A 115343-nucleotide genomic window follows, 5' to 3' on the forward strand; every position below is an offset into this window, starting at 1 on the left:
CTTTAGGAGCGATAACTGTAAAAAGTTCTTTTACAGCAGCTTTATCCTGCAGGTAGCTGAACACCACACGGTGCTGGTGGCTGATCTGTAACTCGTTTTCAACCTTTTTGGTTTTGGTGATCAGAGGCTCAACATAAGTCCTTAATACTTTAGCTTTTGCCAGAGTAGTAACGATACGTTTGTGCACGATCAGCTGACTTGCCAGGTTGGCGAGTAACGCTTCTCTGTGGGCTTTCTTACGGCCCAGATTGTTGACTTTGTCTCCGTGACGCATGACATTTAATTTGTAGCCTGTACCGTGTCAGGAATTACAGGCCTGTTATGAATAGCTGTAAATACTACAGCTTAATCTAAATTATCGAGGCCCAGTTTGCTGAGGTCCATACCAAAGTGTAAACCTCTCTCGGTTAACACCTGCTCAATTTCACTCAGTGATTTCTGGCCAAAGTTTCTGAACTTCATCAGGTCTTCCTGTTCGTACTGAACGAGTTCGCTGAGAGAGTTGATCTTGGCAGCCTTCAGACAGTTGAAAGCACGTACCGACAGATCGAGATCTTCCAGCGGTGTTTTCAATACTTTCCTCAGTTGTAATACCTGCTCGTCTACCACATCTTCTTTCTTATCTTCCTTATTATCAAAAGTGATGTTTTCATCAGTAATGATCATCAGGTGCTGGATAAGAATGCGGGAAGCCTGTTTAACAGCTTCTTCAGGATGGATAGTACCATCGGTAGCAACGTCAAGAACCAGTTTCTCGTAGTCGGTCCTTTGTTCTACACGATAGTTTTCTATAGCATACTTCACATTCTTGATAGGAGTATGAATAGAATCGATAGGAATATATCCGAATGGAGCTTCTTTAACCTTGTTCTCTTCAGCTGGTACATAACCGCGGCCTTTCGCTACAGTCAGTTCCACGTCGAGTTTAGCAGTGCTGTCCATAGTACAGATCACCAGCTCAGGATTCATTACCTGGAAGCTTTGGGTTCCTTCACCTATATTGGCAGCAGTGAATTCTGTTTTGCCTTTAATAGATAAAGTGATCTTTTCGCTGGCCACATCGTGCTCAACGCTTTTCTTGAAACGAACCTGTTTCAGGTTCAGGATAATTTCTGTAACGTCTTCAGTTACACCTTTGATAGTAGCAAACTCGTGGTCAACACCGTCGATTTTGATACCTACAATAGCGAAACCTTCAAGGCTGCTCAGTAATACCCGGCGTAAAGCGTTGCCAACAGTTAAGCCGTATCCAGGCTCGAGGGGACGAAATTCAAATTGCCCTTCAAAGTCGTTCGCTTTCTGCAGAACGATCTTATCTGGCTTTTGGAAGTTTAAAATGGCCATTTTATATTCCAGGTTTTAATTATGGACTACTATTTAGAGTATAATTCGACGATCAGTTGTTCCTTGATGTTCTCAGGAACACTTTCCCTGTCAGGGTAAGTAATGAACGTACCAGTTTTCTCTGTGTCATTCCAGTCTAACCAACCGAATTTAGGATTTTTACCGCGAATCTGACTTGTTAAAGCGGTATTGCCTTCGCTTTTTTCTTTCAGACCGATAGAATCACCGGGTTTCAGTTGATAAGAAGGGATATTTACGATAGCACCGTTAACAGTGATATGCTTGTGGCTTACCAGCTGACGGGCAGCAGGACGGGAAGGAGCAATACCTAAACGGAACACAGTGTTGTCTAAACGCGCTTCAAGAAGCTTGATCAGGTTCTCACCGGTAACGCCTTTAATACGTGCCGCTTCTTCAAAAGTGTTACGGAACTGACGTTCAAGAACACCGTAAGTATATTTCGCTTTTTGCTTTTCTTTCAGCTGAACAGCATACTCACCCAGTTGCTTGCGCTTACGGGCAGCACCATGCTGACCCGGAGGGTTGCTGTTCTTGTTTAACCACTTGCCATTTCCGAGAATAGGCTCACCGAAAATACGGCTGATCTTTGTTTTTGGTCCGGTATAACGTGCCATTGCTTTTGTTTTGTGATTTTTTAGTGTCGATGCTTCATCTGTAAAAATCTAAAATAAATGGAGCACCCTGTGTATGAATAAAAGCTGCCTCCCCGCAGGAAAGCAGCATATAATTAAACTCTTCTCTTTTTGGGAGGACGACAACCATTGTGTGGTAAAGGAGTAACGTCTTTGATCATGTTAACTTCAATACCGGATTGTGCCAGCGCACGGATAGCGCCTTCACGTCCTGAACCTGGACCTTTCACATATACATCTACTCTTTTCAGACCTGCTTCCAGTGCAACTTTAGCAGCATCCTGAGCAGCCATCTGAGCCGCATAAGGAGTGTTCTTCTTAGAACCCCTGAAACCCATTTTACCAGCTGAAGACCAGCTGATCACTTGCCCGGTTTTGTTGGTAAGTACAATGATAACATTGTTGAAGGTAGCGCTAACATGGGCGTCGCCATATGCGTCAACTTTTACTACCCTTTTCTTCGCAGCTGCTTTCGCGCTGTTTTGTGCTTTTGCCATAATGCTTTTGAGGTAATCTTCTTTAAAAATCTAAGCCCCTCCTTTCCCCTAAGGAACTATCCGGCGGCTTTATATAAAAATTCCAGAGAACACATACCATATCTTAGCTCCTTGCCCCAGGGCATAGAAACAGGATAAAGGATCCGTTCTCTGGTAAATTCACTATTTCTTAGTGGCCTTTTTCTTACCGGCAACTGTTTTACGCTTACCTTTCCTGGTACGGCTGTTAGTACGGGTACGCTGTCCACGTAAAGGCAACCCTTTACGATGACGAAGTCCACGGTAACAAGCGATATCCAGTAAACGCTTGATGTTCATCTGAACTTCACTACGTAAAGCACCTTCTACCTTTAACTCATTATTAATGACGTTACGGATAGCACCTTGCTCTTCGTCGTTCCACTCATTTACTTTCTTGTCATAGGAGATCCCTGACTGATCTAAGATGTAACGAGCGGTAGAACGGCCTATACCGAAAATATAGGTCAAACCTATTTCGCCTCTTTTGTTCTTTGGTAAGTCTATACCGGCAATACGAGCCATAGTCTTATTTTAGATTTACTATTTTAATTAATGTCAAAAATTAACCCTGCCTTTGCTTAAAGCGAGGATTCTTTTTGTTGATGATGTACAATTTGCCTTTCCTGCGTACAATCTTGCAGTCGGCGCTACGCTTTTTAACTGATGCTCTAACTTTCATAATTGTGTATTTAGCTGTAAGTCTTCACCCGAATGGCTCCAGCTTACTTATACCTGAATATGATTCTTCCCCTTGACAAATCGTACGGACTCATTTCCACTCCCACTTTGTCCCCTGGCAATATCCTGATGTAGTGCATCCGCATCTTACCGGATATCGTGGCCAGAATTTCATGGCCATTTTCTAATTTTACCCTGAACATCGCGTTGCTCAGCGCCTCAATTATTACACCATCCTGTTTGATCAATGATTGTTTAGACATACGATTTTTGGGAGCGCAAAGATAGAAATATGCAATTGAATTATAAAATAAATGGGGACTTTTTTCACGTTTTTGTGAATAAATTCCTTTTTTCAGGCGCAAATATAGGCTTTCCTTACCGGTTAAACAGGTTAACAGGCCATATTATTTCCCAGATGTTCCGCCCCTGCCCCCCAAAATACGGACTGTTCAGCAACCGGTTATAACGAAATCCAAATGTCACTCCCTCCTGGTTCCACCACCGTGTATCAAAGTACATTTCCATCCCCGCCGTCCCAAATCGTGTTGTAACACCGGTACGCAGACTCTTCCCCCCGGTCACATCGTAAAACAGGTTGGCTCTTATCCGCCGGAAATAAACCACCTGCGCCAGCCCCCAGTCCGGCAACCATAACGGCAAATGATAATTGGCCCCCAAACGCCACATCCGCGGATAATCAACAGCCTGGTACCCCCGCGAAAACGGGAAATTGCTCGAAAAACTATACCCGCCGCTGGTATCCCGCGCCTGCCACGACGCCGAAAGCACTATACTGTGCGAAGCCGCCAGCCCCGGTAAATAAAAATTACCACTCGCCAGAAACTGCCGGGAATTGACTCCCTGGTTCAGCGCCTGCCTGTACTGCAGCAGCAACGAATGCCCCCAGTGTGGATAAATATGCTGTGCAGCAGCCTGTATCTGCCCCGAATACTGCACCCTCGCTTCCATATAATGAACGAAACTGATAGGCTTTAAAAGCCGTTTCGCCATCCCGGTCCAGTTCGCATCCACCGCATTGTAAGAACTCGTAAATACCAGCGACCGGTATTGCTTTCCACCCGAAAGCAGCAACGGCAAACGCAACCCCACCGTTCCCACCGTTTCATTCCAGTTGAAAACCGTATCCCGGTTATACCTGATCCGCCGCTGCCAGGTCTGGTTCAGCGATACAAAAGGCTGCACAAACCATCCCCCATAAGTTCCGGTATACCCTACCCTGCTGAAGCCCTCATTTTCATTATACACATATGAGAGCTCGCTTTGCAGCGTATTCAGCACATTCTGGCCGTAAACGGTGAAACTGAACTCCGGATCGTCATAATCAGGCTGCCAGCTGTGAAAATTAAACAGCCCCTTCGCCTTGGGATACTTGCGCACCGCATAACCTCCCTGCTGCACCTGCTCCAACGTCTGGTTCCACACGGGCTGAAAGGGATGTTTCACATAAAGGTTTTCCAGGCTGTCGCCGCTCGCCTTTACCGCCTGCCACGCCGACTTTAAAGCCCCAAGCCGGTACCCGTCGGCTGTAAACGCTGCCGATACTACAGCACCGCTTTTATCTACCGCCCCCTGGTAAAGACCGGTCTTGTAAACCGATAGCCGGAAATGATTACCCGAACGGCCCACATAAGCCCAGATCTCGTCATTTCCATTATTGCTCGATGTATACAAAAGGGTATCGCCCTGCACAACAGGATAGCTGAGCAAACGGTTGGCAAATCCCAGAACGGTTTCAACCTCCCCGCCTTCCACCGGCTGACGCTCTATCGACATCTCGCCGGCCGGGTTTCTATTCAGCCAGTAAACAAACCGGTCGTCAGCTGAAAACTTGGGATAAGAATATACATATCCCGCCCTGTTCTTTAAATTCCGCAAAGTATTTCCGCTGCTGTCCATCAAAACAATACTGGACTCCTGGCCGGCAGAAAATTCCGCAGCAACAATGTAACGCCCGTCATGCGCCATATCAGGAGCAAAATATCTTGTTTTCCGGGTAACGACTTTCGATCGCCCCGTTGCCACATCAAGCACCCGTATCACACTGTATTCCTGATACCCCCAGCGCACATGCGGCTGCCAGGCGGCATAAACCAGTTTGTTATTGTGGTAAGAAAAATAGTTGTCATTGGCAATGTCTCTCACAGCAATCTTCCGCTCCGTGCCATCTTCCTTTCTTTCGTAAAAAGCAGGGATCGACCGGCTGCTGTTCCGCAACGCGATAACACCGCCATCATCGGTCACATAAGGATACTGGTAGTTCACCACCTCCTTTTTACGAACCCCGGTAAGCCACCGGATACTGTCCGATGGCTGCAGTTTCCACCGCTCCTGGTAATAGCTCATCGCATCCTTTACAAACTGCTCATACGATATCCCGGCATGCCTGCGAACAGCCCCCTGGAAAGGATAGAACAACGGCTTGAAACGTACCGCATCCTGCGTTACCCGGTGCCAGAAATCATCACCGTATTTATCCCGCCCATAAGCCACCAGCAAATAACCCAGCCGGTAATGATCAGGAACATATTGCCTGAGCGATCCGTTACGCAGCTTCATATAACTATACTGTCTGTTACCAAACAGCAGCGATTTGTATCCATTAAAAAAAGCCGGTAAACGGCCCCTGCCCTGCTTGCTTACCATGGTTTCCTGGTAAACCGCATCACCTTCAAAAAACCAGTCGGGAACAGCCGCGCCATTGGCCACCGCCTGCCCGTCCTGCCCAAACAAAACCGACATCAACTTCGAAATGCCATGTCTGAAATTTCCATATTGCTGTATATGCCGGAACTCATGTATAGCCAGGTTATCGGCCCAGGCCTGGGCGCCCAGCTCCAGCGGATTCTGTGGCGGCGCCAGGTAAAACTCGCTGCGGTAAGGCCCTAATCCAACATAGCCGTTGGAATAGGTAATTTCATTCTGTAATACAATATCAATTTTACGGGTATGCGATCCAATAGAGGCAGGCTGGTGCTTTTGCAGGTAATGTGTAATGGCGGCAACTCTTTGCGCCACGCTGTCCAGCCCGCTGGGAAAGATAATTCTTACCGTATCAGTATTGATCTGTTTCCATTTTACGGAAGCGGGGTTTCCTCCAAAGGTCTGGGCAATGCTTTGGCCAACAAAAAGGCATGCTGCAACTAAAAAACCGGAACGGAAATACATTAGAGTTGGTTTATGAAATGAAAATATGGTATTTCCAATGTATTTCACCAACAAACCAGGCAGTTCAGCACTTTCTGTCTTCGTTACAGCAGACTTCCCTGTTCCCAACCTCCACACCTGCAGAAAATAGTATTTTTGAATGGCAGGCGCAATACTACCCTCATCTATGAAATAGAACGCTTTATATAGCCGTTTTAAAGCCGTCTATAGGCTGCTTTACTAGGAAAACACCCCCTACTGTACCTCCGGCCAGCCCCCCACCCACTGCAACTGTTCCATCCGCAACTTAGGCTTTCCCCTGTCACGCGCATCATAAGCATGAAACACCAGGTAGTCCGTACCATCAAACGACACCACCGCATTATGCCCTACCCCATGCCAGTCGCCATCCCCCTGTAACAGCAACGAACCGCCGCCACGCGCCATATCATTGCCATCTTTATCGATATAAGGCCCCGCTACTTTCTTCGACCGCCCTACGATCATTTTATAAGTGCTCTTCTCCCCTTTACAACAATAATCGATGGAAGCAAACAGGTAATAATACTTTCCTTTTCTAAAAATAAAAGGCGCTTCAATAGCATTCCCGCCCGCATCCACGGGATTATTATCCACCGAAGGCGGGTTGGGCGCTCCCGGGGTTTTCTTACGGCTGGCAATCGTCAGGAACGACAATGTATCCCCCGCTATATGCAGCCTGTCGGCGCTTAGCTTCGCCAGTTGCAAACCACCCCAGAAAGAACCAAATGCCAGAAAAGCATTTCCCTTTCCATCTTCAATAAGGTTCGGATCAATCGCATTCCAGTTCGTAACACCCGGATAAGATTGTAGCAGCTTCCCATGATCAGTCCAATGAAAAGCCGGATCACTCTGGTCAAGCGTTTTGTTGGTAGCCACACCTATACAAGAAGTGTTCTTGCCAAAAGCTGAAACAGAGTAGTAGAGATAATACAGCCCGTTATGGAAAGAAATATCCGGCGCCCATATATGTCCTTTAAATCCAGGAACAGCATTCACAGCCCATTGGGGCGTAGCTGTGAACACCGGTTCCTGTGCTTTCCAGTTCTTTTTATCGGTAGAACTAAACACCGAAATACCGTTCCCCGTACAAAAAATATAGTACGTGCTCCCCTGCCGTATCATCACGGGGTCATGTACAATAATATCCGGAACACTATCCGTTTGCGCATAGGCACAGCAAGCTACGCCCAGCAGCATGATACATGCAGCCAGAAGGTATTTCATATGTTGTAGTTTAAATGCTGAATGATAAAACGGTCAACGCATACCTACGCTTATTTCATCTTCAGCTTTATCACCGAAAAAGAATAAGGCGCCGCCGTAAAACTCAATTTATTCCCGGCCGAAACCGTTATCTGGCTTGTCTTCGGACTCACTGCTTCCGGACTGCTGAACGTATTTACCGTCCACAGTTCTTCACTGCCTAAAACAGTAAGCTCCGCATTCTTATCCAGCTTCGCAGCCTCTATAACAATATCTTTCAATACCGGGCGGACCGACGCATTTACCAGTTTAATGATGATCTCTTTTGCATTTTTATCCACCACGGCAGAAGCATACAAACTATCCTGCCCTTTAATAGCTTCGCCATTCAATAAAGCCGGCACCACATGCGTGCCTTTGTTCAAACTGTAAAGCTGCTGCACATAATAACTGGGCGTACCATAAGACTGAAGATTATTTACCCAGATAAGATCAGGCGTCCACTGCCATCCTTCACTATGCGCAAACAAAGGTGCATAAGAAGCCATATGCACAACAGCCGCATTACGCTCTAACCCTGTCATGAAAGCAGCTTCAGCAAGCGCCGCCTGCCAGTTGTTTTGCTTTTTGCCGTCTACCACCTTATCGCTGTGCCCGGCATATTCACCACCAAAGATCTTGGCGCCATCGCGGGGATAATTATCGTAACGCCCCGCATTCGAAAGAAACCACGAAGGACTGCGATAATAATGCTCGTCGATAACATCAGCATTCATCTTTCTTAATTCCGTATTCAGGAAATCAAAACGTTTGCCTTCCGGATCAGTACCACTGCTGGCAATAATTTTAAAGTCGGGATATTTTGCTTTAATGGCTTTGGTGAACAGTTGCAAACGCTCCAGGTATTGCGGTCCCCAGTTCTCATTACCAACCCCCATCATCTTCAGATGAAAAGGTGCCGCATGCCCCATCTCCGCACGCTTTTTACCCCATACAGTATTCACATCACCATTCGCAAACTCGATCAGGTCAAGCGCATCCTGGATATAAGGATCCAGCTGATCCAGCGGTACAAGCTCAGCCGTATTGAACTGGCATGCCATACCACAGTTGAGAATAGGTAAGGCAGTAGCGCCTATATCATCGCAAAGCTGAAAATATTCAAAGAAACCCAAACCAAAGGTCTGGAAATAATCAGGCGTGCTGCGATGCGGAAACTCAAAGTTCCAGCGGTTGATGATCAGCTGCCTTTCTTCAATGGGCCCTATCGTATTCTTCCATTGATAACGCTGGCTCAGATCAAACCCTTCCACAATACAACCACCCGGAAAGCGAATGAACCCCGGCTTCATATCGGCCAGTTTCTGTACCATATCGGCACGCAGGCCACCGGGCCGCCCCTTCCAGGTATCGGAAGGAAACATGGAGATCATATCTACATCCATAGAACCACTGCCTGTAATATTCACACGCAAACGTCCTTTCGATGCACTGTCCGTAGATTGAAAACTTACAGCAGCCTTCTGCCAGCCATCGCCCACAGCAGTGGCCGATACGGTGGCAGTGCCAATTGTCTTACCCTCGTTGTTCAGCAGTTCAAGCGAAAGGCCAATGCCGGCAGCCGTTTGGCGATACATGAAAGAGAAATCATAACGCAGGCCTTTCTTGATGCCCATGCCACGGAAACCTTCATTCGTAATGGCCAGCTTGCTATCAGCCGCCTTTTTGGTGATGCGTAAAAAACGGGGATTCGCAGTGTTCTTATCCAAACGGTTGATCACCTGCAGGGCGCCTTCATCAAAAAAATCCTGCGTTACCTGCCAGCCCATCATAGGCTTCGAAAATTCAAAAGAACGGTTCTTGATCAGCTCGGCATAAATGCCCCCATCGGCGCCAAGGTTGATATCTTCAAAGAATACACCCCACATGGTAGGCTGCACTTCCGATACCAGCTGACTGGCTTTTACAATCACAGGCGCCTGCTTCTGGGCCTGTGCATAACCGGCAACTGTAAAACATGCCGCAAGCAATACGTTTTTGTAGTTCATCGTCCTGATCTTTTAGTCAATATGATTCAATTTTTTCCACTCCCAGCGCTCACTCCTTCAGATGTCATTACCACACGTTGCAATGTACCATCTTTATTATATTTCAGCGCATCAATACATACCGATCGCCGAAAACTTCCGCCATTGGTATTTATCGCACCATTATGATAAATAAAGTACGACTTCCCCTTGAAATCTATGATCGACTGGTGATTGGTATTACTGTTGCCGGCTATCTCATTTAAAATGCCTTTATAACGCCAGGGACCATTGATGTTTTTACTCATGGCATAAACAATCTTTTCCGGGAAACCCGAAGCATACGAAAGGTAATACCAGCCGTTCTTCCTGTGTATCCACGGAGCCTCGGTAAATGCCGGCAGATCAACTACTTGTATAGACCCGTCCAACTCAGTCATATTGTCTTTTAAACGGGCATAATAACATTTGGTATTACCCCAGAATAAGTATGCCCGCCCGTCGTCGTCAATGATAACAGAGGGGTCAATATCGTCCCATCCGATAGAAGTAGCCGTCGTCATATCATTTGTAACCAATGCCGATCCTCTTGCATCCTTAAATGGCCCGGTAGGACTATCCCCCACCGCAACGCCAATCGCCTTCCCGCGAATACTGCCATGCTCTACCGCTGCATACCAGTAGAACTTGCCGCCCTTCTCAATTACCTGCGACGCCCATGCATCCCCCTTCGCCCAGGCAAAATCCTTTGCCTTCAACGGCACCGGGTGCTCCTCCCAGTGTACCATGTCACTGGTAGAAAAACAAAGCCATTCATGCATTTCATAAAACTCTTTTCCCGGAGGCGCTACATCATGCCCGGTATACAGGTACACCTTACCTCCATACACCAATGCAGCCGGATCAGCTGTGTACTTATGCGCAATCACCGGGTTGCCTTTCGAAACAAAACTCGTATCTGCATTACCGCTCTTGACATGGGAAGCTGTCATATTCATCAGCGCCGCACCACCGCCGACAGAAGCATCCTGCGCCCGGCTGCTTACAGCCATTACACAAGATGCCAGAACTAAACCGCCTATTCGCATACCAGTACTATTTTATTATTTCTTCTTAGCCCATATCACCGTGCCGCCACCATTGAAGCCAGAGAGTACAATGGTAGAAGCTTTTTTACTTTCCCAATCCCGCTCGCGCGACACATGAAGTTTGTCTATGAACTGCCCGCCGTTCCACCGCAGCTCCAGCCAGGGCGCATTGTAACTCCAGGTATTGTTCGCAGCGCCGTTGATCTTGCCATCCGCATTCAGCGTAGTGCCAAACGCAACAGAATACTGCGGATCCTGCTGCTCCAGCTCATAACCCGGTACAACGGTATAACCAAGCACTACCTGGTCATAATCACCCGCTATTTCAGCAGCTGTTACCGCATTATCGGGAACATTCGCATAACGCTCAGGCGATACCAGCGGCCAGCCATCAGTTGTCCAGAACATCTTACGAACATGCATCACCATAAAGGCCCTGTTCACAGCAGGTCTGCCCTGGTGCGCCATAAAGAAATTGCCGCTGCCGTCAGAAAACACCGAACAGTGCGAAACGCCGGCCCAACCCCCATGATCCGAAAATTTATAAGGCGCAAGTAGCATAGGACCGGCATCTGCCTGGTTGTCAACATTCACCCCATTCCAGTCAAGGAAAGGCCCATCAGGCTTGTCGGAACGAAACACTCTTACATTGTACTTGGTCGATAACCAGTCGTACGCTACAAACAGGTAATACTTTTTGGTAGCAGGATTGTAAATGATCTCCGGGCCTTCAAGATTTCCATTATAAACACCATTAGTCCGCCCTCTGCGCACCACGCGTTTACCCTTATCGCCGGTTGTGGCGGCAAGCCCCGTTGAAGGGTTCAGCTTCAGCTCAAACAACCCATCCCAGGCCGATCCATATACCATCCAGTGCTCCCCTTCAGGAGTAACCACCACAGTAGGATCTATCGCATTGGTGCCAGGATACCCATCTGTAGAAGTAACGGCAAGCCCCTTTTCGGTCCATGGTCCTTCAGGCGAGGTAGCCGTAGCCATCCCAATCGCACTTACCCTGAATGCATTTGATGCCAGCGAATAGTACAGGCGAAATTCATTTCCAACTTTCATAATATAGGGTGCCCATAAACCATTATTGGGCACCCCTCCGTTGGCGGTAATGAACTGCGATCCCATCGCGGGCAGCCCCTTGAATACCCAGCCTACGAATTGCCAGTCTACCAGATCTTTCGATTTACGTACCTGTATACCTGCAGGCGGCGTAGCCCCAAAAGCTACATCGGTGCTATAAGCATAATACCACTCCCCGTCTTTTATGATCGACGGATCATGCACATTATAAGGCCCCCATTGATGACTTAGTTCAAGCAACGCCACCCCCTCGTAGGTATCATTGATATTGTTGATATTGAAAGGTATAGTAACTACCGGCGGGTCCTGCATATCAAGGTCGTCAAATGCATTTTTACGGCAACCCGCCAGCGCCAGCACTGCACCGGCTATAAAGCAATATTTCTTTATTACAGTAATCATAGTTGGTTTTTATCAAAAGCAAAAACAACAGCAGTAATCATATTACTCCATACTATTAGTTCGCCGGATTAGGAGACAGATTAGGATTTGTATCAAGCTCGCCCTGCGGAATAGGCAGGTATTCCTTACCCGCCTTCCAGGTATTGAAATCATTATCATGTGTCTTCAGCTCAGCCAGTTTACCAGCATCATACAGCCATCCCCAGCGGATGATGTCATTGATCCGAATCGACTCTATCGCAAACTCCAATGCTCTTTCATGCGCCAGCTGATCACGCATCTGCACCTGTGTCATACCAGGCCTTACAGTAGCGAGGTCAGGAAGTTTCGCCCTCGTGCGCACCCGCTGAATGAAAGGATAAGCCTCGGCGGTACGGTTCAGCTCATTCAACGCTTCTGCATGCATTAACAATACATCCGCAAAACGTAATACACGGTAGTTGATCCCTGAATTTTCCTGGTCGTCATTGCCAGGCCAGTTTAAACCATCATGGGTGTACTTACGCGGATAGATCGCTGTTTGCGCATGTGGCCATGCCCTGCCGTATACCTGCGTGGAATTATCATCAGGCTCGTAAGAAGCAATGGTAGCAAGCAAACGGGGGTCCGACTTCCCGTCTGTTGTTTTTTCTTTTTTATACTCATTATAGATCCAGCGGCTGGGCAGGAAATCGGAATAACCATACCCATCCATCGCATAGGTACGCCCCGTAGAACTTACCTGTTTCCAGTTGGCATTAGGTTCTCCGCCATAGTTCATCACAGTACCTCCTACCTGGTCCGGTTGCCCAAACTGTACTTCAAATAAAGACTCCGCATTGTTCTCATTTATTTCTTTGAAATTATCCCTGTAATCGGCCATCAGCGAATAAGTACCATAATCACCATTGATGATCTTCTGAAACTCGTTGGCGGCCTCCTGCCAGTTTTTCCTGTACAGGTAAGCCTTGCCCAGCATACCGGCGGCGGCGCCCCTGGTAGCACGGCCTGTTTGCCCGGCATCGGGACCGCTCAGGCCGGCATAGGTAACCGGCAACATCTCTTTGGCCGCAGCAAAATCGTCCGTGATCTGTTTCCATAACACATCCTCTTTTGCAGTAGCAGGATAGAATTCAGTTGAAGAAGCCGGCGGCGCGGTAATAACAGGCACGATCTTATACATACAGGCCAGGTTGAAATAAGCCAGCCCTCTCAGAAAATGCGCCTGCCCCAGCAGCCTGGTCTTAAGCGCCTCATCCATCGTGATCTTGGGAACATTCTCCAGCACCTGGTTCGAACGCCATACCAATTGGTAATGCGCACCCCAAACCCAGGCTATAGGACCCGATGTTGTAGGTATCACAAAACTACCTACCTGAACAAGATCACCCCAGGGACTATCACCATAAAAATCGTCGCCACGCCCGTCATTTAAAGCGGGATACATACGCATATAGGTGCCATCCTGGATAAGACTGTTATAAATCGCCGTAGTGCCTGCCATTGCATCAGCTGCATCACGCCAGTACACAGTTATTGTAGGAACGTTGGGATTGACAAGATCAAGCTGCTTGTTACAACTGCCTGCCATCAGCGCTAACGGTATATAATAAAGAAACTTTTTCATATGCATTCTTTTAGCAATGGTTTAATGGATCAGAAGGAAGCCTGTACACCAAACATGATCGTACGGGGCGTAGGATAAGAACCCGCATCATAACCAGGCTCCCATACCCTCGACTGGGCATAATCAGGGTTAAAGCTCTTGTATCCCTGGAAAGTATAAACATTCTGGGCCGTAACGTATACCCGCAAACTGCTTACAGCTTTACCTGTAAATTGTTTAGGCAAAGTATAACCAAGAGAAACAGTGTTCAGCCTCAGGTAATCTCCTTTTTGTAACCAGCCTTTACGGTCCGAATCACGCCCGTTCTGGTTGGGATCGTTCGCCACCAGCCTGGAATACTCGTTGTTCGGATTCTGCGGCGTCCACCGGTTCAACGCATCTTCATGATAGTTGATATAATCTGTCGTATGCATAAGCGCACGGTAAAGCGAACTGTTTATCACAAACCCGCCGCTGCCCGATGTAAACAGGGTGAAATCAAAACCTTTATACGCCGCACTGAACGTAAGACCGAAATAATATTTAGGCAATGAATTTCCTAATGTTGTACGGTCATAAGCATCTATGATACCATCAGGCTTCCCTTCAGGACCGCTCAGGTCTTTGAACTTGAAATCGCCGGGAGCAGTAGCTGCATTCTGGAAAGGACTATTATCAATATCAGCCTGGTTCTGGAAAATACCATCAGTAACCCAGCCATAATGCTGCCCCATAGTATGTCCAACCTTGGTGATAAAACCACCAACAATACGCTGCGATTCATTGCCACCCAGCTGCAGCACCTTGTTTGAAAGGGTCGTAAAGTTGGCATTGATATCAAAAGTGAACGCACCTTTGCGTTTATGATAGCCGGCAGCAATTTCAACACCACGGTTTCTCAGTGAAGCCGCATTGGTAAGCACTGCCGTATTGGTTGAACCAACAGATCCCGGAATAGGCACATCTACCAGCAGATCGGTAGATTTGTTGTTGTAGTACTCCGCTGTAAGATCGAATTTACCGTTCAGGAATACCGCATCAAAACCAACGTTGGAAGTTGTTTTTGTTTCCCAGCGGATATTAGGGTCAACAACCGCTGTCTGCAGCCCGCCAATCACGCGGGTTCCGGCAAAACTATACACAATATTGGGGTTCAGATAAGCCTGGTATCCGTAGTTGCGGATATTCGCATTACCCAATTGTCCCCATCCCCCTCTTAATTTCAGCTCACTGATGAAAGAAGGAAGATGAATAAACTCCTCATTGCTGATCCGCCAGCCGGCCGATACACCAGGAAAATAACCATACTTGTTCTCGGGAGCAAAACGGGAAGAACCATCCCGGCGGATATTGGCTGTTAACAGGTATTTGTCGCCATAGCTATAGTTCACCCTGCCGAAAATACCGAAGAAAGTAAACTCATCTCTATAGCCACTGGTTGTTCTGTTATCGCCGTTGTCAAGCACCGGGTAATCAGGATCAACATTCTCTGAATGCGCATAACGGTTCAGCGTACTGTTCTTGGTATAACTGGTACCTGTAACTACGTTGATGGTATGTTTACCAAAGCTTTTATCGTAGGTGAGAAAATTCTCGAACAATCCATTAGTGTATACGCGTGAGTTATCATCCAAACGGCTGGTATTCTGTTTAAAGAAGAAACCCAGATCAAATACAGGCTGGTACAGAAAATCACGTGCAATGGTTTTATCATAGCTCACGTTCACCTTATATTTCAGGCTATGACCACCTGATTTTATCAGTTGCGCTTCAGCCCAGGCCACACCAAACGTACGGTCAACTTCAGTAAAGTTGGTGAACAGCTTGTTGATAGCTACTACGTTCAAAGAAATCGCCCGCTGCAGATCCGATTGGGTTCCACCATACCCCTGTGGCATCTCCGGATCATACACCTTCATCGTAGGAATATTGATCACCATATCGTTGATCAGCGGCGGACGGCCACCGGTAAGTACATCCGTGCGGTACGTGAGCGTATTTTCCTTGGAATGGGTGTAAGATATCGACTGACCGAATTTAAAGATCCCTTTCTCCTGGGTAGAATTAAAACGGGCGGTATAACGGTTATAATCAGGCCCGTTGCCAACAAAAGTCCCCTCCTGCTTGAAGTAATCGAGAGATGCATTATAGGTAACATTGGCGCCACCACCACTCAAATTCAGGTTATGGTTCATACGATGGCCAGTCTTAAGACCTTCTTTCTGCCAGTCAACATCTACATTATTGATATAACGGGGATTCTGAGGATCGTTTGCAGGTGCTACCGTCTGACCGCCATTCAGCTGCGATTCATTGTTCAGCATCTGGTATCCCACCCTGTTGGCCACAGGTATCTTCTGCGCTACCCTGTCAAGGCCATAATACCCATTGTAATCCACGCGCAGGGGCGCGTTTTTCTTGCCCTGTTTGGTAGTAATGATCACAACGCCATTGGCGCCTGTAGCACCATAAATAGCAGCAGCAGTACCGTCCTTGAGGATTTGGATGGACTCTATGTCATTAGGACTGAAATCCCGGGGCGGGTTCAGCAACATCACACCGTCTACCACGTAAAGCGGTGTCTGATCACCAAAAGAAGTAGTACCCCTTATTTTGATCACAGGCATAGCGCCGGGCTGACCGTCACTGGTAACGTTGATACCGGCTGCACGGCCCTGAAGCATCTGACCTACATCGCTTGCAGCCACTTTTTTCATCTCTTTGGGACTCACTACAGCAACAGAACCGGTAAGATCTTTCTTACGCTGGGCGCCATAACCTATCACCACCACGTCTTCCAGCGTTTCCAACCTGGAAGCGAGACTAACGGTAATATTGGTATTACCCGCTACGGTCACCTCCTTATCAGCGTAACCTATATAGCTGATGACAAGCACCTGGCCCCGGGAAGCAGCAATATTGAAATGCCCCTGGTCGTCTGTGATCACGGCCTGGGTTGTTCCTTTTATGGAAACTGTTGCAGCCGATACAGGATCCCCCTTCTCGTTTGTTACAGTACCTGAAACCCTGCTGGTTGCCTGAGCCTGTAACAATACAGGCAAGAAAAACAGGCAGGCATACAACCAGTATACCATCTTGAACCTACTTCGTTGTACAAAGGATTCTTTCATACGGCAGTTGTTTAAATTTAACTGTGAATTAGTGGCTGACCGGCAAACAAATAAATTAGATCAATAAGCAATCGCTCAGGCAACGCACCTTTATTATTTTGGCAATTATAGATGTAAAACAACGAGCTTCTTTCCATTAATGCGCGTCGTAACGTATCATTATTTCTGCAAATCATCTCAAACGGGTCTTTACTATAAGTGCATAACGCAGTAACAGAAACCGCTATCTTCGTAAAGCGGTTGCATTTCAATAATAACAGGAAAAGCCCATTGAGAAAAAAAAGATATATAAGCCTGGCGTTATCGCTTGTTATGGCAGGCATAGCTGTTGCACAGCAGTATAACTTCAGGCATTACCAGGTAGAGAACGGCCTTAGCAACAATGCAGTGATATGCATGTTGCAGGATAGCAGCCATTTTATGTGGTTTGGCACAAAAGACGGCCTTAACCGGTTCGATGGCTATCGCTTTAAGGTCTTCCGCCACCAGCCGCGCAATAACAGGAGTATAGGCAGCAACTTCATCCATTGCCTGTCCGAAGGAGCCAACGGCTTCCTCTGGGTAGGAACCGATAAAGGCATTTATCGCTACAATGCAGTATCGGAAAGCTTTGAAAAACTATCGAACCAGGTTACCGGCGTCATCTCCGATCTTAAAGCCGGCAGCAACGGCAGCTTATGGTTTATCATGAACCAGATGTTATATTGTTATCAGCCATCCAAAAATCACTTCGTATTCTTTGACCCCGCACGTTATGGCTTCTTTACCTCACTAAGCCCGCTGCCCGGTGGCAGCCTGTGTCTAAGCACACCGGACGGCCTGGTAAAACATTACGACCCGGTAACAGGAACCATGCGCTCCACAGATATGTTCTCGCATTCCCAGCCTACCAGCTCCCGCTGGATCGAACGGGTATACGCAATTGACAATACGAATATATTGATCGCCACATCAAACCAGGGAGCCAAATGGCTTAACCTCTCCGGCTCCACCTATACCGATATCCTTACCCGGGAAAACAATACCGATCTGTTTGTAAGAAATTTTCTGAAAGTATCCGATAGCACCGTCTGGATCGCATCAGAATCAGGCATCTTTGTATACAACCTGCACAATCACCAGTACGCCAACTTAAAGAAAGCATATAACAACCCCTTCTCCCTCTCCGACAACGCCGTTTATTCTTTTTGTAAAGATGAAGAAGGTGGTATCTGGGCCGGAACTTATTTCGGCGGAGCGAACTACTACCCCATGCAACGCAGCGCGTTCCAGCGAATGTTTCCTATGCCCGATCAGAATTCGCTTAGCGGCAACGTAGTACGCGAAATAACAGAAGACCGGTATGGCAATATCTGGATAGGTACGGAAGACGCAGGTTTAAACAAATTAAGCAGTAAAACAGGATTGCTAAGCAGCTACCTGCCTACCGGCAAAAAAGGCAGTATCGCCTACACCAATATCCACGGCCTGCTCGCAGATGGCGACTACTTATGGATAGGCACCTTCGAGCATGGACTCGACGTAATGGATATCCCTACCGGCAAAATCATTCATCATTATTCCAAAGGCAACCGCCCCGGCGATCTCCAGAGCAATTTTATACATTGCATCACCAAAACAAAACAGGGAGAGATCCTGCTGGGTACTACAATAGGCGCCTACCGTTTCAACAGCCATAACCATACATTCACCCCCATCACATCTATGCCCGTCAACAACTGGTACTCATATATAAAACAGGCCTCCGATGGCACCTTATGGGCGGCAACCTATGGCAATGGCATCCGCTTCTTTAATCCCGCTACAGGCCGCTCAGGCAATTTTATCTGCCGGCAGGATGCCAAAGGAACATTGCCCGACAATCGCGTCAACAGTATTTATGAAGACAGCAGAAAGCAGCTCTGGTTTGCCTCCGAGGGCGGCCTGAGTAAATGGAATGCCCGCGACAGCAGCTTCCGCAACTATACTACTGCCGACGGATTGCCCACTGATTATGTATTGAGTATCCTCGAAGATAGCAGCAGCAATATATGGATTTCAACTTCCAAAGGCCTGGCTATGCTTTCAGCCGCAACCGATAAGTTCACGGTGTATACTACCGCCAACGGCTTGCTCAGCGACCAGTTCAATTTTAACTCAGCCTACAGAAACGCCAATGGCAAAATGTATTTCGGTAGCGTAAAAGGACTCACCACCTTTCAACCCGATCTGTTTTCAGACAACCCGTTTGTCCCTCCCGTATTTATAACAGGCATTGAAGTTTTTAACCAGGAACTGGTCATCGGCGATAAAGATTCTCCTTTAAAAAAATCGATCAGTTATACCAGCAGCATCAGTCTTCCATACGATCAATCCACCATCAGCATCGATTTTGCAGCGCTGGGGTTCTCAGCGCCCGAAATGATAGCCTATGCCTACCGCATGAAAGGCCTTGACGACGACTGGGTATACTTGTCTAAAAACCGCAAAGCATTCTTTACAAGGCTCAAACCCGGCAACTATGTTTTCGAAGTAAAGGCAGCAGCCAGCAATGGCCGGTGGAGCCCCACTCCCACCCGCCTCGAGGTAGAGATCAGGCCACCCTGGTGGGCAACCAACTGGGCATACTTCATCTATATCCTCCTGGGCGCATCCGCCTTTATATACATATTACGGGCCTATCATCAATACACCGAAGCCAAGAACAAAAGAAAGTATGAACAGCTGGAAGCAGCTAAGGAAAAAGAGATCTTCACAGCCAAGATAGAATTCTTTACCAACGTAGCGCACGAAATAAAAACACCGCTATCTCTCATCAAAGGCCCGCTCGAAAAGATAATGAAAAAAGCAGAAGGTATCACCGATATCGCCAACAACCTGGGCATTATGGAACGCAATACCAACAGACTGATCGATCTTACCAACCAGCTCCTCGACTTCCGGCAAACAGAGATCAACAGCTTCAGACTAAACTTCATTCATGTTAATATATCGGAATTATTGGAAGAAACATTCAACAGCTTCCGCCCGCTGGCCGAAGAAAAAGGTTTGCGCTACCACATTCGCTACCCTTCGCAGCAGGTGTTTGCCTACATCGACACCGATGCTTTTAAAAAAATCCTTTATAACCTGTTCAGCAACGCTCTCAAATATGCAAGCCGGCAGGCTTCCATTCATTTATATGAAATAGCCGAAAACGATACTTTTTTCCGGATAACATTTCAGAACGATGGATTTACCATTCCGGTAGACATGAGGGATAAGATCTTTGAACCCTTTTTCAGAATGCAGGAAACAGCAACTGAACAAGGTACCGGTATCGGCTTAACACTGTCACGGTCGCTGGCTCAGTTACATGGCGGAGCTATTATTGTAAGCAGTAATCCGGGCGGCGGCAATGTATTTTCATTACAGTTACCTTTACAACAACAGAACGAATCATAAACCAGCATTAACAAACTAACCCGACACACATATGAAAGCGACGATATTATTGGTAGAAGATAACAAAGAGATGCTGGATTTTGTGGCCGACGACCTCTCCGAAAAGTACCAGGTCCTTAAAGCATTCAACGGCAGGCAGGCCCTTGAAATTTTAAAAGACGAAGTGGTACAAATGATCATCTCCGATGTAATGATGCCGGAAATAGACGGCTTCGAACTTTGCCGCACCATCAAAAGCAGCTTCGAATACAGCCATATTCCCGTTATCCTGCTCACCGCACGGAATACCCTGCAATCAAAGATCCAGGGACTTGAACTGGGAGCCGACGCCTACATAGAAAAACCCTTTTCACCCGAATACCTTCATGTACAAATAGCCAACCTCCTTAGCAACAGGGATAAGATCAAAGAATATTTCGCCCAATCACCGCTCATCCATATCAAAAGCATCGCGCATTCCAAATCAGATGAGCTCTTCCTCGAAAAGCTGAACGAAACCATATGCGACAACATCGAAGACGAAGAACTCGATGTTGAAAAGCTGGCCAGGATCATGGCAATGAGCCGCCCCACCCTCTACCGGAAGATCAAATCAATTTCAAACCTCACCGCCAACGAACTTATCAATATCACACGGTTAAAGAAAGCAGCAGAGTTGCTTGCAGCCGACGATTACAAGATCTATGAAGTAGCAACCATGGTAGGCTTCACCTCCCAAACAACCTTCGGACGCAGCTTCCTGAAACAGTTTGGCATGTCGCCATCGGCTTATCAGCAAAATGCAAAGGGCAATACAGCTGAAAACTAGACTGGCTGCTTTCCCGGGTCCCACAAAGCAGCCGGGCTTTATAATGTTGGCACTTTTTACCGCATTACTTCTACCCATCCGCCTACAGGCTTCATATTGATGCCATCATTGAGATAAATGACGTAATAGTAGGTACCCGTTGGCACCAGTGAGCCATTGTACTTACCATCCCATGGCTCACTATAACCTTTACTCAGGTACAACCTGGTACCCCAGCGGTTAAAGATCTCTACACGTGCATTGGGAAATTTGTTAAGCCCGGGTATGTTCCACTTATCATTGAAACCATCGCCATTGGGAGTAAACGCTGTCGGCACTCTGAACTTCAATACCGTTACTTCAACCTCATCGGAAGCACTGCATCCATAATCATTGGTAGCAGACAAAATATAGGTGGTATTCTGTGCAGGTGTCACCAACGGACGCATCTGCTCATTACCCGTAGCACTGGTCAACGGCGTCCAGGAGAATTGCTTGTAACTGCCGGACACTGTACCTTCCAGGTAAGTACCCATTCCTTCATACATCGTTTTATCCGGCCCCGCATTTACTTTGGGAGCAGGTTTTACCTGAACCGCCGTTATAGCAGAAGCCTCACACCCATCAGTAGTTGTGTAAGTATATTTAAAGGAATAAACACCTGCCGATACACCTGGCTCAAATTTACCAGCTGCTGAAATAAACGGCCCGCTGAATACGCCGGCTCCCGGCAAACCTGTTGTTTCTTTAGCCTGCAGGTAAACAGCTGCCGCATTCTGGCAAAGATCCGGCACAGATTGAATGGCTACAACAGGACTGGGTTTTACGGGCAGTGTAATACTTTCTTCTGTACTGCACCCGCTTTTTGTAACATTTACACTAGCCGTTATCTGCGAACCGGTAACCGCCGCTATCGACAATTGAGACCCGGTTGTTTTAGCGCCCATCCAGTTCCATACATAAGATGCATCAGGCAGAGAGGAACTTGCAGTAAGCAGTAAAGAAGCGTTATCACAGGCAGATCCCGAATGCTGTATGGTCACCTTCGGATAACTGTTAACTTCTACCATACTTGACGCCGGCAGCGAAACACATCCCTCTTTCGTTACAACAAGTTTGTATTCGCCCGCATTATCTGCCATTACATCTGCAATGTTAATGACAGCCTGTGTGCTGCTCAAACCTGCAGGCCCCGTCCACTTATAACTGTCGGCCCCCATATCACTCGCAGCATTCAACAACAACGATGCACCGGTACACAAACTGCTATTACCTGTAATAGTAGCTACCGGTAAACGTTTTACATGAACAGAATGACTTTCGGGAGAAGAGGCACATCCTTCCTTAACAGCCGTCAGGAAATATGCTCCTCCGTCAGCCGGTGCAGCAACTGCCACACTGTAAGCCGCGTTCGTGCCAAGCACCTTGCCGGCTGCATCGCTCCAGGAAAATGACACTCCTGGAAGATTAGCCGTTCCCGACAGATCAATCCTTTCACCTTCGCATAGCACACTCGATCCGGTGACAACAACTGAAGGCACCGGCTTTACTATTACAGACACAATCTGATCGTTACTGCATCCCGCAGCAGTGACGGTAAATGTATAGTTAACAGTAGTAGCAGCTTTTGAAGAATTCACCAGCACCTCATCTATTCCTCCTGAACCCAACACCGGCAGATCACTGATGCCCGCCCCCGGACGCCTCCAGGTAAAGCTCGCATCATCAACATTGCTCTTTGGATCATAAACGATCTTATCACCGCTACAGATCTCGGAGCGCAAAGAACCGGTCATTACAGGAGTCGGATTCACGATTATCTTATATACAGTGGCTTCACCCGCACATCCTTCCGCCATAGGCGAGATGGTTATCTCCGCTGTGATAGCTTTCGAACTGGTATTAACAGCATCAAAAGCAGGAAGCTGCGCTCCGGAACCTTTTGCCGCCAGACCTATGGAAGGGGTATTATTCACCCACTGGTAAGAAGCCGTAGCGATAGAGCTGGAGATATTGATGGCAGAACAGGTAGCGCCATTACAGATCTTGGCATCAGCAGGCATCACAACTACAGGCTTGGGAATATGCAGCACCACAGGATCAGAGCTTACGGCTGGCGCACAGTTGCCACTTACTTTACATTGGTAACGATATCCATTCATAGTGGCGGAGACATTGGTAATATTCAGCGTCGCTGCAGTAGCACCTGGAACAGTGACGAACCCTTTGCCATCATTTTTATCAACCAGCCATTGATAGTATAATTTATAGCCTTTGGCCTCAACGGAGAAAGAAGCATTCTTTCCTTCACAAAGTGTTTGACCGGCAGGTTGTTTCGTAATCACAGGCGCCGCATTCACTACAACAACCGCTGCCGCAGAAACAATACCCGATTTGCAGGTGCCACTTACCACGCAACGATACTTGTATCCATTCATGCTAAGCACTAACATAGGTACATTCAGTACATAATCTGTTTCGCCAACGACATCGGCAAACCCGGCGCCCACATCCAGTTGCCATTGATAGGTAAGACCCGAACCAACTGCGTCAACGCTGAACGAAGTTCCCCTGCCCTCACAAAGGGTAATTCCTTTAGGATCTTCATTAATAACAGGAGCAGTATATACAGTCAGGCCAACAATATCGGATGTAACGCTTTTAATGCAATCGCCACTCACCACACAGCGGTAGCGATAACCGTTCATAGATGCCGTAACACCGGTCACATTCAACACAGCGCTGTTAGCACCCGCTATAACAGTAAATGCTCCCCCATTACTTTTATCAACCTGCCACTGATAAGCTACATTGGTTCCTTTGGCGCTTACACCGAAGGAAGCATTGCCACCTTCACAAAGCGCAACTGCCTGGGGCTGTGTTAAAATAACAGTAGATGGATTTACTGTAATAGAGAACTGTTTCGCCACACCTTCACATTTGTAGGCTTCAGGAACTACCGAAATCGTTCCTGCAATAGCAGCAGCACTAACATTCGTTGCTTTAAACGAAGCAATGTTTCCTGTACCACCTGCAGCCAGCCCGATATTAGTATTGTCATTTTCCCATTTAAACGTAGCGGCAGCTACATTACTCTTCATTTCAAGTAAGCTGGTAGCAGTATTGTCGCAGATGGCAAAGCTGGCAGGTACTGTAACATCAGGCACCGGGTTTACAACGATCGTAAATGACTCGGATTTGCCATTACAGCCGTTGGCAAACGGAGTTACCGTTATCAGGGCAGTAAGTGGGGCATTGGTTGTATTCACCGCTTTAAACGCAGCAATATCACCCGTTCCCGATGCCGGCAGGCCAATTTCAGGAGTAGTATTCGTCCAGTTATAAGTAGTGGCGGTGCCGGCAACGGGCGTCCCGGAGAATACAACAGCTACAGTATTACTGTTGGCGCATATCTCCTGGTTTGCCGGCAGATCCACCCTGGGCGAAGGCTTCACAGCCACTACAACGTCCTGCGTATTGGTACATCCATTGGCATCAAGCAGGAACTGATAGGTATAATCCAAGGATGCAGTAGTATTGTTTTTCAGCACCTCATTGATAACATTGGTCGAAGCACTGCTATTACCAGGCGTTCTGGTCCATTTATAATCCACATTGTTAACATCGCTGGTTGCAGTATAATTGAAATTTGAATTATCACAAATAGCTGTCGGCTTAAGCGCGCTTGTCAACACCGGCTTAGGATGAACCTCCAGTACAACATCCGCCTCATTGGTACAAGCCCCGGCTGTTAAGGCGTATTGATAAGTAAGCTTCTCTACTTTCGTATTGTGAAGTAAAACCTGTTCAGAAATACTACCTGTGCCGGAAACGCCTTGTCTTTTCCAGGTAAAATCAACATCTTTCACATTACTAACCGGAGTATAGCTGAAAGTATTATCATCACAAATAACAGGAGGTTTACCACTGATCAGGTAGGGCTTGGGGTTAACATCAACGGTCACATCTTCTTTATGTACACAACCATCGGACAACAGCGTATAGGTATATACAAGCTGCTGTACAGTGGATTTCCCCAACTTAATGAATTCATCGATCTTAGCACCCTTTGTTTCGGTGGTCATTCCGGAACGTATCCATTTTATATCTGCCGCCGGTACATTACTGGTAGCAGTATATACTACGTAACTGCTGTCGCAGATAGCCGGAGGATTTCCACTTGTCAATACAGGAGTAGGCTTCACTTTTACTGTAAAGCTTTTTACGCTTCTGCAATTATTGGCCTCCATTTCAAAACGATAGATCACCAACACATCTGCACCAGTTTCGTTGACTAAAGCTTCAGTGATTTCGTCATCTTTACCACCGGCTGCTTCGTTTACAATACCAGGCACTTTATCGCGCTTCCAGGTGTAACTGGTGCCGGAAGGCAAACCGGTGGGCTTATAACTAAACTGAACACCGCTACACACTTCGAGATTGTCTGTACCGGTTAAAGCTGGTAAAGGATAAACTTTTATTTCAAACTGCCCTGTTTTTCCTGTACAGCCATAAGCGGTGGGTGTAACAGATATTAAAGCATTCAGTGCTTCCGTCTTGTCGTTTGTTGCGATAAAAGCACCGATATTGCCGATACCACTTTCACTCAGACCAATATTTTTATTATCATTCTTCCATTCAAAACTGGTCTTGGCAATATCGACATCGGTTGTCAGCACCTGCTCAGGAACACCTGAACCAGCACACACCACAACATTAGCTGGCATTATTGCCAGCGGATTTGGATTTACTACGATCTTAAATATTTGAGGTTCACCATTACAATTGTCCGCTGAAGGGGTTACGGTAATAATAGCTTTAGCAGGTGTAACCGAGGTATTCTGTGCTTTGAAAGATGCAATATTTCCGGCACCTGCTGTTGTAAGGCCAATAGGATCTCCCGCAACAGACCAGCTATACGTTGTTGGTTTCGATACAGCTGCACCGGAGAAGTTAATAGCCCTGGTTTCACTATTGTGACAAAGCTCCTGGTCAACAGGAAGATCTACAGAAGGCTTCGGCTTAACAAGAACGGTAAAGCTTTCTTCCTTCTCACAATCATTCAACTTCAATTTAAAGGTATACTTCACCAATACTTCTGAACGACTGGTATTGGTTAGTGTTTCTTTGATGGCGCCGCTACCGGTAGCTGTACCGTTAGAGACATCGGAAACCGCTTTACGCTCCCAGCTATAAGTAGCGCCTGACGGCAGCCCCATTGGTTCATAAGTAAACTCTACTCCACTGCACACCGATAGGTTTGTTACCCCTGACAATTTAAGTTCAGGATTTACAGTGATCTTGAATGTCTTCGCATCACCTTTACAAGTATAAGCCTCAGGAATAACTGTTACAGTGCCTGTAATCGTAGCATTAGTGCCATTTGTTCCAATGAACGGAGCGATATCACCTTTGCCGCTTGCAGATAAACCAATACCCGTATTACTGTTTTCCCAGCTAAAGGTGGCAGCAGCTACTCTACTGCTGAATTCCAGCTTCTGCGACTGCTCATCATAACAGATCAGCTGATCACCAGGCACAGTCACGTCAGGAATGGGATTTACAACTATCTTAAATGATTCAGGATCGCCTTTACAATTGTCGGCGGAAGGCGTAACAGTAATAGTAACTTCAGCAGGTGCCGTTCCGGCATTCCGAGCTTTGAATGAGGCAATATCACCAGTGCCAGATGTAGCAAGACCAATATCAGCACCCACAGCAGACCAACTATACGTTGTTGGTTTCGATACAGCCGCACCGGAAAAACTAATAGCCTTCGTATCACCATTATGACAAAGCTCCTGATCAGCAGGTAAATCTACAGAGGGCTTCTGTTTAACAAGGACGGTAAAGCTTTCCTCCTTCTCACAGCCATTCAACTTCAGCTTGAAAACATAGGTCACCAATACTTCAGAACGGCCGGTATTCGTCAGCTTTTCTTTAATACCAGCATTGCTTCCGGAAGCCACCCCATTGGAGATATCAGCTATTTCTTTTCGTTCCCAGGTATAACTAGCGTCGGAAGGTAACCCGGTTGGTTCATAACTGAACTCCGCACCACTACAAACAGACAAACCTGTTGTACCCGCCAGCTGAAGCAGGGGATTCACTGTAATCTTGAAACTCTTCGCATCACCTTTACAGGCATAAGCCTCAGGAGTAACCGTTACAGTACCCGTAATCGCAGCATTAGTGCTATTGGTGGCCTTAAACGACGCGATATTACCAGTACCGCTGGAAGATAACCCAATAGCTGTATTATCGTTCTCCCATCTAAACGCTGCACTGGTTACATTACTGCTGAACTCCAGCTTCTGCGACTGCTCATCATAACAGATCAGCTGATCACCAGGCACAGTTACATCAGGAATGGGATTGACTACTATCTTAAATGATTCTGGATCGCCTTTACAATTGTCAGCGGAAGGCGTAACAGTAATAGTAACTTCAGCAGGAGTTGTACCCGTATTCTGAGCTTTGAATGAGGCAATATCACCAGTGCCAGATGTAGCAAGACCGATAGCATCGCCTACAGTAGACCAACTATACGTTGTTGGTTTCGATACAGCCGCACCGGAAAAACTAATAGCCTTCGTATCACCATTATGACAAAGCTCCTGATCAGCAGGTAAATCTACAGAGGGCTTCGGTTTAATAAGAACGGTAAAGCTTTCCTCCTTCTCACAGTCATTCAACTTCAGTTTGAAAACATAGGTCACCAATACTTCAGAACGACTGGTATTTGTAAGCTTTTCTTTAATACCAGCATTGCTTCCGGTAGCCACCCCATTGGAGATACCAGCTATTTCTTTTCGTTCCCAGGTATAACTGGCGCCAGCAGGAAGACCGCTTGGCTCATAGCTGAATTCCGCACCACTACAAACAGACAAACCTGCTGTGCCCGCCAGCTGAAGCAGGGGATTCACTGTAATCTTGAAACTCTTCGCATCACCTTTACAGGCATAAGCCTCAGGAGTAACTGTGATAGCACCTGTAATCGCAGCATTGGTACTGTTCATGCCCTTAAACGATGCAATATCACCCATACCACTTGAAGGTAAACCAATCCCCGTATTGCTATTTACCCAGCCAAAAGTGGCAGCAGCTACTCTACTGCTGAATTCCAGCTTCTGCGACTGCTCATCATAACAGATCAACTGATCACCAGGCACAGTTACATCAGGAATAGGATTTACAACTATCTTAAATGATTCGGCATCTCCATTACAATTGTCAGCTGAGGGAGTTACAGTAATAGTAACTTCAGCAGGTGCCGTTCCGGCATTCCGAGCTTTAAAAGAGGCAATATCACCAGTGCCTGATATCGCAAGACCAATATCAGCACCTACAGCAGACCAACTGTAGGTAGTGGGTTTCGATACAGCCGCACCGGAGAAGTTAATAGCCTTCGTATCACTGTTATGGCAAACCTCCTGACCAGCAGGCAAATCTACAGAGGGCTTCGGTTTAATAAGAACGGTAAAGCTTTCCTCCTTCTCACAGTCACTCAACTTCAGTTTGAAAACATAGGTCACCAATACTTCAGAACGACTGGTATTTGTAAGCTTTTCCTTGATACAAGCATTGCTTCCCGAAGCCACCCCATTGGAGATACCAGCTACCTCTTTCCGTTCCCAGGTATAACTAGCGCCGGAAGGTAACCCGGTTGGTTCATAACTGAACTCCGCACCACTACAAACAGACAAACCTGCTGTGCCCGCCAGTTGCAGCAAGGGATTCACTGTAATCTTGAAACTCTTCGCATCACCTTTACAGGCATAAGCCTCAGGAGTAACTGTGATAGCACCTGTAATCGCAGCATTGGTACTGTTCATGCCCTTAAACGATGCAATATCACCCATACCACTTGAAGGTAAACCAATCCCCGTATTGCTATTTACCCAGCCAAAGGTGGCAGCAGCTACTCTACTGCTGAATTCCAGCTTCTGCGACTGCTCATCATAACAGATCAACTGATCACCAGGCACAGTTACATCAGGAATAGGATTTACAACTATCTTAAATGATTCAGGATCGCCTTTACAATTGTCAGCGGAAGGCGTAACAGTAATAGTAACTTCAGCAGGTGTTGTACCCGTATTCTGAGCTTTGAATGAAGTAATATCACCGATACCTGATGCTGCAAGCCCAATAGCATCTCCCGTAGCAGACCAACTATACGTTGTTGGTTTCGATACAGCCGCACCGGAAAAGTTAATAGCCTTCGTATCACTGTTATGGCAAAGCTCCTGACCAGCAGGCAAATCTACAGAGGGCTTCGGTTTAATAAGAACGGTAAAGCTTTCCTCCTTCTCACAGTCATTCAACTTCAGTTTGAAAACATAGGTCACCAATACTTCAGAACGACTGGTATTTGTAAGCTTTTCTTTAATACCAGCATTGCTTCCGGTAGCCACCCCATTGGAGATACCAGCTATTTCTTTTCGTTCCCAGGTATAACTGGCGCCAGCAGGAAGACCGCTTGGTTCATAGCTGAATTCCGCACCACTACAAACAGACAAACCTGCTGTGCCCGCCAGTTGCAGCAAGGGATTCACTGTAATCTTGAAACTCTTCGCATCACCTTTACAGGCATAAGCCTCAGGAGTAACTGTGATAGCACCTGTAATCGCAGCATTGGTACTGTTCATGCCCTTAAACGATGCAATATCACCCATACCACTTGAAGGTAAACCAATCCCCGTATTGCTATTTACCCAGCCAAAAGTGGCAGCAGCTACTCTACTGCTGAATTCCAGCTTCTGCGACTGCTCATCATAACAGATCAACTGATCACCAGGCACAGTTACATCAGGAATAGGATTTACAACTATCTTAAATGATTCAGGATCACCTTTACAATTGTCAGCGGAAGGCGTAACAGTAATAGTAACTTCAGCAGGTGTCGTCCCGGTATTCCGTGCATTGAAAGCAGCAATATCACCGGTACCTGTAGTGGCAGCGAGGCCAACAGCATCACCTGAAGCAACCCAGCTATACGTAGTTACCGCTGATACAGATGGGCCGGAGAATTTTATGTCGTTGGTCTTGGTATCATGACAAAGCTCCTGGTTGGCAGGTAAATCAACTGAAGGCTTCGCCTTAACAAGAACCGTAAAGCTTTCCTCCTTCTCACAATCATTCAACTTCAGTTTGAAAACATAGGTCACCAATACTTCAGAACGACTGGTATTTGTTAATATTTCTTTTATGGCGCCAGTACCTGTTGCTGTCCCGTTGGAGATATCAGATACAGATTTGCGCTCCCAGGTATAGGTAGTACCTGATGGCAAACCTGTTGGTTCATAAGTAAATTCACCACCACTACAAACAGATAAACCTGTTGTACCCGCCAATTGAAGCTGGGGATTTACGGTAATCTTGAACGCCTTGGGATCACCTTTACAGTTGTAAGCTTGAGGAATAACAGTCACAATACCTGAAATCTCAGTATTTGTACTATTGGCCCCCTTAAAAGGCGCGATATTACCTGTGCCGCTTGCAGGTAGCCCAATGTCCGTATTATCGTTCGCCCAGCTAAAGGAAGCTACAGCTACATTACTGCTGAATTCAAGCTTCTGCGATTGTTCGTTATAACAGATCAGCTGATCACCAGGCACAGTTACATCAGGAATAGGATTTACAACTATCTTAAATGATTCGGCATCCCCATTACAATTGTCAGCTGAGGGAGTTACAGTAATAGTAACTTCAGCAGGTGCCGTTCCGGCATTCCGAGCTTTAAAAGAGGCAATATCACCAGTGCCTGATATCGCAAGACCAATATCAGCACCTACAGCAGACCAACTGTAGGTAGTGGGTTTTGATACAGATGCTCCGGAGAAGTTAATAGCCTTCGTATCACTGTTATGGCAAAGCTCCTGACCAGCAGGCAAATCTACAGAGGGCTTCGGTTTAATAAGAACGGTAAAGCTTTCCTCCTTCTCACAGCCATTCAACTTCAGTTTGAAAACATAGGTCACCAACACTTCAGAACGACTGGTATTCGTCAGCTTTTCCTTGATACCAGCATTGCTTCCGGTAGCCACACCATTGGAGATACCAGCTACCTCTTTCCGTTCCCAGGTATAACTAGCGCCGGAAGGTAACCCGGTTGGTTCATAACTGAACTCTGCACCACTACAAACAGACAAACCTGTTGTACCCGCCAGCTGAAGCAGGGGACTCACTGTAATCTTGAAACTCTTCGCATCACCTTTACAAGTGTAAGCCTCAGGGGTCACAGTTATAGTACCTGTGATCGCAGTATTAGTGCTATTGATTCCCTTAAAAGGCGCGATATTGCCTGTCCCACTAGCAGGCAGCCCGATACCTGTATTATCGTTCCCCCATCTAAACGTGGCAACAGTCACACTGCTGCCGAACTCCAGCTTCTGAGACTGCTCATCATAACAGATCAGCTGATCACCAGGCACAGTTACATCAGGAATAGGATTGACAACTATCTTAAATGATTCAGGATCTCCACTACAGTTATCGGCTGAAGGAGTCACAGTAATAGTAACTTCAGCAGGTGTCGTCCCGGTATTCCGGGCTTTAAATGAGGCAATATCACCAGTGCCAGATGTAGCAAGACCTATAGCATCGCCTGCAGCAGACCAGCTATACGTTGTTGGTTTCGATACAGCCGCACCGGAAAAGTTAATAGCCCTGGTTTCACTATTGTGACAAAGCTCCTGGTCAACAGGAAGATCTACAGAAGGCTTCGGTTTAACAAGAACGGTAAAGCTTTCCTCCTTCTCACAGTCATTCAACTTCAGTTTGAAAACATAGGTCACCAATACTTCAGAACGACTGGTATTTGTAAGCTTTTCTTTAATACCAGCATTGCTTCCGGTAGCCACCCCATTGGAGATACCAGCTACGACTTTGCGTTCCCACGTATAAGCTGCGCCTGAAGGAAGGCCACTGGGTTCATAAGTAAATTCTTCCCCGCTACACACCGATAGGTTTGTTACCCCTGACAATTTAAGTTCAGGATTTACAGTGATCTTGAATGTCTTCGCATCACCTTTACAAGTATAAGCCTCAGGAATAACTGTTACAGTGCCTGTAATCGTAGCATTAGTGCCATTTGTCCCTATAAACGGCGCAATATTACCCGCGCCGCTTGCAGGCAATCCAATGCCTGCATTATCGTTCTCCCATCTAAACGTGGCAACAGTTACACTGCTGCTGAATTCCAGCTTCTGCGACTGTTCATTATAACAGATCAGTTGGTCAGCAGGAACAGTTACATCAGGAATGGGATTGACTACTATCTTAAATGCTTCTGGCTCTCCATTACAATTGTCGGCTGAAGGTGTTACAGTAATGGTAGCCTCAGCAAGTATGGTACCGGTATTCCGTGCATTGAAAGCAGCGATATCACCGGTACCTGTAGTGGCAGCGAGGCCAACAGCATCACCTGAAGCAACCCAGCTATACGTAGTTACCGCTGATACAGATGGACCGGAAAACTTTATGTCGTTGGTCTTGGTATCATGACAAAGCTCCTGGTTGGCAGGTAAATCAACTGAAGGCTTCGGTTTAACAAGAACGGTAAAGCTTTCCTCCTTCTCACAGCCATTCAACTTCAGTTTAAAAATGTAGGTCACCAATACTTCAGAACGGCCGGTATTCGTAAGCTTTTCTTTAATACCAGCATTGCTTCCCGTAGCCACCCCATTGGAGATACCAGCTACCTCTTTCCGTTCCCAGGTATAACCAGCGCCGGAAGGTAACCCGGTTGGTTCATAATTGAACTCCACACCACTACAAACAGACAAACCTGTTGTACCCGCCAGCTGAAGCAGGGGATTCACTGTAATCTTGAAACTCTTCGCATCACCTTTACAGGCATAAGCCTCAGGAGTAACCGTTACAGTACCCGTAATCGCAGCATTAGTGCTATTGGTGGCCTTAAACGACGCGATATTACCAGTACCGCTGGAAGATAACCCAATAGCTGTATTATCGTTCTCCCATCTAAACGCTGCACTGGTTACATTACTGCTGAACTCCAGCTTCTGCGACTGCTCATCATAACAGATCAACTGATCACCAGGCACAGTCACGTCAGGAATGGGATTGACTACTATTTTAAATGATTCAGGATCTCCACTACAGTTGTCGGCCGAAGGTGTTACCGTAATAGTAGCTGTTGCCGGTATTGCAGAAGTATTCTGAACCGTAAAAGAGGCGATATCGCCGGTGCCTGAAGCTGCTGCTAGTCCGATAAGATCACCCGTTGCAACCCAGTTATAAGTAGTTGTTGATACCAATGAGCCAGAGAATTTTATGTCGCTGATTTTGGTATCATGACAAAGTTTCTGATCAGCAGGGGCATCAACCGAAGGCTTAGGTCTTACTAGAACCGTAAAACTTTCCTCGTTCTCACAGCCATTCAGTTTCATTGTAAAGGTGTAGGTCACATTTACATTGGAATTGCTGGTGTTGGTTAGTGTCTCTTTTATGGTGTTATTTCCGGTAGAAGCGCTATTGGAAATATTAGCCGCCACTTTGCGTTCCCAGGTATAGGTAGTACCTGTAGGCAATCCGGCCGGTGTATAAGTAAATTCCTGGCCACTACAAACGGACAGCCCGGTTGTTCCCGATAAATAAGGTAATGGCTTTACCTTGATATCGAATGCTATAGACTCGCCTTTACAGCCATCTGAAGAAGGTGTTACGGTAATGGTGGCGTTCACCGTTTGGTCAGTCTCGTTCTTAGCCCTAAAAGCTGCAATATTTCCTGTTCCGGTTGCTGCAAGACCAATATCTTTTGAGGTATTGCTCCATTCATAAGTAGTTGTAACAGGCAAAGAAGCACCAGAGAAATTGACAGCATTAGTATTGCTGTTGGCACAAACTTCCTGGTCAACAGGCAGATTCACAGTCGGCTTGGGTTTCACCTGAACATCGAAATGTTGTTGTTGCTCACAACCTGCCAGCTTCATTTGAAAGGTGTAGGTTACAGGAACAACCAGGTTCGATGTATTCTTTAGCGTTTCATTTATACCGGTATTGCTGCCGGTAGCTGCTTCATTGGAAATATTATTAACCTTTAGCCGCTCCCAGGTATAAGTAGTTCCCGTTTGTAAACCGGAAGGTGTATAACTAAATGATTCGCCGCTACACACATCAACATTCGTAGTCCCTGAAAGCTTTGGCAAAGGCTTTACAGTGAGTGTAGCCGCCTGCGACATTTTCTCTCCACAAGCCCCCTTTACTTTAACGCGATACTGGTAACCATTCATATCATTGGTTACAGCCAATAGGGAAAGTTTGGCAGCAGTAGCCCCCGCCAGATCTGTAAAGGCCCCTGTTCCGTTATCTGTTTGCCATTGGTAGACTAATGGACCCGTGCCCGTTGCTGCTACTTCAAATGCCGCATCGGCAGCTTCACAAACGCTTGTTGCTGCAGGATCAGTAGTAACAACAACAGGCTGGTTTATAGTTACCGATACCGGCATGATATCAGAGGTACATCCCTCTTTACTTGTTGCATTAATATAGTAGGTCCCCTGGCTCGCTACAGCAGAAGGTGTTGTTAATGTAGTCGCTGCTTTATCATCAGAATAGTAGTGGAATACCAGACCGGCAGCACTACCTGAAGTTACCGCTGCCGCTGTAAGATCAACTGTCGCAGGCGTACATACAGCGGCAGGATTAGTGATCAGCAGGCTTGGTTTCGGATATACAGTCACGTCTACAGGTTGTATATCGGTAACACAGCCGGCCTTTGTTTCTCCCTGAAGATAATATTTACCACTGGTGGCAATTTTTGTTGGATCAGCCACCAGGTTCTTGCCGGCAGCATCAGTATAATAACGAAAACTAAGATCGGCAGTACTGCCGTTAGTGACGGCCGGTATAGTAATATCTACCGTCGCCGGGGCACACACAGCATCCGGTATTGCAGCTATCTTTAGCTTCGGTGTAGGATGCACTGTAATCGTAAAAGAACGATCAGGTCCCACACAATCATTAGCCGTAGGCACCACCGTTACATGGGCTATAATATCCTGGTCTGTATTGTTGATAGCCTTAAAAGAAGGTATATCCCCTGCGCCACCCGCACTCAAACCTATTGCAATATTATCATTTGTCCACGTAAATGAACTATTGTTCACAGTACTCGAAAACTTCAGCTCCCCCGTAGCCTGCCCGTTACAAAACACAGTATCCTTTGGCGGAGAGGCCACAGGCGAAGTAGCATAGTTGGAAAAATAGCCGTAACTGGCACCATCTCCGGATTTACCATATAAAAGACCTGCATGAAACTTAACACCGAGTGTGCTTTCTATTTTTGCCGAGGTATTGGCAGGAAAAACAGTTGTATTCAAAGGGATTCGTGCGTACAGCCATTGAGGTGTTACAGTCTTAAAATCGCCTGCAGTAATAACGCCGGCACTGCCGTTAAACCTAAAGCTGCTTTCTACATCTGCTATGTTCGCCGGAACTAATAAAATAAGATAACACTCCGATCCACCTGGCCTTACCATACCTACTACCTTGGAACCAATACAGCTTCCCAATGGAGGCAACACGGCAGAACTTAATTCGCAGCCTACCCCGCTTAAATGTAATACCGAAATGGGCTTTGTAGCCTTGATATATATGGGTTTTCCCGAATAGTCAAACTCGTACGTCTGTCCCTTCGACAATGTCTTGCTAACGCCATTGCTGGTAGTAACTACCGTCCCATCTTCAATAGCCATCACACATGCTCTTTCATCATTGAAATACCCATTGATACTTATATACTCTGTACCCAATAACCCAACGGGTACAAGCTGGTCGCCACTGGCATCACTGCAGGTGGATACACCAACGAAATCGTCTTTCATTGTTATTGCAACAGGCTTGTCAGCAATGACGGTAGATCCGCCAAGATGATCTAATTTGTTTTGCCCAGCTGCCTGGCATGAAAAAACCTCTCCTTTATTCAATACGATCGTGAAAGCCTGATTAGCCGGACGGCCGCCATACAAGGCTTTCGAAGGTGTTATTGTTATCGCTGTATTATCTTCTGTAGCTACAATATCAAACGAATTATAAGCCCTACGATCATCTCTGCTATCGCCTGTATTGTTCGAGTATGTAGTTTGCCCGGGTACAAAAAAGCTCAGGCCTAATGCGTTCTTCCCTTTAAGCGCATAGATCTCAGGATTGAGATTCGATGATTCATCGAAATAGGCTGTAATAGGTCTTGTCGCCGTAATTTTTAATCCCCGCTTCAGTACCGTATTAGGCGGCGAAGTTTCAATGGCCTCTAAAAAACTCGTCAGGTCAACCGATGATACAGCACCAACATTTATCGTAGTAGTAATAGGCGTAAAAGCAGGATTCGCCGGACAGGAAATAGTAACCTGTGACGTCAATGTGGCATCAATAGCCATCATTCGCAGCAATATAGGCCTGTCCCGCCTGCTGTCTCCAATAACATGAGGCACAGCAAACCAGAACTCGGTGTCCGTTTGGGCAGACGCCGGTACAAAGCCAGCTATTACCAATAGCAGCGTGAAGAGCAGCCTTGCTCTTGTCTGTTTTTCAGAGATTGGGGGGGTCAATGGGGGCGTTATTTTCTCAAACCGAAGATAGAAGTCCGAAAGAGGACCATCAAAAAATCGGAAGGCTTAAATCTCCTGTAAATCAGGGGGTAGAGCAAGCTGCTTCATCCGAGACCGATCAAAATAACAGGTAGTGGAAACAAAAATCCCGGCCGCAGGGCCGGGATTCATCTTATACTTGAATACATTATCTTATACCATCACCTCACGCGTTAAATGAACCTTCGTCATCTGCAGATAATGATTCTGCAACTGGTGAATATAATGAACATCAGGATGGTGACGCCGGTCCTCACGATACCAGATATCCAATGTCGAAAAATCATTTTTCGCTGCAATAAGCAAACGAAAAGATCCCTTCTTATACTTTACAGAACCATCGGGCAACTCTTCTTTGATGAAGTTCAGCCACAACAGACTTTCATCATTAATAGGAATCGGGTAAAGATGTTCCTGTTCATACCAGAACTCCTGGACATCAGTTTCAACGCAAACTCGTTTATCGTCCGCATTGCTGATGCCTGTGATCTCCCCCATACGACGCTGACCCTCGTACTCAGCAATCACGAAGTCGCCGTGTTTCAGTTCATTAATTTTTACCATATGACAGTGCTTTAATTGATTAGTAATTTACTAAATCTTTTACAACATTCCTGCCATAATAGAATCCACAGTCTATAACGCTTCCGGCAAGAAACTCCGTTGCGCTCACTTTTTGATATTGAGCACTACAACTCCTCAAGCTGAAGGCCCGACAACTGATCATTAATGAACATTATTTCTTCAGGCTTTAATACTACCTCGCCCGCACGCGCATTCTGTATGGCCTGCGAAGCATCACGCGCACCAACCAAAGCAACCGTAATACCAGGCTGCTGAATGGTCCACGCAATCACCAGTTGCGATAACGAAGCCCCCTTACTCTCAGCCAAAGGTTGAATCTTTGCCAGGAAAGAATTGATCTTCAATATATTGACATCCGTATAAAAACGATTGCCAGCCCGGGTATCCCCTTCACCAAAAACATGGCCAGGCCTGATTTTTCCGGTTAACAATCCTCTTTGCAGGGGGCTATACGCAATAATCGACTTTTTATGATCCTGGCAATAAGGCACCAGCTCTTTCTCTATATCCCTGAGCACCATACTGTAGGGTACCTGGTTCGATGCCAGTGAATAGGTCTGGGCCGCTTCTTCCATTTGGGCAGCAGCATAGTTACAAACCCCACCCGCCCTTATCTTGCCTTGCTCCTGCAATATGGCAAGCGCTTCCATTGTTTCGGAGATCGGAGTCGTAGGGTCCGCCCAATGTATTTGAAAAAGATCAATATAATCTGTCCCCAGCCGGCGCAAACAATTCTCACATTCCTCTATCACACTTTCTTTACCGGCATAGCGGTAAATATCGATGGCATTGTCATTGTTGTCCTTACTGTTAAAGAAAAATTCTCCTTTTTTCAAATCCCAGCGTAAACCAAACTTGGTGAGGATCTGCACTTTATCGCGCGGTAGTTGCTTTAAAGCTTCACCAATGATTTCTTCGCTCAACCCCTGGCCGTATGCCGGTGCCGTATCAATAGATGTGACACCGTTGTCATAGGAAGCACGGATCGCCTCAAGGGCATCTTTTCTTTCTGCACCTCCCCACATCCAGCCCCCTATAGCCCACGCTCCAAATGTTATTGCCGACACTTCCACTCCTGAATCACCCAATTGCCTGTATTCCATGATTTAGATTTTATATGACGAATAGATGCAATATACCACTCTTCCCCCTATTCCGCCCAGCTCATAGTATAACCACCATTCTCTATGGCCAGGGCCTGTACTGTTAATTTAAGAGGGTGAAAGGTATCAACCATAACAGCCAGTTCCTTGGTTTCCTTTGCACCAATACTTTTTTCAACAGCGCCGGGATGCGGACCATGTGGAATGCCACCAGGATGTAAGGTGATCATTCCCTTGGTAACATGTTTCCTGCTCATAAAATCGCCATCAACATAATACAATACCTCGTCGCTGTCTATATTACTGTGATTGTAAGGCGCCGGAACAGACTGCGGATGATAATCATATAAACGAGGTACAAAACTGCATACCACAAAATTGTTCGCCTCAAAGGTCTGATGCACAGGTGGCGGCTGATGTACTCTTCCCGTAATAGGTTCAAAGTCATGAATGCTGAAAGCAAAAGGATAACAACAACCATCCCACCCTATCACATCAAATGGATGATAAGCATAATGAAGATGATACATCCTCCCCTGCTTTTTCACTTTGATGACAAAGTCACCCTGCTCATCAAAGGTTACAAGGTGTTGCGGGGCGCGGACATCCCTTTCACAAAAGGGTGAATGCTCCAGAAGCTGGCCATAATGACTAAGATAACGTTTCGGAAACCTGATAGGACTAAAGCTCTCCACTATGAACAGCCGGTTGTCAGTGCTCTCGAAAACAACCTGGTAAATCGTACCCCGTGGAATCACCAGGTAATCACCATATGAGAAAGCAAGTTCTCCATATTGCGTCAACAGCTTGCCATTGCCCTTATGTATAAAGATCATTTCATCGGCATCGGCATTTTTATAAAAATAGCCTTCCATACTTTGCTGTGGCGCAGCAAGTACGATATGACAATCATTGTTCACCAGAACAGGCACCCTGCTTTGCAGAAAATCAGCATGCGGCGCAATCTTAAAACCTTCAAGACTGCGATGTTTCAGCATTTTTTCTTCGGCAACCTGTGGCATAACATCATATGGTTCTTCTGCGCGGGTGATGGCTGTTGGCGGATGACAATGATATAATAAAGAATAATCACTGCTAAAGCCTTCGGTACTGAAAAGCTGTTCTGCATATAATGAACCATCGGGACGGCGGAATTGGGTATGACGTTTATGTGGAACGTTTCCCAGCTTATGATAATAGGGCATGATTAAAGAATAAATGATGATAGATAATAGACAATAAAGGCAGCCTTGATTTAGTATCAGCTAAAACAAGAACGCGTTACATAAGGAATTTGCTGGATAAGGAAAGATCAAGCGAAGCCTGCAGGAAAGCATACTTCCAGCGGCGCTTATCTATCCAATAGGTAAAGTTTCGATAGAAAGGCATAATTTGGCAATCGTTACAGGAACTAAGATAGTCATTATTCAGAATAGTTAAGATGAAAGAGATCAGATGCGCAGGGCTTATAGTCGTTAAAGACCGGCAGTTGTTATTGGCATTCAGTAAAAACAAACAAGCCTGGTATTTGCCAGGCGGAAAACTGGACGCAGGCGAAACCGCCGAAGCAGCCCTGACACGCGAAGTACAGGAGGAATTGAATATTGTTATCCCTGCCGGCGAATTACAATGGTATTATCATATTACGGCGCCCGCCTTCGGGGAAAACAACCTGCAAATGAAACAGGATTGTTTCATTCATGAATTAAAACAGGAACCGGTGCCCTCTGCCGAAATTGGAGCCATCCGGTATTTCAGCCGTGAAAGCTATAAACAGGAACAACACCAGGTCCCGGGTGTTTTACTGGCTTTTGAACAATTAAAGAAAGATAACCTGGTCGATTAGTTATGACACGGATAGGTTTAATATCAGATACACATCACTGGCTTGACGAAGCAGTGTTCAAACATTTTGAGAACACGGATGAAATATGGCATGCAGGAGACTTTGGCACGTCGGAAATTTCCGATGCACTAAAAGCTTTCAGACCGTTGCGTGGTGTGTATGGCAATATCGATGGCCGCGATATCCGCTCCGAATTCCCGGAAGACCTGATCTTCAGCTGCGAAAAGGTGAAGGTCTTTATGAAGCATATTGGAGGCTACCCCAACAAATATGCGCCGGGTGTGCGCAACACCATCCTGCGCGAACGCCCGCAAATGTTTATCAGCGGGCATTCACATATTCTAAAGGTCATGTTCGACCCTAAATTGCAGTGTTTACATATGAACCCGGGCGCCGCAGGTAAACAAGGCTGGCATAAGGTGCGCACGCTTATCCGGTTCGCCATCGATGGCAGCGACATTAAGAATTGCGAGGTGATAGAACTGGGCGGCAGCAAAGATCTGTAAACATCCGGCCACAATACCCATTCAACCGCTTTCTTAGCTGAACAGGAAGCTCACATCTTCTTCAGTCAATGATTTTACAAAACCTTCGTCTTCTATCACCAGCGCCCCTGCCAGTTGCTGCTTTTTCTGCTGTAACTGTATGATCCGCTCTTCAATGGTGTCTTTACAGATCATTTTATAGGCAAACACGTTTTTGGTCTGGCCTATTCTGTGCGCACGGTCTATGGCTTGCTGCTGAACCGCCGTATTCCACCAGGGATCGAAAAGGAATACATAGTCGGCTGCTGTCAGGTTAAGACCGGCATTACCCGCTTTAAGGCTTATAAGGAATACATTTACCTTGTTGTCGGGCTGCTGAAAATTATTAGCCATCTCGGCGCGCTGGGCAGGTGGCGTTTGTCCGTCAAAATGATAGTAGGTAATACCCTCTTCACGAAATGCATCGGCAAGCAGGTTAAGCATAGAAGCAAACTGCGAGAATACCAGTACTTTATGATCTTTAAGATTGTTGGTAAGCTCCTCGATAAGCAAACTTGTCTTGATCGATTCGGTACAATTATGCTGCTGATCTTCAGGCAGTAACAACGGACTGTTACAAAGTTGCCTCAAGCGCAACATGCCCTGTAACAAAGCCATGGTGCTCTTACCCAATCCATCTTTTTCTATTTCCAGGAAAACGGAACTTTTTATACTTTCCCTTATTTCATCATACAAAGCTTTTTGTTCCGGCTTCATGGTACACCACAACACCATTTCTGTCTTGGGAGGCAGATCTGATGCCACCTGCTGTTTGGTTCTGCGTAACAGAAACGGAGAGGTTAGTTTATGTAAAGCCTTGATTTTTACTTCATCCTGCAGCCTGTCGATAGCATCGGCATATTCACGTTTAAAAAATTCACGGTTGCCAAACATGCCTGGAAGCAGGAAGCTCATCTGCGCATACAGGTCAAAAGTATTGTTCATTACAGGCGTACCGCTGAGGGCAAGACCAAATCCCGCCTGCAATTGGTTGACGGCGCGTGTAATTTGCGCCGAAGGGTTCTTGATATGATGGCTTTCATCAAGCGCCACCACATCAAAGGCTTGCTCCTGCAGAGCATCTATATCCGCACGAACAGTACCATAGCTGGTGATAAGCACCTGGATGTTTTTCTGGCGGATGTGCTGCAATTGCCTTCCCGGGCCATAATGCACCGCAGAACGCAGATGCGGAGCAAACTTCTTTAACTCCTGCTGCCAGTTGAATAACAGGGAAGAAGGGCAGATGATAAGATGCCTTGCATGAGGTTTATGCTGCGTTTGCCAGGCAAGGAAACAAATTGTCTGTAATGTTTTACCAAGCCCCATATCATCGGCTAAACAGGCCCCTGCACCCGCTGCTGCCAGTAATGCCAGCCATTCGTAACCTTTCTGCTGGTAAGGACGCAAAGTTGCATTAATGCCCTGCGGAAGCGGGTATACCGGGGCTGGCGACTGTTGCCACCTCTCCCACTGCTGCCACCAGCCGGCATCGATAACAGGCTTAAGTACCTGCCGGTCTTCGGGTACATGCTGCTCGCTGAAAGCAAGCCAGCGCGATACCGTTACCGTATTCTTTACCACTTTGCCATGCTTGAGCAGCATACTGTATTGCTGCAACCACTCGTCATCCAGCACACCCAGGGAAGTATCTTTCAGTAACACCATATGCTGACCAGCATACAGCAGCTTCTGCAACTCTGAAAGCGCAATTTCTTCTTTGCCAAAACGCACCGACAACTGTACGGTTACTGTATTGTTTTCCTTGTTGGTGATAGTACTGGTAGTTGCTACCTTAAAAGAAGAATAGCGGAAATGCTGGAGCATATCCATGCCCGCCACCTCAACATCCAGCTCAAGCAAACGATGATAAACCTTTAAAAACCATTGCTTTTTGCGAGCCTCATCAAATGAAATATAATAATACCCGTTACGCTGGCGGGCGAAGCTCTCGTGCATGCTTTCCAGGAGCTGGATAAAAGCAGTTTCCGCAGCTTTGTTGCGTAATACCTGCCTGGTTTGCCCGTTTATAGTAACGCTCATAGCTGCCGTCCACGGACCATCTGCCGTAAAATCATCATACAGCCATTGCGGGGTAAACACCAGGTACGAGGGATGTATTTCACTGAGTACCACTCTATTGCGTGGTATTATTTCCACTTTTTCACCCGTTTGCAGCAGGTTGCGTTTAACGGTATAATTGTCCTGGAGCCGGGTTAACACATTTTCTTCAAAGGCCGCCCTGCCGTTGACCGAGGCCTTTTGAGGCATTAGTTTCAGCCATTCCAGGGTCTGGTAATCGGTATAAGTGAGTAAGAAATATTCTCCGCCCGTTTCCACAAGAAACTGATGACGGTTAAAATGATCGAGCGGCAGACGGCTGCCGTTCATGAACACGAACGATCGTAATAGGAGTTCGTTTTCTTCATTTTCTGTAACCTCGAACTGTAACATCGGCCGTAACGGGCTAAAGCTGCAGGGAGCAGACTGTAGATTGCCGTTCTCTGTCTGTATTTTATGATACCACTTTACCTGTGCAGCCTGTGACTTCAGCGGTTCAAAAAGCTCACAGAGACGACGGGTGATGGCTTTCTGAAAAAAGACTTCATAAGGTTCCGTATTTCCTGCCGGCAGCTTATCAAACTTTATTCTAATAGCTGCTTTGCTGTCACGTACCCCTTCACGGGTGAAGCAAACCAGCGCTTCTTTAGCAGGTTTCGACAAGTGGGAATAATAATCCTTTATTTCCTGCAGGTCGGGCTTACAGGCTATATAGTCTGTTTTTCCTTTTTCCTTGATGATATGCAGCGACTCCACTACCTGGTGATCGGTTAGCATACGGTGAGGAGAGAGTAATAATACCGTCTTATGATCGTTCTGAGATACAGCCATGAGAATAAAAGCTGCGAAAATAAGGAATAGAAAAAAGCAGCCCGGTATCGGGCTGCTTCTTTTTTATTGCCTTAAGGCGGAATTTGAATTTTATTTCTTCTATGGCATCAATGACCTGCCTACCACCTCGCGGAAAGGCCAGGGTATTACCGCCATAAGCACCACCAGCGCGAGAGTGAACAGTATTGCCGCCTTTTTGTGTTTGGCAGCGTCAGGAATAGCTTTGCGCGCTACACCTTTGCCTATGGTGATAAGCACAATCGCAATAACGGTTCCAAGTGGGTGCTCTACAAGGTAAAAACGCCAGAAAGCGTCTTTCATCACACTTGTCCCCTCAGGAACATTCATCCAGCCAAAACGGCCGAAAATAACCTGGTAAAGACCTATCAGCAGGGTAGTATGCGCCGAGATCATCAGAAACAGCCCCAGCTTTTTATCAGCGGCGGTATATGGCTTATTCAAGGCAGAGAAATGACGCACAATATTTACCACGAGTAAAATCAGGATCACCCAACGGAGAAAACTATGCAAGTGTAGCAGTCCTATTTCCATAATTCATCATTTTAAGGCAAAGTAATTGGGGAAAAGGGAAAAAACCAAAATAGATGACAGATCGTGGAACAACCGCATGACCAGAATACAGGCAAAAAGAAACTGGGAGGGTGAAAATGGGGAGTTTTTGGCGGAATACGGCAGGGGCCATTACATTTGTGTTATGAAAAAAGCGGTAGGAGTTATTGCCCTCTTTGGTTTTATGACACTGAATACAGGATGCGGCAGCAATGGTAAAGAAGAACAGCAAACCGAAAATAACGACGCCTTGCCGGCAGCCGTGGAAAAAATGCAGGCGGCGGTAAAACAAAAACCCGACAGCACAGGCTTAAGGCTCCGGCTGGTGGATATGCTTGATAGCATAGGACATTATAAGGAAGCAGCCGCAGAAATGGACAGCCTGCTCGTTAAAGACAGCTCCAACTATGGCCTCTGGTTTACCAAGGCACAGGTCCTCGAACACAGCGGAGACACTACAGGCGCGATAAAAGGCTATTCAAACGCCATCAGGATCTATGCAGCACCCGATGCCCTGTTATCCCTGGCGAATTTATATGCCGAGAAAAAAGACAAAAGAACGCTTGATGCGCTGGCTACCGTACAACAAATGCGGCTGGGACGCGAAACCGACGCCAATTGCGCCTTTATAGCAGGTGTTTATTACGCAAGAACAGGAAATGCCGCCGCCGCACTGGAACAGTTCGATAACTGTATCGCCAACAACTACACTTACATGGAAGCTTATATCGAAAAAGGCATGCTCTATTTCGACCGTAAAGAATATAAACAGGCAATGGAAGTATTCCGGTTCGCCTCCACTGTAAATACGCTCTATGCCGATGCCTATTACTACCAGGCCAGGTGTTACGAAATGATGGGACAGAAAGACAGCGCCATTCTGCGCTTTAAACAGTCTCTGAGCCTCGACAAAGGATTGAAAGAAGCCCGGGCAGGACTGAAAAGACTGGGAGAATAGTAATAAATGGTGGTATCATATTTTTAGATCTCAATACAAACAGATAATTATTATACGATGGCCATAATAGCACCTTCTCTCCTGGCAGCCGATTTCCTGAGGCTGTGGGATGAGTGTAAGATGATTAATGAAAGTGAAGCTGAATGGTTTCACCTCGATGTAATGGATGGCAGATTTGTGCCTAATATCAGCTTTGGACTGCCGGTGATAGAACATATCCGCAAAACCACAAAAAAGGAATGCGATGTTCACCTGATGATAGTAGAGCCTGAAAAATATACCACTGCATTTAAAGAAGCGGGCGCTGATAGGTTAACCGTGCATTATGAAGCCTGCACACACCTGCACCGTAACGTGGAAATGATCCGCCAGCTTGGTATGAAGGCAGGCGTCGCCCTTAATCCGCATACACCCGTTCTCTTGCTGAAAGAAATACTCCCCTATATCGACCAGGTGTGTATCATGAGCGTAAACCCCGGCTTTGGTGGCCAGCAGTTCATCCCTACCTCGTTGAAAAAGATAGCTGAATTAAAACAAATGATCCGGGAAAGCGGCTACCCCGTACTTATACAGGTAGATGGCGGCGTATCCGTAAATAATGCAGCAGCCTTGGTTAACGCAGGGGCCGATGTACTGGTGGCAGGCAGCAACGTGTTTAAAGCCGAAAACCCCACTGCTGCTATAGCACAGTTAAAAAAGGCAGGGAGTTTTTCAGAAGTTTAACCAGCGGTTTTGTTCAGGATTAACAGGCTGTTAATTTCCACAAGCTGTGCATAACATCTGTTGGAAATGGATGGTATTAAAGTTAAATTTGGATACACACGCAACCGTACTCCGAAAACAAGAACAGAATGAAAGATCTGTCAATTGTTATATTGTAGCCGGCATTGAATTTGGAGTATCTCTTTTACATTGTTCACCCAAAAGTGAGTACCTTGACAGAAACCATCATCAACCTGGACACCGTGAATCCAATAGAATTTTTTGGTGTCAACAACCGGAAGCTGGACCTGCTAAAGAAGAAATTTCCGCTGTTAAAGATCCTGTCCAGAGGAACACAAATTAAATTAAGCGGAGCTCCTGAGCATATCGAAACAGCCAAGGAAAAGATCGACCTCATCGTACAGTACATGGAACGTAATGGCGATTTGAGCGCGAATTATTTTGAACAGATCTTAGGAGGCGATGATGCTGAGATCATCGACAATTTTGTAGAAAAAAATCCCAATGACATCCTGGTATTCGGGCCTAACGGAAAAACAGTAAGGGCCCGTACAGCTAACCAGAAACGCATGGTACAGGCTGCCGACCGCAACGACATCGTTTTTGCCATTGGACCCGCAGGTACAGGTAAAACCTATACCGCAGTAGCGTTGGCAGTGCGTGCGTTGAAAAACAAAGTGGTTAAGAAAATTATTTTAACACGCCCCGCCGTAGAAGCAGGTGAAAGTCTCGGCTTCCTGCCCGGCGACCTGAAAGAAAAGATCGACCCATACCTGAGGCCTTTATATGATGCGCTGGACGACATGATCCCCGCAGATAAACTGGGATATTATATGAGCACCCGCACCATAGAAATTGCTCCGCTGGCTTATATGCGCGGCCGTACACTCGACAACGCCTTTATCATCCTCGATGAGGCGCAGAATACAAATGATCTGCAATTAAAGATGTTCCTGACCCGTATTGGAGCCAACGCAAAAGCGATCATCACCGGTGACCCCACACAGATCGACCTGCCTAAAAACCAGCGCAGCGGCCTTGAAAAGGCAACCCGGATCCTGCGGAATATCGATGGTATCGCTCATATCGAACTCGACGAAGAAGACGTGGTACGGCACAGGCTCGTAAAAGCAATCATCAAAGCGTACGACAAGGAGAAAGAAAAAGAAGAAACCAGGTACTCGCATTCCTCATGATTATTATGAATGTATCGTTTATTAAAAAGAGGTGGCTGTTAAGCTGCCTCTTTGCTTTTGCCTGTAGTGCCTGTAACCCCTATAGTACGGCTTCAGACAACACACAACAGCTGCAGCTGGCAGAATGGAAGGCCGCCAGGCAAAAACATTCGCTGGAATGTATCGATTCTGCCCGTTTGATCCTGAAAGACGGCGATATTATCACCCGTACAGGCAACGACTTCACCAGCCAGGGCCTACGGCAGCTTTGCCAGTTGGATGCCACCTACTCGCATTGTGGTATTGTAAGCATCTCCGATAGTAATATTTATGTCTACCACGCATTGGGCGGCGAGATCAACCCCGATCAGAAACTGAAAAAAGAAACGCTCGGCAATTTTTGCGATGCCCTGGATAACCTGGGCTTCGGTGTGTTTCGCTTTCCCTTAACAGCAGATCAGAACGGAAAGCTGCACAAACTCCTCTCCCATCATTATGCCGCCGGACTGCCTTTTGATATGAAATTTGACCTGCACACCGATACTGCTATGTATTGCTCCGAATTTGTGTACAAAATGCTCGAACAGGCATCCGCCTACGGCTTCCGGTTCCGCAAAGATACCCTTAACGGCCTCGCCTATGTAGCTCCGGACCGCATTTTCCTGCACCCGCGCTGCAGCGAAATAAGAAGATATGTATATTAAGCATTCAGCTTTCTGTTTCCCGATGCAATGTTATATCTTGCCGGCATAAATTAATCTTATGAAGCAATTGTTCCTGTTATTCCTGGCCGGTTTTGTACTGGCAGGTATGGTTGGCTGTAAGTCAAACGGACCTGAAAACACCATTAAAAAGTTTTTCCACGCACTTGAAAACAAAGATTTCGCTGAAGCGAAAAAGTATGCCACCAAGGATAGCGAAACGCTGTTGAATATGCTGGCTTCTTTCCCGCAGCCTGCCGATTCTGCCAAGGCTAAAAAGGAGAAAAACGAAGAAATTAACGTTGCCAACGTAAAGATCAACGGCGACAATGCTACTGCTGAAGTAATCTCTAAAGACAAAAAAGCACCCGTTACCATTAGCCTCAAGAAAGAAGAAGGCCAGTGGAAAGTTGCTTTCGATAAAAGCTCCGTTATGAAAATGGCAATGGATGCCATGCCTCAAAACGGTGCTATGCCCCATGCAGCGCCTGAAGTTGGTATAGATTCAGCTGTTACGCTGCCAGCCCCTGTTGATTCCACTAAGTAATTACAACGGATTTATGCGTTTATTTCTAACCCTGATAGCGGTTGTGGTAACAGGTATTTCCTGCGGCTCCGGTAACGAGACGCAGGAACCTGCTACCAGCGCACTTGATGCCGGCCGCTCTTTTATCGACGACTGCCTCAAAGGCCGTTTCAAACAGGCAGCCTTTTATATGATAAAGGATGACGAGAATGTCGCCGGCCTGGCTAAACTCGAAGAAAGCTTCAACAGCAAAGGCAGCTCCGACAAAAGTCAGTACAAGCAGGCATCCATTATGATAGAGAACGTTGAAACTGTAAACGATAGCACAACAATCCTCAGTTACAGGAACTCGTTCGACCGCATAGCAAGAAAACTGAAAGTAATAAAGCGGCAGGAAACATGGTTAGTGGATTTCAAGTACACTTTTAGTGGAAATATGTAATATTGTATCAATACGCCCAGGATTTGAACTTTATTTTTGGTAATGGATAACCCATTACCTTTGCAACCTCTATAAAAATTTATCTTATCTTATGATGAATGTTCTGCATCCCTGGCATGGCGTTCCCTACGGCGACAACGCTCCTGAATATGTAAATGCGGTAATCGAAATATCGCAGGGCTCAAGAGCCAAGTACGAAATAGATAAAGCCAGTGGATTACTGAAGTTGGATCGTGTGATCTATTCTTCATTCCATTATCCTGTAAACTACGGTTTCATCCCCCAAAGCCTCGGCGACGATAAAGACCCGCTCGACATCCTCGTGATCACTTCTTTACCCGTACAGCCCCTGACGCTTATTGAGGCCAAAGTACTTGGTGTAATGCAAATGATCGACGGCGGCGACGGCGATGATAAGATCATTGCAGTAGCGGCAAAAGACCCAAGCGTAAACCATTATAACGATATTGATGAACTGCCTCCTCACTTCTTCAGTGAGTTACGCCATTTCTTCGAAGAGTACAAAACCTTGGAAAACAAGAGTGTACGTGTAGAAGATTTTGGCAATCAGGCAAAAGCCTTCCAAATCGTGGAACAGGCCATCTCCTTATACAGGGATACCTACGTTTCAAAAAAAGGGTAAGTTTTGCCCAACGGATACCGGATATGTCAGTCATAATCTTCAGCAGCGATTGACGCGTATAGAAAATTAACCATTATGACTCTACTGGTATTTCTACTGTGCATACTGGCAGCCTCGTATATCGCCGGCCTGCTCGGTTCTGTAACCGGACTGGGCGGCGGTGTGGTGATCATACCTTTCTTTACACTGGTACTCGACATCGACCTGCGCTATGCAATAGGTACTTCTCTTATAACGGCAATAGCTACCTCGTCGGGGTCGGCTATTGCCTACGTTAAAGAAGGCATTACCAATATCAGGCTCGGCATGTTCCTCGAAATAGCAACCACTGCCGGCGCCATCTGTGGCGCCGCACTTGCAATGTACACTCCTACCCATCTCATTTCTATCATTTACGGCATAGTGCTTATTGTTTCCGTATCACTTTCAGTACGCCGTCATGCCGGCCAGTCCGGTGATATTATTACCAACAAATGGGCAGAACGGTTTAAACTCAACAGCACCTATCCCGATGCATCGGGCAAACTGATCCCCTATGCAGTACACAAGGTACCGGGAGGCTTTATCGTCATGTGGCTGGCTGGCATCCTCTCAGGCTTACTGGGTATAGGATCCGGAGCTTTGAAGGTGGTAGCTATGGATACAATGATGAAGCTGCCTTTTAAAGTATCTACCACCACTAGTAATTTTATGATCGGCGTCACCGCCGCCGCCAGCGCTGGTGTTTACTTCTACCGCGGCTATATCAACCCCACGCTGTCGATGCCGGTGGTGCTGGGCGTATTGGCAGGCGCTTATACAGGCTCTAACGTACTGGCCAAAGTATCTCCTCAAAAATTAAAGATCATTTTTGCAGTGGTAGTAGGGCTACTGGCGCTCCAAATGATTTATAAAGGCTTTACGCATAGCATATAACTGTATGAACAAACCACCTGAAATAAAAAACCGCGACCTGCAGCTTACGCTGGGCAACTTGCTGCGTATTGGCGTTATTTTATCGGCATTACTGGTATTGGCCGGTGGCATCATTTATATCTTCCAGCAGGGCAACGGCCCACGCCCCCAGTACGTGTCGTTCACAGGCGAAAACAGTGAACTGCTGCAGCTTTCGGATATTCTTAAAGGTATGACACGCCTGCAAGGCGCTTCTATCATTCAGTTTGGCCTGATAGTGCTCATAGCCACACCCATCGCACGTATCGTGATCTCAGCTATCGGATTTGCACTGGAAAAAGATTACATGTACCTGGTAATTGCAGCCATTGTGCTCCTGATCATCCTGGTAAGCCTTTTTAGCGGGGTGGCAGGCTAGTGTTTTGTTCAACAGATCATTTTTTTACTTATTTTCGCACAAACTTAATAAGACAATGGTAGCTCAAAAATCAACTGGCAAGTACTGGTTCTGGTGTTTCTTTTGGTTAGCAATCCTGGTAGTTTTGATGATTGTTTACCGTGAATTTTTCTGGTTGGCATTACCGGGTACTATTACCTACTTCTGCAAAGCAATGAACCTGCTGGAAAATAACTAGCAGCTTACAACATATTAAAAAAGAAAGGCGCTTCAACTGTGAAGCGCCTTTCTTTTTTAATGTCCGGCATACGTTCACTGTCCTGTTATAATGTGTCAGTAACTCTTTTTATGATCCGCAGCCTATGCGTTCTCTCACCCGTATCCCCGTTCACGATTCCCTCATTGTCGATCTTATCAATACGCACTCTTCCCGACGCATGAATAATTTCATCACTGCTTAGTAAAATACCTACATGCGTGATCTTACCTTCCTCATTATCAAAAAAAGCCAGGTCACCGCAGCGGGCCTCCTGCAAAAAGCCTGTCACCTCCCCCTGCGTGGCCTGCTGTGAGGCATCTCTGAGCAAATGAATTCCGGCCATTTTATATACCTGCTGCGTAAAACCGCTGCAATCAATTCCAAAAGAACTTCTGCCACCCCATAAATAAGGCGCATTAAGAAAATTACGTGCAGTGGCAGTCAACGCTGCTGCATCAAATGAAAAAGGAGCAACACAACCATTACTCCCCATATACTTGAAATTATATTTACCCAGTTGCGTTGCTTCGTCATAAACAGGACTGGCAATCGATAAACGCACAACCGTCCCGTTCATTTCCATTACATCCGTGACCGATGTGGTATAACGCAAAGGTTGTAATGCAGCTGTAGCAGCCTCTACCGGCGTCAGCTGGCTGGCTTGGACCCATCCTTCATAGCCATCATACAGGCCACGGATCCGGGTAAAATCTTTTGTACTTTCTATCACTTCCGCAAATTCTCCCAGTAAAAGCTGGCTTACCATTTCCGATCGGTGCGAAGCAGTGGCTCTTACAGGGGCAGCGGCTACGATACAGACAACATGGGTCATATACTTGTTGATTTTGGGGGGCAAAAACATTAACTGCACTAAAAATAGTCCAATAAACAATTAATTCAAAAACAACGGCTGGCAACTGCTATGCTTTACGCTTCAACTCCCCTGAAATATATGGTCCGGAAAAACAGCACGCCTTATGGAAAAACGTCCAAAATGCATCTTAGGGATATACCGCCATGAGCAAACAGGTGGTTATCGAAATAATGTACTTACTTTGAAGCCGTGAATAAAGCAAGCCTTGCCCATATAAGTGACCAGGAATTACTTGACAGGTTCTATCAGTCAGGCGAAAACGAATGGCTTGGCTATCTACTGCAACGTTATACCATGTTATTGCTTGGGGTATGTATGAAATACCTGAAGAACGAGGAAGAAGCTAAAGATAGCGTACAGCAGGTGTTCCTCAAGGTGATCACGGAAATAAGAAAATATAAGGTCGAATATTTCAAAAGCTGGCTGTACATGGTAGCACGCAATCATTGCCTCATGCGCCTGCGCGATAAACACGGTAAAATCCCGCAGGAGCTCGATGAATCGATGATTGTTTCAGATACCTCTTCAGACAAAAGCAGCTTACAGGAAAAAGAACAGATCCTCGACCTTGTAAATACAGCATTACCCTTACTCAATAAAGAACAAAAAACCTGCGTAACTTTATTCTACCTGGAGAAAAAGTCGTACCAGGAGATCTGCGATATTACCGGTTATACCGCACTACAGGTGAAAAGCCATATACAGAACGGGAAACGGAATATTAAACTATTGGTAGAAAAGAAAATGAAAGAGAAATAATGGCTGACATCAAAGACATATTGAATGATGATCACGAAGAGTTGAATGAAGATGATCTGATGCAGTTCCTGCAAACGCCACAGGATATGGACTTTGCATTTTCTAACGACGCGCAGGAAGGACTGCAGTCGTTCAAAAGCAACGACAAAATGCAGCAATATGTGCTGCAGCTGAACCAGCAGTTACAGCAGCAGTTGCATCAACGGAAACAACATAAGGAAAAAAGAAAGATCCGGAATATCTCAGGGCCATTAATGGCAATGGTGGTTATACTCATCCTTTGCACCCTCGCCTATGTCATCATACACCTTTATTTCCGCAATAAATAGGCCTAATAAGCGGTTTTATCCTGCTTCTCAGCCCATTCCCTGAAAACCACCAGCGCCTCCTCTCTTCCCAGGTTACAAAGCTTAATAAGACGGCTGTCGAGCGGTAAGGCTAATTCAGTATAAATAAAAGAATCGTCAAAACCTGCAGTCGCAGCATCTTCACGTGTATTACCGAAATACACTTTCCTGGGACGGGCCCAGTAAATAGCGCCCATACACATGGGACAAGGCTCACATGAGGTATATATTTCACAGCCATCCAGCTGAAAAGTGCCCAGCCGGCTACAGGCATCGCGGATAGCAACTACTTCAGCGTGAGCCGTAGGATCATTGGTCGAAGTTACCCTGTTCCATCCTCTTCCAACAATCTCCTCCCCTTTAACAATAACACAGCCAAAAGGACCACCGTGCTGCAGTTGCATACCGTGGCGGGAAAGATGGATTGCCTCCTGCATGAATTTTTGCTCCCGGGTCATAATACGTAAAGATAGATAGTAGAATAATAGATAAGGCCGAAAAAGGGGTGTACAAGCCGTTTAAGCTGTACACCCCTTTTTTATAGTCGGTTTAACTGAAATGATCTATTTGATACCAAAAGCCTTTTTCACCTGCGGAACATAATCCAGTTTTTCCCAGGTAAAAAGTTCCACTCTTTTTTTGATGGTCTTGCCATCAGGAGTTTTGAATTCTTTGGTAACAGTCTGGCTCTTACGCCCCATATGACCATAAGCGGCAGTCTCGCTATAGATAGGGTTACGCAACTTCAAACGCTCTTCAATAAAGTAAGGACGCATATCAAAAATGCCTTCTACGATCTTGGCGATCTGGCCATCTGTCTTGTTTACCTTCGCAGTACCATAGGTATTTACATAAATGCTGGTAGGTTTAGCCACACCAATAGCATACGAAACCTGTACCAGAACTTCATCGCAAACACCGGCTGCTACCAGGTTTTTAGCGATATGACGGGTAGCATAGGCAGCAGAACGGTCTACTTTGCTTGGATCTTTACCACTGAAAGCACCACCGCCATGAGCGCCTTTACCACCATAAGTATCAACAATGATCTTACGGCCGGTTAAACCTGTATCACCGTGAGGACCACCAATTACAAATTTACCGGTAGGGTTGATATGATATTTGATCTTGCTGTTAAACAGGTGAGCGTATTTTTTATACTTAGCCTGAACGCGCGGGATCAGAATATTGATAATATCTTTTTTGATCTTCGCGAGCATCTTCTCTTCAGCAGCAAACTCGTCGTGCTGGGTAGATACAACGATAGCATCGATCCGGATCGGTTGGTTATTATCGTCATATTCCAGGGTCACCTGGCTTTTGGCATCGGGACGCAGGTAGGTGATTTCGCTGTTTTCACGACGTAAAGCAGCCAGCTCTTCCAGGATCTTATGCGCCAGATCTAATGCCAGAGGCATATAATCATTGGTTTCGTTGGTTGCATAACCAAACATCATTCCCTGGTCGCCGGCGCCCTGCTCCTCTTTTTTCTTACGCACAACGCCCTGGTTAATATCTGCAGATTGTTCATGAATAGCAGAGAGTACGCCACAGCTATTCGCTTCGAACATATATTCACTCTTGGTATAACCTATTTTACGGATAACGCCACGGGCAATTTCCTGTACGTCAAGATAGGCTTTGGACTTTACCTCTCCCGCCAATACCACCTGTCCGGTAGTTACAAGCGTTTCGCAGGCAACCTTGCTATCAGGATCAAAGGCCAGGAAATTATCAATTAAAGCATCGGATATCTGATCGGCTATTTTATCTGGGTGCCCCTCAGATACACTTTCAGAGGTAAACAAATAAGGCATTGTATAGAATTTAATGGTCGCAAATATAAATGTAAAGCCAATACAGCGCTAATTACTTGCCTGAGAGGTCGGTATAAAGGTCCAGGTATTCAGTTAGATCACTGTCCCAGCCTTTGAAAGGAATGACCTTTTTGCCCTTTACCTTGCTGAATTCGTCGACAAGCTTTTTGTCTACGGCGTCAGAACCAAAGCTGATAGCATCGGCATAAGCAGCCCCACCACGGAACATGGCTGTATTATCTGCCTCTTTAAAAGGCTCTACATCCTTATCCTTGATATTGGAATGGATAATAGCCTTTTCCGCAAAATCTTCACCTAATGACTCACCAAAAGTATTGGCTCCAATAGTGAACACAACTTTACTCTGCGAAAATACAGGCTCTTTTTTATAGGCAGTCTTGAGATACATCGGAATAAGACCCGTCATCCAGCCGCTGCAGTGGATAAGGTCCGGAGGCCAGCCGAATTTTTTAACGGTTTCCAGCGCTCCTTTGCAAAAGAATATGGCACGCAAACCATTGTCATCAAACCATTCTTCCTGGTCGTCGTGTAATACCTGCTTGCGCTTAAAGAAGTCTTCATTGTCCAGGAAATACACCTGAAGCCTGGCATTAGGCAGGGAAGCTACTTTAATCTGAAGAGGATAGTCATCATTGTCTACAGAAACATTAATACCAGATAAACGAACTACTTCATGCAACCGGTGCCTTCTTTCGTTGATGGTGCCAAAACGTGGCATGATACATCTTACTTCTAATCCGCTGTCGTTGCTTTTTATAGCCAGTTTATTCACTATCTCCGCAAATTCTGTCAGCTCCAAGTACGGTGACATCTCGGTGGCTATGAATAAAATTCTTTTCTTTGTTGACATTCTTAGAGAGAATTTAGGCTTAAAACCTTAAAAATTAGTGGGCAAAGGTACTAAAAACCGTTGGAAATTCAACTATAGCGTCCGGAACGCCCTTTTTAACGACACGAATTATGATTCTTTTTAAACAAGTAGCAGACTTACAGGCGGCACTTTCCACAGCCCGCCACGAGGGAAAAACCATTGGATTTGTACCTACCATGGGGGCCTTGCATGAGGGACATTTGTCCCTGCTGGAACTGGCACGCCATCAATACGATATTACAGTATGCAGCATCTTCGTAAACCCTACACAATTCAATGATCCTAAAGATTTTGAGAAATATCCGGTTACTACAGATGCCGATATCAGACTGCTGGAACAAGCCGGTATAAATATGCTGTTCCTGCCCGGTGTCTCGGAGATCTATCCCTCCGGAACAACCCCGGGTCATCACTACGATTTGGGCGAACTCGAAGGCTTACTCGACGGCGCCTACCGCCCCGGACATTTTCAGGGAGTTTGCCAGGTAGTACATCGTTTACTGGATATTGTACAGCCCAACGCACTGTTCCTGGGTCAGAAAGATTACCAGCAATGCCTGGTGCTGAAAAGAATGGTACAGCTCGAAAATATTCCCGTAGAAATAATAATGGCTCCCACACGCCGGGAAAAAGACGGACTGGCCTTAAGCAGCCGCAATATGCGCTTATCACCCGAAGCACGCGAAAAAGCCACTGCCTTGTATAAAGCACTGCAATATTTCGGAGAAAATATTACAGTTAAATCTATACAAGAGTTACGTCTTGAATCATCTGCTTTTCTGCTTAGAAATGACTTTGAAAAAGTGGACTATATCGAAGTCGCGGATGCTGGTTCTTTGTTGCCGGTAGAAGAAATTACACCTGGGCTTAAACTGGTTCTTTTAACAGCTGCCTTTATAGAGGGCGTACGTCTTATCGACAACCTCGAATGGACAGTAGCAGGTTGATTCGTTAAATCGTTTGTGATACTTCCGTTTTATATTCCAAATAGGTTTAACTTTGCGCCGCCATGCAAATAGAAGTATTAAAATCGAAGGTTCACCGTGCGGTGCTGACAGAAGCCAACCTCAATTATGTAGGCAGTCTTACTTTGGATGAAGACCTGATGGATGCTGCCAACATGATTGAGAATGAGAAGATACAAGTAGTTAACGTCAACAACGGCGAACGCATAGAAACTTACCTGATCAAAGGTAAACGCGGAAGCGGTACCGCCTGTCTCAATGGTCCGGCTGCACGTAAAGGCGCTGTAGGTGATATTATCATTGTGATATCTTACGCTACTATGGATTTTGAAGAAGCCAAAACATTTAAACCCTCTATCGTATTTCCTAAGGAAGGCAATAAGTTATAATTTGTCTATCTTGCTGTAAATCCCGTGCAGCATGAAGCGAGCGCTTTTGTATCTCTTGAAATACCTGGTAGGATTTGGTATAGCAGGTCTGCTGATCTGGCTATCATTCCGTCAGCTATCGGATCAGGATCTTACTGACATTAAAGAGGCGTTACTGCGCGCGCGGTTCTGGCTGCTTCTTCCTGTTTTCCTTATCCTGTTCCTTAGCCATTGGTTCAGAGCCCGCCGTTGGCGGCAACTGATCACTCCCCTGGGCTATAAACCCTCAGTTGCACAACTGTTATGCAGCCTGTTTATCGGCTACATTGGCAACCAGCTAGTACCCCGCGCCGGAGAAATCATCCGTTGCACTACCGTAGCCAGGACCAGCAAAGTTCCCGCAGAAAAGGTAATAGGAACAATGGTGGCAGAACGTGCATTCGATGTGGTATGCCTGGCTGTTATTACTACTGCTACATTCTTTATAGAATATAAATACATTGAATCCTATTTCAGGGATATTACCCGGACCGCTGGAGAAGGCATCGCCGGCGGCAGACACTGGTGGCTGTTGCTGATAGCAGCCCTGGTGGTCATCGCAGCAATATGGCTTATAAGAAAAGGACGCAAGCTGAAATGGGTCCAGTTCCTTACAAGGGTCTGGCGAGGCTTGCTCGAAGGCCTCTCCAGCATCAACAAGGTAGAGAATAAACCCTTATTTCTTTTAAATACTGTGCTCATCTGGGTTTGTTATATATTATCCACATGGCTCGGTTGTTTTGCGCTCGCCGAAACGGAACACCTGCCTGTAACAACAGCTGTGGCAATGCTCGTATCCGGTACTTTTGGCATCATTATCGCCCCAGGAGGTTTGGGGGCCTATCCCGCAGCCATCCAAAAAACGCTCGAATTATACGGTCTCAGCGGAACCATAGGCCTGGCGGCTGGCTGGATCTTATGGCTGGCCCAGTTCTTTTTTACCATTATTTTTGGGCTCGGCGCATATTTACTTATTAATTATTTTAAACAACCGTTACATGAAAAACAAAGCGTTCATTCCATCTAAAATTATGACGTTGGCACAGCTCGGCCATACTATGGCAGGATGGAGATTGCTTGATAAAAAAATCGCCTTTACCAACGGTTGCTTCGATATCCTGCACGAAGGCCATATTGCATCATTATCACAAGCCGCTTCTGAAGCCGACTACCTTATAGTAGGCTTAAACAGCGATGCCAGCACTAAACGTCTGAAGGGAGAAAGCCGGCCGGTGAACAAAGAACAAAGCCGTGCATTGTTACTGGCATCACTGGTATTGGTTGATGCCGTGGTCATCTTCGAAGAAGATACTCCCCTATCGCTTATTACCACCATCTTGCCCGATGTTCTTGTCAAAGGTGGCGACTATACCGTTGAACAGATAGCCGGCTCAAAAGAAGTGCTCGCCAATGGCGGCCGTGTAGTGATAAACCCCATAGTACCTGGCTTTTCTACAACCGGCATCATCGAAGCACTGAAGAAATAAACTTAACATTAAAGAACTCTCCCCTTACTTATTTTAGCAATATAGAAGACCTTATGAGTAAGAAACATTTGTTAGCGAGAGATATCAGCTGGTTAAGCTTTAACGCAAGGGTTTTACAGGAGGCCGGTGACCCTACTGTGCCGTTAAAACAAAGGATACGGTTCCTGGGCATCCATTCTAATAATATGGATGAGTTCTTTCGTGTACGGGTAGCTACGCTGAGAAGGATGATTGAACTTGGTGGCAAAAAAGGTAATATGCACCTGGAAGAAAATCCGCAATCTATACTCGACCAGATCCAGGTAATCGTTTTGCAACAACAAAACGAGTTCAACCGTATATGGGACGACATACAGCGTGAAATGGCAAAGGAAAAGGTTTATCTCATAAGCGAAGCCCAGCTGACCCAGGAACAACGGACGTTTGTAACCCGCTTTTTCGACGAAGAAGTACGCTCCAATATTATTCCGCTTTTGATAGAAAGCCTGCCGCAGATGCCTTATCTCAGAGATAAAAGCATTTACCTGGGCGTTGTTATGCGTAAGTCCTCCTCCGCATACGATCAGAAATATGCCCTGATTGAAGTGCCCGCCAAAGCTGTAGGCCGCTTTATAAAGCTGCCCTCTCCGGAAGGCGAAAGCCATATTATTCTGCTGGAAGATGTCATACGCGTTAACCTCCCCATTATATTCTCTTATTTCGGCTACGATCATTTTGATGCACATGTGTTTAAGGTCACCAAAGATGCTGAGATCGACATAGACAATGATATCACCACTTCTTTTGTTCAGAAAATAGAACGCGGACTGCGTAACAGACGCAAAGGCAAACCGGTGCGCTTCCTGTACGACAAGGAAATGGATGCAGGTATCCTGGAATATCTTATGCGGCGATTGAACCTTTCCAGGAAAGACAATATCATTCCCGGAGGCCGCATTCATAATTTCAGACATTTTATGGACTTTCCCGATGTATTCCCTTCCCATAAAAACGACCGTACGCCTTTTACGCATCCGAAATTGCAGCGCACCTTACGTGTAACAGATGTAGTATTGAAAGAAGATGTCATGCTTCATTTCCCTTATCATTCTTTCAACTCCATTATAGACCTCTTGCGTGAAGCGGCTATGGACCCTGAAGTGAATACCATCAAGATAACTGCTTATCGTCTGGCCTCTAATTCCAAGGTAGTAAATGCACTTATTAATGCCGTAAGAAATGGTAAACAGGTAGTGGTTATGCTCGAACTAAGGGCACGTTTCGATGAAGAGGCTAACCTCGAATGGAAAGAGGTACTGGAAGAAGAAGGCGTAAAAGTGCTCATGGGTGTGCCTAACACGAAAGTCCATGCCAAGCTCTGTATCATCACCAAACGCAGTAACAACAAAACACTGCAATACGGCTTTGTTAGTACAGGTAACCTTAACGAAAAAACAGCAAGGGTATATGCCGATCACTGCCTGCTTACCAGCAACCGCAGTGTTATGGCCGATATTAACCGCATCTTTAAGTATCTCGAAAACCCCAGAACAGCTTCTCAGTACATCAACGCCTGCAAAACACTACTGGTTTGCCCGGTACATATGCGTAAGAAGCTCATAGCACTTATCGACAATGAGATCAAGCTGGCGAAAGCAGGTAAAACTGCCAAAATATATCTGAAAGTAAACGCACTGAGTGATGGCCTGATGATTCAGAAGCTATATGAAGCAATAAACGCCGGTGTTCAGGTGAATATGGTGATAAGAGGCATTTTCTCCGCCCGGATAGAGCCTAAAAAGCTCCGGAAGAATGTAAAAGCCATCAGTATTATCGACGAATACCTGGAACATGCCCGTGTGATCATCTTCCATAACGGAGGAAAGGAAAAATACTTTATTTCTTCAGCAGACTGGATGGTACGAAACCTCGATCACCGCGTAGAAGCAGCTGTCCCCATTTCCGACAAAGCACTTCAGAAAGAAATTAAAGATATTTTGAATATCCAGTTCGCAGACAATGTAAAGGCCCGTTTATTAGACGATACACAGTCAAATCGCTACGTAAATACAGAAGATAAAAAGAAGATTCGTTCACAAATAGAAACGTATCAATACCTTTATCAAAAAACAAGAGCGCAGAGTGAAATTAGCCGCCATTGATATAGGAAGTAATGCTGCCCGGCTACTGATAGTAGAAGCGGTAGAAAATAATGCAGGGGAGATTCAATTTAACAAACTGAACCTGGTAAGGGTTCCATTGAGGCTTGGTTTTGACGTCTTCGAAAAGGGAGAGATCAGCAAACCTAAAGTGGGTATGCTCATTCAAACGATGAAAGCATACGGCCATCTGCTGAATGTTTACGGCGTACAACATATAAAAGCATGCGCAACAAGCGCTATGCGTGATGCCAAAAACAGTGCGGATATCATTAGAAAAGTGAAGCTGGAAACCGGAATTGCTATACAGATCATCTCCGGTGATGAAGAAGCTTCCTTTATCTATGAAAATCATATCGCGGAAAACCTCGACAAACAGCACTCTTACCTGTATATCGATGTGGGAGGCGGTAGTACAGAGCTTACTTTTTTTAGCGATGGACGTCTTAAATACAAAGAATCGTTTAACATAGGCACTATCCGCATGCTCAAAAACCAGGTTGAAGAAAAACAATGGCATGAGCTGCGCGATCACTTGAAATACAATACCGTAAGCCGCTGGCCCATGATAGCCATCGGCTCCGGAGGTAATATCAACAAAGTCTTCTCTCTCAGTAAGAAAAAAGAAGGAAAACCTTTGTCGCTAGACCTCCTGAAGGATTATTATAAAGAACTGTCAAGCGTTTCACTGAACGAACGGATGCGCTTGTACAAGCTGAGAGAAGACCGGGCAGATGTGATCGTTCCCGCATTGCAGATTTATATCAATGTGATGCGTTGGACTTCAATAAACGAGATCTATGTTCCTAAAATAGGACTGGCCGACGGTCTGATACAAATATTGTACGACGAGGTGCAATCATAAAAATGCCTACCTTGCAGCCGACATCCGGATATGCTTTATTCTAAAGAAGGGTCATATTCAGATCTGTTGAATCATATTTGTTATAAATCCTATTCAGATGTCTGTGAATAAAGAGATCAGGCGTGTTACAACACACAGCCTGCAGAAAATGAAAGCCGCCGGCGAAAGGATCTCCATGTTAACGGCTTATGATTACTCCTTTGCCACTTTATTGGATCAGGCTGGCGTTGATGTATTACTGGTAGGCGACAGCGCCAGTAATGTAATGGCCGGTCATGAAACAACCCTGCCTATTACACTCGACCAGATGATCTACCACGCCTCTTCAGTGATCAGGGGAGCCCAGCGCTCTATGGTCATCGTAGACCTGCCTTTTGGCTCTTACCAGTCGAATTCCGATATAGCATTGGCATCCGCCATTCGCATCATGAAAGAAACAGGCGCTCATGGCCTGAAAGTGGAAGGTGGTGAAGAAATCATAGACAGTGTAAAAAAGATTGTAGCCGCCGGTATACCCGTAATGGGGCACCTTGGCTTAACCCCCCAGAGCATTTACCAGTTCGGTACTTACAATGTACGCGCTAAAGAAGAGGCCGAAGCCGCCAAACTGAAAAAAGATGCCTTGTTGCTGCAGGAAGCAGGTTGCTTTGGCGTGGTGCTCGAAAAAATACCTGCTGCGCTCGCCAAAGAAGTAACAGAAAGCCTTCGTATGCCAACCATAGGCATCGGCGCAGGCGGCTATTGCGATGGCCAGGTATTGGTAATGCACGACATGCTGGGCATTAATGCCAGCTTTAAACCGCGTTTTTTACGTCAGTACCTGAATATGGCCACCCAGGTCACTGAAGCTGTTCAGCAATACGTAAAAGACGTAAAATCAGGCGATTTCCCGAACGAAAAAGAGTCATATTAGCCAAAAGCTACCGATAAAATAGCCGGCATTGTCTAAAATAGGGCATTGCCGGCTATTAAACTGTTTAAGTTTGCAAACAAACTTAAACAGTTTACATTGGGATTACGACAAAAAAACTTTGCGGCTCAGATCATTCTGAATATCGCAGCATGGGCTATCTTCTTCATGCTGCCCTTTGTTTTCCTGCCATTCAGCCCACGTACCACCCCCTTGCAGAGCAACCGCTTTATTTCCCTGCTCATCACCTCAAACGTTATTCTTATCACTTTTTACTACCTCAACCGGTGGTGGCTGATTCCCCGTTTACTTGCTCAGAAAAAAACATTTCTTTATATCCTCACCATCGTATTGTATCTGCTGTTTTACATGGCAGTGTTGTATTTCGTATTTGTGCTTTCCGATGAAACCAAACAGTATATCCAGGCTCAACTACTAAAAAATCCTAAGTATAAACCACAGTCGGTACGTTTCTGGACAGGCTTCTGGGCCGGGCCGCTTTCACTGTTTATGCTGGCCTTTCTTTTCAGTAGCAGCTCTAAAGTAATAGCACAATGGTTTCTTGCCGAAGAAACAAGGCAGGAGATTTCGAAACAACAATTACAAACAGAGCTGTCGTTACTGAAATCACAGGTAAATCCACATTTCCTGTTCAATACGCTCAATAGCATTTACTCTCTGGCCGTTACCAATAGCGATAAAACACCTGATGCGGTAATTAAGCTATCGCGCATCATGCGCTACACACTCGAAGAATCGCAGAACGATGAAGTACCATTGAATAATGAACTGGAATTCATCCGGAGTTATATCGATCTTCAGCAGATGCGCCTGACCAATATGGTCTCCATCAGCTTTACAACAGAAGGCCCTACGGATGGCGTGATCATCGCTCCTCTCCTGTTTATTCCTTTCATTGAAAACGCGTTCAAATACGGTATCAGCACTCATCATCCTTCAGCCATCAGCATACATATCCAGGTAGTAAATGGACATGTTATTTTCACATGCGTGAACGACAGGGTGCCCGTAGCAGTAAAACATGAAAGCACCGGTACCGGCATCATCAATACACGACGCCGGCTGGAACTCCTATACCCTATGAAGCATATTTTAACCATCGAGGATAACAACAATCAATATAAAGTATTACTGACCATAAACTTGTAGTCTATGAACTGTGTAGCAATTGATGATGAACCATTGGCACTGCAGCTTGTACAGGGATACGCCGCTAAAACAGGAGAACTTAATATTGTTACCACCTTTACGGATGCGGTAAAAGCTAAAGAGTACCTCCAGCAAAACGAAATAGACCTCCTTTTCCTTGATATCCAGATGCCCGATATCAACGGCATGGAACTCTTTAGCAGCCTGGAAAATAAGCCGCTTGTCATTTTTACAACAGCTTTCGGCCAGTACGCAGCAGAAGGTTTTAACCTCGACGCAGTAGACTACCTGGTGAAACCATTTGATTATGAACGCTTTCTGAAAGCTGTAACAAAAGCCCGGGAATTGATAGAATACCGCCAGAACCGGGAGATAAATGAAGGCTACTTATTCGTAAAGCATAATTACCAATGGAATAAGATCTATTTTAAAGACATTGATCTCATCGAGGCGCTGGACGATTATATTAAAATTTATATTTCGCCCAAACCAATATTGGTGCATATGAGTATGAAAGCCGTTTCTGAAAAACTGCCGGCTTCCAAATTTGTACGGGTTCACCGCTCTTACATCGTACCGGTGGAAAAAGTAGACGGCTGGAATAAAAACTCTATCCGTATAGCCGAAAAAACCATTCCGGTAAGCTATACTTACCAGAAACAGGTGCAGGAAATCCTGCAAAAAAGAATGGAAAGCTGATTTTTTTCTAATGATTTCCTAAATTGAGCAGCTGAGGGAACGATTATAGTGCCGATTTCCGAATTTGCAAGGAGTTTTTTGCGTAGCATGCCAAACTGTAGACCTTTTATATTATTCCTTCTTCTGTCGACAACCGTTTTTAGTGGTTACGCACAGTCCTCTCTCAAAGGTTGGCACCTTAAAGACCTTAAGAAAGACAGCTTCAACGGCATCAGCCTCAGTGAAACTTACGAATTCCTGAAAGACAAAAAAAGTTATACCGTAATAGTAGCAGTAATAGATTCCGGTGTAGATACTACCCATGAAGACCTAAAAAACATTCTTTGGCGTAACCCCGGCGAAATACCGGGCAATGGTATTGACGATGATAAAAACGGCTATATTGATGACATCTATGGGTGGAATTTCCTGGGAAACAGGAATGGAGAGAATTTAAGGAAAGCCTCGGATGAAAAAACCAGGCTATACCATCGGTATAAAGCACTGTTTGCAGGCAAAGGCTTGCAGGAAGACAGTCTGCCATCCACAGAAAAAGCTTCTTATCAGCTATGGTCGAAGGTAGAACGTGAAATGCAGACCAATGCCGAGGAGCATGCAGAATTAATGTTTGTGGATGTAGCGCTTAAAACACTAAAGAAATACGACAAACTATTGCGCGAAGAAATGAAGCGTGATACATTTACCAGCGAAGACCTTGAAAAATATCAGCCTGCCAACTCTGCCGGCCGCCAGGCGAAACTGGGATACCTCACTTCAACCAAAATGCTCGGATTCGATGGAGATGAAAGCAATACTTCCATCCTGTCGCAACTTACTGAATATGCTTCTGTCAGGAAAGATGCAATGAGCTCTAAAGATATTGCCCCTCCTAATTATCGCGAAACCATCATTAAAGACGATTATTATAATATCAATGACAAATACTATGGCAATGCCGATGTAATGGGCCCTAACCCTATGCATGGCACACATGTGACCGGCATTATTGCCGCCCAGCGCGATAACGACCTGGGTATAGATGGCGTAGCAGATAACGTGAAGATCATGACCATACGCGCCATCCCCGATGGTGACGAATATGATAAGGATGTGGCATTGGCTATAAAATACGCGGTGGATAATGGCGCCCGCGTTATTAATATGAGTTTTGGAAAGGCTTTCTCTCCTGAAAAAAAATGGGTAGATGAAGCTGTTCAGTACGCTTCTCAAAAAGATGTACTGCTGGTACATGCTGCCGGTAATGAATCTGCCAATCTCGATGAGAAAGATAACTACCCCAATGCTAACCTGGAAGCATTTCAGAAAAGAGCCGATAATTTTATCAATGTAGGAGCCAGCAGCGATCCACGTATAGGCGACGGACGGCTGGTCGCCGATTTCAGCAACTTTGGAACAAAGAATGTAGATGTACTTGCACCAGGAGTTAAGATCTATTCTACCTTACCAGGCAAACATGACTACGGCTTTTTGAAGGGAACCAGTATGGCATCTCCCGTTGTAACAGGCATAGCAGCATTAATACGATCTTATTATCCTGCCCTGTCGGCACGCCAGGTAAAATATGCCATCGAACAGTCGGCAGCGGCTTGTACCGATACTACCATAAAGGTTTTAAAGCCCGGCACCAAAGAACTTACCCCACTCAACAATATCTGTGAAACAGGAGGCGTTGTAAATGCGTTGCTGGCAATACAAATTGCTGCAACGCTACATCCCGAAGAAAAGCCTTTTGTTCCAAGGGAACCCTTTAAAAAATTGAAATCCTCAAAATAGATCTTATGTCACGTCCTGCAGCAGGAGAATATGCTCCGCATTTTGACCCCTATATACAGCTGGTACAGGAAGATAATATTCCCGCCATCATAGAAAAATATACTCCCTTGATTGCCGCTTTCTACAATAGCTTGCCGGAAGATAAGGCAAACCATGCTTATTCCGATGGAAAATGGACCGTCAAAGAGGTGATACAACATATCATCGACGCGGAGCGCATCTTCGCTTACAGGCTGTTAAGGATTGCCCGAAACGACAAAACGCCTTTACCCGGATTCGATGAAAACGCATTTGCGCGTAATGCCCGGGTAACCGGCAGAAGCCTGCAATCGCTGAAAGATGAACTGCAGGCCGTACGAACATCCACCGGGTTCCTGTTACGCTCTTTAAATGAAGAAGAGCTGCAACACAAAGGTACGGCGTCGGGTTACCCCATAACCGCCAATACCTTTGCGTTCATCATATACGGACATTTGCTGCACCATCAGCGCATACTAACGGAGCGCTATCTATAAAGGTTGCTTGTACTCCATTCCAAGATTATACATGATGAAGCTCCATATATCGGCCGCTTCTTCTATTTGTTTGCTTGTAGGTTTGCCGGCACCATGCCCTGCTTTGCTGTCAATTCTTATCAGCACAGGATAGTTGCATCCCTGGCTCTCCTGTAAAGTAGCTGCAAACTTAAATGAGTGGGCCGGAACTACCCTGTCATCATGATCAGCCGTAGTCACCAGGGTGGCAGGGTAACAGGCCCCCTTTCTCAGGTTATGCAATGGTGAATAGCCATAAAGGTTTTTGAAATCGGCTTCGTTCTTTTCCGCATTGCCATATTCTACTGCCCATCCCCATCCTACGGTAAAACGATGGAACCGGAGCATGTCCATAACGCCAACCTGCGGAATAGCAACACGGAACAGATCAGGACGCTGCGTCATTACCGCACCAACCAGTAAACCACCATTGCTGCCGCCCTTAACGGCAATCCGCTCTTTGCTGGTGTACTTATTGGCTATCAGCCATTCAGCCGATGCAATCATGTCGTTGAACACATTTTGCTTGTTCTGTAGCATACCTGCTTTGTGCCATTCTTCACCATATTCGCTGCCACCACGCAAACAAACCTGTGCATAAACCCCACCCTGCTCCAGGAAGAAGATGTTGGAAATGCTGAAAGCAGGCGTCATGGCAATATTGAACCCACCATAACCATAAAGCAATACCGGGTTGTTGCCATCAAGAGCCAATCCCTTTTTATAAGTAAGAAATACAGGTACTTTTGCACCGTCTTTAGAAATTACAAATACTTGCTTGGTCTCGTATTGATCAGGATTGAACTTCGCTTCTGCCTTTTTAAACAGGGTAGATTTACCCGTAGCTATATCATAATGGAATATGGTGGTCGGATAATTAAACGAAGTGAAGGAGTAAAAGAACGCCTTGTCTTTCTTTTCTGCACCAAAACCGGCAGCAGTGCCAATACCCGGCAAGTCCACCGCCCTTATAAGTTTTCCCTCATAACTGTACTGATAAACCATGGTTGAGGCATCTTTCAGGTAACTTGTAAATAAAAAGCCACCCCCCGTCGATACATCCTGCAATGCTTCTTTCCTCTCCGCTATCACTGTCTTCCAGTTTGCTTTGGCTGGTTTTAACGGATCTATAAGTACTACCTTGAAATTCGGTGCCCCGTCATTGGTCTTGACCAGCAGTTTTCCATCGATGTTATCAATGACCTCGGGTTCTGTTTCAAAACCGGAAACTAACACTTTAAAGCTTCCATCCGGATCCTGCTTCAGATCTTTGTATAACACCTCGCCTCCACTGGTCCCCTCACTTACCTGGACAATCAAAAAACGCTCATCTTCTGTAAGACCTGCCTGAAAATAACGCAGCGGATGTGCTTTATCTTCAAAAACCAGCACATCGCTCTCCTGCGATGTACCGAGTTTATGATAATAAACCTTCTGAAACTCGTTTGCTTTTACAAGTTTGCTCTTCTCGTCAGGTTTGGGATAACGGCTGTAATAGAAACCCTCCTCCCCCTTCCAGGCAAATCCGCTGAACTTGAGAAATTCTATTTTATCAGATAACAGCTGCTTGCTTTCCGCATCCATTACATAACCTGTTTGCCAGTCGCTGCCAGACTGTGCTACAGTATATACAAGGTGTTTGCCCGATTTGGAGAACCGTACAGCGGAAAGCGCTGCTGTACCATCGGCTGCGAATTTATTCGGGTCAAGAAATACTTCCGGTTCAGCTTTGATATCTCTTTGCCTGTATAATACACTTTGATTCTGGAGGCCGTCATTTTTATAGAAATAAAACCAGCTTCCCTTTAAAAAGGGAGAGCCGTATTTTGGATAGTTCCATAATACCTCTAATCTTTGTTTTACCTGCTCTTTGAAGGGTATTTTTGACAAGTATTCCCTGGTTACAGCATTCTGCTCCTTTACCCATTGAGCGGTAGCCGCACTGTTATCGTCTTCAAGCCAACGATACGGATCGGCAACTGCTGTTCCAAAATAATTATCAGATACCTGACCTTTAGCTGTAGAAGGGTATATTAATTGTGCATTACTGTTTTGCATAAAAAACGAAGAAAGAAGGGCCCAAAATGCATACTTCTTTTGCATAAAGCTGTTTTAAATGATTACAAGATTCGGCAAGTTAAGTAGTCATAACGCTAAATTCATAAGTAATTCATGATTAAATTCATGAATCAATATTGGGCAAATGCTTACTTTTGAATCTTCGGAAACGTTATCGTAGATAATTAACAATAATTTGCCATTCTTTTTGAAAAATTTTTAACCGGACAATAGATCGTTGCACAATGTCAAAAAAAGTAACAAAAATCGGAGTTCTGACATCCGGTGGAGACGCTCCCGGAATGAATGCTGCCATCAGAGCTGTAGTCAGAACAGGAATTTATAACGGCCTGGAAGTATATGGAATTATGAGGGGTTACAATGGGATGATCGAGGATGATATCTTTCATATGGACAATAAGTCTGTAGCAAACATCATCCAACGTGGAGGAACGATCTTAAAAACGGCCCGCAGTAAAGAGTTCATGGAAGCCGCAGGCCGCCAGAAGGCTTATGAAAACCTCAGAAAAAGAGGTATCGATGGCTTGGTGGTAATAGGCGGAGATGGTAGCTTCCGCGGCGCACAACGGTTTAGTAACGAGTTTGATATTCCTTGTATCGGTCTTCCCGGTACCATAGATAAAGATATAGCCGGCACAGACTATACTATAGGTTTTGATACCGCTGTAAATACCGCGGTAGAAGCTATTGATAAGATCAGGGATACCGCTGATGCCCACGATAGGCTGTTCGTTGTAGAGGTAATGGGCCGCGATGCCGGTTATATTGCGCTTCACAGCGGCCTCGCAACAGGCGCTGAAAGCGTATTGATCCCCGAAACGCGTACGGATGTGGAAGACCTTATTTCAGGCTTAACAGAGAAAGAAAAACGCAAAAAGCTGGTAAACCTGGTGGTTGTTGCCGAAGGCGATGAAATGGGTGGCGGCAGCGAAATAGGTAAAATACTGAAGAACCGCCTTCCCAATATGGACATCCGGATTTCAATCCTCGGCCATATCCAACGTGGCGGCGCTCCTTCCTGCCAGGATAGGATCATTGCCAGCAGAATGGGCTATCACGCAGTAGAAAGCCTGCTTTCCGGACGCCATAATGTAATGGTAGGTATTGTTGATGATAAAATGCATTACATACCTTTGGACACAGCCGTTAAGGAAAAACAAGCGTTTACTTCCGACTGGTTAAAGATCATTAAAATATTAGCAAGCTAAAAATCCCCATATAAAAAGTTGATGTATGTCAAAGAATGTAGAAAAATACCTGCACAAAGAAATGGACGCCCAGGCAGGAATAGATCATAGCTTTCACAGGACCAAGATTGTAGCTACAGTAGGTCCCGCATGTGACACATACGAAAAGTTACTCGATCTGGTAAAAGCTGGTGTGAATGTGTTTCGTCTTAACTTTTCTCATGGTACACACGAAGACAAAACAAAAATCATCGAGCATATCCGCAACATTAATAAATCTGAACCATACAATATCTCTATCCTCGGCGATTTACAAGGCCCCAAGCTGCGCGTTGGCGAAATAGAGAACGGAGCACTTGAAATCAAAACCGGCGATATCCTCACTTTCACTTCTAAAGAGAAAGTAGTTGGTACAATGGAAAAGATCTATGTCTCCTATCCTAACCTGCACGAAGACGTAAAAGTTGGCGATAAGATCATGATCGACGATGGCAAACTTGAAGTAGTTGTTATCGAGATCAAAGGAGAAGAAGTAAAAGTAGCAGTTACCTACGGAGGTGCACTCTTACCTAAAAAAGGAGTGAACTTACCCGATACCGCAATTTCTCTGCCTGCCTTAACAGACAAGGATATTGTAGATCTCGAATATATCATTGAACAAAAACTTGATTGGGTAGCTTTATCTTTTGTACGAAAAGCAGAAGATATCGTAGATCTGAAAAAACGTATTGCTCTCAAAGAAAGCCCTATCAAGGTCATCGCCAAGATAGAAATGCCTTCTGCAATGGCCGATATCCGTAACATCGTTCTGGAATCCGATGCGGTAATGGTAGCACGTGGTGACCTCGGTGTTGAATTACCGGTAGAGAAAGTACCAATGGCTCAACGCGATATCATCCGTAAATCTATTCACCGTGGCAAGCCTGTAATCGTGGCTACTCAAATGATGGAAAGCATGATCGACCGCACCAAGCCCAACAGAAGTGAGATCACCGACGTTGCCAATGCGGTTCTTGAAGGAGCTGACGCCGTGATGCTTAGCGCAGAAACTGCAACTGGTAAACACCCCGCTCTGGTAGTTGAAACCATGCGCAAGATCATCATCGAAGTTGAAAAAACAGAATATCGCTATAACAGGGAAGAAGATCTGAAACCTCAGCCTCACTCTCCTTCATTCCTGAGCGACGCACTATGTTACAATGCTTGTAAAATAGCCAAAGACGTAAGCGCTGACGCCCTGATAGGTATGACACAAAGCGGTTATACTGCATTTACATTAAGTGCTTATCGCCCTAAATCACCACTCTACATCTTCACTAAACAACGCAGCCTGGTTAACCAGTTAAGCCTGAGCTGGGGTGTTCGCGCCTTCTACTATGATGAAGAGGAAAGCCTGGATGATATCGTATTCGACCAGATCAATATCCTGAAAGAAAGAGGATTTATCAGCAATGGAGATATTGTGATCAATACCGGTAGTACACCAATTTCATTGCACCTTCCTACCAACGTATTAAAGGTTACGAAAGTTCAATAAACTACTCCTTGAGTAGTGCCTTATAAGCAAAAAGAAAGGCCGCACCCCAAAGGTGCAGCCTTTCTTTTTTATCCCATTTTAAGTCTTTCCGATTCAACTAAAGGGAATACGCAGGTTCAGCTTTATAAAAAAACACTCGATGATCATATCCTTTGATAATTTTGCCGTCCTTGAGGCTTCGCTGTAAGTAACTCCCGCAGCCTGCAGTAATTTATCAATAGTGAGCCTGCCGTCCGCCTGATGCGACATTTCTTCAAGTAACTCGGCCATCCACTCTTTTTTATTACACGATAAGCGTAAAGCCGTATAGCTTTCATAAGAACCAATATCTATTTCCAGCTCGGCGATAAATAATCCCGCATACCAATCAACAAAATCACTCTCTATATTAAATCCATTCAGAACAGAAAGCATGTTCATAAAACTTACAAAATGCTGAGGCGATGTCCCCCATCTCATCTTCCAGGTATCGGGATCATTTATTAATTTCTGTAGATCGTTGGGCACTCCAAATCGTGTCTCAATAGCCCGCATAGTATTGTAAATGCTCTTATCACACTTATCATTAAGGGAACCAAGCCTCGCCATCAAAACAGGTAAACACCTGAGATTCCCACTTATAAAAAGGACCTGGCAAATTTGCCGGACTTCAATATCATTTCGGGTACATTTAAGCGCATCTAACAATAATGAAATCCCCTCATTACCCGCCCGCCCGGCTGCAGCAATGCCATGCCTGTGATAACAACCATCATCAATGCGCATCATACGCCGTATAGTAGCTATAGAAAGCTGCTCCGGCAATCGGCGCTTATGAATGCTTTTTATAAGTAAGGCACGCGATCCGGGAAGCTCTTCCGTCTCTATACAATCAAGCAGTTTTGTAATATACCTTTCTTCCAGGAAAGGAGGAAGAATGAGCGCAAGCAGCTCATAACCGTTTTTCCGGAAGAGAGCCCGCCTTTCTTTTTTGAGATAACGAAACAATCCCGGCAGATAACAGGCAAAATCATCAAAACTCCATTGATTGATTTTCTTTTGCAGTAAAATGGCGATGTTTTCACTAAAACGACCTCTGATCAGTCGTCTGACTTTTAAATGTGTATTTATCATAAGGTTTTATTTAGATAAATAATTACACTGCTGGTATTATGGGGGAATACACAGACACATCCCTATAAAAGGATGCTGGTTATTTGCCGAAAACACTAGAAGGGGGGCGGCAAATATTAGTCAGATACGAAGGAGTGCTGAATATCGTATAAGCAACCTGACAGATAAACCGTCAGAATAAAATTATTATTTTTTTATTAACTAATATAGAAAAAATAGAAATTCGTGGTAAACGGGAACCGGATTATAAAATATTTACTGTACTTGCTCTACCAGCAGACGTTCAGTAACAGTATTACTAAGCGTTACCGACTGAAATCTGCTGTAAGATACTGTCATACTCCCATCAAATGGCTCTATAGTCCGAATCTTGATTTTCAGCCCTAATTTCAACTCGCGGCTATTCAGATAAGTCAGAAAATCGGTAGCAGAATCAATTACAGCTGCAAGGCGAACGATTTCTCCAGGCTTACAACTACTGAGTTTATTATATTGTTTCCAGACTATTTTGCCGCTTTTATCCGGTATAGGCGATCCATGAGGATCTACTTTAGGATACCCAAGCATGGCATCCATTTTATCAAAAAAAGCAGGCGACTGGATATGCTCTATCTGTTCAGCAATCTCATGAACTTCTTCCCATCCAAATCCCATTTTTTCAACAAGGAACATCTCAGTTAGCCGGTGCTTCCTGATAATAAGCCCAGCCTCTTTTTTGCCCTTTTCAGTTAACCGAAGTGGCTTATAACTTTCATAATGAACCAGTTTTTTATCAGCAAGCTTCTTCATCATACTGTTAACGGTAGGCATTTTAATTTCCAGCCGTTTAGACAGCTCATTCACTCCTGCCTCCCCTTTCTCGTCCGCAAGGATGAACAAAGCTTTCAGATAATTCTCTTCGGTTAATGAATTCATGTGGCAAAAATACAAAAAGAGCCTCATGTTGAAAGGATTAGGAATATAAAGACCTAAAGCAAACATAGTATTTGTAAAATATTTTTGTTAGTCTAATCTAACTTTATATTTTTACACCACATAAAACAAGTTTCACCTATGCAAAAGTTATTGCTGTCGGCATTAATGCTGTTAATGGCCAGGCAGTCCATATGCCAGCCCCCATCACGTATAGATACTAGTACGGGAATTCATGATCTTGACGAGATGGTCATAACAGGAACAATGAAAGCAGTAAGACGAACAGATAGCCCTATCCCTGTAGAGGTATTGACACCTCAGTTCTTTCGCAAAAACCCAACGCCATGTCTTTTTGAGTCTATAGGTATGGTTAACGGCATTCAACCACAACTCAATTGTAATGTGTGCAATACCGGCGATATACATATTAACGGAATGGAAGGCCCCTACACCATGATCCTGATTGACGGAATGCCTATTGTGAGCAGTCTTTCTACTGTTTATGGCTTGAATGGCATCCCCAATAGCATGGTTGAACGCATAGAGGTGGTCAAAGGCCCAGCCTCCTCACTTTATGGATCCGAAGCAATGGGCGGTATCATTAACGTTATCACCAAAGATGCTGCTCATGCACCCGCCATTAGTGCCGATGTATTTGCCACTTCCTGGAAAGAGATCAATGCCGATGTAGCAATGAAATTAAAGGTCGGCAAGACTTCAGGACTATTAGGCATCAACTGGTTCAATTATCAGTCGCCAGTAGATCACAATAAAGACGGCTTTACCGATCTTACCTTGCAAAACAGGATCTCTCTATTTAATAAATGGAACTTCGGCAGGGCCCGGAACAGGCAGGCCAGTATTGCTGCACGTTATGTATATGAAGACCGCTGGGGAGGACAAATGAACTGGAGCAGAAAATGGCGCGGCAGTGACAGCATCTATGGAGAGAGTATTACCACCAGGCGATGGGAATTTATTGGTACTTATCAGCTGCCTCTAAAGGAAAAGATTATGGCGCAATTGTCATATAACTGGCATGACCAGGGATCCTACTATGGCACTACACCTTATAATGCCAACCAGCAGGTGGCGTTTGCACAACTTTATTGGGACAAACAGTTTGGATCCAATCATAGCTTTCTGTTAGGCGGCTCCTACCGCTATACGCTTTATGATGATAATACGCCTGGAACAACCGCAGCAGATGGCGTAACCAATCAACCGGCAAAAACACCCCTGCCCGGTTTATTTATCCAGGACGAATGGACCATCAACAGTCATCATACACTTTTAGGTGGATATCGTTACGATTACGATAAATATCACGGTCACGTACACTCCCCAAGGCTTGCATATAAGTATACTCCCGATAACAGACACATCATCAGAGCCAGCTTCGGTACCGGTTACCGGGTGGTTAATCTATTTACAGAAGACCATGCCGCCCTATCAGGCGCAAGGGAAGTTGTGATAGCATCTGCGCTGCTTCCTGAAAGATCTTATAATAGCAATATTAACTATACCCACAAGATACAGTATGGCCGCACCTTTATAAATATGGACCTTACCGGCTTCTACTCCTGGTTTACTAATAAAATAATAGGAGACTTCGATTCCGATCCTACTAAGATCATTTACAACAATCTGAATGGGCATGCCATCTCACGGGGTATTGCGATGAATATAGATGCCGTTTTCCCTTTCCCATTAAAAGTACTTGCAGGCGTTACCCTGCAGGATGTTTATCAGGTTAATGAAAATACAGAAGGCAAAATGATCAAAACAGTACAATTACATGCTCCACGATGGTCAGGAAATTTCGTTGCTGGCTATAGCTTTAACGGCGGCTGGTCTGCAGACCTTACAGGGAAATGGAATGGTCCTATGCGGTTGCCAATACAACCGCGCGACTATCGCCCGGAATATTCTCCCTGGCACTGCATTACGAACATTCAGATTACCAAAAAGATAAAAGACAGGCTCGAAATATACGGAGGTGTTAAAAATCTCTTCAACTTCCTCCCCTCCGATCCTCTGATGCGCCCTTTCGATCCGTTCAATAAACATGTAAACGACCCCATAAATAATAAGGAAGGATACAACTTCGATACCGGCTATAATTATGCCTCATTACAGGGAATAAGAGGTTTTGCAGGAATACGTTACCAGCTGCGGTAAGTATTTTTGGCAGCATCATTTTTTGATTTGGCAGCAACACCGGAAGCCAGGTAACCAGGGCAAAATAGCTTTGCCTTATATGAAAAAGCTAGTAATACTTATCTGCCTGTTTCTTATTTTCCGGCAGTTGCATGCTCAGATGCCTCATTTTCAACTGCCCAGCGGGCGTATTTATGGTAAAATCGTCGACAATGCGGGAAAAGCTGTCAATGGCGCTTCGGTAGTATTATTACAACCAACCCGTGACAGTGCCGGCGGTAAACTGCGCAACATATTAGTAAAAGGAGTCATTACCAGATCTTCCGGAGAATTCAATTTCGAGGATATCCCCTTTCAACCTGACTTGAAGCTGAAAGTTGATGCTACAGGTTACATAAGCCTTGAAGAAACCATCTTCCTGGCACAGGCAGGAACTGGCCCTTCTCCAGCCTCACCCGGCACCAGCGCCGCTTCATTACCAGGCGCCAATATGCCAGCCATGGGAAACACAGAGAAAGATCTGGGCAAATTAACGCTGATCAGCAACGCTAATCTGCTGGAAGGTGTAATAGTTAGCAGTACCTCCAAACCATTAATGCGCCTGGATCTTGATAAAAAAGTATTCAACGTCGAAAAAAATCTTGTCAGTGCCGGCGGTACCGGTCTCGACGTTATACAGAACGTTCCTTCGGTGAACGTAGATATTGATGGTAACGTCACCATTCGCAACAGCTCTCCGCAACTCTTTATTGATGGCCGGCCTACCACCTTGTCGCTCGACCAGATACCTGCTGCCAGCATTGAAAGCGTAGAAGTGATTACAAACCCTTCTGCAAAATACGATGCATCAGGCGCAGGTGCTGGCATTCTCAATATCGTGCTTAAAAAAGACAAGAAGAAAGGATACAATGGTAACGCCCGCGCAGGAATTGATAGCCGTGGAGGCCTCAATGGTGGACTGGACCTAAATGTAAGACAGGGCAAATTCAATGTTACTGCCAGCGGTATGATTAATCAGATGAAAGACAAAACTACCGGTACAACGGAAAGATTCAACCTCACCACTACTCCTCAGACAGCCATTTCCCAGTCGAACGTAGACAAGAATAATGGTAATATGCTTTTTGGCAAGGTGGGACTGGATTATTTCATGAATAATAAAACCAGCCTCAGCCTGGAAGGCGTGCGTATGCATGGAGAGTTCACACCTACAGGACTATTGAACACCTATACCGACAGCCTGTTCCTTTCCGGCAAAAGAACCAGCTTTAGCCAGCGCGATGCAAATAACAGCCGTAACTTCAACGGTGGCGGGCTGAAGCTTGGCATGAAACAATTATTCGCTAAAGAAGGAGAAGAACTTACCGCCGACATTAATGTCTTTGGAGGAAAAAATACCAATAACGCTAACTACTTCACCCGCTATTATGACCAGGGGATTGGTAGCAACATTATTGGAACACAACAGCAACAAACCATCGGCACAGGTAAAGACCGTTTTTATACCTTACAAACAGACTATGTAAAACCCTTGGGAGAAAAAACGAAGTTAGAAGCAGGCTTGCGTGCTTCTCTACAACATATAGAAAACGTAACCGATAACTACCTCTATAACCAGGTAAGCGGTAAAAGCGAAAAAGTAGATGCTGCCAGCACCAACTATAAAAATAACAATAATGTATATGCTGCTTACCTTTCAGTAAGCAGCAGTATTAAGAATTTTGGTTATCAGGTAGGCCTTAGAGCCGAACGCTCCAATTACAACGGAGACCTCATCACAACTGGCGAACACTTCAGCAATAACTACCCTATAAGCCTTTTCCCTTCCGTTTTCCTGAGCCAGAAACTGGCTGGAGATCAGCAGTTACAACTGAGTTATACAAGACGTATTAACCGCCCTAATTTCTTTCAACTGATTCCATTTACAGACTATTCCGACAGCCTTAATATTACGCGTGGTAACCCAGACCTCGTACCGGAATTTACCAACTCTTTTGAATTATCCTATAATAAGAATTTCTCCCGTTCTTCTACATTTCTGGCGAGCGTTTACTACAGGCGTAGCAATCATTTGATCACACGCTATCTGGACACCACCATTAATGCAATCTCGGGAAAACAAGATTTGGTAAATACTTATATTAATGCAAACTCAAGCTATACAACAGGTGCGGAAATAACTTTACAAAACAATGTCAGCAATTGGTGGGATATGTCAACCAATTTGAATCTGTACAATTCCCGGATCAACACTGGCAATATTGGCGGTGGATCATCGGAAGCATTATGGAGCTGGTTTGGTAAGATGAATCATAACTTCAAACTACCTGCAGGACTTGCTTTACAACTTACAGGAATGTATCAATCCAAAACCAATCTTCCTGTAAATAATAACAAAGGCAACATGGGAGGCCCTCCGGGTATGCAATCCCAAAGTGCATCACAGGGATATATTAAATCTTTTTATAGTATAGATGCGGCCATAAAGAAAACATTCCTGAAAAATAATGCAGCCGCCGTATCGTTAAGTATAAACGACATATTCAGAAGCCGCCGCACCGATCAATATTCTGAAAGCGACTATTTTACCCAGTATTATAGCAGGCTGCGCAGCCCACAAATGGTTCGTTTAAACTTTACCTATAGATTTGGAAAGGCAGACCTGTCTATTTTCAAAAGAAAGAATATGAACAGCGACAACAGTATGCAAAATGCAACACAGGGTATGCAGTAATTATCTAAATTGGATGTATGAAGGTTTCCTATCATAGCAAATGGATTACATTTTTACTGCATGTAACGGTATGGATAGTGATATTTTCACTTCCGTACCTCCTGCGGCATTCGTATGAAAATAGCGGCGTTGGCAGGTTCCATTCCCCTCCTCCCCTGAATGCAGCCTCGATACTGATAAACCTTACCTGGGTGGGATTGTTTTACTTAAATTCAGAATTATGGGTTCCCTGGTTCATTAACAGGCGAAAATACCTGTATTACGGAATTTCGCAGCTGATAGCTTTCCTTGCTGTGATGGGCATTCATTGGTTGATATTCACCTATATTATTCCTGCAGATGCGCACAAACCCAATTTCCGCGCTGTAGTTTTCATAGACTTTAACCTGGCGCTCTTCCTTCTGGTCGTCGCAGCAAGTACCGCTTATCGTTTGATCTCTGAAAAGATAAGACTTGAGAACCTGGAGAAAGAAAAGCAGAAGGAGAATATGAAAACAGAATTGTCCTTTTTACGCTCTCAGATCAGTCCGCATTTTATGTTCAATGTATTAAATAACATAGTGGCGCTGGCCAGGCTAAAATCGGATAAGCTGGAGCCCACTATCTTCAAACTGTCTTCGCTTATGCGTTATATGTTGTATGAATCTGATGAAAGAAGGGTTCCCCTCGGCAAAGAGATAGAATATTTGAAAAGTTATATTGATCTGCAGCAATTGCGTTTCGGACAAAAAGTAACAATATACCAGGAAATAAGTATTACAGACGAGTTGGCCGAGATTGAGCCAATGCTATTGATCCCTTTCGTTGAAAATGCCTTTAAACACGGTACCGGTTATATCCAACAACCCAGAATCGAAATAATACTCGCGCAAAAAGCCGATCTGCTTACGTTCACCGTCAGGAATAAATTCAGTGAAGCCGTTGACGAACCCAAAGATCATACTTCCGGTATTGGATTGGCAAATGTGGAACGTCGTCTTACTTTGCTATATCCCAAGGCACACAAATTGCATATCACACGAGCGGAAGGCTGGTTTACTATAATATTACAATTAAAACTTCACGATGTTACAATGCATAGCTATTGACGATGAGCCCCTGGCCCTTGACCTGCTTGAAAATTATATCAGCAAGATCCCTTACCTGCAACTGGTAGGAAAATGCCAGGATGCATTTGAGGCAACGCAGTTATTGCAAGACAAAAAGGCGGATCTGATTTTTGTGGACATCCAGATGCCTGGACTTACCGGGCTTCAATTCATCCAAAGCCTCCAACAAAAGCCGATGATAATACTGGTAACAGCTTACGAAAAATTTGCATTGGAAGGTTATCAGCTTGATGTAGTGGACTACCTATTGAAGCCAGTAGAACTTGAACGCTTTATTAAGGCCTGTAACAAAGCGAATGAATTACACCAGCTGAGAACTACAGCTACCTCTAAGCATGCCTCTCAGCCGGCCCCCACCTATTTCTTCGTCAATGCCGACTACAGCCTGGTTAAGGTACAATTCAATGATATCAGCTGGATAGAGGGATTACGGGACTACATAAAAATTCATCTTAAAAGCACAGGCAAACCCCTGATAGTACGCTCAGGCGTTAAAGCAATAGAACAGGAATTGCCACCCGATCAATTTGTAAGAGTGCACAAATCCTATATCGTATCAATAGAAAGCATCAGCTCGATACGAAAGAACAGCATTTTTATACAGGATATGGAAATACCTGTAGGCGCCATTTACCGCGACGCAATAGACCGCCTGACCGGCAAAACCGACCAAGGATAGTACCCTCCTTAAATAAGGCAATGCAATCATTTATATGTCTGGTGAGGTTAGAAACTGGTGTTGTGGCAGCTGGTTCTAATAGCAGTTTTCAGTAGTTGTTCTCCTGGGAGGAAAACACCGGTTATAATTAGAGTAACCGGCAATTGTAAGATAATTGTTAATTAGTACACTTTAACTATGAATATTCGAATAAGCGTCGTTTCTTTGTGGAACAAAAGACAACAACGATAATTCAAATTTTTCTCATAAGCAGTTAGTTTTGGTTGCGGCCCCTGTTTCAACAGGGGCCAATTTATTACTATAATTTGAGACAGACAACTATTTTTTTCAAATTCATTTTTTTAATATCTATCAAAATACACCCCCATCGCCAATTTATAGCCGCCAAAACAAGATTCAGATTATATTTCCAACCGTTTTAATTCTTTTTTTTCACATAAAAGATCCAAAAAAGCAAAAATCACCCGGCAATTTCAGTAGAGAATAAAAAATATTTTTTCTTTGCAACAGCAATCAAATAATACATAAAGGCCCTGCAGGTACAATTGGCAAGCCTCCAACACATCAGTTTAAAATACATCTCAAGAAAATTCCGGTTAATAGAATAGAGTACAGATAGATTCCAGAGAGAGCTTAAAATAGGATTAATAGCAGGTTATTCCGGCAACAGCAAAGAAAACACTTGGGTGCGTGGATATTCTATAGGTAGCTGATACAAGGTATAGCCTCGTCGGAACTGGCGGAGGATAAAAAGCAAGCCCCTCCCGAGAGGCGGGAGGGACTGGGTGTAATCATAGGTTATTGACCTAACAACCAATAATGAACAATTAAACCTAAAACGAGCAACCTTTAATCAATATGAAAAACACTATGGAGCAACAACATATGAAACCGTTCCTATTTGGCTATTCTGCGCGGTACGCAGCTCTATAATGTATGTTCCCGCAGCATAACCTGTATTATTTACTTCTTCTACCTGATGTTCACTTGTATGCCAGATTTTTCTGCTTTGCATTAATACGCCCAGGCTGTTATAAACGCTCATGTAAACGTATTTATCGAGGTAGCCGGAAAAACTGAGATATATCTTTGCTTTAGTAGGGTTGGGGTAAGCAAGAAGAATGCTCTTTTCTCCAGCGTTCGTAACCATCAATGTATTCGACCGCTCTTCACAGCCTGCTGCTCCCTTAACCAGACAATAGTATACACCAGTGGCATCAGCACTCACCTCCAAGGAACCAGATTGTGCACCGGTAATACTTGTTTCATTCAGAAACCACTGGAATGCCACCACATTTTGACTTGTTGCTGCTGTTAACATAACCTTTTCTCCAGGAGCGAGACTGGTTTTGTTGCCGGCAGCAGCAATAGTTACCTTTGGAGCATTTACCGCTGTAACAGTGAAACTGTAACCGATACTATCAACTCCTCCATTCTCTTTTCCCCCATTATCTCTGACGATAATTGTTATTATCGCATCGCCACTTGCGAGTGGCATTAACTTATATCTCAGAACTGTAGCTCCGTCGGTATCACGAATAACAACTAGTTGAGAAAAGAAGTCATCTCTGTTAGCTTCTGCAGTTACAGTAACGCACTGGCCCACTTCTGGCCCTGCTGAGATCCCGGTAAGAGAAACCAAGGCTGTATTATTGCTGACACATATTGTTTGATCTGCAACAGGGTTAATAGTTGGTGGATCATTCACATTCTCTATTCCTATAACCAATGCAGTATCGTAATACCGGCCATTCGTGGTTGCTCTTACGCGTACATTATATGCCGGCTTTAACTCATAATCAAAAGCCTGCACCGTTCTTAGCTCATTACCTGCAATCAAAAAATAACTGTTGTCACTGTCTCCGGCGCCCTGGGTCAAACTATAGGAAACCGGATTCCCACCTTTCATCATCTTAAAAGTACCCGCCAACGTGCCAGAAGGCTGATTCTCGTAAATGACAGCCGGTTCAAATAAAAGGGTATCAGCTATTGACTCCGATAATGTAATATTCATTTCTACCGCATCCGAAGTATTGATACTATCACAGACAGTTAATACCAATGCATATTCCGGCGTCGCCTCCACCATCCAATGCTGGTTAGCAACAGACAATTCTCCTGTTAATTCATTAATGACGAATGCGTCGCCGGCATTGCCCTGTATTATCTGCCAATTCCTCAATATTCCAACCGGTCCTTCATTTATAGCTTGGGCTATCCCAATTGTAGAGCCGATAGCTGCTGCAGGATCAATTTCTATTTTCTGCCCCGGCAATATCACTGGTGGCCGGGCATCTACTTGTATTCGGTGAGCGATAAGTGAAGCACCATTACCAGCAACAGGCAAGGTAAGATTAGCATTGCGGGCATTTGCTCCTTTAATAGTTCCTCTGTTTAGCTGTAAAGCATTGGTGGCAACATAATCCAATCCGCTACTGCTATCTCCTGCATGAACTTGGTAGATAAAGGTTAATGCACTGCTGCACGACCCCGCTGCATAAGACGCTACACCAGGAGTATTACCTGTATTAAGCCGGAGATAAGGAATCCCATCATTTGTATTTACAATAACCACCTTATCGAAGTAAACCACGATATTGATCTCTTCCTCTCTCCCATAAAGCCCCTCCGGCTTCGTAGTTGCAACCGCAATGATCTTAGGCGCCGCACCTGCAGAATCGGAACCCGAATCAATTTCTCCTATAACAGGTGGAAGTCCCCATAAGCGGATTCCTCCTGAACTGGTTGTAAAGGAGTTGTCCCAATTCGCATTATCATTCAACATTGCCCTGAAAGCAGCAGAGCTATCCTCATACCATCCCTTATACCGTGCATCAACCGTCTTTTCCGAAACATCTGCAGCCGGATTTCTAACCCATATGCCGCAGCCATTACATAGTCCCGGAGGGTATACTGATGTGGAATTAGAAGCAGCAGCCGATACATCCCAACCTGCAACCGTTGTTGTTTCAGTCCGGTTGTAATGCAACCCTGCAATGAACCTTACCGCACTTGGCCAACTCCCCTGAAAGGCAAAAATCTGATCTCCTGCTGCCGCAAGATCTATCCTACCAGACATCGGCTTCAGCACTCCTTTGTCCGACTCTACCACCGAATTCCCAGACCAGATTTTGACCTGTACCCCATATTGCAAGGGATCATTTGTCCGCCACTCCAGAATTCCCTCACCAGTTCTACCCACCCCGGAACTTAACCAGCCATTATCCGTGAACAGAATGACAGTAGAAGCTGCTATGCCATCTTCCCGTAAAATGATAAAGCTGATTGTATCCACAGTACCCGTAGTATAACCTGTAAAGGCTATGTCCCCACCTGTTAATATTGTTTGAGCTCCAGCAACTAAAGCATTAAAACTAAAGGCTAAAAAGCATGTCAGAAACATCCGGAATCTTTCATAACTCCTTCCGTATGGTATTTTCATAGTGTTTTTTTTAACAACAGATCAAAGATAGAAAAGCCAATGCCCGCCTGCCAAATTTCTGCTATTCAAGATATGAACACTAATGGTATATATTTTTTTATAATACAATTGTAATTTCTGAAAGCCAATACAGTATTTGATTCTGGCAATAACAACTGTTCAGAAATTTAAAAAAAACGTTTTCATTACTATCAAAAAACTTAAAAGAAAAAGGGCTGCCCGATGTAAAAGCAGCCCTTTTTTAGAGAAATAATATTATTTTTTTCAACGGAGAGCTAAAGATGGATCCAGCCGGTACAATCTCCCTTTAGTAGTAGACAAACGTCTTCTTTTACCTTCGTAGGTAACCCAAATGGTGTTACCTGTAAGAGAACGAAGATTTAAACATTTCAACTTGCCTGCTTCCCATGACAGATCAGCGATAAAACCGCCGCGTAGCCTTAATCCTTTAATATCTCCGCCTGGTAATGCAGCAGGTAATGCAGGTAATACAAACAAGGTATCCCTGTTACTTTGCAACAACATTTCCGCCATAGCAGCAGCTCCACCGAAATTACCATCGATCTGGAAAGGTGGATGTGCATCAAAAAGATTACTATATACTCCCCCCTGTTCCGAACCATGTGTATTCTCTGCAGAAGACAGAAGCTGGCATAACATTTTAAGAGCATGATCACCATCTTTCAATCTGGCCCAAAGATTTGCTTTCCAGGCAATACTCCAGCCTGTGCCTTCATCACCTCTGTAGAGCAACGATTTTCTGGCGGCCTTCATAAGAGCAGGAGTATGGGTCGCAATTTCATTACCAGGATAAACAGCCCATAAATGCGACACATGCCTGTGTGTATTGGTAGTATCGTCTATGTCCTGTAGCCATTCCTGAAGCTGCCCATAGCGCCCGATCCTGTTTGGCGCAATTCCCCGGTACTGCTGTACCCAAACTCCCCTATCGGCTATATCAGTCTTAAGTACAATCGACGCCGCAATGCAATTGCTGTACAGTTCACGTATAATCTGGTGGTCCATAGCCGGTCCCGCCACTAACCCTCCCTGTTCAGGAGAATTGGAAGGCGTGCTTATCAGCCATCCTGTGGCCGGATCTTTTACTAGGAATGTATTAAAGAAAGCGGCCGCATCCTTCATTACAGGATAATATTTACGCAGGAAGACAGTATCGCCGGTAAACAGGTAGTGCTCCCATATATGACGACATAACCACGCTCCTCCGGTAACCCAAATACCATGTGTAGAAGAGTTGATAGGTGCTGTAGCACGCCAGATATCAGTATTATGATGTAACACCCAGCCAGGAGCCCCGTAATGCATTTTGGCGGTATGGCTACCGGCTTCCCGAAGATCCTGTATCATACGGAACAAAGGCTCAGTACAATCCCCCAATCCAAGCATTTCAGCAGGCCAATAATTCATTTGCAGGTTAATATTGGTCGTATACTTGCTGCCCCACGGAGGGGTCAGCAGATCATTCCATAATCCCTGCAAATTAGCCGGTTGTCCGCCAGGTCTTGATGACGATAGCAGAAGATAACGCCCATATTGAAAATACAGGGCCAATAACGCCGGATCCTTCTCCACCGAAAAGCTGCGGATTCTTTCGTCTGTAGGTAAACCTGATTGAGAAGTCGCACCCAACTGTAAAGAAACAGAACTGAAATAGTGCCTGTAGTCAGTTATATGTCCTGATTTTATTTGCTGGTAACCCAGCTTAGTGGCAGCCTGGATAGAATGCTTACAGGCCGATGCCGGTTCCACACTAAGGTCTTTATAAGTTTTAAAATTGGTAGCAGCTGTAAGATAGAACACCGCTTCATCAGCAGCATCTATTTTTAGACAGTTGTTTTCTACAATTACTTTACCGGACTTCGTTTCGGCGCGGAGATAGGCCACACCGCGAAGTGCACCGTTCTTCACCTGAACACTTAATGAAATGGTTCGTGCATCTACTTTCTGAACAATATACCCTTTGTGTAATGCGGAAAACCCGGCGTCCATGGTTATACTGCCTGTTTTATCGGCCCATATCCGCATGGCAATTACATTATGCGGATAGCTTGCAAGGTATTCTCTGTAATATTGAATACCACCTGCTTTATAGCTAACAGTTGCAAGTGCATTATTTAGATTCAACTCCCGGCGATACCCGCTTGCGTCCGCGATACTGTTACTGCGAAAATAAACATCACCAAAAGGCTGATAACTTGCTTCATATTGGGGATAAGCAGGCGGCATATCATCCTGTACAGCATACTTCCAATCGCGTGACAACGAAATAGCATCTTTAGGATCACCTCCTTCTGGATATACCACCAACAACGGCTGACTCCCCTTCAACCCCGTAAAACCACCCTTATCAAAAAAGTTGATGACCTGTACTGCTATAACATTTTGTCCTTCCTGTAATACTTCCGCCGGAATGGTATAAGTTCTTTTGGAGCTGATCCCCTCATCACTGCCTACCAGTTTGCCATTAACATAAGTATAGTCCTTATCACGAATCCTGCCCAACGCTACAATCATATTTTTGCCTTTCCAACGGGTAGGCAATTCAAAACTTGTCCTGAACCATAATGCACCGTCCAGCCCCTCAAGACCTGCAGTCTCCCATCCGTTGGCCAATGGCAACTGCATTGTTTTCCATTGGCTGTCATCTAACGATGGATCAGCCCATTTTACATTCCCACTTACCGCTTTTAACCAGCTTTCACGGTTTATTTTATAAATACTATCATCAATGTCCTTCAAACCCATAAAATGTGCTTCAGCCATTGCTTCAGCCTCCGCCTGCCTGCCTTCTGCCAAAAGCTGCCGTATCGGCTGTAGGTAGTTGACAGCACCGGAATGCGCATATTCACGGGGTCTACCGGTCCATAAAGTGGATTCGTTAAACTGAAGATGCTCTTCCTTGACACCACCATAGATCATAGCTCCCAAACGCCCATTACCTATTGGCAACGCTTCGGTCCATTTTGTTGCCGGTTGCCGGTACCACAGATCCAAAGGCTTTTGCTGAGCAGCAAGATCCAGTTGCCCCAATACCAGCAAGCCCAAAAAAGAAGCAAAGCAACTCTTCATAAAACAAGCTATTTAAGCACTACAGATGCGGGTTTCAGTTTTTTACTGTACCAGATTTCCTGGCCGTCGGCATAAATACGGAAGCCTCTTCCTTTATTATAATGCGTTCCTGTTTTATCCCATAGAACAGTGACCAGCTTTCCATGATAAGATACTTTATCAAGACAGAACCAGTCCCATCTGCCTTCGGGAATAAGCGGGGAAATAACCAGTTTATTTTCCGAAGAAGGTTTTATCCCTACCAGGTCGTTGATAACAAGATCTACAAACCCTGAATGATTATAAAAACTACTCCTTGGATTGTCCCCCTTCAGCCAATAGCCAGTCTTTTCATCCTGGTACTCACCGATATAAGGCTGTCCGTTTTTTTGATGTGACCAGGCATAAGTATGGAACGCATCATAAAAAATTTCAGCATTCAGGTTCTTGGGATATTGCTTATAGTTTTTCAGCAGATTAGAAAATCCTTTTAAAGTTTGAGTAGAGGCAAAAGGCCAGATAGCTCCATCCCATTCACAGGAGTGTCCTGTACCATGCGTTCTAAAGGCAGGATGTCTTCTCTCTGCAGTGGTCAACCCCCAGGGTGCTTTGAAACCTGTAGTATCCGTTATTTGCTCCCATGCTTTACCATATCTCTTTTCATCGTCCGGTAAGTTGAAGTACCAGGGAATAAAGCCTATTGCTTCTCTTGCGTCGGAAAGACCACCTTTTTCCATACCTGTTTTAAAGAAAGAGGCATTGCCATCCCAAAGGCTATCCTGTATCAACTTGCGAAGTACGATGGCCTTTTGGCGATATTCTGCGGCTTTAGCAGGCTGCTGCAGAATATTAGCCATTTGCTCCATCGCTCTTGCATTACCATACATGTAGCTGTTGATACTGGGACGTTTGTTTTTTACTTTTCTGCCTCCGCTGATCGATTCTTCCATGGCATCTTTTACATCATATTGCCAGAACAAACCAGAAGGTAATTGACGATCCTGCTCCCAACGATGATAATCCTCTTCCATATCAGTGAACAGGGACCGGATGAAAGCAGTATCTTTTTGCACCTTAAATAATCCATATACCGCATCTTCCGTCCAACCACTGAAACCATACAAACGCGGCGCTTTAAAGTGTTTGTCTTTTTGCAGCCAGAAACGGATATATTGCTGGATATACTGCGTATCACGTAACCAGCGCCCTTCATATATCTGGTGTCCAAGTGCACTGCTTACAGAATTGTATTTCCCCGCATGTTTAACAGGCGTAATGAACTCCGTAAAAATAAACCCTTCATCTGTTTGCTTAAGATGCTTACGGAATGTCCACCACCGGTAATAGTAAATATTTTCAATGATACTATCCGGACACTCAAACAATGGTACATTCGCCGCCATCCAATCATAGGCTCTGATATTAGGAACATAGTTTTGTACATCCTGCGTATCGGCTGTATTGAATTTAGTAACGTACCTCTGTAATATGTTGTTAGACAGCACAGAAGAACTACGTTGCTGCGCCATAGAAGGCGCCAGCGCTATAACGCCTCCCAGGGCAAATACTATTTTTTTAAATGCACTTGTCATCATTCTTCTTTTATTCAAATAACCAATCCAGTTCCAATTTGGTAACACCTGGCACAAGGCCTGCGTCATAAGGTTTGATAACCTGATCACTATCGATAAAACCTATTATCATGCAAGCCCCTTTAGCCAGAGTCAACGTGTTGGTTCCTGCAGGGAAAGAATAGGTATGTATATTCACCGCAGGGAAGCCGGTTATTACTACACCGTTTGCAATTTTTGTTTCCGCCTGACCATAGTCATTAGCCGCCGCATTCGTTTCCAGCTCAGGAGCGCCGAGCAGCCACGGGCCTTTTTTATTAAAGAAACCTACCAGCACTTTCACTGGTTTGGCATTGGAGAAACGTATGGTAGTTCCCGCTGCTATCTGGCGCGCTTTATTAAATCGGTAGCCCTTTAAGTTGGCAAGCTCGGGTGCATAGTTCTTGATAACAGACATCGTATCGGAAAACATCATTTGCCCTACTGCAAAGGTATAATTACCTGCGTATTCACTTAAAACAGTAACATCTGCATTTTCCAGCAGCGGCTTTTTAGTGACAGTTGCTGCTACGGGCTTTGGATTTTTAAGTGAATCGATACTGCGTTCGAAATGGCTCAGTTCTTTTTCATAGAAAGGTAATAGTTCTACCCAGGTTTTGTTTTTACCATTATCGCCACCAATAGGAATTTTACGTTGTGCAGTTTGCATGCTGTTAGCATACCTGTAAGTGCCCTTTGTAAGATCAGCCAGCTCTCTGTAATATTCTACACTCTTACGGAGATATGGTAAGGCACTGTCAAGATCGGATAACTGACGGGAATATTTATATCGCAATACCCAAAGAGAGGCTTTCGACTTTTCTGCAAAGCAATTGGCTAGTGCGCGATAGCAATACATATCGTTTTTGATGCGCAGAAATTCATCTTTCTCCTTTGTAATTCCTGCTGTAGCCTGTTCAATAGCCTGCACTGCTTTATTTCCATGAGCTACCACTTCATTCATTACCTGCACAGGAGTTTCTCCAATGTGTTTTTCTTTCTTCCATTCTTTTTCGGCATACTCTATCAGCATCTCTCCCTCTGGTCCTTCAGAATCATATAGCAATGTAAATAAACCAAAACGGAAGGGATTGATGAGCTGATTCATAAACATTCCCAACGTAAGGGTCTGTCGGTTCCCATCCGTAATACCCACCCTGCGTAACAGTTTGGGAGCTATTTCACCCGATTCTTCATAAGCAGTCAGAATGTTTTTTCCTTGCGCCTGCTTTGTTCCAAATTTATCAGCCAGTAAGCCACCCCAGTATTCTACTTCCTGATTGCGGTCTCTGCGGCAATTCCAGGCATAACGTGCCCACTCCTTGTACCAGATCCAATCTCTTTCAATTTGCAAAAGACGTGGTGAAGCGCTATCAGCCGCATAAGGCCAGTCCCAGAAAGAGGCCTGCGGATACAGGTGAAGCGCATTGCCATGATGAACATCATGCATAGCCTTTACACTTTTCTGGATAAAGTCAGCACTTCCATACCGGAACGGTTCCAGGTTTGCAAGAATATGAACATTCTCTATTTGCACAGTACCGTTTCTGCTTAGGTTACGGTGCAGTTCTGCCCAGGGCCCACGGGGGGTATAAGTGGTCAGGGCCTCTCCGTTATATTTGGCTTCTGTATAAAGATTCTTATAGAGTGGCGTTGCTGCTTCCATTACCGCTGGCGCATCAGTATCATGCGCTCTCAGTACAATAGGGGGTTCTTCTGTTTTACCCAATAATTTCAAACCGTCTTTTACACCAGGTATGATCGTTTTAGTGAACCACTCTATATCGTCATTACCAACACCTTCCATCGCCTCACCCAATGCAACCATCAAGCCCACATTCGGATATTTCTGCACAAAAGCCGCGATTGATTTACGGGTATAATCTGCTATCAATGGAACAATAGGTCGCTCCCTGTCCTGTGTTTTTATATTATGTTTCTCTGCAAAAGGCTTCGAGACTATGATATTATAGAACATTTGTATCACCCATATCCCTCTTTTATCGGCCTCTTTTGTCAGAAAACGGAATACTTCTTCATTTTTCTTAAAGGTAGCATCATCTACTTCTACTGCATAAGGGTAGTCCTTTAGCTTAACCAGCGAAGCGAAAGGATGACCGCTCCATAAGTATAAAGAATTCATTCGATTCTCAACCAGGGAGTCGAGATAGCTGATCCAATGTGCTTTATCATAAAACCAGGGAAATTGCTCCGGGGTGTAAGGATACTCATATACGGTACGTCCGGGAAGATAGTATGGCTTCTGCATACCAATACACGCCCCCCTCAACACCATTTCGGGCTGGTCGATCATTGTAATGGCATCGGGCAGTTTGCCGGTCGTTTTAATACGGTCAGCCAGCTCAAGACAGCCATATAAAGTGCCGGAGGCATCAGCACCGCCAACAAACTGGGCATAGGAAGTTTTCTTTTTTACCGCTGCACCGGGTGCTCCAAGTACAAACCCCTCCTTCCCGGGTTTGGTTTGCTTATTTATTTGGAAAACACCAGCAGTTGCCTTGAAAAGCGCATCATCCCAAACGCTGATGACTATTACCCTCTTTTGAAGCGAAGGGTTATCCTGCTTAACTGTTGTTACCTGATAACCGGTCTGCTTTAAAGCAGCAACTAGCTTTTCAGCACCAAAGGCTACTCTGCCGTGAGGAGTCTTGGGCAGGATAATTGTGACTGTTTCTCCGGCGGGTTTAAAGGAGCAAAACAATAATACACAACAAACGAAGGCAATCCAATTTCTGATTGTTTTCATACTTCCATTCAATTTACGTCTTCTTTTAATAAAAAACGGGGGGCTAACGGAGAACCGTCCCCCCTTAACTGCTTGCTTTATGCTAAGTGTATGATCTCATATAATGCGCGCTCTTTTCCTCTGTGTGCTGCAAACAAATGCAAGGAAACTGTTAAACCTGGGAACTATAACGGTGAAAGCAACCCGGTCAACAAAATGGGACCGGTATAAGAAAGAAAAGAATGAAACAGGATTTGATGACCTGTGGCAAAGCTTCTGATTCATATAGCCGCATATAGTTACGAGAGCGATGATCTGAATATTATAACTGCTCAATAAATTATAACGGAGTGAAGGTAAAGTCATGCCCTTGGGTGGACAATGGCAGATTTCTCTGTTATGATGGAATATCTTACTATTTAGCCGCCTTAAGCTGGAAGTAAAAACGGGTTCCGGCCCCTTCCCTGCTTTCCAGGTATAACACTCCACCGTTGGCAGAAATAAATTCCCTGCAAAGCAGTATCCCCATTCCTGTACCTGCTTCCTTCGCGGTTCCCTGGCGGGATGACACTGTTTGTGCATTCAATAATTGCTCAGCTTCCCCCTTTGTCATGCCAATTCCACTATCGGAAACAGCAATCTCTACGAAAGTCAGACTCGTATTAACGGCAGATAAAACCACTTTCCCACCTGTATTGCTGAATTTAACCGCGTTATGCATTAAATTCAACAAAACCAGGCGCAACTGGGCCGGATCTGCCCATACCATTATCGAATCTGCTACCTGAACCTCCAATATAATCTGCTTTTTCCTGGCGGCCAACGCAGTCTCAACCAGGATCTGCTCAAATAACACAGGCAAAAGAAGATTTTCAGGACGCGGAATTAAACCATTGGTTTGCGTTAACGACCAGTTAAGAATATTGTCCATCGTCATTGAAATACGCTTCAGCTCAACACTTACTTCCAGCCTCAAACGACTAATACGTTCTGGCGACGTTGTCCCCGGTATCATATGATCCAGAAGCCAGTATAAATTATTCAACGGTGTCTTAAAGTCATGAGACACGATCCCCAGCAACTTGTCCTTTACTTTATTACTGGCGGTTAGGCTTACTAACGCCTGCTGCAATTCTTTTGTTCTTAAAACAACCTCTCGTTCCAGCCTGTAATTATGTTCCTTCATCATTTCCATCGCCGCCTGCTGCAATGCTGCAGTCTCTCTTTTCAGCAGCAGATAACGGAACCCTAGCGCAAATGAAAGCAGGATCATTTCAATGGCCGATCCTATGGTCAGCGCATGCAATGTCCAGCTTTGCACTCTTAATAGCCCCATTACACAGGCTGCAAAATAAACGATAGCACAAAGCAGAAAACTCCAGGCGGCAAGAAAGTAAATGGCAGGCTTATATTTCTTTTTATACACTGCTGCAGCAAGCATGATCACCAACAATGGTGTAAGCAGGCTTAACAGCTGTTCCTCGTGTATTACCAGCGTCTGCCATCCTGCGATATTGCAGGCTACAACAATCCACATCATGTGGCTGATTATCTTCAGCAACCTGGTTAGCCTGGGAGCCAATACACTCCCCTGCAAAAAGGAAATAGCAAAATGAAGCCCGAACATATAGCTTATAGCAACCATACTAAAGCCATAAGTACGTATAAAGTCTGCAACTCCTTGTCCGAGAAAAATCCTGAAGCCACGTAAATAAAGAAGAATAAAACTGCCTAAAGTAAACAGGTACCCCAGGTAATACAAATAGCTTTTATCTCGTATCCATACATAGAGAGATAGATTATAAAAAAGCAATGCCAGCACAATCCCCGCATACATGAGCTCTGATGCATATAAACGGATATAAGAATGCCACAACCCCTCACTGGTTGAAAGAGTAGCAGGTATAATAAGCGAATTTGACGACCGGACTCTTACCCAAAATTCTTTTGACATACTACCTGCTGTATCTGCCGGGATACGAAAGCTATATGCCGGCAAATTCAACGCATTAAGACGATGAGGAAAATGGCTTCCCGCATGCGCTACATGCAACTTACCCTTGTCGAAGTAATAAAGAGTAATGCTATCTATATTCGTGTACTCAAAAAGGAGAAAGAAATATTTTTCTTCAATATTGGCAGCACGGCCATGTAACCAAATAGCCGATTTTGTTAATCCATAAGAAAGCAAATGCCTGTTCCCTGGCTTGAATTGAGCTTTTACTTCCCCCTTCTGAATATCGGGGAAACTGAGACTGCCGGACTTATCTTCGTAATATTCGGTATGTGTAATAGCATTAACGTTAGCAGCAGACGGTTGCAAGTTGACAATAGGCTGTGCCGCCACGCTACTGCCTGCAATGCAGCCTGGCAGCCATGATAGTAAAAACAGCAACACAGGTAGGGTAAAGCTTCGCATATTGTATACTAACATACGCCATTTACCAAAACCTATGCCGCATTTTCATTCTTTTTTTCTCATTATCAAGCTGTTATTGCACATCCAGCTTTTCAATCAATAGTTCATCATTGGTTTCTGGGGTCAACTGAACAGTGTAAACTCCCGCATTGATATTAGTTCCCGTTGAACTATATAAAGTCTTCCATTTGTTATCTGCAGCTGCAAAAAACAGCTTATCATGACGCATAACAACTCCCTCAGCCGACCTTACTGTGAGCCATACCGGAATTTGTTTGGCAATGGCCGTACGATAGCGGAAACGTAATTCGTAGGTATCCCCCACACCAACCGTCACAGTCCAAACGATCCTGTCGCTTATATTATGCAGCGCGGCATATCCTTTTCCGCTATGCCCCGCAATGCTGCTGTCCATTTGAGCGCCTTTGAGATTCGCTTCTGCTGCCGGATAAGTAATTACCGGCCGTTTTATCTTTTCCGCTGTCTCATAGGCAGTAGGCTCATGTAATATCACTATATACATTTGCGCTGCTCCATTAGCCGTTTCACCATTTTTTCCCAGATACAATAAACTGCCTGCAGACATAACCTTTTTATACAATTTGAAAACAGTTCCGCCTTTTGCGTCAGTCACCAAAGAATCAGGCACCAGAGCATATCCCTGCAACCAGTCAGGAGCATTCCGAATGGCGTTATCCATGCCCACGTAAACATCAACGGCTTTGTTCAGCTTCATAGAGTAAGCAATACCAGTTGTTTCTGCCTTCGGTTTTATCCATTCATCACCGGAAAGCAATGCGGGAACATAATGGAAACGTGTACCTGCATTTTGGTATACAAGGCTGCCTTTATCAATCCAATATTCATTTAACCACTCGCTCCCTGCCGGCTGTTCAGCGATGTTTATATCAGCTTTTTTCTGCCCACCAGCTTTAGCTATTGCAATGGCCATGATTACAGCCTGAGAAGATTTAACTGAGGGAAATTGTATTGTTAAAACCCCACCTGACACTGTTCCTTTGACTGTTTTCTTGAGCGCTGTTAAAGTGCCTGCTTCTTTCCAGATATCAAGATTAGATATTACGGTTTTGCCATTTATTGCCACGTCAAACACCCTCCACTGCTTGCAATCGCGGGCACCGCCTATTCCATACCAGGGTTCAGCAAAATAAAGCTCCACAAGATATTCGCCATCAGGCACACGAAAACGGTATTCCAACTGCTCTCTGCCATACCTGTATGTCTGAAACAATGGCCAGTCGCCTGTCCGGGCAATAGATTCAAAATTTGTACGCTGGCTGGCCTGCGCCGGTGCTACACCCGGAAATCTATTACCCCATGATAGATATCCATAAGAGCTGGTATCAGTGAAAGGCAGGTCAGGAAGCCACTTATCCCCCCTTATATCTGTATAAGCAGACCCGCCGCAGTTAACCCTGTATAGATAGGAATAACCTGTTAACGGCGTAAGCACATCGGGCAATTTTTTCGTTAATGTACTAAAATGAGGAGCTGCAGGGAGGTGCTGCAATACAATATGGTCCTTTGCTACAGGCTTACCATTAACGTATCCCTGCGCATATAAAACATTATAAGCAACCGGAACACTATCCCATTGAAAATGTGTGCCTACTCCTCCCCTGCGTCTTTTACCCAACGATACCTGGTGCTCCATATCATTGAATAGCTCTACCTCCTCACAATTAGAATAAACTGTTATCCCCGATTTTATGCCCGGCTTCAGCCACCTGTCAGACCAGGTATGCGATACAATATATACCATAGGATCGCTGGCTGCCGATACATAATTCGAACGGTACATATAAAAAGCATCCGTAGGCTCTCCCCAGATTGTAATAAGTCCCTTATAATTAACCGGTCCTACTTTATCAAGATAACGGAATCCTTCGTCCGGTTGTACCCTCCCGGGGTTGTCATGAGAATACAGAAGCCAATGAAAGTGTCCCGTAGTCTTAAGTTTTACAGAATCCGCCAGCCTTATCTTCCATTCCATCAGTTGTGTCATCCGGTCTTCACTATAAGCACCTTTAACATCAAATCCTCCCTCGGTATGAAGACCTAACATCCTCCAAGCACCATACTCACCTACCAGCACTTGTTTAATCAGATCTTTCCCATAATCTGCCGGATCACCTCCATAAGTTCCTGTCCAGTTTTGCGGCACGTCCCAGTCGGTACCTTTGCCGCCGTTACAAGTAGTGATCTTGCGTTGCGAAGACGCCGTAGGATCAAGCTCCCTGATAATATCAGAACATTCACGGGCAAAGTCTTCCGGTAAAGTACTTTCATTTTCCAATCCCCATAACACAATCGACGGGCTATTCCTGCGTTCCTTAACCCAGTCGCGAAGCAGCTTTTTGAAATTTTCTCTGAATTCCGGAAGATCAAACCATACATGAGCCGCAAACTGAGGCCACCAGGCAATTCCCATACTATCCCAGTTCGGGTGATAACGCAGGTTATGAGGCTGATGCGCATCGCGGAAAGCATTAAAACCTGCCGCTTTCACCTGCTTGGCCCTGGCCTTTATTTCAATATCGGAAAGAGCATGGCTGTTACCCAGAATATGTTCGTATTCCGAAATACCATTCAGAAAAACAGGTTTATTGTTGATAAGTAAAATCCTGTCGCCTACAGCATTTGCCAGCGTCCATTTCACTGTTCTTATGCCAAAGTCGGTTTCGCTCTGATCTATCGTCATCCCATTTTGCAACACCTGGGAAACAGCCTTGTATAGAACCGGCTTGTCCAGACTCCAGAGTTTAGGATTCTGAAGTACCGGTAGCGTATAAGGGATAATGTTGGTTTGATTAGGGTACAGCGTGCGGCGTACCTGAAAAGAATGAACCGTACGTCCTTCCGGGTCAATGATGCGTGTAAGCAGAACAATCTGTTGTTGCTGCTGCGTATAATTCTTTACTTCCGTGGTCGTATGAATGCTTGCCGACCGCGCAGTTACATTACTATCATTCCAGATATGCACGCCAAAAGGCTCTATACGTATAGGAGAAGTTGCAATCAGATGCACAGGCCTGAAAATACCCATTGGCTGAGAACCTTCCGAAAAACCCTGCTCTTCAGAGCAGCCACCACAAACCCAGGGCAACGTTCTGATGAAATCAGGATGTTCTGCTTTTACTGTAACAACGTTAGATCTGCCGATTACTACATACTTGGTTATATCTATATGAAAGGAGGTCCTGCCACCGGCATGCTTTCCAACCTCTTTTCCATTTACCCAAATTGTAGCAAAAGAATTAACCCCCTCAAACCAAAGAAACAACTGTTTCCCGTTATATTCTCTGCCTATCATCAACACCTTCCTATACCACGCATACCCATGCCTGTTTCCATGCTTTAGCTGACGATATCCTTCATATTTATCCCATGTGTGCGGAATTGTAACAGCCGTCATAGGTGTATTTGCCAACGGAAATCTTCCTAATACAGCAGTTTGCGCCAAAGCCGATGAAGGAGTTGTTATCACTGAAGGTAGATAAGTAGCCGTCATCAATGTGTCTAAAGATGTATCATTGCTGTCGCTTGCTATACTTACCCAACCGGTGTTAATAAGCAAATCCTTTCGCTGACCGCGCTGTGCGAAAGCAGTAATGCCGTTTATCATCAATATGAAAATAAACAGGCCCTTACAGGCAATCGAAGTTTTATATTTTTTCTGATCCATTAATCGCTAAAAGTTTGTAGGTACCAAAGTGCTCTTCATACAGGCTAAAATTATTGGCCACCTGCCATTTTGATATAAAAGCTATAGCTGTAGTTCCCGGAAGGCAATAAATACTGTTCCAATGGAGCAGCCACATCGGTCCAGGTATCATTGCCACCTACTCCCATCTGAATAAGATCTATATTAAGCGTAATATATCCTGCATCACGAAGGTCATAAGTATGTTTTGCTTTACTGATATTATCTTCGGTATATGGCCATGCACTCATACTTAACAAACTATCTGCAACAATGATAACAGCTTCTTTTCCGCGTTGCAGCCTGAGCCACCGGACATCTGTTCTGTTGCCATTTTCCTGTGGTATTACGTATGGCTCCATGAATTGCTCCAATGGCAGGGTGTAAAGGCCAACATCAGATCCGTAACGGCGATCGATATAGTTTTCCCAGGGCCCTCTTCCATACCAGCTGATTGTATCCAGACTGCGGTTGATACCACATTGCATACCTACTTTGGGGATATAAGGTAGAGCAGGATTAGCCTGGAGAGTATAATCTACTTTTACCACGCCATTTGCCATAACCGTATACATTACCTGCACGCTGGCACTGTCATGAATAAGTGTATAATTACTGGTGATCACCAACTGTTCCTTCTGATTCATTTTGTGATTCATACTTACCAGATGCATTCCCGTATTATACCACTGATGAAGCTTTCTTTGCGTTTTCCAGCCACGTTTATCAGCATCCGTTTGCGGCCGGGTAAAATGCGGTAGTAGCGGTCCCGCCACCATTTCTTTTCCCTCCAGTTGATAGGACACCAATGCACCATTATCTTTCCCAAAAGCCATTTGCCAGGAGGCTCCTTTTACCAGCAATTGTTGCGGTGTCTCTGATACTATAGGCGCAGGTGAATTATCAGACAATACTATATTTTTGTTATAAACAGAAATCCCCGTCAGAGGTAACTGGTTGGAAGCTATTTCATATCCGGCTTCAGACCAGGAAGTCGCTTTCTTCTGCAGGAAATGTATATCGCACAACACTTCGCTTCCCTTATCCCAATCTTTGGGATAAAAGGCAGCAATATTGATAACAGTATCCTTCCCAGCCGCAAGCGTCATGGCTGGAAGATGGTTTTCTCCAACTATTTGCCCGTCTTTCTTTATTTTAAGAACAACATCGTAATTGGCGAGCGATAATACATTATGATCATTGTGAATCAACAACAGACCTTTAGTAGCGTCTTTCCATTCACAGTTTATCGGCTGAAATATACGCTTGCATTCATACATTGCCTCTTTAGGTCTGCCCGCTGCATCAACAATGCCTTTGATTGTAAATTCATCGAAATATTTTTCGCCGAAATCACCACCGTAAGCATAGAATTCCTTTCCGGAAGCATCTTTTTTTACCAAACCCTGATCTTTAAACTCCCAGATACAGCCTCCGATAACACGTGGTAAACTGCGCCACTGGTCCCAGAAATCTTTCAGATTCCCAACACTGTTTCCCATAGCATGTGCATACTCGCAGAAAAAGATAGGCCGGTTATCACCGTTAGGTTGGTTTACCAACATGGGGGCAGTATATAAAGCAGGATACATCCTGCTGATCATATCTATGTAATACTGATCCAACGGATTCTGCAGCCTATGACTATGATCATTCGATTTCAGATAACGTGGATCGGAGGGATCCATATAACCTTCCGCTTTGGGAGACCCCATAGCTGGTTCATAATGTACCGGCCTGGTAATATCAAAATCATGGAGCCAGGCACTCATAGCCGCATGATTGGGGCCTCTTCCGGCTTCGTTACCCAGGCTCCAGCTGATAATAGAAGGGTGATTCTTATCCCGTAGCGCCATACGATTGCTACGCTCCAGATAAGCCCCCGTCCATGCAGCGTCATTACTAAGTTTGCCGCCTAAACCGTGCGTTTCCAGGTTTGCTTCATCCATTACCATTATTCCATACGCATCGCAGAGATCCAGCAGATAAGGATCACTGGGGTAATGGCTCAGACGTATGCAGTTAAAATTAAAACGTTTTATTGTTTGTACATCCTGCCTGATATCCTCCCTGGTCAATGCTTTACCCCTAACAGGATGGTGATCGGGCCTGTTTACGCCATACAGATAGGTAAGCTTTCCGTTGATCAGAAGTTTGCTGTCCTCCTTTCTGAACTCAATGGAACGGAAACCCAGCTTGCAACTCTTCACCTCCGTTACATGACCAGTGCTATCTTCCAAAGAAAGGGCTAGTGTATATAAATTAGGATCCTCAGGACTCCATTTATCAGGATTAGTAACTTTGGCTTCGAGAATACCAAACTTGGCATTATCAAGGCGTGGATATACTTCATTTATGATATCGTCAACTCTCTTCTCCAGAGGAACTGTGAATACCGTCTTACCTTTCTCATCAAACAATTGAGCTTTAAGTTTGTATCCGGGCATTAATTTCCCGGAAAGATTTTCCATTCGTGGACGAATGCTCAGTAAGGCATCTTTATAGTCTTTATCGAGTTTTGTCTGATAAAAGAAATCTGCGATACGTAGTTTAGGTTCTGCCTGAAGATAAACTTCACGATGGATACCGCTTAGCCGCCACTGATCCTGGTCTTCCAGAAAACTGCCATCGCTCCAACGGATTACCCACACCGACAATATGTTCTCACCCTTTTTCAGATAGGGGGTAATATTAAATTCAGAAGATAAAAAACTATCCTCTGCATACCCTGCGAACTGTCCATTTATCCAGACTTTATAAGCGGAACTTACGCCACCAAAATGTAAAGTTACATTCATGCCAGACCAGTCAGCCGGCACAGTAAATACACGCTGGTAACATCCGGTGCCATTATAATCCCGGGGAACATGAGGCGGATTCACCGGCCTGAACGGATACACAGCACTTTTATAAATAGGCTTATCATATCCCTGCATTTCCCAGCTGGAAGGCACAGGTATTTTACGCCATCCTTTTACCCTGGACTTATAAAAGTCTGCCGGAGCATCTGCTGGTTTCAAAGCAAACGAAAAATCCCAGTCACCATTCAGCGACTGATAACGACCTGATTGGGTCCTGTCACCCGAAATAGCACTGGACATATTGGGAAATGAATAAGCTGTAGCTCTGGAAGCATCTCTGTTAATGCCACTGATATATGGGTTTTCATATGGCTCGGTGGCAAATATGGAAGGAGCTACTGGAACAGGCGCAGGAGTTTTATCAACCAACTGCGCCCATCCACACTGTGAGCTTAACATTATTCCAATTAAACCGGCTATCTTCTTCATTTGTTTCTCTTCAATTTTATTTATAAAGCCTGGCTTCATCGTGCCAGGCAGTAGAACCTTTTCTCCAGTTAGCTCCTGGATTATCTGCTCACAGGAAGCCAAACGCTCATATCAGCTTTTCCCCTGTTTGCCCATGCATAGTAAGGGATCCAGCGGACTGTAACAGGATTGGCGTTGGTATTTATCTTTTTATATAATGTGTTCTGCCAGTTTTCGGTTTGTAGTCGTTTTGCCAAACCTTCCAATGCTATAACAGAACCATTATCAATCTTCATTGCTTTAGTTTGCAGCTGTATAGAAGCCGGCACAATCAGGTCGGAAATCTTCACATCCTTTTGTAGATCTACTGATTCCACGCAATATACGATCGGTCCTCTTTTTACAGCTACCTGGTTTCTCGTCTCCTCTACTAACGGATTTGATTCTATCAGGGTAGCAGGCATATCAAGAACCAGCTGGATCTTGTCACCTTTCTTCCACTGACGGCTTAATTTAACGTAAGTACCCTGACTTAACGCCCCTGTCTCTTTCCTGCCATTCACAGAAAGGCTGGCGTTGATACACCAACCTGGAATACGCAAATAAATAGCAGTAGTATTAGCAGGCGCCTCACGAAGTGTTATTGTAATATTTCCATCCCAGGGGTAGTTCGTCTGTTGTTCAAGTGCAAGGGAAGAACCATCTTTCAGTTTCGTTTCAAGTGTGTTGCCTCCATACATATCAACATAAACACCGTCATCGGCAATACTATACATATAGTTGCTGACTTCTGCGATAGTACGCACAACATTGGGAGGACAACAGTTAGAAAGCGCTATATACTTTTCCCTGCCGCCAGCCCATCTCAGCTGATAAGGATATTTATCAGAAACAGCTAATGGATTTGTGTAAAAAAAACGGTCACCGTCCATACTAATCCCGCTGAGTACGCTATTATATAATGTCAGTTCCACAACATCAGCATAACGGGCATCGCCTGTTATTTGTAACATACGGCGATTCCATAACACATTCCCAATATTGGCACAGGTTTCATTGTGTGCAGACAAATTAGGCAACTGATAATTCTTACCATAGGCCTGGTGTACACGCTGTACTGTATCAGGATTGTAAGAGATACCATCAACAGAAACGCCATCATATAAAGCGCCGCACCCACCGGTGATGTACATTTTCTTATTGATAACGTCATCCCACATAATATCAAGCGTATGCAGCAAAGAGGTATCGCCGGTTTCGGCATAAACATCGGCAACACCCGCAAAAAGATAATTGGCACGTACTGCGTGACCTACTACCCTCTTCATATCACGGAAAGGAACCCTGTCCGAATTATCGTCTGTACCTTCTGTCGTCCCTCTTATATCTATCAGCTTTTTAGTCAGCGCCAGATATTTGGGATCCGATGTGGTCCTATATAGTTCAATGATCCCCATATAGTGAGAAGGGCATATAGCATTGCGCGCCTGCTCAGGAGTGGCATTATTATAGAAACCTATTAAAAAATCTGCTGCTTTCTCAGCAACCCGAAGAAGGCTTGTTTTACCAGTAGCACGATAATGTATACAGGCAGCCGTCATAAGATGACCAAAATTATATGCCTCGAAGCTGAGCTTGTCATCAAACATGTTACGTTTACCTGTCTGTTGCTGTTCTATGATAGACTTGGTATAAACATACCCGTCAGGCCTCTGCGCTTTTGCTATTACTGCAATGGCTTCATCCATCATTTTATCCAACGCCGGGTCTTTCACAGCTGCATACATGCCTGCTACAGCTTCAAGAGTCTTGTAAAAGTCGCCGTCATGAAATGACGGACCAATAAAAGACCCTGTATCAAGTTTAGCCGCTATCTCGAAATTTTTGAAAGAGTGACATAACTCGGCATTGTGATAGGTTTCCCAAAGATGAGGCACCATAGCTGTCCGGCATACATCAAAACGTTCGGCCCAAAAGCCTTTTGTCCATTGCACAGCCCCCATATCTACGCTGTTCAATTTGGCGTAAGGACTGGCCGAAGTATTTGTTAGACCCTTCTGAGCAAAAGAAGATGCGGATAATATAATAGTACCTGTAATAAACAACTGCACATATTTCAGCCTCCATCCTGCTCCACCAATATATTCTCTTAAATGCATCTTAAACTATTTTAATGACTTGTATTTGATATTATAAGTAGTAAACGGCTGTAGTGTCATCTCGTACAAATTACCACCTTTGCTTACTACAGAAGCCTCTTTACATTCCGGCTTTTTACTGCTGGCAATTTTTAACGTTCCAAGACCATCCGCCGTAGTAACCTTCACCTCGCCGGTACTGCAATAGATTATTATATTACCATTTCCTGTAGGTACTTTACCTTCCATCCACTGTAACCCACCTAAAGCCGGCTCTATTACATATGTTTTGTATCCGGGAGAAGTAGGCTTTACACCCAGATAATATTTACCTAACAGGTAAATAGGACTTGCTCCCCATGCATGACAAAGACTTTTACCGAATTCACGTCCATACATGGCATAGTGTTCTGCACCCTTTTTTGCAGGATTATATTCTTCCCAGAAACTGGTAGCCCCAAGTCGTAACATGCCTCCCCAGTAATCTTTCATTTCTTTCAGTACATAAGATTGCTCACCTAATGCACATAATGCTTCTAACTCGTAAAAGCGCATGTAGGGGGTTGTTATTTTCTGGATGCTGTCATTTAACAGTACAGAGTGTTTTACAGCATTCTTCTGAACATCATTAAAATAATCAAAGAAGATCGCAAACATGTTGGTATAACGGGTAACATTATCCGTTTGCTTGCCATCTACTCTGCTATGTACTAGCGCCTTCTTTGCTTCATTCCAGTAAAGAGGGAAAAAGCGGGTTCTCAGATCGGTAGCATATTGCTGATAGCGGGTTGCGTCAGATTTCTCATTTGCAATATCAGCACAAAGTGCCATCACTTCTAGACTACGGCAAAGCAACAACTGTTCAAAGCTTAATGCGCCCTTTTTGCTCAGTTTATCGGCCCAGTCAACAAATACCCAATCTCCGGTCATGCCTTCCATTAACCCTTCGCTATTCCTTCTGCCAAGACAATACTCCATTAATGTTTGCATACGGGGATAGAACTGGGCGATAAAAGCTTTATCTCCTGTGTACAGATAATAATCATAAATACCGAGAAACCAGTAAAAGGTATAATCCATGATGGTATTCATATGACTTGTTACCGGGTCTTTACCGCGTAACGCAAGTGTAGTACGTGTAACCGTGCCCCTATCAAAATAAAGATAGTAGTTCATCAGGTAGCTTTGATAAGCATCCCCACTCCAAATCCATCTGTCACGCTTGATACCGTCAATAAAAAACTCTCTGGTGTTTAATTCAAAAGTATATTTAGATATATCGTAAATTTTATTGATCTCAGCATCCGAACATTTGAAACTTCCCGCTTCTTTTACATCTGCATATTCATACAGCATGGAAACCGAATCTACTGTAATACCCCCATCAGTTATCATATTCACATAACGAAATGCCTTAGTAAGCGGCATTATTGAATCCCTTTTTATAGTTGTATGCAGTTGTAGCTTATCGAAAGTGATAGCATTTTTCTCGCTTAACGCCTCCTCCTTGCTTTCACCGTAATACAGTCTTACGCCTCCATTACCTTTAACGCCATGCAGCTTTATGAATCCAAATGTTTCTTTGCCAAAATCCAGTAGCGTAGCATTTTGACTTTTATTCACTTGCACTGCATACTGAGGTTTCACCGGCAGCCTGAAGGCAGAAGGCGGCACAGAAGGATCATAAAAATTCCATCCACCTGCATTCAGCCATTTCGTGGCGGAAATGTCTGAAGTTTTTCCGGTTTCATCGATCCATTCTTTGTCTTCAAAGGTCACAAGCCAGCTGGTATCAGACTTGATATTAGGCCCGGAAATATAAATAGCAGGTACACTGGCCTGGTTAAATACCTTCACATTTATCTTATGATGCCCGGAAGGGATAGTTATCCTGGTAGGAGTACCCTCCAAAGGTTGGCCATCAACCTTTACATTATAATTGCCTTCTGTTTTTATTACAATCTCTTCAGGAGCCGTTAGGTCAAATTCTTTGTGAAAGTCAATCAATGGATAGTGGCTGTCTATTTTCCAGAAAACAGGAAAAAAGCTTCCCCTGTCTGTACGACGGTTTTGTACGCGATTACTCAGCCATATTTCAAAATCGCCGGGGTACCAGATCCAGGAGGCAGCCTTGGAATCTATAGCAGGGCGACCAGAAGTTTGCTGGGGCTGCTGTGCCTGAGTTGAAGAAAACAGGGTCAAAGTTACAAAACATAACAGGGCTGTTATACCCGGTAATTTTTTCATATTAATGTCCGTTAAAAATGATATACAAAATCAGGATCACAACTCCCAGCAGGGCAAAAAGCAGCTTTACCTGTTTGCTAACAGGTGGCATATCAGAGATAGCTATATTATGCACGTTGGTCACAGGTGCCTTGTCGGTCAAAGACACAACGATAGCTACCACAAGCAGAACGGCAAAAATATAGAATGACAGCAACAGATAATGCGGCCATGCAGGATATTTATCAGAAGGAAATGCAAATAAATAGAGAACTCCAACAAATAGGCTGAAAGCAGACCCGTAAGAAAGAATGCCATTTACGGCTTTTCTGGTAGTACGCTTCCAGAAAACAGATAATAGGAATACAACAGATAACGGTGGTGCGATAAAGCCCAGTACCGACTGAAAAACGTCGAAAAGGTTCAAACCGCGAATGCTGTCAATTGCCAAAGCCACCAATACCGCAAACAAACAGCCGGCAGCAACGGTTAATCGCCCAACACGGATAATATCTTTATTCGTTGCGGAGGGATTGATCTTTTTTACATAAAGATCTGTAGCAAACACAGTGCTCAAAGCGTTCAACGAAGAGCCAATGGTACCCACCAGCACAGCTATCAGTACCACTATTACCAGTCCATTCATACCCGGCGGAAACAGACTGGTTACCATAGTCATATAAGCCAGATTAGGATCCTCCAGATTAGGGAAAAGGACAAAACAGATAATACCCGGTAATATAAAAAGCGGCAATGCCAGCACCTTCAGCCATCCTATAAAATTCACTCCCAACTGTCCCTGCTTCAGATTTTTTGCTCCAAGTACAGATTGTACCATAGCCTGGTCAGTACAAAAGAACGCGATAGCTGAAACAGGATAACCCAGTAATAAAGCCGGCCATGGATATTTGGGATCGCTCGCCGGCTGCACCAGGTTCCAGAAATTTGAAGGTACCCTATGATACAAAGCAGTAATACCCCCAACCTTCTGAAGGCCCAGATAAGACAATATCAATGAAACGACAATCAAAAGGATCATTTGAAAAACATTCACTTTGGCGATAGCTTTCAATCCGCCTGCAAAAGTAAAAGCACCTGCAAAAGCCACCAATACAATGACGGACTGCCACATAGGAATACCTAGTATTTGCCTGGCCAACACACCTCCCGCAAATAGCCCAAGCGACAACCAGGAAATCAATATCTTAATAAGTGCGTACCAGGCGAGAATGTTCTGCGTACTACCGCCATACCGCTTTCCCATAAATTCAGGCATCGTCGTTACCCGTGAAGCGATATAGCGCGGCGCAAACACCACCGCCAGCAATAACAGGAATACGAACGCATACCATTCAAAATTGCCCGCTACAATTCCTGTGCTATAACCTATACTGGCAAAAGCCAGCAAAGAAGATGGCCCCACATTCGTGCCCCACATGTTAAAGCCGATATTATACCAGTTTAACGAACTGCCCGCTAAAAACAGGTTTCCTTCTTGTTTTCTTTTACCAAAACTGGCGCTGTAACCTATCATCAATAACAATAACAGGTAAAGACCAATAATCAGGAAATCAATGGCATAAAGCTTATCGTAGATAGTATTCATTAGGGCAAACTTTGGGATTGGAATAATTAACTATAGTCCGTATACATCTAATATCTCTTTTATTTTAACAGGAACCCTTGTTTTAAGACTTTTATCCATAGCCTGTAATAATGCTACAGTACCTATGCCTTCACGGATATCGGGGTAAGCAACCCAATCCTGCTCTATGCTATCCGCAAAATATTCCAGGTAATTTTGATATTCCCCTGCATGGTGACTCTGTCCTTCAAAACGGAAATAGTGCTTGAGTGTTGCATCTCCCCAGGTAATAATTTTTTCTTCGCCTGCACTGGTTGTAACAGCATAACGCAATTCATGATAATCTGCCTGGCTGGCGCCTTCTGTTCCACGCAGAATGCAACTCATGCCGCTTTCGCGTGAGGCTGGCTGTATAGGACCTGTATAGGCACCACTTACTCTCGCTATTCTTCCATCTGTCGCCCTGAATATGAAATGCATGGTATCTTCATTTCTTAAACCAGCCTTCAGGCCATTGGAACTGATCATCCCATACCCCATTACCTCTTCAATATCTGGCAAATACCAGCGTATAAAATCAACAGGATGGCTAAGCCCCCCGTAAAGCCATTTGAAAGAATCCTCTAAAGCCCATTTCTTCTCGAGAAACCAGCGATGATCTGCATTGTAGTGACTTTCCACTGTGATTAGTTCACCTATGACACCAGCGCTGAAATCAGCTCTTTGCTTCTTATATGGCTCAAAAAAACGAGAGCTTTGACCTACAAAAACCTTTTTCCCGGTTCGCGCTGCTAACTCAAGCAATTCTGCTGCATCCGCCAGATTATCAATAAACGGCTTTGTGCATACAACATGTTTGTTATGTAGCAAAGCCTGCTTTATATGACTGGCATGCAAATGATCCGGCGTATAAATAGCTATCACATCTATATCCTTATCATCCAGCATCACCTGGTAATCTGTAGTATAATAAGGAAAATCAAACTCCTTAGCCCGCTGCTGACAAACTGTTTCATTACGATCGCAAACCAGTTTCAGCTTATACTTCTTACTGTTCAGCGCTGCCGACATGGTACTCCTGCCCTCTCCAAGTCCAAGTATTCCTATTGTAAGCATAGCTCTCGTTTTATATTTAATTTTATAATTACTTAAATTCCACCCATACTTCTCCAGGCTGCGCCCCCTCTATACCTTGCTGGTATTGCTTCATTCTTTCATTCCATTCCACAACCTTAGGATTGTTAAGGGTTGTTTTCGGATTGAGATTGTCCAGCTTCTCCCCCTTAGGAATACTGATTACCAGCATTAACTGGCGACCGCTTTTATACACTAATAACTGCTGAAATCCCGCTCTGCAAAATCCACTGGCTACTTCAGGCCATTTTTGAAACTGGCTGGTGTGATCATCCAGATACTGCTGCTGTAAAACAGGTTCAGCAGTAAGGTTAGCAGTTAAAATAGAATGATCCCATTCGGTGACAATACCTAAACTATCGCAACGACGCCTGTCAAAAACATATACAGGTTGATCATATATTCTGATAGCAACACCAGGGAAAGCTTTTACCAGCTTTTCCTTTAGTAGCTGCGTGTCTTTTATCACATCAAAAAATACACTATGATTCTTCCACTGACGCACAATATCAGTACGAAGCGATTGATGCGCCAGAAATACCTTTAAATCGCTTATAGATACAGCGCCTTCTTTGACAGCCTGAAGTTCTACAACAACAGGCTTTTCAACAATAGCCCTTTGCTCTTCCGTCACAGAATGCGCATTTACCGGCCTCGCAGATGTAGGAGCTTTGTCTTTCAGAAGGTAATGATATGCCGGTTGCAGCCCCGCCATTCTTTTAACGCTATCAGCCACAGTAGGACCGTTATTTACCCATAGATTATTGGGACCATTCGCATTTTGAAGAAACTTTTCGGCAGGACACCAGTTGTTTTTAACCGTATAATAAGAAGTTCCTTCATCACAATATAAATAAAACCAATGAACAGGAATATGAGCGTAGGGGGCCTTATAAATGCTGTCAACATAGTTGTCCATAATAACTGAACCAGGCTGCGCCGATAAGGTATATACTGCTGCTACGTCATACATATGTTTGGCATAATGATGAATTTTGTTAGACAGTACCTTGTTGTTACGCATTACATTAATAGCCTTGGTCCATCCCCATCCAACGCTGATGCCCGAATAGGCTACTTCATTCACTTCATTATGTGCAATTGTCACATCTTTCACAAAACCAGCACTGATCCCCAGTGTCCCCCAATCTTCATTGGTAACATCAGTTACCAGGTTATTGCATATTTGGGTAAAGCTCGAAACCTCTCTTTCATCCTGAGGCTGATATGGCAAATGCGCTTCAAAGGCTTCATCGGAAAATACACCCAACTGAATCCCTGAACCACCAATATCACGGAAAAGATTACCAGTTATGGAATCGTAGTGATTACCTCTTTTATAATCAAGCCCGGTCGAAGCCATATGTTCAAACCTGCAACCTGTAAATCCTGTATGCGAAGTGAAAATTGCTTCCACCGCAGCCGCAGGTCTTCCTACCCAGGCCTGATTCTCCAATCCTCTTTTCTCCGGCGTACCTGGAACTTTAAGCTTGTAGGCATCTATAAGATACATACCACTTTGTAATGGCACATGGCCCTTTTGAGAAGGGCGCAGCCAACCGGTATGTTGAAAGGAAATTCCTTTGAAAAAGATATTCGATACCGGCTTGTCTATTGTACCCTGCATGGTAACTAAAGTCTCCAGTACAGGAGCAACCACCGCAGCATCCGCCATATTTTCTCCCTTCCGTGGCCAATAGTATAACTTCTGCCCTTTCACATCTAAAAACCATTCGCCGGGCTCATCCAGAAATGCAATTGAATTGGTAAGATAAAAAGCAGAGTTACCGGACTCTTTCGACTGCCATGGTGCCGGCCATGGATGTTCAGACTGAACTTTACTTTCTGGCTGATGAAAGGTTAGCAATGTACTATCGCCATGTACTTCAGCCTTTTTAATACGCAGGTTTGCGATTGCCCACCATTGATGAATAAACATTTCCATTCCGTTCTGCCCGGCAAAATTGGCAACAGGCGGAGTAGGAATCCAGCACTGTTCCGTTTTATGATTCCATGATAAAATGCGGCTCATGGTATCTCCATTACAGTCTTTTGCCCGGATTGCCTTTTGATTATTCACCCAAACCTGCCTGAAATTCAATAATTCATTGCCCACTTCAGGAACATCGGTCATCCATACATTTTTTCTTGCAACCGCATTAAGCGTCTTCACCCCCGTTGCACGCTGCCATCCTTTCAATTGAATACCACCGCTAAAAACGGGTTGTTCACCAGAAGCAGCTTCTATAATAGTTGGGCAGTCAGGTGTTCCCGCATCTTCCGGACGAATAAACACAGGCTCGTATAAATAATAAGTGCCTTGTTTTACTATAATATGGATACCTCCCGCAATACAAGGATCTTTTAACCTCCTTAGTTCTCTTGCCTGCCTTAATGCTCCCTGCAAAGTAGCTTTGGGCTGTATAGCAGATCCTATGTTACGATCGTCTCCCGACACAGAAACATAGATATCCGCCGCCATTGCCTGCTGCACAAACAGAAAACAACTGATCATTACCAACCTGGAATATACCTTTGTTCCTCTCATTATTTATCCTTTCCGGTTTGAAAAACTGATTTAAGAAAAGCGGTGTTCGCACCATAGTTCCACTTAACATTTGTAGGCTGCGTTGCATCCCTGGAACGTTCAATCACCAGCCAGCCGCTCCATTTCATTTTGTCAAGAACCTTTTTCACCTTTCTCATATCTATCTGTGGATCCTTCTCCAGCCAAACACTGTCTTTATTGCTGGCATGGATCATACAAATACGTTTCTTTCCAAGTATTTTCAGTTCCTTGTATAAATCACGTCCCTCCTTCAGCGGGTCAGAGAAATTAAAATAGATCTGTATAGCAGGAGAATTGATTTCCTTCAGCAGTTTCACCTCTTCTTTAGCAGTCAAAGCCGTTTCTATACCTATGATAACTCCGGCTTCTTCTGCCATTTTACCAGCCACTTTTAACCTGGCAACTACAGAATCTCTTATTTCAGGATTTTTCTTTAAATCACACTGAACTCCTAAAGGCAGAAAAGCGACTCCAATCTTCATCTTTTTCATCGTACTGATACAATCCTCTATAGATTTTCTGTATTCAGTACGGTTGCAAAACGACTGGGCATAATAACCTGTCATTGCAAGAGAAAAAAGTTCAATATTCATCTCCTTTGCTTTTGCCATAAACTGTTCTCTGACCGAATCTACTGCTAGCTTACTGTCAAAGGTGGGACGGTTGCCTAACCCTCCCATATCCACCTCCAGGCCATTAGCCCCCAGTTCACTGGCCAATGTTATGGCGCTCAGCTTCTGACGCTTCAACAACATAAGATCTATGAGCCCTATTTTGTATTGCTGAGCTTCCGCCCCCAGGGCCATCAAAAGCACTAAGACAACTATATTACACTTCCTCTTCATTTCATTTATTTTTTGCTGGTTCTGGCAGCCTGCCAAACCTTCTCTAACTTTTCAAATCCATGTATCGCATACACAGGCAACTTTTCGCCTTTATCACCAAAAACATACATCGACGGCTCTTTTTCTATTGTAATCCTGGATTCGTCCAGGTTACCGGCAGCATCATACATTGCTTTTTTGTTGAGCGATAGGTTTCTGATCATAAAATCGTAAACCGCTTTACGCTTATTTATTCCAAAGTCATGTCCCTCTTCAGGCAAATGCACATTTTCAACATTTCCGGATTTACCATAGTAACCATATACCTTTTGCAGGTAAGGCAAATCATGCTCCGGTGTTCTATCCGTCCAGTCTTTACCATCGCTCACAAGCAATTGCGGACGTGGTGCAGCCATTGCGGCAATCTCCACATTATCGGTCCGGTTACCGCATGCATGAATGGGCATTCCGCTTTCGCAAGGACAGCCACCGTAGAAATAAGAGCTGATAGCTACTACGGGAGCGCTCACCTTTATACGATCATCCAATGCCGTCATTAAAACAGTATGACTTCCGGCACCAGACCCGCCGGTTATAGCTACCCTGCTGGTATCTGCATCTTTCAGCGAAAGAAGATAATCTAAAATACGGATAGAACCCAGCGCCTGAATGCTCATCGACAAGCTTCTGCGATGGTCTTTGCTATTGAATTGCAACGTAGATTCCCCCCAGGCAAAAAGATCATAACTAAACGCCATTGCCCCCATACGCGCTAATGCCGCACAGCGCAACTGACAATCCGGACGGAACCGTTGTCCGCCCCAATGCCCATCGGGATTGAGAATAACAGCAATCTTTCCCCTATAGCTTGCAGGCTTATATAACGAACCATTTACAAAAACACCAGGTAATATTTCAATTGCTATATTTTGTACGGTATACCCATCATATTTGCGCTCCTTTGTAACGATGGGCTTTGAAGCAGGAGCTTCAGGTAAAGGAGACAATTGTAATGCCTCAAAAAGGCAAGGCTTCAATAACGCTTTACGCTGCTCCCACTCAGTTACATTATGATACTGAGCCGCAATCCTGTCCAGCTCAGCCCATCCTTCTTCCACCGGCCAGCGATAATATTCATAATCACTTAGCTTGTATACCTTTTCTTTATCCTTTTTAGCCTTTAATTCCAGTGGTGACAATACCTTATCGAAAGTCTCCTCTACAGTAGGCCTGAAGCGCCAGTCGGCATAAGGCACCCAAAGACCTGCAACCTGCTCATCCTTATATTTGATGGTAACTCCAAACTGCTTTTCTATACGCATCAACACCTCTTTCAGTGGCCGTTTATAGGCACTATCCGATGTCTGGTATTGTGCGCTGGCACTGTATAATCCCAGCAGTAAGCAAATACTTAAAATGAATATGCTCCTATTCTTCTTCATTAGATGCTGCTGTTGTTTTTGTTATAAAACCTGGCCATTTTTCATTTTTAATACGTTTCAGTTTCAGCTTCGAAGGATCCACTTTCACATATTTTATTTTTTCTCTTCGCCATGTGTACACGAAATGAACCATCCCATCAGCAGACTGAATTACAGAAGGATAAGAGTACTGGCTGATAGGCGAATCTTCAAGGATCAAAGCAGCATACCATTTCTTTCCATCTTTGGAGATCGCTACATTCAAAGGCGTTCTTGCACCTTTACCACGTGGCAAACTATCGGCTGGCTTAACGTGGTTATATACAATCAGCTGCCTGCCATCCCGTAAGGTCACCGCGTCGGTGCCTGAATTGTTATTAGGCAATCCTATGGGTGTTAAATCAGTCCACGTTTTACCGCCGTCAGTACTGTGGCTTTCTACTACACTTCTGTTCATGCTACGGCACAACACCTGCAATATTTTGCCCTTTTTGTATTTCAGCAAACTAGGTTGAATAGCATTGATACCGGAATCTTTGCCAATAGGACCTACTTTCCTCCAGGTTTTACCGTTGTCTGCCGTTACTTCAAAATGTACATTCCAGCCTTTACCTTCCGTACTGGATGGGCAGAACAATTCATTGCCTACTAAAACAGGCTTGTTCTTTATAGGACCTGAGAAACCTTCAGGCAAAGACTCTGGTTTGCTCCAGGTAGCACCCGCGTCTTTGGAACGCATTAACCAACCTTTCCAGTCAGAAGGTTTGGGGCCTATTTTATAAAACAGCAATAACTCACCACCGGGCACCTGGTACAAAACAGGGTTCCACGTAGGATAACGTAGACTATCGTTCTGAATACCATTTGCTACATTCACCGGCTCCTGCCACTTGCCATTGATGTTACGGCTTACATAAATACACACATCCGGATTACGTTCACGCGTACCGCCAAAATATGCAGCAACTAATCCCTTGGGAGTTTCAGCGATCGTCGCCGAATGACACTGCGGATAAGGCGCTTTTTCATAAATAAATTCATCGGTAACAATACCAGCACGCCAGGCCTTCTCCTGTGCCTGAATACGAACGGTAAATGCAGCTGTTAATGCTATCCAGAGACTGGCCGCTATTATTAATTTACGCTTCACTATTATAGATTAATGATGGTTATTGTTTTTCTTTTAACTTCTTTTCCGCCGCCTTGCTGGCTTTTACTTTATCAACATATGCTTTAAAAAGCGCTCTCCAGTCACGACCATGGGTATTCAGGTATTGCTCGCACTTGGTTTTATAGATTTCAAAAATGGCAGAGATCTGTTTCATGCTTTTGAAATCAATAGCCTGTTCACGCGCCTGTTCCAGGTTGGCAAGGATCACTTTTTCCTCCTCTGCCGTAAGGTCTGGAATAATGGCCTTATAGCCTTTGAGAGTGAAAGCTACCTTACCTATCGTATACTTATCTAGCACCAGCTTAACCTGTTCTTCTGTAAGATCTTTACGCAACCCGGTCATAAGATCATCATGAACAGATTTAGGCTTGGCCGAATTCGCAATGATCTGTCTGTCAAGATCGCTTAAAGGTTTTCCTGTTTCGGGATTGATCCCGGCAGGTACCGTTGAAGATGGATGTGTATTATTCCATTCCCTTACAGCTTTAAGATGCGTAAACACCACCTGCTTCAAACGAGCTTCTTTTACCGCATCATCCAACTGAAGAGATGTAATCCATTCTGTCGCTTTTGTCTCCAGTTCTGCATCAGCTGTCACTTGTGCAGCAGGAGCAGGCTTAGCTCCCTCCTGTGTATACCCGTTTATTGTTGTGGCAGCCGTAATCAAAGCAGCCAGACAGATCTTTTTAGCTATTTTCATATGCTTTTTCTTAATATGGATCAGGTTATTTATTTTTTCACCTCAAAGGAATAATTACCGGAGCCAACGTTAAGTACTAACCTACCTGTAATTGGCTTGGTCGACAATATTCCTTCTTCTTTACCCGTAACCAGCTTTCCAGCTTCATATACCTTTTCGCCTGGTGCAACGGGCAGGTATACAACAGCTGTTGTATTGGGCGGTACAGTAATATTCCAGAAGAAACTTGCACCTACCTGCTTCCAGTCACTTTTCACTTCTCCATAATTGCTCCGGTAAGTAGCATTGACTGCCGACAGATCCCCCATACGCTTGGGCTTCATGATCACTTTTTTAAAGCCGGTTTCCCTGGCATCGGCACGGATAGCAGCCAAATGTTCAAAATACCATATGAACAAATCCCCAAGCATCATTACATGATTCTGGGAATTCATCTTTGGAGCAGCAGTATTCCCATTCCATAACTCCCATATAGAAGTAGCGCCGTTCTCTATCATATATCCGAGGGAAGGATATGTTTTTTGCGTGGCCATACCATAAGCCAGCTCTGCTTTTCCTATCTCGGTAAGGCCATACATCAGCCACTGCGTGCCTACCACACCTGTACTTAAATGCCCTTTATTGGTTACTTCTACAATGTAAGCCAGGTTCTTCCATACCTTATTTTTATTCGCAGGATCGATCATCTTGAAGCAAACAGGCAACAGATTATCAGTTAAGGTATTGTCTCCATAATAGCCTTCTTCATGATAAAATTTACTATTGAATCCCTGCTTCACTTTTTCGGCCAGTTGAGCAAACTGTGTACTATCCTGTTCATTGCCTGTAATCTTACAGAAACGCATCATAACCTGCATGAAATGATAATAGTAAGCAGTGGAGATCAATTGACTTGGATGCTTTTGATCCGCATTTACGCCTTTTCCCGCTTCAGCCGTTACAGGAGGTACGCACCAGTCGCCATAAGAATCTTTTGTAACGATACCGTCTTCAGTCATATACCTGTCTTTCATATACTGAAGCCATTTTTTCATGGATGGATAGTGATCTTTTAATAACGCCACATCTCCGGTTTGGTTATACAGCATTTCTGCCACCATCAGGTAAGTACCCGGCCACGTCATATTATCACTGTAATAACGCCAGAAAGCAGG

At 44.8% G+C, this 115343-nt stretch carries 76 protein-coding genes (2 of these 76 cut by a window edge); 32 read left to right on the top strand and 44 right to left on the bottom strand.

Annotated elements, in window-relative coordinates; translation table 11 throughout:
• The 14 genes from rplQ to ESB13_RS07595 form a co-directional block, all read right to left on the bottom strand.
• Window positions 1–274: the 5' portion of a 50S ribosomal protein L17 gene (rplQ, locus tag ESB13_RS07530; protein WP_129002394.1), read on the bottom strand. It extends 254 nt beyond the left edge of the window; the window shows 274 of its 528 coding nt (coding positions 1–274); it begins with the start codon at window positions 272–274; the stop codon falls past the left edge of the window.
• 71 nt (window positions 275–345) lie between these two features.
• Entirely contained in the window at window positions 346–1344 is a 999-nt protein-coding gene (locus tag ESB13_RS07535) for a DNA-directed RNA polymerase subunit alpha (RefSeq protein ID WP_129002395.1), read from the bottom strand.
• 29 nt (window positions 1345–1373) lie between these two features.
• The gene (rpsD, locus tag ESB13_RS07540) at window positions 1374–1979 is read right to left on the bottom strand and encodes a 30S ribosomal protein S4 (protein ID WP_129002396.1); all 606 of its coding nucleotides are present in this window, start codon (window positions 1977–1979) and stop codon (window positions 1374–1376) included.
• Window positions 1980–2092: 113 nt separating this feature from the next.
• Window positions 2093–2494, bottom strand: coding sequence for a 30S ribosomal protein S11 (gene rpsK / locus ESB13_RS07545; RefSeq protein ID WP_129002397.1), 402 nt, complete (start codon window positions 2492–2494; stop codon window positions 2093–2095).
• Window positions 2495–2656: 162 nt separating this feature from the next.
• Window positions 2657–3037, bottom strand: coding sequence for a 30S ribosomal protein S13 (gene rpsM / locus ESB13_RS07550; protein WP_129002398.1), 381 nt, complete (start codon window positions 3035–3037; stop codon window positions 2657–2659).
• A 40-nt stretch (window positions 3038–3077) separates the two neighbouring features.
• Window positions 3078–3194 (bottom strand): type B 50S ribosomal protein L36, encoded by a 117-nt coding sequence (gene ykgO / locus ESB13_RS07555; RefSeq protein WP_066209001.1) that lies wholly within the window; start codon window positions 3192–3194, stop codon window positions 3078–3080.
• Between the two features lie 43 nt (window positions 3195–3237).
• On the bottom strand, window positions 3238–3456 hold the full coding sequence (gene infA, locus ESB13_RS07560) for a translation initiation factor IF-1 (protein ID WP_129002399.1): 219 nt from the start codon (window positions 3454–3456) through the stop codon (window positions 3238–3240).
• Between the two features lie 115 nt (window positions 3457–3571).
• Window positions 3572–6382, bottom strand: a complete 2811-nt coding sequence (locus tag ESB13_RS07565; protein WP_129002400.1) for a TolB family protein — start codon at window positions 6380–6382, stop codon at window positions 3572–3574.
• A 234-nt stretch (window positions 6383–6616) separates the two neighbouring features.
• Complete coding sequence (locus ESB13_RS07570) at window positions 6617–7627, bottom strand: arabinan endo-1,5-alpha-L-arabinosidase (RefSeq protein ID WP_129002401.1); 1011 nt, start codon at window positions 7625–7627, stop codon at window positions 6617–6619.
• Between the two features lie 50 nt (window positions 7628–7677).
• A complete protein-coding gene (locus ESB13_RS07575; protein ID WP_129002402.1) occupies window positions 7678–9654 on the bottom strand; it encodes an alpha-L-arabinofuranosidase C-terminal domain-containing protein in 1977 nt (658 codons plus the stop codon).
• A 26-nt stretch (window positions 9655–9680) separates the two neighbouring features.
• Window positions 9681–10721: a glycoside hydrolase family 43 protein gene (locus ESB13_RS07580; RefSeq protein ID WP_220399565.1), complete on the bottom strand. Its 1041-nt coding sequence runs from the start codon at window positions 10719–10721 to the stop codon at window positions 9681–9683.
• Window positions 10722–10736: 15 nt separating this feature from the next.
• Window positions 10737–12215, bottom strand: a complete 1479-nt coding sequence (locus ESB13_RS07585; RefSeq protein WP_129002403.1) for an arabinan endo-1,5-alpha-L-arabinosidase — start codon at window positions 12213–12215, stop codon at window positions 10737–10739.
• A 55-nt stretch (window positions 12216–12270) separates the two neighbouring features.
• Window positions 12271–13821 carry a RagB/SusD family nutrient uptake outer membrane protein gene (locus tag ESB13_RS07590; RefSeq protein ID WP_129002404.1) on the bottom strand — a complete coding sequence of 517 codons (1551 nt, stop codon included), beginning with the start codon at window positions 13819–13821 and terminating at the stop codon, window positions 12271–12273.
• A gap of 29 nt (window positions 13822–13850) precedes the next feature.
• Complete coding sequence (locus ESB13_RS07595) at window positions 13851–16931, bottom strand: SusC/RagA family TonB-linked outer membrane protein (RefSeq protein WP_129002405.1); 3081 nt, start codon at window positions 16929–16931, stop codon at window positions 13851–13853.
• Window positions 16932–17201: 270 nt separating this feature from the next.
• Between ESB13_RS07595 and ESB13_RS07600 the strand changes: the two genes are divergently transcribed.
• A complete protein-coding gene (locus ESB13_RS07600) occupies window positions 17202–20354 on the top strand; it encodes a ligand-binding sensor domain-containing protein (protein ID WP_129002406.1) in 3153 nt (1050 codons plus the stop codon).
• A gap of 31 nt (window positions 20355–20385) precedes the next feature.
• Complete coding sequence (locus ESB13_RS07605) at window positions 20386–21162, top strand: response regulator transcription factor (protein WP_129002407.1); 777 nt, start codon at window positions 20386–20388, stop codon at window positions 21160–21162.
• 56 nt (window positions 21163–21218) lie between these two features.
• Here the strand turns inward: ESB13_RS07605 and ESB13_RS07610 are convergent, their stop codons facing one another.
• The 4 genes from ESB13_RS07610 to ESB13_RS07625 all read right to left on the bottom strand — a co-directional run bounded on the left by ESB13_RS07610 (window position 21219) and on the right by ESB13_RS07625 (window position 39648).
• Window positions 21219–36716: a PKD-like domain-containing protein gene (locus ESB13_RS07610; RefSeq protein ID WP_129002408.1), complete on the bottom strand. Its 15498-nt coding sequence runs from the start codon at window positions 36714–36716 to the stop codon at window positions 21219–21221.
• Between the two features lie 192 nt (window positions 36717–36908).
• Window positions 36909–37319, bottom strand: coding sequence for a hypothetical protein (locus ESB13_RS07615; protein WP_129002409.1), 411 nt, complete (start codon window positions 37317–37319; stop codon window positions 36909–36911).
• A gap of 125 nt (window positions 37320–37444) precedes the next feature.
• Window positions 37445–38443, bottom strand: coding sequence for an aldo/keto reductase (locus ESB13_RS07620; RefSeq protein WP_129002410.1), 999 nt, complete (start codon window positions 38441–38443; stop codon window positions 37445–37447).
• A 47-nt stretch (window positions 38444–38490) separates the two neighbouring features.
• Window positions 38491–39648 carry a homogentisate 1,2-dioxygenase gene (locus ESB13_RS07625; protein ID WP_129002411.1) on the bottom strand — a complete coding sequence of 386 codons (1158 nt, stop codon included), beginning with the start codon at window positions 39646–39648 and terminating at the stop codon, window positions 38491–38493.
• Window positions 39649–39884: 236 nt separating this feature from the next.
• Between ESB13_RS07625 and ESB13_RS07630 the strand changes: the two genes are divergently transcribed.
• Both ESB13_RS07630 and ESB13_RS07635 read left to right on the top strand, forming a co-directional pair.
• Window positions 39885–40289 (top strand): NUDIX hydrolase, encoded by a 405-nt coding sequence (locus tag ESB13_RS07630; protein WP_129002412.1) that lies wholly within the window; start codon window positions 39885–39887, stop codon window positions 40287–40289.
• A 2-nt stretch (window positions 40290–40291) separates the two neighbouring features.
• Window positions 40292–40795: a metallophosphoesterase family protein gene (locus tag ESB13_RS07635; RefSeq protein WP_129002413.1), complete on the top strand. Its 504-nt coding sequence runs from the start codon at window positions 40292–40294 to the stop codon at window positions 40793–40795.
• 33 nt (window positions 40796–40828) lie between these two features.
• On the opposite strand, the gene ESB13_RS07640 is transcribed toward ESB13_RS07635, so the two are convergent.
• Together ESB13_RS07640 and ESB13_RS07645 are read right to left on the bottom strand one after the other, a co-directional pair.
• Window positions 40829–43705 (bottom strand): DEAD/DEAH box helicase, encoded by a 2877-nt coding sequence (locus tag ESB13_RS07640; RefSeq protein WP_129002414.1) that lies wholly within the window; start codon window positions 43703–43705, stop codon window positions 40829–40831.
• Between the two features lie 99 nt (window positions 43706–43804).
• Window positions 43805–44257: a hypothetical protein gene (locus ESB13_RS07645; protein ID WP_129002415.1), complete on the bottom strand. Its 453-nt coding sequence runs from the start codon at window positions 44255–44257 to the stop codon at window positions 43805–43807.
• Window positions 44258–44420: 163 nt separating this feature from the next.
• Between ESB13_RS07645 and ESB13_RS07650 the strand changes: the two genes are divergently transcribed.
• The 9 genes from ESB13_RS07650 to ESB13_RS07690 all read left to right on the top strand — a co-directional run bounded on the left by ESB13_RS07650 (window position 44421) and on the right by ESB13_RS07690 (window position 50755).
• Complete coding sequence (locus ESB13_RS07650) at window positions 44421–45233, top strand: tetratricopeptide repeat protein (protein ID WP_164974126.1); 813 nt, start codon at window positions 44421–44423, stop codon at window positions 45231–45233.
• 57 nt (window positions 45234–45290) lie between these two features.
• Complete coding sequence (rpe, locus tag ESB13_RS07655; RefSeq protein ID WP_129002417.1) at window positions 45291–45956, top strand: ribulose-phosphate 3-epimerase; 666 nt, start codon at window positions 45291–45293, stop codon at window positions 45954–45956.
• A 212-nt stretch (window positions 45957–46168) separates the two neighbouring features.
• Window positions 46169–47152, top strand: a complete 984-nt coding sequence (locus ESB13_RS07660; protein ID WP_129002418.1) for a PhoH family protein — start codon at window positions 46169–46171, stop codon at window positions 47150–47152.
• 5 nt (window positions 47153–47157) lie between these two features.
• The gene (locus tag ESB13_RS07665) at window positions 47158–47835 is read left to right on the top strand and encodes a C40 family peptidase (RefSeq protein ID WP_164974127.1); all 678 of its coding nucleotides are present in this window, start codon (window positions 47158–47160) and stop codon (window positions 47833–47835) included.
• Window positions 47836–47893: 58 nt separating this feature from the next.
• Window positions 47894–48379 (top strand): Rv0361 family membrane protein, encoded by a 486-nt coding sequence (locus tag ESB13_RS07670; protein WP_129002420.1) that lies wholly within the window; start codon window positions 47894–47896, stop codon window positions 48377–48379.
• A 13-nt stretch (window positions 48380–48392) separates the two neighbouring features.
• Complete coding sequence (locus tag ESB13_RS07675) at window positions 48393–48800, top strand: hypothetical protein (protein ID WP_129002421.1); 408 nt, start codon at window positions 48393–48395, stop codon at window positions 48798–48800.
• Window positions 48801–48891: 91 nt separating this feature from the next.
• The gene (locus ESB13_RS07680) at window positions 48892–49443 is read left to right on the top strand and encodes an inorganic diphosphatase (RefSeq protein ID WP_129002422.1); all 552 of its coding nucleotides are present in this window, start codon (window positions 48892–48894) and stop codon (window positions 49441–49443) included.
• Between the two features lie 75 nt (window positions 49444–49518).
• Complete coding sequence (locus ESB13_RS07685) at window positions 49519–50358, top strand: sulfite exporter TauE/SafE family protein (protein ID WP_129002423.1); 840 nt, start codon at window positions 49519–49521, stop codon at window positions 50356–50358.
• 4 nt (window positions 50359–50362) lie between these two features.
• The gene (locus ESB13_RS07690; protein WP_129002424.1) at window positions 50363–50755 is read left to right on the top strand and encodes a DUF1634 domain-containing protein; all 393 of its coding nucleotides are present in this window, start codon (window positions 50363–50365) and stop codon (window positions 50753–50755) included.
• A 302-nt stretch (window positions 50756–51057) separates the two neighbouring features.
• Here ESB13_RS07690 and ESB13_RS07695 read toward each other — a convergent pair whose 3' ends face one another.
• Window positions 51058–51825: a C40 family peptidase gene (locus ESB13_RS07695; protein ID WP_129002425.1), complete on the bottom strand. Its 768-nt coding sequence runs from the start codon at window positions 51823–51825 to the stop codon at window positions 51058–51060.
• Between the two features lie 231 nt (window positions 51826–52056).
• On the opposite strand from ESB13_RS07695, the gene ESB13_RS07700 reads away from it, so the two are divergent.
• Together ESB13_RS07700 and ESB13_RS07705 are read left to right on the top strand one after the other, a co-directional pair.
• On the top strand, window positions 52057–52626 hold the full coding sequence (locus ESB13_RS07700; protein WP_129002426.1) for an RNA polymerase sigma factor: 570 nt from the start codon (window positions 52057–52059) through the stop codon (window positions 52624–52626).
• On the top strand, window positions 52626–52955 hold the full coding sequence (locus ESB13_RS07705; RefSeq protein ID WP_129002427.1) for a hypothetical protein: 330 nt from the start codon (window positions 52626–52628) through the stop codon (window positions 52953–52955). Before ESB13_RS07700 ends, ESB13_RS07705 begins: the two co-directional genes overlap by 1 nt.
• Window positions 52956–52957: 2 nt before the next feature.
• On the opposite strand, the gene ESB13_RS07710 is transcribed toward ESB13_RS07705, so the two are convergent.
• The 3 genes from ESB13_RS07710 to ESB13_RS07720 all read right to left on the bottom strand — a co-directional run bounded on the left by ESB13_RS07710 (window position 52958) and on the right by ESB13_RS07720 (window position 55661).
• The gene (locus ESB13_RS07710; RefSeq protein WP_129002428.1) at window positions 52958–53431 is read right to left on the bottom strand and encodes a nucleoside deaminase; all 474 of its coding nucleotides are present in this window, start codon (window positions 53429–53431) and stop codon (window positions 52958–52960) included.
• Window positions 53432–53536: 105 nt separating this feature from the next.
• The gene (metK, locus tag ESB13_RS07715; protein WP_129002429.1) at window positions 53537–54790 is read right to left on the bottom strand and encodes a methionine adenosyltransferase; all 1254 of its coding nucleotides are present in this window, start codon (window positions 54788–54790) and stop codon (window positions 53537–53539) included.
• Window positions 54791–54842: 52 nt separating this feature from the next.
• A complete protein-coding gene (locus tag ESB13_RS07720) occupies window positions 54843–55661 on the bottom strand; it encodes a glycogen/starch synthase (protein WP_129002430.1) in 819 nt (272 codons plus the stop codon).
• A gap of 110 nt (window positions 55662–55771) precedes the next feature.
• Between ESB13_RS07720 and panC the strand changes: the two genes are divergently transcribed.
• From panC to ESB13_RS07775, 11 genes are all read left to right on the top strand, one after another.
• Complete coding sequence (gene panC, locus ESB13_RS07725; protein WP_129002431.1) at window positions 55772–56629, top strand: pantoate--beta-alanine ligase; 858 nt, start codon at window positions 55772–55774, stop codon at window positions 56627–56629.
• Window positions 56630–56691: 62 nt separating this feature from the next.
• Complete coding sequence (gene panD / locus ESB13_RS07730; protein ID WP_129002432.1) at window positions 56692–57036, top strand: aspartate 1-decarboxylase; 345 nt, start codon at window positions 56692–56694, stop codon at window positions 57034–57036.
• Window positions 57037–57067: 31 nt separating this feature from the next.
• On the top strand, window positions 57068–58081 hold the full coding sequence (locus ESB13_RS07735; protein ID WP_129002433.1) for a lysylphosphatidylglycerol synthase transmembrane domain-containing protein: 1014 nt from the start codon (window positions 57068–57070) through the stop codon (window positions 58079–58081).
• Window positions 58053–58541 (top strand): D-glycero-beta-D-manno-heptose 1-phosphate adenylyltransferase, encoded by a 489-nt coding sequence (gene rfaE2, locus ESB13_RS07740; RefSeq protein ID WP_129002434.1) that lies wholly within the window; start codon window positions 58053–58055, stop codon window positions 58539–58541. The genes ESB13_RS07735 and rfaE2 overlap by 29 nt, the downstream gene beginning before the upstream one ends.
• A gap of 53 nt (window positions 58542–58594) precedes the next feature.
• Window positions 58595–60682, top strand: a complete 2088-nt coding sequence (gene ppk1, locus ESB13_RS07745) for a polyphosphate kinase 1 (RefSeq protein ID WP_129002435.1) — start codon at window positions 58595–58597, stop codon at window positions 60680–60682.
• Window positions 60663–61544, top strand: coding sequence for a Ppx/GppA phosphatase family protein (locus ESB13_RS07750; RefSeq protein WP_129002436.1), 882 nt, complete (start codon window positions 60663–60665; stop codon window positions 61542–61544). Before ppk1 ends, ESB13_RS07750 begins: the two co-directional genes overlap by 20 nt.
• A gap of 97 nt (window positions 61545–61641) precedes the next feature.
• Window positions 61642–62457, top strand: a complete 816-nt coding sequence (gene panB / locus ESB13_RS07755; protein WP_129002437.1) for a 3-methyl-2-oxobutanoate hydroxymethyltransferase — start codon at window positions 61642–61644, stop codon at window positions 62455–62457.
• 96 nt (window positions 62458–62553) lie between these two features.
• On the top strand, window positions 62554–63624 hold the full coding sequence (locus ESB13_RS07760) for a sensor histidine kinase (protein WP_129002438.1): 1071 nt from the start codon (window positions 62554–62556) through the stop codon (window positions 63622–63624).
• 3 nt (window positions 63625–63627) lie between these two features.
• Window positions 63628–64323 carry a LytR/AlgR family response regulator transcription factor gene (locus ESB13_RS07765; protein WP_129002439.1) on the top strand — a complete coding sequence of 232 codons (696 nt, stop codon included), beginning with the start codon at window positions 63628–63630 and terminating at the stop codon, window positions 64321–64323.
• A gap of 87 nt (window positions 64324–64410) precedes the next feature.
• The gene (locus ESB13_RS07770) at window positions 64411–66096 is read left to right on the top strand and encodes a S8 family peptidase (RefSeq protein ID WP_129002440.1); all 1686 of its coding nucleotides are present in this window, start codon (window positions 64411–64413) and stop codon (window positions 66094–66096) included.
• A 5-nt stretch (window positions 66097–66101) separates the two neighbouring features.
• Window positions 66102–66611: a DinB family protein gene (locus tag ESB13_RS07775; RefSeq protein ID WP_129002441.1), complete on the top strand. Its 510-nt coding sequence runs from the start codon at window positions 66102–66104 to the stop codon at window positions 66609–66611.
• On the opposite strand, the gene ESB13_RS07780 is transcribed toward ESB13_RS07775, so the two are convergent.
• Entirely contained in the window at window positions 66606–68732 is a 2127-nt protein-coding gene (locus tag ESB13_RS07780) for a prolyl oligopeptidase family serine peptidase (protein ID WP_129002442.1), read from the bottom strand. The two genes, ESB13_RS07775 and ESB13_RS07780, sit on opposite strands and share 6 nt — an antisense overlap.
• Window positions 68733–68932: 200 nt before the next feature.
• Here ESB13_RS07780 and pfkA point away from each other — a divergent pair, with 200 nt between their 5' ends.
• On the top strand, window positions 68933–69916 hold the full coding sequence (gene pfkA, locus ESB13_RS07785) for a 6-phosphofructokinase (protein WP_129002443.1): 984 nt from the start codon (window positions 68933–68935) through the stop codon (window positions 69914–69916).
• Window positions 69917–69941: 25 nt separating this feature from the next.
• A complete protein-coding gene (gene pyk / locus ESB13_RS07790; protein WP_129002444.1) occupies window positions 69942–71432 on the top strand; it encodes a pyruvate kinase in 1491 nt (496 codons plus the stop codon).
• Between the two features lie 93 nt (window positions 71433–71525).
• Here pyk and ESB13_RS07795 read toward each other — a convergent pair whose 3' ends face one another.
• Both ESB13_RS07795 and ESB13_RS07800 read right to left on the bottom strand, forming a co-directional pair.
• Window positions 71526–72545, bottom strand: a complete 1020-nt coding sequence (locus ESB13_RS07795; RefSeq protein ID WP_129002445.1) for a hypothetical protein — start codon at window positions 72543–72545, stop codon at window positions 71526–71528.
• A 255-nt stretch (window positions 72546–72800) separates the two neighbouring features.
• Window positions 72801–73526, bottom strand: a complete 726-nt coding sequence (locus ESB13_RS07800; protein ID WP_220399566.1) for a metal-dependent transcriptional regulator — start codon at window positions 73524–73526, stop codon at window positions 72801–72803.
• A 72-nt stretch (window positions 73527–73598) separates the two neighbouring features.
• Between ESB13_RS07800 and ESB13_RS07805 the strand changes: the two genes are divergently transcribed.
• The 4 genes from ESB13_RS07805 to ESB13_RS07820 all read left to right on the top strand — a co-directional run bounded on the left by ESB13_RS07805 (window position 73599) and on the right by ESB13_RS07820 (window position 80142).
• Entirely contained in the window at window positions 73599–75641 is a 2043-nt protein-coding gene (locus ESB13_RS07805) for a TonB-dependent receptor plug domain-containing protein (RefSeq protein WP_129002446.1), read from the top strand.
• Between the two features lie 79 nt (window positions 75642–75720).
• Window positions 75721–78354 carry a TonB-dependent receptor gene (locus tag ESB13_RS07810; protein ID WP_129002447.1) on the top strand — a complete coding sequence of 878 codons (2634 nt, stop codon included), beginning with the start codon at window positions 75721–75723 and terminating at the stop codon, window positions 78352–78354.
• A gap of 17 nt (window positions 78355–78371) precedes the next feature.
• Window positions 78372–79442, top strand: a complete 1071-nt coding sequence (locus tag ESB13_RS07815; protein ID WP_129002448.1) for a sensor histidine kinase — start codon at window positions 78372–78374, stop codon at window positions 79440–79442.
• Entirely contained in the window at window positions 79420–80142 is a 723-nt protein-coding gene (locus tag ESB13_RS07820; protein WP_129002449.1) for a LytR/AlgR family response regulator transcription factor, read from the top strand. Before ESB13_RS07815 ends, ESB13_RS07820 begins: the two co-directional genes overlap by 23 nt.
• Window positions 80143–81010: 868 nt before the next feature.
• Here ESB13_RS07820 and ESB13_RS07825 read toward each other — a convergent pair.
• From ESB13_RS07825 to ESB13_RS07905, 17 genes are all read right to left on the bottom strand, one after another.
• The gene (locus ESB13_RS07825; RefSeq protein ID WP_129002450.1) at window positions 81011–83584 is read right to left on the bottom strand and encodes a T9SS type A sorting domain-containing protein; all 2574 of its coding nucleotides are present in this window, start codon (window positions 83582–83584) and stop codon (window positions 81011–81013) included.
• A 264-nt stretch (window positions 83585–83848) separates the two neighbouring features.
• A complete protein-coding gene (locus ESB13_RS07830) occupies window positions 83849–86674 on the bottom strand; it encodes a glycoside hydrolase family 95 protein (RefSeq protein WP_129002451.1) in 2826 nt (941 codons plus the stop codon).
• 8 nt (window positions 86675–86682) lie between these two features.
• Window positions 86683–88248 (bottom strand): MGH1-like glycoside hydrolase domain-containing protein, encoded by a 1566-nt coding sequence (locus ESB13_RS07835; protein ID WP_220399567.1) that lies wholly within the window; start codon window positions 88246–88248, stop codon window positions 86683–86685.
• Between the two features lie 7 nt (window positions 88249–88255).
• The gene (locus tag ESB13_RS07840; RefSeq protein WP_129002452.1) at window positions 88256–91030 is read right to left on the bottom strand and encodes an alpha-d-galacturonidase; all 2775 of its coding nucleotides are present in this window, start codon (window positions 91028–91030) and stop codon (window positions 88256–88258) included.
• A gap of 394 nt (window positions 91031–91424) precedes the next feature.
• Window positions 91425–93443 (bottom strand): sensor histidine kinase, encoded by a 2019-nt coding sequence (locus tag ESB13_RS07845; protein ID WP_129002453.1) that lies wholly within the window; start codon window positions 93441–93443, stop codon window positions 91425–91427.
• A 58-nt stretch (window positions 93444–93501) separates the two neighbouring features.
• Window positions 93502–97134, bottom strand: coding sequence for a malectin domain-containing carbohydrate-binding protein (locus tag ESB13_RS07850; protein ID WP_129002454.1), 3633 nt, complete (start codon window positions 97132–97134; stop codon window positions 93502–93504).
• 50 nt (window positions 97135–97184) lie between these two features.
• Window positions 97185–100442 (bottom strand): glycoside hydrolase family 2 TIM barrel-domain containing protein, encoded by a 3258-nt coding sequence (locus tag ESB13_RS07855; RefSeq protein ID WP_220399568.1) that lies wholly within the window; start codon window positions 100440–100442, stop codon window positions 97185–97187.
• 80 nt (window positions 100443–100522) lie between these two features.
• Window positions 100523–102580: an aceric acid hydrolase gene (locus ESB13_RS07860; RefSeq protein WP_129002455.1), complete on the bottom strand. Its 2058-nt coding sequence runs from the start codon at window positions 102578–102580 to the stop codon at window positions 100523–100525.
• Between the two features lie 6 nt (window positions 102581–102586).
• Window positions 102587–104806 (bottom strand): alpha-L-rhamnosidase-related protein, encoded by a 2220-nt coding sequence (locus tag ESB13_RS07865; RefSeq protein ID WP_129002456.1) that lies wholly within the window; start codon window positions 104804–104806, stop codon window positions 102587–102589.
• A 1-nt stretch (window position 104807) separates the two neighbouring features.
• A complete protein-coding gene (locus tag ESB13_RS07870; protein ID WP_129002457.1) occupies window positions 104808–106391 on the bottom strand; it encodes a sodium:solute symporter family transporter in 1584 nt (527 codons plus the stop codon).
• A gap of 30 nt (window positions 106392–106421) precedes the next feature.
• Window positions 106422–107486 (bottom strand): Gfo/Idh/MocA family protein, encoded by a 1065-nt coding sequence (locus ESB13_RS07875; RefSeq protein ID WP_129002458.1) that lies wholly within the window; start codon window positions 107484–107486, stop codon window positions 106422–106424.
• A gap of 28 nt (window positions 107487–107514) precedes the next feature.
• A complete protein-coding gene (locus ESB13_RS07880; RefSeq protein WP_129002459.1) occupies window positions 107515–110052 on the bottom strand; it encodes an L-rhamnose mutarotase in 2538 nt (845 codons plus the stop codon).
• On the bottom strand, window positions 110052–110918 hold the full coding sequence (locus ESB13_RS07885; RefSeq protein ID WP_129002460.1) for a sugar phosphate isomerase/epimerase family protein: 867 nt from the start codon (window positions 110916–110918) through the stop codon (window positions 110052–110054). The genes ESB13_RS07880 and ESB13_RS07885 overlap by 1 nt, the downstream gene beginning before the upstream one ends.
• Window positions 110919–110923: 5 nt before the next feature.
• A complete protein-coding gene (locus tag ESB13_RS07890; RefSeq protein ID WP_129002461.1) occupies window positions 110924–112339 on the bottom strand; it encodes an alpha/beta hydrolase family protein in 1416 nt (471 codons plus the stop codon).
• Entirely contained in the window at window positions 112326–113468 is a 1143-nt protein-coding gene (locus ESB13_RS07895; RefSeq protein ID WP_246022467.1) for a sialidase family protein, read from the bottom strand. The genes ESB13_RS07890 and ESB13_RS07895 overlap by 14 nt, the downstream gene beginning before the upstream one ends.
• Before the next feature lie 19 nt (window positions 113469–113487).
• On the bottom strand, window positions 113488–114189 hold the full coding sequence (locus tag ESB13_RS07900; protein WP_129002463.1) for a DUF3826 domain-containing protein: 702 nt from the start codon (window positions 114187–114189) through the stop codon (window positions 113488–113490).
• A gap of 29 nt (window positions 114190–114218) precedes the next feature.
• Window positions 114219–115343: the 3' end of an alpha-L-rhamnosidase gene (locus ESB13_RS07905; RefSeq protein WP_246022468.1), read on the bottom strand. 1620 nt of this gene lie beyond the right edge of the window; the window shows 1125 of its 2745 coding nt (coding positions 1621–2745); its start codon lies off the right edge, out of view; its stop codon occupies window positions 114219–114221.

It is taken from the genome of Filimonas effusa, from assembly GCF_004118675.1.
In the GTDB taxonomy this organism is placed as follows: domain Bacteria; phylum Bacteroidota; class Bacteroidia; order Chitinophagales; family Chitinophagaceae; genus Filimonas; species Filimonas effusa.

Coding starts and splice junctions, on each gene's coding strand:
- ESB13_RS07535 (WP_129002395.1), bottom strand. CDS start 1,344: ATGGCCATTTTAAACTTCCAAAAGCCAGATAAGATCGTTCTGCAGAAA.
- rpsD (WP_129002396.1), bottom strand. CDS start 1,979: ATGGCACGTTATACCGGACCAAAAACAAAGATCAGCCGTATTTTCGGT.
- rpsK (WP_129002397.1), bottom strand. CDS start 2,494: ATGGCAAAAGCACAAAACAGCGCGAAAGCAGCTGCGAAGAAAAGGGTA.
- rpsM (WP_129002398.1), bottom strand. CDS start 3,037: ATGGCTCGTATTGCCGGTATAGACTTACCAAAGAACAAAAGAGGCGAA.
- ykgO (WP_066209001.1), bottom strand. CDS start 3,194: ATGAAAGTTAGAGCATCAGTTAAAAAGCGTAGCGCCGACTGCAAGATT.
- infA (WP_129002399.1), bottom strand. CDS start 3,456: ATGTCTAAACAATCATTGATCAAACAGGATGGTGTAATAATTGAGGCG.
- ESB13_RS07565 (WP_129002400.1), bottom strand. CDS start 6,382: ATGTATTTCCGTTCCGGTTTTTTAGTTGCAGCATGCCTTTTTGTTGGC.
- ESB13_RS07570 (WP_129002401.1), bottom strand. CDS start 7,627: ATGAAATACCTTCTGGCTGCATGTATCATGCTGCTGGGCGTAGCTTGC.
- ESB13_RS07575 (WP_129002402.1), bottom strand. CDS start 9,654: ATGAACTACAAAAACGTATTGCTTGCGGCATGTTTTACAGTTGCCGGT.
- ESB13_RS07580 (WP_220399565.1), bottom strand. CDS start 10,721: ATGCGAATAGGCGGTTTAGTTCTGGCATCTTGTGTAATGGCTGTAAGC.
- ESB13_RS07585 (WP_129002403.1), bottom strand. CDS start 12,215: ATGATTACTGTAATAAAGAAATATTGCTTTATAGCCGGTGCAGTGCTG.
- ESB13_RS07590 (WP_129002404.1), bottom strand. CDS start 13,821: ATGAAAAAGTTTCTTTATTATATACCGTTAGCGCTGATGGCAGGCAGT.
- ESB13_RS07595 (WP_129002405.1), bottom strand. CDS start 16,931: ATGAAAGAATCCTTTGTACAACGAAGTAGGTTCAAGATGGTATACTGG.
- ESB13_RS07605 (WP_129002407.1), top strand. CDS start 20,386: ATGAAAGCGACGATATTATTGGTAGAAGATAACAAAGAGATGCTGGAT.
- ESB13_RS07615 (WP_129002409.1), bottom strand. CDS start 37,319: ATGGTAAAAATTAATGAACTGAAACACGGCGACTTCGTGATTGCTGAG.
- ESB13_RS07620 (WP_129002410.1), bottom strand. CDS start 38,443: ATGGAATACAGGCAATTGGGTGATTCAGGAGTGGAAGTGTCGGCAATA.
- ESB13_RS07625 (WP_129002411.1), bottom strand. CDS start 39,648: ATGCCCTATTATCATAAGCTGGGAAACGTTCCACATAAACGTCATACC.
- ESB13_RS07630 (WP_129002412.1), top strand. CDS start 39,885: ATGAAAGAGATCAGATGCGCAGGGCTTATAGTCGTTAAAGACCGGCAG.
- ESB13_RS07635 (WP_129002413.1), top strand. CDS start 40,292: ATGACACGGATAGGTTTAATATCAGATACACATCACTGGCTTGACGAA.
- ESB13_RS07640 (WP_129002414.1), bottom strand. CDS start 43,705: ATGGCTGTATCTCAGAACGATCATAAGACGGTATTATTACTCTCTCCT.
- ESB13_RS07645 (WP_129002415.1), bottom strand. CDS start 44,257: ATGGAAATAGGACTGCTACACTTGCATAGTTTTCTCCGTTGGGTGATC.
- ESB13_RS07650 (WP_164974126.1), top strand. CDS start 44,421: ATGAAAAAAGCGGTAGGAGTTATTGCCCTCTTTGGTTTTATGACACTG.
- rpe (WP_129002417.1), top strand. CDS start 45,291: ATGGCCATAATAGCACCTTCTCTCCTGGCAGCCGATTTCCTGAGGCTG.
- ESB13_RS07665 (WP_164974127.1), top strand. CDS start 47,158: ATGAATGTATCGTTTATTAAAAAGAGGTGGCTGTTAAGCTGCCTCTTT.
- ESB13_RS07670 (WP_129002420.1), top strand. CDS start 47,894: ATGAAGCAATTGTTCCTGTTATTCCTGGCCGGTTTTGTACTGGCAGGT.
- ESB13_RS07675 (WP_129002421.1), top strand. CDS start 48,393: ATGCGTTTATTTCTAACCCTGATAGCGGTTGTGGTAACAGGTATTTCC.
- ESB13_RS07680 (WP_129002422.1), top strand. CDS start 48,892: ATGATGAATGTTCTGCATCCCTGGCATGGCGTTCCCTACGGCGACAAC.
- ESB13_RS07685 (WP_129002423.1), top strand. CDS start 49,519: ATGACTCTACTGGTATTTCTACTGTGCATACTGGCAGCCTCGTATATC.
- ESB13_RS07690 (WP_129002424.1), top strand. CDS start 50,363: ATGAACAAACCACCTGAAATAAAAAACCGCGACCTGCAGCTTACGCTG.
- ESB13_RS07695 (WP_129002425.1), bottom strand. CDS start 51,825: ATGACCCATGTTGTCTGTATCGTAGCCGCTGCCCCTGTAAGAGCCACT.
- ESB13_RS07705 (WP_129002427.1), top strand. CDS start 52,626: ATGGCTGACATCAAAGACATATTGAATGATGATCACGAAGAGTTGAAT.
- ESB13_RS07710 (WP_129002428.1), bottom strand. CDS start 53,431: ATGACCCGGGAGCAAAAATTCATGCAGGAGGCAATCCATCTTTCCCGC.
- metK (WP_129002429.1), bottom strand. CDS start 54,790: ATGCCTTATTTGTTTACCTCTGAAAGTGTATCTGAGGGGCACCCAGAT.
- ESB13_RS07720 (WP_129002430.1), bottom strand. CDS start 55,661: ATGTCAACAAAGAAAAGAATTTTATTCATAGCCACCGAGATGTCACCG.
- panC (WP_129002431.1), top strand. CDS start 55,772: ATGATTCTTTTTAAACAAGTAGCAGACTTACAGGCGGCACTTTCCACA.
- panD (WP_129002432.1), top strand. CDS start 56,692: ATGCAAATAGAAGTATTAAAATCGAAGGTTCACCGTGCGGTGCTGACA.
- ESB13_RS07735 (WP_129002433.1), top strand. CDS start 57,068: ATGAAGCGAGCGCTTTTGTATCTCTTGAAATACCTGGTAGGATTTGGT.
- rfaE2 (WP_129002434.1), top strand. CDS start 58,053: ATGAAAAACAAAGCGTTCATTCCATCTAAAATTATGACGTTGGCACAG.
- ppk1 (WP_129002435.1), top strand. CDS start 58,595: ATGAGTAAGAAACATTTGTTAGCGAGAGATATCAGCTGGTTAAGCTTT.
- panB (WP_129002437.1), top strand. CDS start 61,642: ATGTCTGTGAATAAAGAGATCAGGCGTGTTACAACACACAGCCTGCAG.
- ESB13_RS07765 (WP_129002439.1), top strand. CDS start 63,628: ATGAACTGTGTAGCAATTGATGATGAACCATTGGCACTGCAGCTTGTA.
- ESB13_RS07770 (WP_129002440.1), top strand. CDS start 64,411: ATGCCAAACTGTAGACCTTTTATATTATTCCTTCTTCTGTCGACAACC.
- ESB13_RS07775 (WP_129002441.1), top strand. CDS start 66,102: ATGTCACGTCCTGCAGCAGGAGAATATGCTCCGCATTTTGACCCCTAT.
- ESB13_RS07780 (WP_129002442.1), bottom strand. CDS start 68,732: ATGCAAAAGAAGTATGCATTTTGGGCCCTTCTTTCTTCGTTTTTTATG.
- pfkA (WP_129002443.1), top strand. CDS start 68,933: ATGTCAAAAAAAGTAACAAAAATCGGAGTTCTGACATCCGGTGGAGAC.
- pyk (WP_129002444.1), top strand. CDS start 69,942: ATGTCAAAGAATGTAGAAAAATACCTGCACAAAGAAATGGACGCCCAG.
- ESB13_RS07795 (WP_129002445.1), bottom strand. CDS start 72,545: ATGATAAATACACATTTAAAAGTCAGACGACTGATCAGAGGTCGTTTT.
- ESB13_RS07800 (WP_220399566.1), bottom strand. CDS start 73,526: ATGTTTGCTTTAGGTCTTTATATTCCTAATCCTTTCAACATGAGGCTC.
- ESB13_RS07805 (WP_129002446.1), top strand. CDS start 73,599: ATGCAAAAGTTATTGCTGTCGGCATTAATGCTGTTAATGGCCAGGCAG.
- ESB13_RS07810 (WP_129002447.1), top strand. CDS start 75,721: ATGAAAAAGCTAGTAATACTTATCTGCCTGTTTCTTATTTTCCGGCAG.
- ESB13_RS07815 (WP_129002448.1), top strand. CDS start 78,372: ATGAAGGTTTCCTATCATAGCAAATGGATTACATTTTTACTGCATGTA.
- ESB13_RS07820 (WP_129002449.1), top strand. CDS start 79,420: ATGTTACAATGCATAGCTATTGACGATGAGCCCCTGGCCCTTGACCTG.
- ESB13_RS07825 (WP_129002450.1), bottom strand. CDS start 83,584: ATGAAAATACCATACGGAAGGAGTTATGAAAGATTCCGGATGTTTCTG.
- ESB13_RS07830 (WP_129002451.1), bottom strand. CDS start 86,674: ATGAAGAGTTGCTTTGCTTCTTTTTTGGGCTTGCTGGTATTGGGGCAA.
- ESB13_RS07835 (WP_220399567.1), bottom strand. CDS start 88,248: ATGATGACAAGTGCATTTAAAAAAATAGTATTTGCCCTGGGAGGCGTT.
- ESB13_RS07840 (WP_129002452.1), bottom strand. CDS start 91,030: ATGAAAACAATCAGAAATTGGATTGCCTTCGTTTGTTGTGTATTATTG.
- ESB13_RS07845 (WP_129002453.1), bottom strand. CDS start 93,443: ATGTTAGTATACAATATGCGAAGCTTTACCCTACCTGTGTTGCTGTTT.
- ESB13_RS07850 (WP_129002454.1), bottom strand. CDS start 97,134: ATGGATCAGAAAAAATATAAAACTTCGATTGCCTGTAAGGGCCTGTTT.
- ESB13_RS07855 (WP_220399568.1), bottom strand. CDS start 100,442: ATGAAGAAGATAGCCGGTTTAATTGGAATAATGTTAAGCTCACAGTGT.
- ESB13_RS07860 (WP_129002455.1), bottom strand. CDS start 102,580: ATGCATTTAAGAGAATATATTGGTGGAGCAGGATGGAGGCTGAAATAT.
- ESB13_RS07865 (WP_129002456.1), bottom strand. CDS start 104,806: ATGAAAAAATTACCGGGTATAACAGCCCTGTTATGTTTTGTAACTTTG.
- ESB13_RS07870 (WP_129002457.1), bottom strand. CDS start 106,391: ATGAATACTATCTACGATAAGCTTTATGCCATTGATTTCCTGATTATT.
- ESB13_RS07875 (WP_129002458.1), bottom strand. CDS start 107,486: ATGCTTACAATAGGAATACTTGGACTTGGAGAGGGCAGGAGTACCATG.
- ESB13_RS07880 (WP_129002459.1), bottom strand. CDS start 110,052: ATGAGAGGAACAAAGGTATATTCCAGGTTGGTAATGATCAGTTGTTTT.
- ESB13_RS07885 (WP_129002460.1), bottom strand. CDS start 110,918: ATGAAGAGGAAGTGTAATATAGTTGTCTTAGTGCTTTTGATGGCCCTG.
- ESB13_RS07890 (WP_129002461.1), bottom strand. CDS start 112,339: ATGAAGAAGAATAGGAGCATATTCATTTTAAGTATTTGCTTACTGCTG.
- ESB13_RS07900 (WP_129002463.1), bottom strand. CDS start 114,189: ATGAAAATAGCTAAAAAGATCTGTCTGGCTGCTTTGATTACGGCTGCC.